The sequence below is a fragment of the Massilia consociata genome, assembly GCF_042432755.1.
GTDB lineage: Bacteria > Pseudomonadota > Gammaproteobacteria > Burkholderiales > Burkholderiaceae_D > Telluria > Telluria consociata.
Genome location: NZ_JBHLWP010000003.1, coordinates 1 through 112,201, shown reverse-complemented (window position 1 = coordinate 112,201; position 112,201 = coordinate 1). Strand labels below are relative to the sequence as shown.

103 protein-coding genes and 2 tRNA genes (1 of these 105 cut by a window edge) are annotated in these 112,201 nt (G+C 65.6%); 55 read left to right on the top strand and 50 right to left on the bottom strand.

Annotated features, from left to right (window positions below; all coding sequences use genetic code 11):
* A protein-coding gene (locus tag ACFFJK_RS02070; protein WP_379677425.1) for a dipeptidase crosses the window boundary here: on the bottom strand, positions 1 to 448 show its start. Its footprint begins 1,145 nt before the window's first position; only the first 448 of its 1,593 coding nucleotides appear in the window; the start codon lies at positions 446 to 448; its stop codon lies off the left edge, out of view.
* A 112-nt stretch (positions 449 to 560) separates the two neighbouring features.
* Here ACFFJK_RS02070 and ACFFJK_RS02065 point away from each other — a divergent pair, with 112 nt between their 5' ends.
* Positions 561 to 1,439: a pirin family protein gene (locus ACFFJK_RS02065; protein ID WP_379677424.1), complete on the top strand. Its 879-nt coding sequence runs from the start codon at positions 561 to 563 to the stop codon at positions 1,437 to 1,439.
* Here ACFFJK_RS02065 and ACFFJK_RS02060 read toward each other — a convergent pair.
* On the bottom strand, positions 1,425 to 1,838 hold the full coding sequence (locus ACFFJK_RS02060; protein WP_379677423.1) for a hypothetical protein: 414 nt from the start codon (positions 1,836 to 1,838) through the stop codon (positions 1,425 to 1,427). The genes ACFFJK_RS02065 and ACFFJK_RS02060 overlap by 15 nt on opposite strands.
* Positions 1,839 to 2,177: 339 nt before the next feature.
* On the opposite strand from ACFFJK_RS02060, the gene ACFFJK_RS02055 reads away from it, so the two are divergent.
* Complete coding sequence (locus tag ACFFJK_RS02055; protein ID WP_379677422.1) at positions 2,178 to 3,215, top strand: asparaginase; 1,038 nt, start codon at positions 2,178 to 2,180, stop codon at positions 3,213 to 3,215.
* A gap of 77 nt (positions 3,216 to 3,292) precedes the next feature.
* The gene (locus ACFFJK_RS02050; protein ID WP_379677421.1) at positions 3,293 to 4,333 is read left to right on the top strand and encodes an SDR family NAD(P)-dependent oxidoreductase; all 1,041 of its coding nucleotides are present in this window, start codon (positions 3,293 to 3,295) and stop codon (positions 4,331 to 4,333) included.
* Between the two features lie 28 nt (positions 4,334 to 4,361).
* Here the strand turns inward: ACFFJK_RS02050 and ACFFJK_RS02045 are convergent, their stop codons facing one another.
* Positions 4,362 to 5,171, bottom strand: coding sequence for a hypothetical protein (locus ACFFJK_RS02045; RefSeq protein ID WP_379677420.1), 810 nt, complete (start codon positions 5,169 to 5,171; stop codon positions 4,362 to 4,364).
* 209 nt (positions 5,172 to 5,380) lie between these two features.
* Here ACFFJK_RS02045 and ACFFJK_RS02040 point away from each other — a divergent pair, with 209 nt between their 5' ends.
* Positions 5,381 to 6,169 (top strand): hypothetical protein, encoded by a 789-nt coding sequence (locus ACFFJK_RS02040; RefSeq protein ID WP_379677419.1) that lies wholly within the window; start codon positions 5,381 to 5,383, stop codon positions 6,167 to 6,169.
* Between the two features lie 17 nt (positions 6,170 to 6,186).
* Here ACFFJK_RS02040 and ACFFJK_RS02035 read toward each other — a convergent pair whose 3' ends face one another.
* From ACFFJK_RS02035 to ACFFJK_RS01990, 10 genes are all read right to left on the bottom strand, one after another.
* A complete protein-coding gene (locus ACFFJK_RS02035; protein WP_379677418.1) occupies positions 6,187 to 6,879 on the bottom strand; it encodes a fumarylacetoacetate hydrolase family protein in 693 nt (230 codons plus the stop codon).
* A 53-nt stretch (positions 6,880 to 6,932) separates the two neighbouring features.
* Positions 6,933 to 9,683, bottom strand: a complete 2,751-nt coding sequence (locus ACFFJK_RS02030) for a GAF domain-containing protein (protein ID WP_379677416.1) — start codon at positions 9,681 to 9,683, stop codon at positions 6,933 to 6,935.
* A 141-nt stretch (positions 9,684 to 9,824) separates the two neighbouring features.
* Entirely contained in the window at positions 9,825 to 11,123 is a 1,299-nt protein-coding gene (locus ACFFJK_RS02025; protein ID WP_379677652.1) for a DUF3422 family protein, read from the bottom strand.
* Between the two features lie 200 nt (positions 11,124 to 11,323).
* Positions 11,324 to 12,265: a LysR family transcriptional regulator gene (locus tag ACFFJK_RS02020; protein ID WP_379677415.1), complete on the bottom strand. Its 942-nt coding sequence runs from the start codon at positions 12,263 to 12,265 to the stop codon at positions 11,324 to 11,326.
* Between the two features lie 55 nt (positions 12,266 to 12,320).
* The gene (locus tag ACFFJK_RS02015; RefSeq protein WP_379677414.1) at positions 12,321 to 13,271 is read right to left on the bottom strand and encodes a glycoside hydrolase family 43 protein; all 951 of its coding nucleotides are present in this window, start codon (positions 13,269 to 13,271) and stop codon (positions 12,321 to 12,323) included.
* A gap of 30 nt (positions 13,272 to 13,301) precedes the next feature.
* Positions 13,302 to 14,279, bottom strand: coding sequence for a galactofuranose ABC transporter, permease protein YjfF (gene yjfF / locus ACFFJK_RS02010; RefSeq protein WP_379677413.1), 978 nt, complete (start codon positions 14,277 to 14,279; stop codon positions 13,302 to 13,304).
* On the bottom strand, positions 14,276 to 15,352 hold the full coding sequence (locus ACFFJK_RS02005) for an ABC transporter permease (RefSeq protein WP_379677412.1): 1,077 nt from the start codon (positions 15,350 to 15,352) through the stop codon (positions 14,276 to 14,278). The genes yjfF and ACFFJK_RS02005 overlap by 4 nt, the downstream gene beginning before the upstream one ends.
* The gene (locus tag ACFFJK_RS02000) at positions 15,349 to 16,884 is read right to left on the bottom strand and encodes a sugar ABC transporter ATP-binding protein (RefSeq protein ID WP_379677411.1); all 1,536 of its coding nucleotides are present in this window, start codon (positions 16,882 to 16,884) and stop codon (positions 15,349 to 15,351) included. Before ACFFJK_RS02000 ends, ACFFJK_RS02005 begins: the two co-directional genes overlap by 4 nt.
* Positions 16,885 to 16,891: 7 nt before the next feature.
* Complete coding sequence (locus tag ACFFJK_RS01995) at positions 16,892 to 17,854, bottom strand: ABC transporter substrate-binding protein (RefSeq protein ID WP_379677651.1); 963 nt, start codon at positions 17,852 to 17,854, stop codon at positions 16,892 to 16,894.
* A 59-nt stretch (positions 17,855 to 17,913) separates the two neighbouring features.
* On the bottom strand, positions 17,914 to 19,080 hold the full coding sequence (locus tag ACFFJK_RS01990) for a GGDEF domain-containing protein (protein WP_379677410.1): 1,167 nt from the start codon (positions 19,078 to 19,080) through the stop codon (positions 17,914 to 17,916).
* 333 nt (positions 19,081 to 19,413) lie between these two features.
* On the opposite strand from ACFFJK_RS01990, the gene ACFFJK_RS01985 reads away from it, so the two are divergent.
* A complete protein-coding gene (locus ACFFJK_RS01985; RefSeq protein WP_379677409.1) occupies positions 19,414 to 20,313 on the top strand; it encodes a restriction endonuclease in 900 nt (299 codons plus the stop codon).
* On the opposite strand, the gene ACFFJK_RS01980 is transcribed toward ACFFJK_RS01985, so the two are convergent.
* From ACFFJK_RS01980 to ACFFJK_RS01925, 12 genes are all read right to left on the bottom strand, one after another.
* A complete protein-coding gene (locus tag ACFFJK_RS01980; protein ID WP_379677408.1) occupies positions 20,310 to 22,679 on the bottom strand; it encodes a beta-L-arabinofuranosidase domain-containing protein in 2,370 nt (789 codons plus the stop codon). The genes ACFFJK_RS01985 and ACFFJK_RS01980 overlap by 4 nt on opposite strands.
* Positions 22,676 to 23,692, bottom strand: a complete 1,017-nt coding sequence (locus tag ACFFJK_RS01975) for an arabinan endo-1,5-alpha-L-arabinosidase (RefSeq protein ID WP_379677407.1) — start codon at positions 23,690 to 23,692, stop codon at positions 22,676 to 22,678. The genes ACFFJK_RS01980 and ACFFJK_RS01975 overlap by 4 nt, the downstream gene beginning before the upstream one ends.
* Positions 23,693 to 23,834: 142 nt before the next feature.
* Positions 23,835 to 25,340 (bottom strand): alpha-N-arabinofuranosidase, encoded by a 1,506-nt coding sequence (locus tag ACFFJK_RS01970; RefSeq protein WP_379677649.1) that lies wholly within the window; start codon positions 25,338 to 25,340, stop codon positions 23,835 to 23,837.
* A 205-nt stretch (positions 25,341 to 25,545) separates the two neighbouring features.
* A complete protein-coding gene (locus ACFFJK_RS01965; RefSeq protein WP_379677406.1) occupies positions 25,546 to 26,328 on the bottom strand; it encodes an SDR family NAD(P)-dependent oxidoreductase in 783 nt (260 codons plus the stop codon).
* A gap of 36 nt (positions 26,329 to 26,364) precedes the next feature.
* Positions 26,365 to 27,936: an aldehyde dehydrogenase (NADP(+)) gene (locus ACFFJK_RS01960; protein ID WP_379677405.1), complete on the bottom strand. Its 1,572-nt coding sequence runs from the start codon at positions 27,934 to 27,936 to the stop codon at positions 26,365 to 26,367.
* A complete protein-coding gene (gene araD1 / locus ACFFJK_RS01955; RefSeq protein WP_379677404.1) occupies positions 27,933 to 28,925 on the bottom strand; it encodes an AraD1 family protein in 993 nt (330 codons plus the stop codon). The genes ACFFJK_RS01960 and araD1 overlap by 4 nt, the downstream gene beginning before the upstream one ends.
* A gap of 148 nt (positions 28,926 to 29,073) precedes the next feature.
* Complete coding sequence (locus tag ACFFJK_RS01950; protein ID WP_379677403.1) at positions 29,074 to 30,816, bottom strand: IlvD/Edd family dehydratase; 1,743 nt, start codon at positions 30,814 to 30,816, stop codon at positions 29,074 to 29,076.
* 258 nt (positions 30,817 to 31,074) lie between these two features.
* Positions 31,075 to 31,956: an SMP-30/gluconolactonase/LRE family protein gene (locus ACFFJK_RS01945; protein ID WP_379677402.1), complete on the bottom strand. Its 882-nt coding sequence runs from the start codon at positions 31,954 to 31,956 to the stop codon at positions 31,075 to 31,077.
* 3 nt (positions 31,957 to 31,959) lie between these two features.
* Positions 31,960 to 33,033, bottom strand: a complete 1,074-nt coding sequence (locus tag ACFFJK_RS01940) for an aldose epimerase family protein (protein ID WP_379677401.1) — start codon at positions 33,031 to 33,033, stop codon at positions 31,960 to 31,962.
* Between the two features lie 13 nt (positions 33,034 to 33,046).
* Complete coding sequence (locus ACFFJK_RS01935) at positions 33,047 to 33,997, bottom strand: glycoside hydrolase family 43 protein (protein WP_379677400.1); 951 nt, start codon at positions 33,995 to 33,997, stop codon at positions 33,047 to 33,049.
* A gap of 90 nt (positions 33,998 to 34,087) precedes the next feature.
* Entirely contained in the window at positions 34,088 to 35,440 is a 1,353-nt protein-coding gene (locus ACFFJK_RS01930; protein ID WP_379677399.1) for an MFS transporter, read from the bottom strand.
* Between the two features lie 214 nt (positions 35,441 to 35,654).
* Positions 35,655 to 38,288: a TonB-dependent receptor gene (locus ACFFJK_RS01925; protein WP_379677398.1), complete on the bottom strand. Its 2,634-nt coding sequence runs from the start codon at positions 38,286 to 38,288 to the stop codon at positions 35,655 to 35,657.
* A gap of 415 nt (positions 38,289 to 38,703) precedes the next feature.
* Between ACFFJK_RS01925 and ACFFJK_RS01920 the strand changes: the two genes are divergently transcribed.
* On the top strand, positions 38,704 to 39,723 hold the full coding sequence (locus ACFFJK_RS01920) for a porin (protein WP_379677397.1): 1,020 nt from the start codon (positions 38,704 to 38,706) through the stop codon (positions 39,721 to 39,723).
* A gap of 66 nt (positions 39,724 to 39,789) precedes the next feature.
* Here ACFFJK_RS01920 and ACFFJK_RS01915 read toward each other — a convergent pair whose 3' ends face one another.
* Positions 39,790 to 41,409 (bottom strand): methyl-accepting chemotaxis protein, encoded by a 1,620-nt coding sequence (locus ACFFJK_RS01915; RefSeq protein ID WP_379677396.1) that lies wholly within the window; start codon positions 41,407 to 41,409, stop codon positions 39,790 to 39,792.
* 52 nt (positions 41,410 to 41,461) lie between these two features.
* Positions 41,462 to 41,944: a chemotaxis protein CheW gene (locus ACFFJK_RS01910; protein ID WP_379677395.1), complete on the bottom strand. Its 483-nt coding sequence runs from the start codon at positions 41,942 to 41,944 to the stop codon at positions 41,462 to 41,464.
* Positions 41,945 to 42,235: 291 nt separating this feature from the next.
* Here ACFFJK_RS01910 and ACFFJK_RS01905 point away from each other — a divergent pair, with 291 nt between their 5' ends.
* The 3 genes from ACFFJK_RS01905 (at position 42,236) to ACFFJK_RS01895 (ending at position 45,588) form a co-directional block, all read left to right on the top strand.
* A complete protein-coding gene (locus ACFFJK_RS01905) occupies positions 42,236 to 42,766 on the top strand; it encodes a GNAT family N-acetyltransferase (RefSeq protein ID WP_379677394.1) in 531 nt (176 codons plus the stop codon).
* Positions 42,766 to 42,891 (top strand): hypothetical protein, encoded by a 126-nt coding sequence (locus ACFFJK_RS01900; RefSeq protein ID WP_379677393.1) that lies wholly within the window; start codon positions 42,766 to 42,768, stop codon positions 42,889 to 42,891. Before ACFFJK_RS01905 ends, ACFFJK_RS01900 begins: the two co-directional genes overlap by 1 nt.
* A gap of 81 nt (positions 42,892 to 42,972) precedes the next feature.
* On the top strand, positions 42,973 to 45,588 hold the full coding sequence (locus ACFFJK_RS01895) for a hybrid sensor histidine kinase/response regulator (protein WP_379677392.1): 2,616 nt from the start codon (positions 42,973 to 42,975) through the stop codon (positions 45,586 to 45,588).
* On the opposite strand, the gene ACFFJK_RS01890 is transcribed toward ACFFJK_RS01895, so the two are convergent.
* A complete protein-coding gene (locus tag ACFFJK_RS01890) occupies positions 45,578 to 47,230 on the bottom strand; it encodes a M28 family peptidase (RefSeq protein WP_379677391.1) in 1,653 nt (550 codons plus the stop codon). The genes ACFFJK_RS01895 and ACFFJK_RS01890 overlap by 11 nt on opposite strands.
* Before the next feature lie 138 nt (positions 47,231 to 47,368).
* Here ACFFJK_RS01890 and ACFFJK_RS01885 point away from each other — a divergent pair, with 138 nt between their 5' ends.
* Entirely contained in the window at positions 47,369 to 47,767 is a 399-nt protein-coding gene (locus ACFFJK_RS01885) for a putative quinol monooxygenase (RefSeq protein ID WP_379677390.1), read from the top strand.
* Between the two features lie 3 nt (positions 47,768 to 47,770).
* On the opposite strand, the gene ACFFJK_RS01880 is transcribed toward ACFFJK_RS01885, so the two are convergent.
* The 3 genes from ACFFJK_RS01880 to waaF all read right to left on the bottom strand — a co-directional run bounded on the left by ACFFJK_RS01880 (position 47,771) and on the right by waaF (position 51,129).
* Complete coding sequence (locus tag ACFFJK_RS01880; RefSeq protein WP_379677389.1) at positions 47,771 to 48,916, bottom strand: sensor histidine kinase; 1,146 nt, start codon at positions 48,914 to 48,916, stop codon at positions 47,771 to 47,773.
* Positions 48,917 to 49,068: 152 nt separating this feature from the next.
* Entirely contained in the window at positions 49,069 to 50,079 is a 1,011-nt protein-coding gene (gene rfaD, locus ACFFJK_RS01875) for an ADP-glyceromanno-heptose 6-epimerase (protein WP_379677388.1), read from the bottom strand.
* Between the two features lie 27 nt (positions 50,080 to 50,106).
* A complete protein-coding gene (gene waaF, locus ACFFJK_RS01870) occupies positions 50,107 to 51,129 on the bottom strand; it encodes a lipopolysaccharide heptosyltransferase II (protein ID WP_379677387.1) in 1,023 nt (340 codons plus the stop codon).
* A 235-nt stretch (positions 51,130 to 51,364) separates the two neighbouring features.
* Between waaF and ACFFJK_RS01865 the strand changes: the two genes are divergently transcribed.
* From ACFFJK_RS01865 to ACFFJK_RS01855, 3 genes are all read left to right on the top strand, one after another.
* Positions 51,365 to 51,796 carry a DUF2946 family protein gene (locus ACFFJK_RS01865; RefSeq protein WP_379677386.1) on the top strand — a complete coding sequence of 144 codons (432 nt, stop codon included), beginning with the start codon at positions 51,365 to 51,367 and terminating at the stop codon, positions 51,794 to 51,796.
* Positions 51,797 to 51,974: 178 nt separating this feature from the next.
* Positions 51,975 to 54,125, top strand: a complete 2,151-nt coding sequence (locus ACFFJK_RS01860; RefSeq protein WP_379677648.1) for a TonB-dependent receptor — start codon at positions 51,975 to 51,977, stop codon at positions 54,123 to 54,125.
* A gap of 7 nt (positions 54,126 to 54,132) precedes the next feature.
* Positions 54,133 to 55,692, top strand: a complete 1,560-nt coding sequence (locus ACFFJK_RS01855; RefSeq protein WP_379677385.1) for a PepSY domain-containing protein — start codon at positions 54,133 to 54,135, stop codon at positions 55,690 to 55,692.
* Here ACFFJK_RS01855 and ACFFJK_RS01850 read toward each other — a convergent pair.
* Positions 55,689 to 57,023, bottom strand: a complete 1,335-nt coding sequence (locus ACFFJK_RS01850) for a chymotrypsin family serine protease (RefSeq protein ID WP_379677384.1) — start codon at positions 57,021 to 57,023, stop codon at positions 55,689 to 55,691. The genes ACFFJK_RS01855 and ACFFJK_RS01850 overlap by 4 nt on opposite strands.
* 662 nt (positions 57,024 to 57,685) lie before the next feature.
* Between ACFFJK_RS01850 and ACFFJK_RS01845 the strand changes: the two genes are divergently transcribed.
* The 3 genes from ACFFJK_RS01845 (at position 57,686) to ACFFJK_RS01835 (ending at position 60,888) form a co-directional block, all read left to right on the top strand.
* Positions 57,686 to 59,773 carry an AAA family ATPase gene (locus ACFFJK_RS01845; protein WP_379677383.1) on the top strand — a complete coding sequence of 696 codons (2,088 nt, stop codon included), beginning with the start codon at positions 57,686 to 57,688 and terminating at the stop codon, positions 59,771 to 59,773.
* 54 nt (positions 59,774 to 59,827) lie between these two features.
* Positions 59,828 to 60,109: a site-specific integrase gene (locus ACFFJK_RS01840; RefSeq protein ID WP_379677382.1), complete on the top strand. Its 282-nt coding sequence runs from the start codon at positions 59,828 to 59,830 to the stop codon at positions 60,107 to 60,109.
* Between the two features lie 164 nt (positions 60,110 to 60,273).
* A complete protein-coding gene (locus ACFFJK_RS01835; protein WP_379677381.1) occupies positions 60,274 to 60,888 on the top strand; it encodes a hypothetical protein in 615 nt (204 codons plus the stop codon).
* An 18-nt stretch (positions 60,889 to 60,906) separates the two neighbouring features.
* Here ACFFJK_RS01835 and ACFFJK_RS01830 read toward each other — a convergent pair whose 3' ends face one another.
* The 3 genes from ACFFJK_RS01830 to ACFFJK_RS01820 form a co-directional block, all read right to left on the bottom strand.
* The gene (locus ACFFJK_RS01830; RefSeq protein WP_379677380.1) at positions 60,907 to 61,686 is read right to left on the bottom strand and encodes an HNH endonuclease; all 780 of its coding nucleotides are present in this window, start codon (positions 61,684 to 61,686) and stop codon (positions 60,907 to 60,909) included.
* Between the two features lie 112 nt (positions 61,687 to 61,798).
* Positions 61,799 to 61,889: transfer RNA gene (locus tag ACFFJK_RS01825), tRNA-Ser, on the bottom strand.
* Between the two features lie 76 nt (positions 61,890 to 61,965).
* Positions 61,966 to 62,157 (bottom strand): hypothetical protein, encoded by a 192-nt coding sequence (locus ACFFJK_RS01820; protein WP_379677378.1) that lies wholly within the window; start codon positions 62,155 to 62,157, stop codon positions 61,966 to 61,968.
* Here ACFFJK_RS01820 and ACFFJK_RS01815 point away from each other — a divergent pair.
* The gene (locus ACFFJK_RS01815) at positions 62,129 to 62,494 is read left to right on the top strand and encodes a VOC family protein (protein ID WP_379677377.1); all 366 of its coding nucleotides are present in this window, start codon (positions 62,129 to 62,131) and stop codon (positions 62,492 to 62,494) included. The two genes, ACFFJK_RS01820 and ACFFJK_RS01815, sit on opposite strands and share 29 nt — an antisense overlap.
* Before the next feature lie 236 nt (positions 62,495 to 62,730).
* Here the strand turns inward: ACFFJK_RS01815 and acs are convergent, their stop codons facing one another.
* Positions 62,731 to 64,728 (bottom strand): acetate--CoA ligase, encoded by a 1,998-nt coding sequence (gene acs, locus ACFFJK_RS01810; protein WP_379677376.1) that lies wholly within the window; start codon positions 64,726 to 64,728, stop codon positions 62,731 to 62,733.
* 194 nt (positions 64,729 to 64,922) lie between these two features.
* Here acs and ACFFJK_RS01805 point away from each other — a divergent pair, with 194 nt between their 5' ends.
* The 4 genes from ACFFJK_RS01805 (at position 64,923) to ACFFJK_RS01790 (ending at position 68,203) form a co-directional block, all read left to right on the top strand.
* Entirely contained in the window at positions 64,923 to 65,525 is a 603-nt protein-coding gene (locus tag ACFFJK_RS01805; protein ID WP_379677375.1) for a TIGR00645 family protein, read from the top strand.
* A gap of 45 nt (positions 65,526 to 65,570) precedes the next feature.
* Complete coding sequence (locus ACFFJK_RS01800) at positions 65,571 to 67,106, top strand: fumarate hydratase (RefSeq protein WP_379677374.1); 1,536 nt, start codon at positions 65,571 to 65,573, stop codon at positions 67,104 to 67,106.
* A 76-nt stretch (positions 67,107 to 67,182) separates the two neighbouring features.
* Entirely contained in the window at positions 67,183 to 68,052 is an 870-nt protein-coding gene (gene murI / locus ACFFJK_RS01795) for a glutamate racemase (protein WP_379677373.1), read from the top strand.
* Positions 68,053 to 68,127: 75 nt separating this feature from the next.
* Positions 68,128 to 68,203, top strand: a tRNA-His gene (locus tag ACFFJK_RS01790).
* Between the two features lie 224 nt (positions 68,204 to 68,427).
* Here the strand turns inward: ACFFJK_RS01790 and ACFFJK_RS01785 are convergent.
* Positions 68,428 to 68,637 (bottom strand): cold-shock protein, encoded by a 210-nt coding sequence (locus tag ACFFJK_RS01785; RefSeq protein ID WP_379677372.1) that lies wholly within the window; start codon positions 68,635 to 68,637, stop codon positions 68,428 to 68,430.
* Between the two features lie 358 nt (positions 68,638 to 68,995).
* Here ACFFJK_RS01785 and ACFFJK_RS01780 point away from each other — a divergent pair, with 358 nt between their 5' ends.
* Entirely contained in the window at positions 68,996 to 70,591 is a 1,596-nt protein-coding gene (locus ACFFJK_RS01780) for a sensor domain-containing diguanylate cyclase (RefSeq protein WP_379677371.1), read from the top strand.
* Positions 70,592 to 70,637: 46 nt separating this feature from the next.
* Here ACFFJK_RS01780 and ACFFJK_RS01775 read toward each other — a convergent pair whose 3' ends face one another.
* From ACFFJK_RS01775 to dusA, 4 genes are all read right to left on the bottom strand, one after another.
* Positions 70,638 to 71,039: a YXWGXW repeat-containing protein gene (locus tag ACFFJK_RS01775; protein ID WP_379677370.1), complete on the bottom strand. Its 402-nt coding sequence runs from the start codon at positions 71,037 to 71,039 to the stop codon at positions 70,638 to 70,640.
* Positions 71,040 to 71,213: 174 nt separating this feature from the next.
* The gene (locus ACFFJK_RS01770; RefSeq protein WP_379677369.1) at positions 71,214 to 71,558 is read right to left on the bottom strand and encodes an energy transducer TonB; all 345 of its coding nucleotides are present in this window, start codon (positions 71,556 to 71,558) and stop codon (positions 71,214 to 71,216) included.
* 86 nt (positions 71,559 to 71,644) lie between these two features.
* A complete protein-coding gene (locus tag ACFFJK_RS01765; RefSeq protein WP_379677368.1) occupies positions 71,645 to 73,468 on the bottom strand; it encodes a methyl-accepting chemotaxis protein in 1,824 nt (607 codons plus the stop codon).
* 360 nt (positions 73,469 to 73,828) lie between these two features.
* Positions 73,829 to 74,830, bottom strand: a complete 1,002-nt coding sequence (gene dusA, locus ACFFJK_RS01760; RefSeq protein WP_379677647.1) for a tRNA dihydrouridine(20/20a) synthase DusA — start codon at positions 74,828 to 74,830, stop codon at positions 73,829 to 73,831.
* A 230-nt stretch (positions 74,831 to 75,060) separates the two neighbouring features.
* Here dusA and ACFFJK_RS01755 point away from each other — a divergent pair, with 230 nt between their 5' ends.
* Positions 75,061 to 76,005, top strand: a complete 945-nt coding sequence (locus ACFFJK_RS01755) for a flagellin N-terminal helical domain-containing protein (protein WP_379677367.1) — start codon at positions 75,061 to 75,063, stop codon at positions 76,003 to 76,005.
* 89 nt (positions 76,006 to 76,094) lie between these two features.
* Entirely contained in the window at positions 76,095 to 76,970 is an 876-nt protein-coding gene (locus ACFFJK_RS01750; RefSeq protein ID WP_379677366.1) for a hypothetical protein, read from the top strand.
* A gap of 65 nt (positions 76,971 to 77,035) precedes the next feature.
* Here the strand turns inward: ACFFJK_RS01750 and ACFFJK_RS01745 are convergent, their stop codons facing one another.
* From ACFFJK_RS01745 to ACFFJK_RS01715, 7 genes are read right to left on the bottom strand one after another with little or no spacing between them, the layout of a single operon-like run.
* Positions 77,036 to 79,129: a flagellar biosynthesis protein FlhA gene (locus ACFFJK_RS01745; protein ID WP_379677365.1), complete on the bottom strand. Its 2,094-nt coding sequence runs from the start codon at positions 79,127 to 79,129 to the stop codon at positions 77,036 to 77,038.
* A complete protein-coding gene (locus tag ACFFJK_RS01740) occupies positions 79,126 to 80,265 on the bottom strand; it encodes an EscU/YscU/HrcU family type III secretion system export apparatus switch protein (RefSeq protein WP_379677364.1) in 1,140 nt (379 codons plus the stop codon). Before ACFFJK_RS01740 ends, ACFFJK_RS01745 begins: the two co-directional genes overlap by 4 nt.
* Positions 80,255 to 81,043, bottom strand: coding sequence for a flagellar biosynthetic protein FliR (gene fliR / locus ACFFJK_RS01735; RefSeq protein ID WP_379677363.1), 789 nt, complete (start codon positions 81,041 to 81,043; stop codon positions 80,255 to 80,257). Before fliR ends, ACFFJK_RS01740 begins: the two co-directional genes overlap by 11 nt.
* Positions 81,044 to 81,061: 18 nt before the next feature.
* A complete protein-coding gene (gene fliQ, locus ACFFJK_RS01730; protein ID WP_379677362.1) occupies positions 81,062 to 81,331 on the bottom strand; it encodes a flagellar biosynthesis protein FliQ in 270 nt (89 codons plus the stop codon).
* 18 nt (positions 81,332 to 81,349) lie between these two features.
* Positions 81,350 to 82,132, bottom strand: coding sequence for a flagellar type III secretion system pore protein FliP (fliP, locus tag ACFFJK_RS01725; protein ID WP_379677361.1), 783 nt, complete (start codon positions 82,130 to 82,132; stop codon positions 81,350 to 81,352).
* On the bottom strand, positions 82,129 to 82,497 hold the full coding sequence (locus tag ACFFJK_RS01720) for a FliM/FliN family flagellar motor switch protein (protein WP_379677360.1): 369 nt from the start codon (positions 82,495 to 82,497) through the stop codon (positions 82,129 to 82,131). The genes fliP and ACFFJK_RS01720 overlap by 4 nt, the downstream gene beginning before the upstream one ends.
* Positions 82,498 to 83,382: a FliM/FliN family flagellar motor switch protein gene (locus ACFFJK_RS01715; protein ID WP_379677359.1), complete on the bottom strand. Its 885-nt coding sequence runs from the start codon at positions 83,380 to 83,382 to the stop codon at positions 82,498 to 82,500.
* A 326-nt stretch (positions 83,383 to 83,708) separates the two neighbouring features.
* Between ACFFJK_RS01715 and fliE the strand changes: the two genes are divergently transcribed.
* From fliE to ACFFJK_RS01630, 17 genes are all read left to right on the top strand, one after another.
* Positions 83,709 to 84,056 carry a flagellar hook-basal body complex protein FliE gene (gene fliE / locus ACFFJK_RS01710; protein ID WP_379677358.1) on the top strand — a complete coding sequence of 116 codons (348 nt, stop codon included), beginning with the start codon at positions 83,709 to 83,711 and terminating at the stop codon, positions 84,054 to 84,056.
* Positions 84,057 to 84,147: 91 nt separating this feature from the next.
* Positions 84,148 to 85,854, top strand: a complete 1,707-nt coding sequence (fliF, locus tag ACFFJK_RS01705; protein ID WP_379677646.1) for a flagellar basal-body MS-ring/collar protein FliF — start codon at positions 84,148 to 84,150, stop codon at positions 85,852 to 85,854.
* Positions 85,838 to 86,860, top strand: a complete 1,023-nt coding sequence (locus ACFFJK_RS01700) for a FliG C-terminal domain-containing protein (RefSeq protein ID WP_379677357.1) — start codon at positions 85,838 to 85,840, stop codon at positions 86,858 to 86,860. Before fliF ends, ACFFJK_RS01700 begins: the two co-directional genes overlap by 17 nt.
* Positions 86,857 to 87,540 carry a flagellar assembly protein FliH gene (gene fliH, locus ACFFJK_RS01695; RefSeq protein ID WP_379677356.1) on the top strand — a complete coding sequence of 228 codons (684 nt, stop codon included), beginning with the start codon at positions 86,857 to 86,859 and terminating at the stop codon, positions 87,538 to 87,540. The genes ACFFJK_RS01700 and fliH overlap by 4 nt, the downstream gene beginning before the upstream one ends.
* Positions 87,537 to 88,853 (top strand): flagellar protein export ATPase FliI, encoded by a 1,317-nt coding sequence (gene fliI, locus ACFFJK_RS01690; RefSeq protein ID WP_379677355.1) that lies wholly within the window; start codon positions 87,537 to 87,539, stop codon positions 88,851 to 88,853. The genes fliH and fliI overlap by 4 nt, the downstream gene beginning before the upstream one ends.
* A complete protein-coding gene (locus ACFFJK_RS01685) occupies positions 88,850 to 89,287 on the top strand; it encodes a flagellar FliJ family protein (RefSeq protein WP_379677354.1) in 438 nt (145 codons plus the stop codon). The genes fliI and ACFFJK_RS01685 overlap by 4 nt, the downstream gene beginning before the upstream one ends.
* Positions 89,288 to 89,312: 25 nt before the next feature.
* A complete protein-coding gene (gene fliD, locus ACFFJK_RS01680) occupies positions 89,313 to 90,815 on the top strand; it encodes a flagellar filament capping protein FliD (RefSeq protein WP_379677352.1) in 1,503 nt (500 codons plus the stop codon).
* Between the two features lie 21 nt (positions 90,816 to 90,836).
* Positions 90,837 to 91,226 (top strand): flagellar export chaperone FliS, encoded by a 390-nt coding sequence (gene fliS / locus ACFFJK_RS01675; protein WP_379677351.1) that lies wholly within the window; start codon positions 90,837 to 90,839, stop codon positions 91,224 to 91,226.
* A complete protein-coding gene (locus ACFFJK_RS01670) occupies positions 91,219 to 91,536 on the top strand; it encodes a hypothetical protein (protein WP_379677350.1) in 318 nt (105 codons plus the stop codon). Before fliS ends, ACFFJK_RS01670 begins: the two co-directional genes overlap by 8 nt.
* A complete protein-coding gene (locus ACFFJK_RS01665; RefSeq protein ID WP_379677349.1) occupies positions 91,533 to 92,702 on the top strand; it encodes a flagellar hook-length control protein FliK in 1,170 nt (389 codons plus the stop codon). Before ACFFJK_RS01670 ends, ACFFJK_RS01665 begins: the two co-directional genes overlap by 4 nt.
* Before the next feature lie 10 nt (positions 92,703 to 92,712).
* The gene (locus ACFFJK_RS01660; protein ID WP_379677348.1) at positions 92,713 to 93,177 is read left to right on the top strand and encodes a flagellar basal body-associated FliL family protein; all 465 of its coding nucleotides are present in this window, start codon (positions 92,713 to 92,715) and stop codon (positions 93,175 to 93,177) included.
* A 36-nt stretch (positions 93,178 to 93,213) separates the two neighbouring features.
* Complete coding sequence (locus ACFFJK_RS01655; RefSeq protein ID WP_379677347.1) at positions 93,214 to 93,954, top strand: FliA/WhiG family RNA polymerase sigma factor; 741 nt, start codon at positions 93,214 to 93,216, stop codon at positions 93,952 to 93,954.
* Positions 93,955 to 93,983: 29 nt separating this feature from the next.
* Entirely contained in the window at positions 93,984 to 94,895 is a 912-nt protein-coding gene (gene motA, locus ACFFJK_RS01650; protein ID WP_379677346.1) for a flagellar motor stator protein MotA, read from the top strand.
* A 2-nt stretch (positions 94,896 to 94,897) separates the two neighbouring features.
* Positions 94,898 to 95,854, top strand: coding sequence for a flagellar motor protein MotB (locus tag ACFFJK_RS01645; RefSeq protein ID WP_379677345.1), 957 nt, complete (start codon positions 94,898 to 94,900; stop codon positions 95,852 to 95,854).
* Positions 95,855 to 95,883: 29 nt separating this feature from the next.
* Positions 95,884 to 96,156 carry a flagellar biosynthesis anti-sigma factor FlgM gene (gene flgM, locus ACFFJK_RS01640; protein ID WP_379677344.1) on the top strand — a complete coding sequence of 91 codons (273 nt, stop codon included), beginning with the start codon at positions 95,884 to 95,886 and terminating at the stop codon, positions 96,154 to 96,156.
* Complete coding sequence (gene flgN, locus ACFFJK_RS01635; RefSeq protein ID WP_379677343.1) at positions 96,153 to 96,593, top strand: flagellar export chaperone FlgN; 441 nt, start codon at positions 96,153 to 96,155, stop codon at positions 96,591 to 96,593. The genes flgM and flgN overlap by 4 nt, the downstream gene beginning before the upstream one ends.
* Positions 96,580 to 97,347 (top strand): glycoside hydrolase family 73 protein, encoded by a 768-nt coding sequence (locus ACFFJK_RS01630; RefSeq protein WP_379677342.1) that lies wholly within the window; start codon positions 96,580 to 96,582, stop codon positions 97,345 to 97,347. The genes flgN and ACFFJK_RS01630 overlap by 14 nt, the downstream gene beginning before the upstream one ends.
* Positions 97,348 to 97,372: 25 nt before the next feature.
* Here ACFFJK_RS01630 and flgA read toward each other — a convergent pair whose 3' ends face one another.
* Entirely contained in the window at positions 97,373 to 97,918 is a 546-nt protein-coding gene (gene flgA, locus ACFFJK_RS01625; RefSeq protein WP_379677341.1) for a flagellar basal body P-ring formation chaperone FlgA, read from the bottom strand.
* 235 nt (positions 97,919 to 98,153) lie between these two features.
* Between flgA and flgB the strand changes: the two genes are divergently transcribed.
* From flgB to ACFFJK_RS01555, 14 genes are all read left to right on the top strand, one after another.
* Positions 98,154 to 98,513 carry a flagellar basal body rod protein FlgB gene (gene flgB / locus ACFFJK_RS01620; protein ID WP_379677340.1) on the top strand — a complete coding sequence of 120 codons (360 nt, stop codon included), beginning with the start codon at positions 98,154 to 98,156 and terminating at the stop codon, positions 98,511 to 98,513.
* A 26-nt stretch (positions 98,514 to 98,539) separates the two neighbouring features.
* Positions 98,540 to 98,944: a flagellar basal body rod protein FlgC gene (gene flgC, locus ACFFJK_RS01615; protein ID WP_379677338.1), complete on the top strand. Its 405-nt coding sequence runs from the start codon at positions 98,540 to 98,542 to the stop codon at positions 98,942 to 98,944.
* A gap of 3 nt (positions 98,945 to 98,947) precedes the next feature.
* On the top strand, positions 98,948 to 99,652 hold the full coding sequence (locus tag ACFFJK_RS01610; RefSeq protein WP_379677337.1) for a flagellar hook capping FlgD N-terminal domain-containing protein: 705 nt from the start codon (positions 98,948 to 98,950) through the stop codon (positions 99,650 to 99,652).
* Between the two features lie 10 nt (positions 99,653 to 99,662).
* Positions 99,663 to 100,856, top strand: coding sequence for a flagellar hook protein FlgE (locus ACFFJK_RS01605; protein ID WP_379677336.1), 1,194 nt, complete (start codon positions 99,663 to 99,665; stop codon positions 100,854 to 100,856).
* 12 nt (positions 100,857 to 100,868) lie between these two features.
* On the top strand, positions 100,869 to 101,597 hold the full coding sequence (gene flgF, locus ACFFJK_RS01600) for a flagellar basal-body rod protein FlgF (protein ID WP_379677335.1): 729 nt from the start codon (positions 100,869 to 100,871) through the stop codon (positions 101,595 to 101,597).
* A gap of 45 nt (positions 101,598 to 101,642) precedes the next feature.
* A complete protein-coding gene (gene flgG, locus ACFFJK_RS01595) occupies positions 101,643 to 102,428 on the top strand; it encodes a flagellar basal-body rod protein FlgG (protein WP_379677334.1) in 786 nt (261 codons plus the stop codon).
* Positions 102,429 to 103,088 (top strand): flagellar basal body L-ring protein FlgH, encoded by a 660-nt coding sequence (flgH, locus tag ACFFJK_RS01590; RefSeq protein ID WP_379677333.1) that lies wholly within the window; start codon positions 102,429 to 102,431, stop codon positions 103,086 to 103,088. It abuts the gene before it with no gap.
* A gap of 46 nt (positions 103,089 to 103,134) precedes the next feature.
* Positions 103,135 to 104,226 (top strand): flagellar basal body P-ring protein FlgI, encoded by a 1,092-nt coding sequence (locus ACFFJK_RS01585; RefSeq protein ID WP_379677332.1) that lies wholly within the window; start codon positions 103,135 to 103,137, stop codon positions 104,224 to 104,226.
* On the top strand, positions 104,226 to 104,585 hold the full coding sequence (locus ACFFJK_RS01580; RefSeq protein WP_379677331.1) for a rod-binding protein: 360 nt from the start codon (positions 104,226 to 104,228) through the stop codon (positions 104,583 to 104,585). Before ACFFJK_RS01585 ends, ACFFJK_RS01580 begins: the two co-directional genes overlap by 1 nt.
* A gap of 88 nt (positions 104,586 to 104,673) precedes the next feature.
* Positions 104,674 to 106,047: a flagellar hook-associated protein FlgK gene (flgK, locus tag ACFFJK_RS01575; RefSeq protein ID WP_379677330.1), complete on the top strand. Its 1,374-nt coding sequence runs from the start codon at positions 104,674 to 104,676 to the stop codon at positions 106,045 to 106,047.
* Positions 106,048 to 106,057: 10 nt separating this feature from the next.
* The gene (flgL, locus tag ACFFJK_RS01570; RefSeq protein ID WP_379677329.1) at positions 106,058 to 106,969 is read left to right on the top strand and encodes a flagellar hook-associated protein FlgL; all 912 of its coding nucleotides are present in this window, start codon (positions 106,058 to 106,060) and stop codon (positions 106,967 to 106,969) included.
* Positions 106,970 to 106,975: 6 nt separating this feature from the next.
* On the top strand, positions 106,976 to 107,998 hold the full coding sequence (locus ACFFJK_RS01565; RefSeq protein WP_379677328.1) for a hypothetical protein: 1,023 nt from the start codon (positions 106,976 to 106,978) through the stop codon (positions 107,996 to 107,998).
* Positions 107,999 to 108,193: 195 nt separating this feature from the next.
* Positions 108,194 to 109,240: a glycosyltransferase family 2 protein gene (locus ACFFJK_RS01560; protein WP_379677327.1), complete on the top strand. Its 1,047-nt coding sequence runs from the start codon at positions 108,194 to 108,196 to the stop codon at positions 109,238 to 109,240.
* 10 nt (positions 109,241 to 109,250) lie between these two features.
* Positions 109,251 to 111,242 (top strand): GtrA family protein, encoded by a 1,992-nt coding sequence (locus tag ACFFJK_RS01555; protein ID WP_379677326.1) that lies wholly within the window; start codon positions 109,251 to 109,253, stop codon positions 111,240 to 111,242.
* A 91-nt stretch (positions 111,243 to 111,333) separates the two neighbouring features.
* Here the strand turns inward: ACFFJK_RS01555 and ACFFJK_RS01550 are convergent, their stop codons facing one another.
* Positions 111,334 to 111,855 carry a porin family protein gene (locus ACFFJK_RS01550; protein ID WP_379677325.1) on the bottom strand — a complete coding sequence of 174 codons (522 nt, stop codon included), beginning with the start codon at positions 111,853 to 111,855 and terminating at the stop codon, positions 111,334 to 111,336.
* Positions 111,856 to 112,201 lie beyond the last annotated feature (346 nt).

The following is a 112,201-nucleotide window of genomic DNA, read 5'->3' as shown; positions in this document are numbered from 1 at the left end:
ACTTCTTCCACTTGCTCGGATCGGCCGGCTGCACGTCGCCGTGCGTGACGATGCCCACGCGCTCGCTGCCTTGACCGAGGCCGATGATCACGGTCCAGCCATGGTCGGCGTAGTCCAGCCCCAGGCGCTGCGCTTCCTGCTTGAGCGCTTCCTTGAAGGCGATGTGGACCGGGTTCCGGTCGGACGGGACGTCCTTGTCGGCCACCGTGTTGTAGCTGACGAGCTTGGCCAGCGTGTCGATGACGTCCTTGCGGTAGGTGGTGACCGCGTACTTGGCGGTCTTGATGGCGGTGTCGCTCGGCGCGGTGTTCGCTGGCGCGGATGAAGCGCGCGCAGCCGATGCAGCAGCAGCCGGCGCGGAAGCAGCCGGCGCTGCCGCAGCCGAGGCTGCGCCTGGGGTGGCGAAGGACGCCAGCAGCAGGCTGGCAAGCAGTGTTGTTTTCATCATGGGTGCCGTCTCCGGGTTGCAAAAGCGCAAAGAGTCTAGCACAGGCGTGTGCCCCGTCGTGGCGGCCTTCGGGTATCGTAGGCGCCATTCGCATTGTCCTGGAGCCTCCGCCATGACCGCCAGATCCGTACACCGACTGCATTCCGCGATGCGCGACGACATCGGGGACCTCATCACGCAGCGTCCCCTGCCCGGCCCGCACCTCGACCAGATCGATCCCTTCCTGTTCCTGAACCACCACGGCCCGCAGACCTACCCCCCGCGCAACCGCGGCCTGCCTTTCGGGCCGCACCCGCACCGCGGCTTCGAGACCGTCACTTTCATCCTGGAGGGCATGCTGGCCCACCGCGACAACGCCGGGCACGAAAGCGTGATCCACGCCGGCGGCGTGCAGTGGATGACGGCCGGGCGCGGGATCGTGCATGCCGAGGTGTCGCCGCGCGAATTCCTCGAGCAGGGCGGCCCGATCGAGATCCTGCAACTGTGGGTCAACCTGCCGTCGCGGCTGAAGATGAGCGAGCCGGCCTACACCGGCCTGCAGCGCGAGGAGATTCCCGCCCTGCCGGTCGACGGTGGCAAGGTGACGCTGAACCTGGTTGCGGGAGAGTGGGAAGGCAAGGCGGGGCCGGTGCGTTCGCTGACCGGCGTGTTCATGAGCACGGTACAGCTACGGCCTGGCGGAAGCATCCGTTTCGGCGGCATCGAGAACCGCAACGTGTTCCTGTACGTGGTGCGCGGCCTGGTCCACGTGGGCAACCATGCCGACCAGGTCAGTGCGATGCACCTGCTGGAGATCGACGAGACCGGCGACACCATCGAGATCCGCGCAGGCGACGATGCCAGGCAGGATGCGCTGGTGGTGTTCGGCCATGCGGAACCGATCCGCGAACCGGTCGTGTCGCATGGCCCCTTCGTCATGACCACCCGCGAGGAAATCGCGCAGGCCATCGCCGACTACCAGGCGGGACGTTTCGGATCAGCGCTGGGCTAGCGCGATCTGGCGCCCGGCGCCGGTGCTGATGCGGACGCTGTCGGGAATCTTGCGATCGCCTTCGAACGCGAAGCGGACATCCTTGTTCATGGCGACGAAGCGGTTCTTGCCGACATGGACGAGCTCGACCGGGCCGTCGCCGAGGTTGGCGTACAGGGTGCGGGTGGCGCCGGAACCCTTGCCGCTGACGGTCAGGGTACGGCCGTCGTCGAGCGCGTAGTCGCCCTGCACGCGGTCGAACATGAACGGCGCCATCATGGCGGGCTTGGGCTGGGCGCCGACGACGGTGACGCGCTCGGTGCCCGCGGTTCGGTGGTCCGTCGCCGGGCCGGCGTTGGCGGTGGCGCTTGCGCCGAGGGTGACGAAGGCGGCGGCGGCCAGCAGCAGTTTGGTACGCATGATCGGTACTTCCTTTCAGGTCGAGTGAAGGATCGGACCTGTGCGGCTGGTGCTCGCGCCGCGCGGTCCACGGTATTCAGGCTCGCCAGCGTCTGTCGTGTTTGTCTGGCGATGAGGGAAGTCTAGCGATTCGCCGCGACGGCTCAAGCAGCAAGCGCCGAAGCGCGGAAAACACGCGACGAACTGCATAAAACCGCTACCAGCCGGGAGGTGCATATGCGAGTGAACGCAGCACATCTGCACGGGGTGCATATGCGCCCGGATGCGCTCCCGAACGTGCGTCGTACCGGCAGGCATATGCCTTAAAGTAGGGCTTTAGCCCAGCCCACACGACAGCCCATGCAACCGATTCCCCTCGTCGCCACCACGCGCGGCTACCCCGACAGCGGCAACGTCATCGAGAACGTGCACGCCGGTTCGGTGGCGGTCGTCGACGTCCAGGGACGCCTGCTGTTTTCCGCCGGCGACCCGCACTACCCCACCTTCACGCGCTCCGCGCTCAAGCCCTTCCAGGCCCTGCCCTTCATCCTGTCCGACGGCCCGTCGCGCTTCGGCTTGACGCGCGAGGAAGTGGCGCTGCTGTGCGCCAGCCACTCGGGCGAAGACAAGCACCTGGCCGGGGTCCAGGCCATCCTCGACAAGATCGGCCTCGACCCGGGGCACCTCGAATGCGGCTGCGCCACCCCGCTGTTCTACGAGTTCACCGGCCAGAAGGCGCCGCAGGACCGCGACTGGACGCCGCTGCACCACAACTGCTCGGGCAAGCACAGCGGCTTCCTCGCCTGGTGCCGCCTGCACGGCGCCCCCACCGCCAACTACGTGGACCGCGCCCATCCGCTGCAGCAGGCGATCCGCGCCGCGCTGGCCGACGTCGCCGGCGTGCCGGCCGGGCGCATGCCGGTCGGGCTCGACGGCTGCTCGGCGCCGAACTACGCGCTGCCGCTTTCGACCCTGGCGCACCTGTATGCTCGCCTCGGCCAGGGCAGCGCCGACCCGCGGCTGGGCGGCGCGATGGGCATCCTGTGCGACGCGATGACGGCGCATCCGGACATGGTCTCGGGCACCGCGCGCACCGACCTGGCCTGGATGACGGCCGGCGGCGGCGACTGGGTGGCGAAGATCGGCGCCGACGCGGTGCAGGCGATCGGCATCCGTTCGGCCGGCCTCGGCATCGCGATCAAGATTGCGGACGGCAACAGCCGTGCGCTGCATCCGGCCGTGTACGGCGTGCTCGATCAGCTCGGCCTGCTCGACGACGCGCGCCGGGCGCAGCTGGAAGAGTACCGCCAGCCGCTCATCCGCAATGCGCGCGGGACCGTGGCCGGCGACATCCGCACGCTGTTTACGCTCGAACGGGGGGAGGCGACGTCCGCCTGATTCCACGCCGAATCGTACGCTGGACCGGGCGCCGTCCATCGTAGGATGTGACGGACCCGACCACCTGGAGGCGAGAAATGAACCTGTTCCGGCATGTTCCACGCGCGTACCTGGCCTGCATTGCCTTGTCCTTCACCCTGCTGCTGGGCGGCTGCGCCACCGCGCTCTCGCCTTCCGAGCAGGCGGCGGTGGCCGGCAAGACCTATGTCGTCACCGGCGCCTCCAGCGGCTTCGGGCGCGGCGTGGCCGAGCGCCTGGGTGCGATGCGCGCCAACGTGGTGCTGGCGGCGCGCCGCGCCGAACTGCTGAACGACGTGGCCGCGCGCGTGAACGCCGCCGGCGGCACCGCACTGGTGGTGCCGACCGACGTCGCCCGTCCCGAGGACATGCGCCGGCTCGCCGAGGCGACGGTCGCGCGCTTCGGCCGGATCGACGTCTGGATCAACAACGCGGCCGTCGGCGGCATCGGCCGCTTCGAGGCCATCCCGCTCGAAGACCACGCCCGCATCGTGGACGTCAACGTCAAGGGCGTCATCTACGGCAGCCACATCGCCCTGCGCCAGTTCAAGGCGCAGGGCGGCGGCACCCTGGTGAACATCGGCTCGGTGGAAAGCGAGGTGCCGCTGGCCTACCACGCCTCGTACGCATCGACCAAGGCGGCCGTGCTGGGGCTGGGGCGGGCGCTGAACGAGGAACTGCGGCTCGCGGGCGTCGGCGACAGGATCAGGGTGAGCACGGTCATGCCCTGGGCCGCCGATACGCCTTTCTTCTCCAACGCCGCCAACTATTCCGGCCACCGCCCGCGCATGGCGCTGATGGACGACCCGGCCAAGGTAGTGGAAGGAATCATCCGCGCCTCGGTCTACCCGAGCGAGGAAGTGCCGGTCGGCTGGAAGGCGCGCGCCGGGGTCTGGTCGCACAAGATCGCCCCCGACCTCACCGAGCGGATCTCGGCCAATGTCGCCCATGCGCACCAGTTCGAGAAAGCGCCGCCCATGGCGCCCACCAGCGGCGGCGTGCACCAGCCCAATCCGGCGGCGACCGGCATCGACGGCGGCATCCGCGCCCGCATGCAGCAGGAAGACGAAGCGCGCAAGGCCGGCAAGGCCATGCAGTAGGCCTCACGCCCCTGACCGGGCAATCAGCTCAGGCGGCGAGCCGGCGCAGCATGGCGGCGATGGCGTCGACGACCTTGTCGTCGTCCCAGTAGCTGTTGTGCGCGAACGGGTTCCAGCTGCGCAGCAGCAGGTTGGCCACTCCGCCGCCCGCATTGATGGCGCGGTCCTCGACCAGCTTGCGGTAGCCCTCCGATAGCGGCTGCAGGGGCCAGCCCAGCACGTCGTCCGGGTCGTAGAAATTCACCCACTTGAAGAGCGTGGTCGGCGGGGCGATCGGGATGATGTGCATCTCCTTGTGCGCGGCCACGAACACCGGAATGTTGCAGCCGGTCGTCACCAGCCCAGCGCAGGTGCCGGCGCCAAGGAAGGTCTTTTCGCTGGCGGTGAGCGCGCGTCCCAGGCTCATCATCGCCCAGGCGTCGATGTTGCGCCAGATGCCGGCGCTCACCGGCAGTCCTGCCCGGGCCTTCTGCGCATCGTAGATATAGCTCGACAATACCTGGCAGCCGAGCGACTGCGCCACGAACACCACCGGCATGGCAGGCCGCACCGCATGCGCCGACAGCAAGGTCTTCGCGATCTCGCCCTGCGCCAGTTCGTAGACCGATCCAGGGATTTCCTTGCGGTTTTCCAGCCCGGCGGCATCGCCGAAACCGTAGAGGACGAACTTGCGCAGGTCGGCGTAGCGCACCTGGCTGCCTTTCTGCGTGCGGTCCCAGACGATGGCCTGGTTGTCCTGCAGGATCTTCTGGTAGTACACCGAGCGCATCACCACCCGCCCGGCCAGCGCACCGAGCCGGCCGCGCAACCGCTCCATCAGCCCGTCGGCATAAGTCACAGGGGTTTCCCCCATTCCGTGCACCGTAATGAACGCAACCTCGGCCATGGCAGCCTCCCCTTTCCTGGCGCCCATCCATGGCGCCGTGCGGTCGTCGTGGCGGCCGCTTTTGATGAGGATAGCCTACCAGCTTTTTCGCCTGGGCATGCGCTGCTGGCGTGCGCGGCGCTGACCGCTTACCATGGGGTTTTCACGCCAGCCAAGCAGCGATGCCAGAAGTGCTCTTCAGCCATTACCGGGATGCGATCCGCGGCCTCGACCTGGCGCAGGTCGCCACCCCGGCCGGGATTCCCGAGCAGTTCCTGCTGGGCCGCGAGGGCCGCTACAGCGCCCACTACATTCCCTTCGAATCGGTGTACCCGCAGGCGCGCGTGGTGGCGGTCGGCATCACGCCCGGTTTCGTGCAATGGAAGAATGCGATGCGCGAAGCGCAGCGCCAGCTGGCGGCCGGCGCCGCCGACGAAGAGGTGCTGCGGGCGGCCCGGCTCACCGGCGCCTTCAGCGGTGCGATCCGTCCGAACTTCATCGCCCTGCTCGACGCGATCGGCGTGCAGCGCTGGCTCGGAATCGCCAGTTGCGCCTCGTTGTTCGGGGAGGACGCCGGCCTGGTGCAGGTCAGCGCCGTGCTGCGGCACCCGATCTTCGTCGACGGAAAAAACTACAGCGGCTCGCCGCCGATGACGCGCAAGGCTTTTCTGCGCGACCAGGTCCTGCGCTGGTTCGCGGAAGAAGCCAAGCTGCTGCCGGAGGCGCTGTACGTGCCGATGGGCGGCAGCGTCGGCGACGCGCTGGACTGGCTGGCCGCGCAAGGCGTGATCCGGCCCGAGCGCATCCTGCACGCTCTGCCGCATCCGTCGGGAGCGAATGCGGAGCGTGTGGCGTACTTTTTGGGGCGCAAGGACAGGGCGGCGTTGTCGGGCAAGACGAACGGGGCGCAGATCGATGCGGCGCGCGCGGCCTTGCAGGCGCAGATGGAAGCCTTGCTGGCGGCGCGATGAATGCGTAGCGTGGATATTCAGCGGCCGATGGTGAGCTCGAACGACGCCACCCCGTCGACGCCACCGCGCACACGATCGCCCGGCTGCAGCGCCGCCACGCCGGCCGGCGTGCCCGTATAGATCAGGTCTCCCGCCGCCAGCGTCACGAAGCGCGACAGGTAGCCGATCACATCCGGGATCGCCCAGATCATCTCGTTCAGCTTGCCCTGCTGGCGCGCTTCGCCGTTCACCTCGAGCCAGATGCGCGCGTCCTGCGGATGGCCGATCCGGGCTGCCGGGACCAGCGGGCTGCACGGCGCCGAGGCGTCGAAGCCCTTCGCCATGTCCCACGGCCGGCCCGCGTCCTTGGCGACGGCCTGCAAGTCGCGCCGGGTCAGGTCCAGGCCCACGCCATAGCCCCACACCAGGTCCAGCGCGTCGGCAGGCGGGACGTTCGCGCCGCCGGCGCCGAGCGCCACGACCAGCTCCACTTCGTGGTGCAGGTCGCTTGTCGCCGGCGGGTACGGCACGCTGCCTTCGGCCGGCACGACGGCGTCGGCCGGCTTGGTGAAGAAGAACGGCGGTTCGCGGTCCGGGTCGCTCCCCATCTCGCGCGCATGGGCGCCGTAGTTGCGGCCGACGCAGAACACGCGCCGGATCGGGAAGCGTTCGCTGGAACCTGCCACCGCCACCGATGGCATGGCGGGTGCAGGGATGACAGAAGAGGGCATGCTGATCCTTTCATGGGCTGGATGCCCATGATAACCGCCCTCGCAAACCGCTGTCAGGCAGGCTGCCCGGCGCGCGCCGCGGCGGCGCCCACCGATTCCAGGATGCGCACCAGCGCCGTCATGTCCACCGGCTTGACCAGGTGGTGCGCAAAGCCCGCTTCGATGGCGCGCTCGCGGTCCTTCGGCTGGCCGTAGCCGGTGATCGCCACCAGCACGGTGTTGCTGGTCTCCGGCATGGCGCGCAGTTGCTGCGCCAGCTGGTAGCCGTCGATGTCGGGCAGGCCGATGTCGACCAGCATGGCGTCGGGCCGCTCGGCGCGGGCGCGGCGCAAGGCCGAGCGCGCATCGTACTCGACCGCCGTGCGGTAGCCCTGCACCGTGAGCAGCGTGGATAGGCTGTCCGCCGCATCGGCGTTGTCGTCGACCAGGACCAGGCTCAGGGGACGCTCCAGCACCGCGGCGTGCACGTCCAGCGCCGGGCTGCCGGGGTGGCCGTCCACGCCGGCGCCGGCCGCCGCGCGCGGGAGCTTCACGGTGAAGCTGCTGCCCAGTCCCACGCCGTCGCTGTGGGCGCTGACCTCGCCCTCGTGCAGCTCGACCAGCCGCTTGACCAGCGTCAGCCCCAGTCCCAGGCCGCCCTGCGAACGCGCCAGCGTGCGGGCGCCCTGCGTGAACAGGTCGAACACGCTCGGCACCAGTTCCGGCGGCATGCCCGAGCCGTTGTCGCGCACGCACAGGGTGGTGCTGCCCCCGCCTTGGCCGGGGTCCAGCGCCAGCGCGATCCTGCCGCCCTTCTGGGTGTACTTGGCGGCGTTGTTCAGGATGTTGGCCACGCTCTGCACGAGGCGGGTCTGGTCGCCGCGCACGTACACCGGCTCGGGCGGCAGGTCCACCTGCACGTCGTGCCCCTTCTCGGCGATGAGCGGGCGTGCCTGGTCGAGCGCGCCGGTAACGATGTCGCGGAAGTCCACCACGCCGAGCTTGAGCTTGACGAGCCCGCGCGTGACGCGCGAAACGTCGAGCAGATCGTCGATCAGGCGGCTCATGTGGCGCACCTGGCGGCTGATGATGGTGCTGGTCTGGCGGATGCGCGGTTCGTCCTTGAACTGCATCGACAACAGGCTTGCCGAGCTGCTGATCGGCGCCAGCGGGTTGCGCAGCTCGTGCGCCAGCATCGCCAGGAACTCGTCCTTCGTATGGCTCAGGCGTTCAGCCTGCACGCGTGCCGCGCGCTCGCTCTGCAGCAGCGCGTCGCGCTCGCGTGCCGACTTCTGCGCCACCTCGTACAAGCGCGCATTGTCCATGGCAATGGCGGCCTGCGCCGCCACGCCGGCAATGATGCGTTCGGTGCGCTCGGTGAACACGCCGGCGTCCGGGTGGCCGAAGATCAGCCCGCCCAGCACCTCGCCGGAACGCGAGATCACCGGCACCGCCAGGTAGCTGCGCACCTCGAGGTGGCCAGGCGGCATGCCGCCGCCCTCGCCCAGCGACGCATAGCGCGGATCGCGCGTGATGTCGCTGCTGCGCACCGTTGCCTCGCCGTTGAACGTCGGACGCAGGATCTCGGTGGCGCGCGGCTTGCCGAGCCCGTCCATCGCCTCGCGCGGGACCCCGGACAGCGTATACAGCTGCAGCCGCTCGCCGTGCTCGTCCTGTCCGCTGTAGAAGAACGCGCCGAAGCGCGCGCCGGCCAGCTCGGTGCCGGCGTCGGTGATCGCCTGCAGCAGCGTTTCCAGGTCGAGGGTCGAGGCCAGCGCCTGGCCGGTGCGATATACCATCTCCAGCACGCGCTTCTCGTCGCGCAGCGATTCCTCCACGCGCGCGCGCCGCACCACTTCGCGCGTGTGGCGCGCCACGTCCTCGGCCAGCGCCACTTCCTGGTCGGTCCAGTGGCGCGGCTGCTGCTCGTGCAGGTAGAAGATCGCCGCCATGCGTCCCTCCACGATCAGCGGCACGATCACCATCGCGCGCGCGCCGATGCTGGCGTAGCCCGCGGCGTACGGCGCGGTGCGCTCGTCGACGGCGATGTCGTCCAGGCGCAGCGTCCGGCCGCGGCGCAGCTGCTCGATGATGGCGGGGCCGAAGCTGTCGAGCGGGCGGGACTCGCCCGCCAGGCTGGCGATGCTGCCGTCGGTCCAGTCGCGGTCCACGCTGATGGTGCGCTCGCCCAGGTCCACCTCGCCGTAGCCGACCCGGCCGACGTTCAGGAATTCCCCGGTCAGGCAGCTGGCGGCTTCCATGATGTGCACCGCGTCCGCCAGGCCGCGCAAGGTGTCGCTGAGCTTCAGGTGGAAGGCATGGCGGTGCTCGGCCAGCACGCGCGACGTCGTGTCGGAGAGCACGAAATAGATGCCGATGACATCGCCGTTGTGGTGCACCGGCGTGACCGAGGCGGAGAAATAGCGACGCTCCAGCCGCCCGTTGCGCTGGATGTGCATCTGCATGTTCTCGAAATGGGCGGACTGCCCGGCCATCGCGTCCAGCACGTAGGGCTGGAGCTGGGGCCACAGCTCGGGCCGCACCAGCGGATAAGGTTGTCCCATTGCGGCAGGATGCTTGTCGCCGAGCAACTCTGCATACGCATCGTTGTAAAAAAGCCGCAACTCGGGTCCCCATGCAATGAACATGGGGAAGTGGGAGGCGACGATCAGGTCGGCGATGGCCTGCATGCCTTCCGGCCAGTTATCCGGTTTGACCGACGGGAAAACGGGCCAGGGACGGTCGCGATTGTGGTCGGGCTGCGCCAGGCAGGGCAGCGTCACGCCGCCATCCGGCACGGGAGGGAGACTGCTTTCGATGCTCATCAGGATTGCCCAATTCGATTCCGTGCAGCCAACGGTCGCGGGTATGGGACACCCGTCGCCGCGCGTTTATTTTCTGGCCGCCAACTTTTTGTAATCGGGCGATTATAACGAGCAATTTGGATGGGCCGCGCCCGTTACAATTCAATGCGGGGCACGGAGTTTCTTGTGCATACGGCGCTGCCCCAGCCACACGGCGGCGGCCACTACCGGCACCAGGATGCCGAGCACCAGGTCGGGATCGAGCGGCAAACCGAGCGCCTTGCCCGCCTTGCCGGCATACCCGAGCAGGCCGACCAGGTAGTACGAGATCGCCGCCACCGACAGGCCTTCGACCGCCATCTGCAGGCGCAGCTGTTGCGCGGCGCGCGCATTCAGGGATTGCAGGATCTGGCGGTTCTGGCGCTCCTGCACGATGCCGACGCGGGTGCGCAGCAGGTCGTTGGTGGCGGAAATGCGCCGGCCCAGCGCCTCCTGGCGGACGGCGACAGCCTCGCAGGTGTTCATGGCAGGGGCGAGGCGCCGGTCCATGAATTCCTCGACCGTGGGCGTGCCCTCGATGCGCTGCTCGCGCAGCTCGTCGATGCGGGCGCGCACGATGCGGAAGTAGGCGGTCGAGGCGCCGAAGCGGTAGCCGTTGTCGAGCGCCAGCTTGTCCATCCTCGCGGCCAGGCGCGTGATGCGTTCGAGCAGGCGCTGCTCGCCGCGGGCTTCGGCGCCTTCGCCCCCGCCGGCGTCGTCCAGCGCCACCATCGCGCCCGCCACCTCGGCCAGTTCGGCCTCGATGCGGTCCAGCTCCGCGCCCACGTTGCGCGCGGCGGGCAGGCCCAGTAGCGCCATCATGCGGTAGGTCTCGATCTCCAGCACGCGCTGCACCAGCCGCCCCGCCTGCAGGTGGCGCATGCCGGTATCGCGGATCACGAAGCGGCTGAAGCCGTCGGCCTGGATCGCGAAGTCGCTCCACAGCTCCGCGCCCTGCATCACCCGCGAGCCGGCCAGCAGGCTGCGTTCGAACAGCCCCGGCAGCGCGCCGGCGTCGAGCCCGCCGTCGACCAGCACCACGTGCGCCGCCGCCATCAGCCGGCCGTCCAGGCCGCGCAGCCAGGCCGACGGAACATGGCGCAGCGGGACATGGTCGAAGGCGTGCGCGAGCGCCGTTTCCTCTGCCAGGCGCGCGGTGAAGGTATAGGACGCGAATTCGGTATGGCACTCCCACTTGAGGCGGAAGCGCCCGAAGTCATGGAAGAAGTGGTTGCTTCCCGCGCCCGGCGCGGCTACCCCGAAGTGGGCGCACAGGTGTGCGAGCAATGCATGCTGGTCGCCGCGCCAGACGGCAAGGTGGGTGATGGCCTCCGGCGCGTCCAGGCGCAGGAAGGGACGCGAATGCAGTTCGGCCGCGAGCGGCACCCGCAGCGGATGGCTCAGCGCCGACAGCGTGTGCATGGCGCCGCCTTCCATTGCGGCGCCGCTCGCTGCGGCTTCGCTCATTGCTGCCTCGCTTGTTGCAGCCTCGCTTGCTGCGGCGTCCTTCACTGGGGTATCCATGGCGGGTCGGCCTCAAGGAATGCCGGCGACGGCCGGCGTATGGTCCCATGCTAGGGCAAAACGCGCCGCCCATCCATTCAAATTTCTGATTGGAATGATCAGTAAATCTCGGCAGCCGCCAGGCGTACCTGCTTGAGCAGCAGATCGGCCCCCGGCGACAGCAGGTGATCCTGCTGGCGGATGATGCCGAAGGCGTCCATCTTGCAGGGCAGCTCGATCGGCAGGATGCGCATCACGTTCAGCGAAGCGTAGTACTGCGCCACTTCCTGCGGCATCACGTGCAGCGAATCGGTCTGCTGCAGCAGCGCGGTCACCAGCAGCAGCGCGGTGGTGTCGACCACGTTCCTGGGCGGCTCCAGGCCGGCGCGGCGGAACATCATGTCGAAGCGGTGGCGCATGATGCTGCCCGGCGGCGGCAGGATCCACGGCCGGTCGGCGATGTCCTCCAGCGCCAGGTCCCTCTTCTCCAGCAGCGCATGGCCGGGGCGCACCACGACGCAGGCCGGTTCCTCGGTCAGCTCCTCATATACCAGGCCGGTCGAATCCTCCTTCTCCAGGATACGGCCGATCATGAAGTCGAGCGTGCCGTGCTGGAGCCTGTCGAGCAGGACGTTGCTGGGCTCGAGGTGCACGCCGATGCGCAGCAGCGGCGCCTGCTCCTTGATGCGCGCGATCGCGCGCGGCAGCAGGGCCATCGCCGGCGACATGATGACGCCCACCTCCACCTGCCCCGCCAGGCCGGCCTTCAGCGCCAGCATGTCGTCGTGCGCCAGCGCCAGGCTGGTGAGCGCCATGCGCGCGTGGCGGATCATGGTCTCGCCATAGATGGTCGGCTCCATCCCGCGCGGCAGGCGCTCGAACAGGCGCACGTCCAGCATCTCCTCCAGGTCCTTGATCTGCTTGGAGGCGGCCGGCTGCGTCATGTGGAGTTCGTCGGCCGCGCGGTGGATGTTGCGGTAGTCGTCCAGCGCGATCAGCAGGAGCAGCTGGCGCGTCTTGAGGCGCGCCTTCAAAAACCAGTTCGGGTTCGTCGTATCCATCAGAAAATAATATCATTCTCGATATCACTTCGACCGAAATACCGCCGCATGATTATCACTTGCAGCCTGGGGAAGGGTTCGCCGCCGGCCCCTCGGCGGTCTGGGGCACCGGCAGGATCTTGCCGTCCGGCGTATAGCGCAGTTCTTCCACCGCGACCGAACGGCGGAATTCGCCGCCGGTCGGCAGCTTGCCGTTGTGATAGAAAATGTAGGACTTGCCGTTGAACTCGACGATGGCCTGGTGGATGGTGTTGACGTTGCTGTTCTTCTCCATGATCACGCCGCCGAAGGACCAGGGGCCGGTGGCCGTCGGGCCGGTCATGTAGACCGTCTCTTCCGGGAAGTGGCGCGAGTACGTGAGGTAATAGGTGCCCTTGTGCTTGTGCAGATAGGCCGCTTCAACGAAGTTGTCCAGGCCAACGGTGTGGATCGGGCCGTCGATCTCGATCATGTTGGGTTTCAGCTTGGCATACTTCATGACCGTGTTCCCCCAGTACAGATAGGCCTGGCCGTCGTCGTCGATGAAGACGGCGGGGTCGATGTCGTCCCACAGGATGCTGGTTTCCTTGGTCATGTCGTTGGTGACGAGCGCGGTGCCGCGCGCGTCCACGAACGGGCCGGTCGGGCTGCTTGATACGGCCACGCCGATGGCCTTGCCCGGAATGGTCGCGTGGTCCACCGTCGAGTAAAAGTAGTACTTGCCGTTGCGCTTGACGATGTCCGAGGCCCAGGCATCGCGGCCAGCCCACTTGAAGGTGCTGTAGCGCAGCGGCGAGCCGTGATCCGTCCACTTCTTCATGTCGCAGCTGGAATAGACGCGCCACTCGTTCATCACGTAGTCCTTGCCGCCGACTGGCGCCTCGTCCTTGCCGACATAGACGTACACGCGGCCATTGTCGACCAGCGCCGCCGGGTCGGCGGTGAAGATGTCCTTGACGATGGGGTTGGACGCCTGGGCCAGGGCGGAAACGGCGAGGCCGACAGCAAGTACGCAAGGTTTGATCATCATGTCTCCTTATAAATCCTATAGTAATTATTAGTTTTGCTTCTGGCGGAAGCCCATCAGGCGCTGCACCACGCAGAACACGAACAGCAGCGCGCCGATGACGATCTTGGTCCACCACGAGCTGAGGGTGCCGTCGAAGGCGATCAGGGTCTGGATGGTGCCGAGCACCAGCACGCCCGACAGCGCGCCCAGCACGTAGCCATAGCCGCCGGTAAGCAGCGTGCCGCCGATGACCACCGCCGCGATGGCGTCGAGTTCGGTGCCCTGCGCATGCAGGCCATAGCCCGACAGCATATAGAACGAGAACAGCACGCCCGCCAGCGCCGCGCACAAGCCGCTGAAGGCGTAGACCAGGACCTTGGTGCGGCCGACCGCCAACCCCATCATCGCGGCCGACTGCTCGTTGCCGCCGACGGCGTACACCGCGCGTCCGAAGGACGAGTAATGCGCCATCCACACCGCCAGCGCCAGCATGCCGATGGCGATCAAGGCGCCCGGCGACAGGAAACCGCCGAAGAACGGCAACTGGGTCTGCGACATCGCCACGAACAGCGGATCCTCGATGGTGATCGACTCGATGCTGATCAGGTAGCACAGGCCGCGCGCCAGGAACATGCCGGCCAGGGTCACGATGAAGGGCTGCAGCCGGAAGAAGTGGATGATCGCTCCCATCGCGCCGCCGAACGCGGCGCCGCCCAGCAGCACGGCCGCGATCACCGCCAGCGGCGGCCAGCCCGCCACCTGCAGCAGCCAGGCCGCGACCATCGTCGCCAGCGCCAGCACCGCGCCCACCGACAGGTCGATGCCGCCGGAGAGGATCACGAAGCCCATGCCGATGGCGATCACCAGCAGGAAGGCATTGTCGATCAGGAGGTTGAGCATCACCTGCAGCGACAGGAAGCCTTCGTAGGCCTGGCCGCCGGCCAGCAGCATCGCCACCAGCAGGACCACGGTCGCCGCCGAGGTGAACCACGGCGCGGCGCTCATGTTCGTGACCAGGTTCTTCATGCCGCCCTCCTCTTCCACAGGCTCTTGAACTGGTCGGACTGCGAAATGCAGACCAGGAAGACCACGACCGACTTGACGACCATGTTGACCTCGGGCGGCACGCCCAGCGAATAGATGGTATAGGTGAGCGTCTGGATGATGAGCGCCCCGATGATGCTGCCCAGGAGCGAGAACTTCCCCCCCAGGAGCGAGGTGCCACCCAGCGTCACCGCCAGGATGGCGTCCAGCTCCAGCAGCAAGCCGGCGTTGTTGGCGTCCGCGCTCTTGACGTTGGAGCTGATCATCAGGCCGGCCATGCCGGCGCAGGTCGCGCTGAACACGTACACGAAGACGACCAGGGCCGCGGTGCGGATGCCGGCCAGGCGCGCCGCGACAGGATTCACCCCGACAGCCTGGATGAACAGGCCGAGCGCCGTGTGCCGCAGCAGCAGGCTGGTCACCGCAAACACCGCCACCACCACGAACAGCGCGAACGGCAGCCCAAAGAGGTAGCCGCTGCCCAGGAAGAAGAAGGGCTGGTAGTACACGGTGACGATCTGGCCGTCGGTGAGCAACTGGGCCAGGCCGCGCCCGGCCACCATCAGGATCAGGGTGGCGACGATCGGCTGCAGGCCCAGGCCCGCCACCAGCGCGCCGTTCCACAGCCCGCACAGCAGCGCGGCGCCAAGCGCCGCCGCCATCGCCAGCAGCATCGGCGTCTGCGCCACGTATTCCGGCACGCCGTTGTTGATCACCATGGTGCCGCCGACCAGCATCGAGGCGACCGTGCCGGACAGCGCCACCACGGCGCCGACCGAGATGTCGATGCCGCGCGTGGCGATGACGAGGGTCATGCCGATCGCGGCCAGCATCAGTGGCGCGGCGCGGTTGACGATGTCGACCAGGCTGCCGTACAGGTGGCCGTCCTTGATCTCCAGCCGGAAGAAGCCGGGTATCAGGAGGAAGTCGATCAGCAGCAGCAGCGCCAGGGCCGCCAGGGGGCGGAACAGCGGATGCTGGAAGACCGAGGCGCGGGCCGGCTTGGCGGGGGCGAGCACTGCTTCCCTCGTTTTCTTCTCTACGGCGACGTTCATGCCGCGCCCTCCCCGGCGATCACGTGCAGCACCGAACTGTCGTCGAGCTCGCCGCGGCGGTACTCGCCGCAGGCCTTGCGGTCGCGCATGACGACGATGCGGTCGCTCACGCGCAGCACCTCGGGCAGCTCCGACGAGATGAACAGGATGGCCATGCCCTTGCGGCACAGGGTGGTAACGTAGTCCATGATTTCCTGCTTGGCGCGCACGTCGATGCCGCGCGTGGGTTCGTCGAGGATCATCAGTTTCGGGTCGGTGGCCAGCCAGCGCGCCAGCAGCACCTTCTGCTGGTTGCCGCCCGAAAGCGTGCCGATCGGCGTCTCGATGCTGGCGGTCTTGATCCCCAGTTGTTTCACATAGTGGGTGGCGAGCTCCTGCTGGCGCCGCATCGGGATAGCGCGCAGCAGCCCCTGGCGCGCCTGCAGCGCCAGGATCAGGTTCTCGCGCACGGACAGGGCCAGGATCGCGCCCTCGTGCTTGCGGTCTTCGGAGCAGAAGCCGATGCCCTGTTGGATAGCGTCGCGCGGCGTGGCGAAGCTGCGGCTGCGCCCGCCGACCTCGATGGCGCCGCTGTCGGCCTTGTCCGCGCCGAACAGCAGGCGCGCGGTCTCGGTGCGGCCGGAGCCGAGCAGGCCGGCCAGGCCGAGCAGCTCGCCCTGGCGGATCTCGAGATCGACCGGGTTCAGCACGCCCTTGCGCGCCAGCGCCCTGGTGCGCAGGAAGGTCTCCTTATGCCCGCCTTCCTGCGCGCACGCGCTACCGCGTTGTTCCGATGCCTGCTCCGCCGCTTCCGCAGGCGCGCCGATCATCTTGTTGACCAGCGCCAGGCGCGACAGCTCGCTGCACAGGTACTCGCCTTCGCGCTCGCCGTTGCGCATCACGGTGATGCGGTCCGAGATCGCATAGGTCTGGTCGAGGAAGTGGGTGACGAACAGGATCGCCATGCCCTGCTCGCGCAGCGAACGCAGCACCGAGAACAGCAACTGCACTTCGTTCTCGTCCAGGCTGGACGTGGGTTCGTCCAGGATCAGGACCTTGCTTGATATGTTCAGCGCCCGCGCGATCGCCACCATCTGCTGGATGGCGAGCGGATACATCGACAGCGGCTGGCCGACGTCGATGCGGATCTGCAGGCGCTCCAGGAGCTCGGCGGCCTGGCGGCGCATGCCCCTCCAGTCGATCATCCCGAAGCGGCGCGGATAGCGCCCGATGAAGATGTTCTCGGCCACCGACAGATTCGGGCACAGGTTCACTTCCTGGTACACCGTGCTGATGCCGAGTTCCTGCGCATCCTGCGTGGAGGCGGGCGAGATGGCGCGGCCATCGAGATTGATACGGCCGCGCTCGGGCTGGTAGACGCCGGTGAGGACCTTGATGAGGGTCGACTTGCCGGCGCCGTTCTGGCCCATCAGCGTGTGCACTTCGCCCGGGAACAGGCGCAGTCCTGCGTCGAGCAGCGCCTTCACGCCCGGGAATTGCTTGTGGATGCCGGTCACTTCCAGGACCGGCGCCATGGTGGTCGAGGCGAGCATGGCCGCCTCAGTACTGACGGTTCGGGAATTCCCTGGCCGCGACTTCAGCTGGGAACACACCCTCGTTCACGACGATCCTCTTCGGCACCGGCTTGCCCGCTTTGACCAGCTGCGCGGTCTGGATCAGCTGCGGCCCGAGCAGCGGATTGCACTCGACGGTGACGTTGAGCTTGCCCTGCAACATGGCCTCGAAGGCGCCGCGCACGCCGTCGATCGACACCACCAGGATGTCCTTGCCCGGCTTGAAGCCCGCTTCCTCGATGGCCTGGATCGCGCCGATCGCCATGTCGTCGTTGTGCGCGTACAGCACGTTGATGTTCTTGCCCTCGGATTTCAGGAAGGCTTCCATCACCTCCTTGCCCTTGGCGCGGGTGAAGTCGCCGGTCTGCGAGCGGATGATCTTCAGCTTCGGGTTGCCGTTGATGACTTCCGCGAAGCCCGCCTTGCGGTCGATGGCCGGCGCCGAGCCGACGGTGCCCTGCAGCTCGACGATGTTGTAGCTGCGGTTCGGGTTCTTCTTCTGGTGCTCGCTAAGCCAGCGCGCGGCGCGGCGGCCCTCTTCCACGAAGTCGGAACCGATGAAGCTGACGTACAGCGACGGATCGCTGACCTTGACGGCGCGGTCGGTCAGGATGACGGGGATCTTTGCCGCCTTCGCTTCGCGCAGCACGGTATCCCAGCCGCTTTCCACGACCGGCGAGAACGCGATCACGTCGACGCGCTGGGCGATGAAGGAACGAATGGCCTTGACCTGGTTTTCCTGGCGCTGCTGGGCGTCGGCGAACTTCAGGTTGACGCCGGCCTGCTTGGCGGCGCTCTTGATCGAGGCGGTGTTGGCGGTGCGCCATTCGCTTTCGGCGCCGACTTGCGAAAAGCCGATGGTGAGCGGTCTGGCGGCGTGGGCGGGAATGGCGGCGCCCAGTACGCATGCGGCGGCGGCACCCAGGAGGGTCCTGCGAGCGATGATCATCACGTTGTCTCCGGTATTGTTGTGCCACAATGCTAGGCCAAAGTGCGATGCTGATCCAATCATATTTCTCGCGTATGCAATACCATATTCGGTATCAATGTAATATCTGAAGCACCTGCCTCGACCCGGTTACGGCCCTGGCGCTTGGCGGCATACAGCGCCTTGTCCGCGCGTTGCAGCGCCGCGCTCACCGCTTCGTCCGGCGCCAGTTCAGCCACGCCGATACTGACCGTCATCCCATACGGCTCGCCGCCGGCATCCAGCGCCGCCGCCGCCACCGCCACGCGCAGGCGTTCCGCCACTTCCAGCGCATCGTGCAGGCCGGTGGCCGGCATCAGCACGGCGAACTCCTCGCCGCCCAGCCGTCCCAGCACGTCGTGCGCCCGCAGGCGCGACTGCGCCGCCTGCGCAAACACCCGCAGCGCGGCGTCGCCGACAGCGTGCCCATAGCGGTCGTTGAGCTTCTTGAAGTGGTCGATGTCCACCATCATCAGGCTGACCGGCTGGCGCAAGCGCCGGGCCAGCGAATGCGCGCGCTCGGCTTCGCCGAGGAAGGCATAGCGGTTGGCCAGTCCGGTGAGGCTGTCGGTCGTCGCCAATTCGCGCAGGCGCTGTTCGTCCTTCTGCTTGCACAGCAGGAGAAAGCCGAAGCCGTTCACGATGAGCAGGAAATAGGCGCCGACGTAGATCATCGTCTGCGCGGGGCTCGGCGTGAACACGGTCGGCGTGCCGCCCGTGAAGGCAACCCAGGCGCGCCAGTAGAAGGCCAGCGCGATCAGCAGGTTCGGCGCCCCGATGATGCAGCGCAGGAGCGAAAAGCGCGGTCCGGTGCCGATCATGATGAGGGCATTCAGCCCCGCGATGGAGGCGATGAGCAGGGACATCAGCACCGCCATGCCGGACCCGGGCACGCCGGCGACGATCGCGCCTGCGAGCAGCAGTTCGCCCGCGATCGCAAGCGCCAGCAGGCCGCGCTCCCAGCGGTAGCCGAGGAACATGCAGTAGGCGAGCGTCTCCCCTACCGCGGCGGCGATGAGGAGCCCGTTCGACAGAAAGGTCCCGAGCACCGGAGGGACTTCCGGGCGCAACCAGAAGGCGAAGAACGCGAGGCCTTCGACAAGCTTGGCCCAGGTCCAGACCTTCATGGAAGCCTCGGGGCTGCCCGCCCGGTAATAACCAGCCATCAAGATGGCGTAGGTGACGTTGCCGATGGCAAGCATCAACATGAATGCTCTGATTTCGCTCACTGAACCGTCTTTCTCAAGTGAGCCAATGCTGCTCGTTCATCCACGGGACCTGGCTATAGCGTTATCCCGTATAAAGGATACGACTCGTAGTAGCGAAATTTAGAACAATTAATTATCACATCGAAACATCTGTGTGTCTTCTAATAACTATCATTTTAGCAAGTTATGATGTGCACGTTCCTTGCGTGAAGCGTCAGTGCGGCGCCACAGTGCTATTCGTGGCGCATCAAACACCGTGTTTCACCCGGTTGACCAGCGACACGGCCACCGCACTGGGCTACCATTGTTTCCATAACACAATATTGGAGCAGGATGATGGGAAGGCGCAGGAACAACAATCCGGCAAGCGACTTGATTGCCCTGCCCTGGCAGTTCAGTGCGGTGCTGGCGCTGGGAGCATTCTTTGGCGTGCGCTGGGTACTGCCGGGGTTCCTGCCCGACCGCGGCCCACTGGGAGCATTGAAACCGGCGCTCGAGCCGCTGTCCTGGATCGTGCTCGCCGCCCTGGGCACGACGACCGTGCTGGCGGCGGTGCGTGCAGCCAGCCGGCGCTCGAAGCATGGGAAGGGTTCCCCGGGCAGCCGGCAAAGCGCGCGCATGCGCGTCGAACCGCAGGCGGCGCAGTCCGTTGCGCCGGCGCCAGGCCGGCCCGCCGTCCCTGCTGCGCCGGCGGCATGGTCGGCCGAGGCGCTGCGCATGCTGGAATGGAAGCGCTTCGAGCTGCTGTGCGCCAGGTACTATGAGGCGGTCGGGTTTGTCACGGAAACCCTGCATGCCGGGCCGGATGGCGGCATCGACGTCAAGCTGTTCAAGGCCGATCCCGACAGACCGCTGGCGATCGTCCAGTGCAAGGCCTGGAACACGCAGGCGGTCGGGGTCAAGGAAATCCGCGAGCTGCTCGGCGTGATGGTCCATGAACGGGTTGGACGGGGCATCTTCGTCACCACTGGGACCTATTCGCAGGACGCCTTGCAGTTCGGCGCAACGAATCCGATCCAGCTGCTCGACGGCGACGCATTCGCACAGAAGATTCTCGCACTGCCGCTCGAGAAGCAGCTGGCCCTGCTCGACTTCGCATTCAAGGACGATTACCGTACACCGACCTGCGCTTCCTGCGGCATCAAGATGATCCCGCGCGACAGCAAGCGCGGGCCGTTCTGGGGCTGCTCCCACTACCCGCGCTGCAAGAACACGCTGGCGATGCGCGGCTAACCGCCTGACTGGCGCAGCAGGCGCAGGCCGTACAAGCCGCCTGCCACCGAGCCCGGCCTGGCCACGAACCGCACCGACAGTATCGCCGGCTTCGCTTGCACGACGGACGCCGGCAGCGGGTAATCGACCGTGTAGAACTCCTGGGCCGCGTCGCCCCTCAGCGCCACCTCGGCCAGCCGCACGCCGTTGACCTCGATATCGAAGCGGCGGCCGGCATCGGCCCTGGCGAAGGTCAGGCGCAGCAGCTTCGCTTCTCCTTTGGGATCCTTCAGCTCGTAGCTGAACCACTTGCTCGCATGGCGCCAGTGGCGGCCGTTGTTCACGCCCGCGTCGACACCTTCGCCCTTGAAGAAATGGTCCGATTCCGGCTGCTGTTCGCCCGGCGCCACCTGGTCGACGGTCAGGGCATCCAATGCCAGCCGGTCCGCTTCGCGCGCGGCGTTCCCGGCCTGCATGCGTTGCAGGTTGGCCGGCGTGGAATGCTGCCAATACATCGTGTAGCGCGAATCGTGCAGGCGGAAGAAGGGGATGAATTCCGTTGCGTTGTCCGCGGCCCCATGCACCAGCCCCGGCGCCGTGAAGGTCAGCGCCTTTCCCTTCACGGGCTTGATGCGGCGCAGGAAGTCCGTCGAGTCGCTGACCAGCATCGGCGCCGCCTCCAGCGGGCACACCTGTCCTCCCGCGATATGGCCCATGCGCGACTCGTCGGCCAGGAAGTTCAGCTTCTCGTCGCCGAACATGCGGGTCTTCGCGGCCAGCACGATGGGACCGTGCAGCACGGCGTAATAGTTCGACCGGTCCGGCATCTGTTCCAGGCGCGTCGTCATCGGCAGTTGCACGTCGACCCGGTCGCCCTTGCGCCAATCCCGGGACAGGCTCACGTAGCCGCCCGGCTGCGCATCGTGCTCCACCGCCTTGCCATTCACCTTCACGACCAGTTTCCCGGGCTCGACCCAGCCCGGGTAGCGGATCATCATCGTGAAAGTACCGGGCACATTGGCCGGCGCATCCACGGTCAGGCGCGTGCTGCCCTGGTCCGGGAAGCGCGTCGCCTGCGTGATCCTGATCCCCTTGGCGCGCCAGTGCAGCGTCGACGGGATGAACAGGTTCACGAACAGGGCGTCGTCCTCGTGCGCGTAGATGAATTCGCCGTACTTCGCGTGGCTCTCGATGCCCGAGCCCACGCAGCACCACATGCCCTTGTCCACCTGTGAATACACGCGGTAGTGGTTCGGCCGCATCGGCGTGAAGTAGACGAAGCCTCCGCCAGGACGCTGCGAGGACAGGATGTGGTTGTACAGCGCGCGCTCGTAGTAGTCGCTGTAGCTGCCCTTCTGGCTTGAGCGGAACAGCATCCCGGTCAGCTTGAGCATGTTGTAGGTGTTGCAGGTCTCCGGCCCCTCGACCTCGTGGATCATCGCGCCGAAGTCCTTCTCGTCGTGGAAGTGCTCCTTGACGCTGTTGCCGCCGATGGCCACCGAGCGGCGATCGACGACTGTCTGCCAGAAGAAGCCTGCTGCCCGGTCCAGGTCCTGCCGCCCCGTCATGTCGGCGATGCGCTTGAAGCCGATCACCTTGGGAATCTGCGTGTTCGCGTGCAGGCCGGTGAGCTTGTCCTGTCCTTGCGCCAGAGGCTGCAGGACGGCCTGGTGCGAGAAGCGCAGCGCCAGGTCGAGGTATTTGCGTTCGCCGGTCATCGCGGCCACGTCGGCGAGGATCTCGTTCATGCCGCCATGCTCCGCACGCAGCATCTGCTCCATCTGGTCGGACGACAGGCGCGATGTCAGGCGCAGCGCCCAGTCCGAGAGCTGGATGAGCATGGCGCGTGCGTCTTCGTTGCCGGCATGGCGGTACGCGTCGCGCAGGCCGGCGTACACCTTGTGCAGGTTGTACCAGGGTACCCACTTGCCGTTGACCGAGAAGTTGTCCGCTTCCAGCTTGCCGGCCGCGACGTCGCGCCAGGCCTGGCGTCCACCGGGAATGCCGCCGAGGTAGCCGTCGCCGTTGGCTTCCTGTGCGCGCTTGAGCTCCGCCACGACGTAGTTCAGGCGGCGCAGCACCTCGGCGTCGCCCGTCGCCGCATGCATCAGCGCCAGCGCCGACAGGTAGTGGCCGCCCATGTGGCCGTCCAGGCCGGTCGACTCCCAGTTGCCGTAGCTGGGCTGGCGTGGCGTCAGTCCAGCCTCGCGCAGGAAAGGCGCCAGCAGGCGATCGGGCTCCATCGCCAGCATGTAGTTCAGGTTGGTGGTCTGGGCGTCGAGGAAGGGACCGGGCTTGAGGCGAACGTCGGCCAGCGGAAACAGCTCGGCCGCCTGCGCCCATGCGCCCGACACCAGCAACACGCATGCGGCGAGCCGGAGCTTCATGGCAGCTGGACGCTCTGGTAGCGGTTCAGCTCAAGGGGGTCGACCGTCGGCCAACCGTCCCTGTCCCATTTCATCTCCAGCACCTTCAGCTTCTGCTTGAACTTGTCGGCGGTCTCGTAGGCGTGCAGCACCATGACGTCCCTGCCGTCGAAAGTGTAGGCGCTGTTGTGGCCGAGTCCACGCCAATCGCGGTCGCCCTGGATGACGAGCGAGCCGCCGCCCTTGGCCATGTCCACGCCCTTGCGGTCGAGGTAGGGGCCGGTCACCGCCCTGGCGCGGCCCACGACGACCTTGTAGGTGCTGTCCTTGCCCTTGCAACACAGGTCCCAGGAGGCGAACAGGTAGTACCAGCCGTTCTTCTTCATGATGAAAGGCGCTTCGATCTGGGCCGGGCCGGCCTCCTCGTCGGGGACGTAGGCCGGGCGGTCGCGGCGGGCGATGGTGTGCCACTCCTGCGGCTCGGCCAGCTTCGTGCGGCTGGGGTCGAGCTTGACCAGCTTCAGGCCGGTCCAGAACGAGCCGAAGGACATCCAGGGCGTGCCCTGCTCGTCGTCGATCACGTGCGAGTCGATGGCGTTCCACAGGTCGCGGCCCGGTATCGACTGCAGCACCATGCCCTGGTCTTCCCACTTGTAGTTCGGAGAGCGCGGATCGAGCGTGGTGTTGGTGGTCACGCCGATGCCGGAGGTGTTCTTGCCGAAGCCCGACACCGAGTAGTACAGGTAGTACTTGCCGTTGTGGTGGTAGATATCGGGCGCCCAGATGTGGTCGTTGAAGGTGGGTGCGGCCTTCTTGGCCCATGCCGGCTCGCCGGCGAAGACGCGGCCTTCGGGCTTCCACGACTTCATGTCGGTGGAACTGTAGAACGTGATGCCGGGGCCGGTGCTGAAGAGGTAGTACCTGCTGCCCTCTTTTGCCATGACGGGGTCGTGGACTTCGACCTGTGCGGCGAAGGCGGGCAGCGTGGTAGCCAGCGCAAGCGCGCAGGCGGAGAAACGGGAAAGCAGAGACATTGCGAACTCCTGATAGCTCGGGTTCTGTAGGGTGGACGGCTACGCCGTCCGCGCGTTCGAATCAATGTTCCGCACCACGTGCACGTATCGGTATGCGTACCATCCCTGAAAGCGCGGCCGGCCAAGCCGGCCACCCTACGGATTACACGTCGACCGACACGACCATCACCGACTTGGCCGGCACCTTGAGGGTCAGCTTGCCGTTGGCCGCCTTGGCGCTGTACGACACCGGCTTGATCGCCTGCGGCTTGTCGAAGGTGTTGTGCGCGTCCATCGCCTCGGCGGTCAGGACCTGGCCGGTGGCGCCCGAAACCGCCTGCCCCTTCAGGTCGACGGTCACGTCGCTGGCCTGGCGCGGGTTGGTGTTCACCAGCGCCACGTACACCTTGCCGTCCTTGCCGCGTGCGCTCGATGCGCTGATGCCCGGGATGCTCTTGTCGTTCACCGAGTAGGCCACGTCGTTGTTGACGGCGGTCGGCAGCGAGGTCGCGTCCTGGAACGGCACGTACATCTTGTAGGCGTGGTAGGTCGGCGTCAGCAGCATCTTCTCCTTGTCGGTGATGATCATCGCCTGCAGCACGTTGACCATCTGCGCGATGTTCGTCATCCGCACGCGCTCGGCGTGGGCGTGGAAGATGTTGAAGTTCAGCGCCGCCACGACTGCGTCGCGCAGGGTGTTACGCTGGAACAGGAAGCCCGGATTGGTGCCCGGCTCGACGTCGTACCAGGTGCCCCATTCGTCGACGTAGAAGCCGATCTTCTTCTCCGGATCGTTCTTGTCGAGGATGGCGACGTTGCGGCGGATGTGGCCGTCCATGCGCAGGGTCTGCTGCAGGGTCGAGAACCATTCGCTCTCCTCGAACCCGGTGGCGGCGCCCTTCTTCTCCCAGACGCCGGTCGGCAGCGTGTAGAAATGGAAGCTGATGCCGTCGGTGCCTTTGGCGGCTTCCTTGCTCAGCACTTCGGTCCAGCTGGTGTCGTCGTCGTTGCCGCCGCTGGCGACCATCTTCGGGCGGGCGCCCGGCGGCGTCTTGAGGAAGGTGGCGTAGTGGTTGTACAGGTGCGCGTAGTATTCCGGCTTCATGTTGCCGCCGCAGCCCCATGCCTCGTTGCCGATGCCGAAATAGGCCACCTTGTACGGTTCCTTGCGGCCGTTCTTGCGGCGCAGCTCGGCCAGCGTGGACTTGGTGTCCGAGGTCATGTACTCGAGCCACTCGGCCATCTCCTGCGGGGTGCCGGAACCGAGGTTGCCGTTGACGTAGGCTTCGGTGCCCAGGATCTCGACCAGGTCGAAGAACTCGTGGGTGCCGACGGCGTTGTCTTCCGCCACGCCGCCCCAGTGGGTGTTGACCTTCACCGGGCGCTTGTTGCGTGCGCCGATGCCGTCGCGCCAGTGGTATTCGTCGGCGAAGCAGCCGCCCGGCCAGCGCACCAGCGGCACCTTCAGCTCCTTCAGCGCGCCGACCACGTCGTTGCGCCAGCCGCGGGTATTCGGGATCTTCGAATCCGGACCGACCCACAGGCCCTCGTAGATGCCGGTGCCGAGGTGTTCGGCGAACTGGCCGTAGACGTTCTTGTTGATGACCGGACCCGGGCGGGTAGCGTCGATGGTGACGTTCACCTGGGCGAAGGCCGGGGCGGCCAGCATGCTCAGGGCGAGGATGGCGGGTTGGAAGGCTCTCACTATGGTCTCCTGATTATTGGTTTGAATACGCGTGAAAATCCCGTCGTTCCGGCGCAGGCCGGAACCCAAGTTTGCGTCCTTCTGGGCGAAATTGGATCCCGGCCTGTGCCGGGATGACGTGCTGGGTAAATGGGTGGACGGACATGTTGCGGCGCTCAGCCGCCACACATCACGTCCAGCCCGCGTCGACGACGAAGTCCTGGGCCGTGCACATTCGGCTGTCGTCCGCGCCGAGGAACAGCACCATGGCGGCGATATCGTCCGGCATGAGCTTGCCCGGCAGGCACTGGGCCTGCTTGATCTCGCGCTCGGCAGCCTCGTCCACCCACAGGTCGATCTGGCGCTGGGTCATGACCCAGCCGGGCGTGACGGTGTTCACCCGCACGCCGAAGGGGCCGAGGTCGCGCGCCAGGCTGCGGGTCAGGCCGATCACGGCCGCCTTGGTGGTGGCGTAGACAGGATATCCGGCGCCCTTGGCGTGCCAGGACATGGAAGAGAAGTTGATGATGGAGCCGCCGCCCTTCTTCTTCATGCCCGGCAGGACTGCCTGCGCGGTAAAGAACATCGGGCGCTGGTTGATCGCGATGCGCTCGTTCCAGTAGTCGAGCGAGACGTCCGCGATATCGTGGCGCTGGTCGTTGGCTGCGTTATTGACCAGCACATCGAAGTCGCCCAGCTGTTCGGCCAGCTCGGCCATCGTGCGCTGCAGCGCCGGAATGTCGGTGATGTCGCAGTAGCGGAAGACCGGGGCAATGTGGCCCGCATTGGCCAAGCTTGCGCACAAGGTTTCGCTGGCTTCCCTGGCGATGTCCACGAAAGCCACCACCGCGCCTTGCTCCACGAAGGCCTTCACGATCGCTTCGCCGATGCCGGTGCCGCCGCCTGTCACGAATACCCGCTTGCCCCGCAGGCTGGGGAAGCTCGCCCTGTGATGCGTCGCCGTTTGATTCATACCTGTCTCCATCTGTTCTTGTATTGTGATGCCGGCTTATTCTTTGGTCAATGCGCCGTCCTTGCGGCGCCAGATCCCGCGCGGGTTCCCGTCTTGCAGCGGCTCCGGCAGCAGTTCCCGGGGCAGGTTCTGGTAGCACACCGGTCGCAGGAAGCGTGCGATCGCACCGGTGCCAACCGAGGTGCTGCGGCCATCTGCCGTGGCCGGGAACGGGCCGCCATGGACCATCGCACTCGATACTTCGACGCCGGTCGGGAAGCCGTTGGCCAGGATGCGCCCGACCTTGCGCTCCAGCAGCGGCAACAGGGCCCGGGCATCGGCATGGTCTTCGGCGTCCATCTGCAGGGTCGCGGTGAGCTGGCCTTCGAGCACCTCGACGACCGCGCGCATCTGGGCCGCATCCCGGCACACCACCACGAGCGATGCGGGGCCGAAGACTTCCTCGTGCAGTTCGTGGCGCGCCAGGAATGCGTCCGCGCTCACGCGGAACAAGGCTGCCGCGCCCTTGCCTTCGCCGTGCTCGATGCGGGCCAGCGTGCTCACGCCGTCCGTGCCGGCCAGCGCGTCGACGCCCTTGCGGTAGCTCTCCGCGATGTTCTGGTTCAGCATGACGGCGGCTTCGGTCGCGTTCAGCGCCTCCTGCGCGGTCTTGCAGAAGGTCGCCAGGCCGGGACCGTCGATCGCCAGCACCAGGCCGGGGTTGGTGCAGAACTGGCCCACGCCCAGCACAAGCGAAGCGGCGAAGCCCTTGCCGATCTCTTCGGCGCGATGCTCCAGCGCATGCGGCATCAGGAACACCGGATTAATGCTGCTCATCTCGGCATAGACGGGAATCGGCTGCTTGCGCGCCGCGGCCACCGCCATGAGCGCGGTGCCGCCCGAGCGTGAACCGGTGAAGCCGACCGCCTGGATCGCCGGATGGCCGACCAGGGCCTGGCCGATGCCGTTGCCGGTACCGGTGAGCAGCGCGAACACGCCGGCCGGCAGTTCGCACTGCTGCACCGCCCTGGTGATGGCGCGCGCCACCAGTTCCGAGGTGCCCGGATGGGACGAATGGGCTTTCAGGACCACCGGGCAGCCGGCAGCAAAAGCGGATGCGGTGTCGCCGCCGGCGACCGAGAAGGCCAGCGGGAAGTTCGATGCCGCGAACACGGCGACCGGACCGACGCCGATCAGGTGGTAGCGCAGGTCGGGTCGCGGCGGGGCGCGATCCGGCAGCGGCGTGTCCAGGCGCGCATCACGCCAGGAGCCTTCGCGCAGCAGGTCGGCGAACATCCGCAGCTGGCCGCAGGTACGTCCGCGCTCGCCTTCGAGGCGGGTGCGCGGCAGGCCGGACTCAAGCATCGCACGCGCGATCAACACGTCGCCCAGCAGCATGATCTGGTCCGCGACGGTGTCCAGGAAACGTGCGCGCTGCTCGTCGGTGGTGGCGCGGAAGACGTCGAATGCCTCCCCCGCCAGGGCGCAGGCGCGGTCGATCTGGCCGGCATCCACCATGTGGAAGCCTGGCTCCAGGTAGTCGCGCGCGCTCGGGTCCCAGGCCTTGAAGGAACCTCCCGCGCCGCGCTCGTGCACGCCGCCGATGATGGCTTCGCCGGTGATGTTCATAAGGCCTTCACCTTCGCGAACGGGGCCTCGAGGACGGCCAGGCGGTTGCGCAGGGCCGGGCCGAATTGCGGCGACTCGACCTCGAAGGTCTCGCCGGCCTCGACCGAGATGCCGTCCGCGAAGCTCAGCGTGGCGGTGCCGAAGAAGTGGATGTGCACGTCGCCCGGACGCTTGAACAGGCCGTACTTGAAGTGGTGGTACTCGAGGTTCTCGATGGTGTGCGACATGTTCTGCTCGCCGCTGACGAACGCCTTTTCCCAGCGCACCTTGCCCTCCTTGTCCAGGATGCGCGACACGCCCGCCACGTGGGCCGGCAGTTCGCCCACCAGCAGCGCCGGGCCGAGGCCGCAGTTGCGCAGCTTGGAGTGGGCCAGGTAGAGGTAGTTCTGGCGTTCGGTGACGTGGTCCGAGAACTCGTTGCCGATGGCGTAGCCGAGACGGTACGGCTGGCCGTCGTTGCCGATCAGGTACAGGCCCGCGATCTCCGGTTCTTCGCCGCCGTCGAGCGAGAAGTCGGGCATGTCGAGTTCCTGGCCGGTGGCGCGCACGATCGAGCCGTCGCCCTTGTAGAACCATTCCGGCTGCACGCCGGCGGTGCCGGATGCCGGCTTGCCGCCCTCGACGCCCATGCGGAACATCTTCATCGAATCGCTCAAGGCGTCCACGTCGCCGCCGATCTTCTTGTGCATGGCGTCGCGCGTGTCGGCGCTGCCGAGGTGGGTCAGGCCGGTGCCGGTGACGTAGCAGTGGGCGACGTCCGGGTGGTCGAGCGGCGGCAGGATGCGGCCGGCCTGCGCCACGTCGTCGTAGTTGTAGTGGTCCGCGCCCGCGGCAGCGTCGGCCAGTTGCGCCAGGCCGGTGCCGGTGGCGATGGCCGCGCGCGCCAGGTCGAGCGTCGTGGCGTAGCCGTTGACGACGCGGATGATGTTGTCGTGCAGGATGCCGATGCGGCGTTCCTGCGATTCGGTGATGAATTGTACGAGCAGCATGAGCCCGGTCTCCCAATATTGGTGTTATTGACGATGCGAGTGTTCGAGTGGCGGCTGGACGCGCGGCCGGCCAAGCCGGCCACCCTACGGGAACGCGGCTTTCGTAGGGTGGCCGGCTTTGCCGTCCGCGCGTTCAAGTCCCGGTAAATCAGTGCGAATGCTTGGGCACCGCGGAGCCGCGGCAGCCCACCAGGAAGTCGAAGTCGCAGCCTTCGTCCGCCTGCAGCACGTGATCCAGGTAGAGCCGCTGGTAGCCGCTGTGCTGCACAGGCTTGTTGTTCTCGGCGCGGTCGGCCAGGCGGTTGCGGATCTCTTCGTCCGACAGCTCGATGTTCAGGCCGCCCCCGGCGCAATCCAGCTGAATCCAGTCGCCGTCCTTGACGATGCCCAGCGGGCCGCCGGCCATCGCTTCCGGCGCCACGTGCAGCACGACGGTGCCGTAGGCGGTGCCGCTCATGCGCGCGTCCGAGATGCGGACCATGTCGGTGATGCCCTGGGCCAGCAGCTTGGGCGGCAGGCCCATGTTGCCCACTTCGGCCATGCCCGGGTAGCCCTTCGGGCCGCAGTTCTTCATCACCAGGATGGAGTTGGCGTCCACGTCCAGGTCCGGATCGACAATGCGCTGCTTGTAGTGGTCGAAGTCCTCGAACACGACGGCGCGGCCGCGGTGCTGCATCAGGTGCGGGGAGGCAGCGGACGGCTTGAGCACGGCGCCGCGCGGGGCCAGGTTGCCGCGCAGGATGCGGATGCCGCCGTCCTCGATCAGCGGGGTGTCCAGCTTGCGGATCACTTCGTCGTTGTAGATCGGCGCGTCCTGGCAGTTCTCCCACAGGGTCTTGCCGTTGACGGTAAGCGCGTCCTTGTGCGCCAGCAGGCCGCCCTCGCCCAGGCGGCGGATCACGCCCGGCAGGCCGCCGGCATAATAGAACTCCTCCATCAGGTACTTGCCCGACGGGAGCAGGTCGACGATGGTCGGGGTGCCCTTGCCGATCGCGGTCCAGTCCTCCAGCTCGAGCGGCACGCCCATGCGGCCCGCGATCGCCTTCAGGTGGATCACGGCGTTGGTCGAGCCACCGATGGCGGCGTTGACGCGGATGGCGTTCTCGAAGTTCTCGCGCTTGAGGATCTTCGAGAGCTTCAGGTCTTCGTGCACCATCTCGACGATGCGGATGCCCGACATGTGGGCCAGCACGTAGCGCCGCGCATCGACCGCCGGAATGGCGGCGTTGTGCGGCAGCGAGGTGCCGAGCGATTCGGCCATGCAGGCCATGGTCGAGGCCGTGCCCATGGTGTTGCAGGTGCCGGCCGAACGCGAGTGGCCGGCTTCGGCCGACAGGAAATCGTGCATCGTGATTCTCCCGGCCTTGGCCTCTTCGTGCAGCTGCCAGACGGCGGTGCCGGAACCGATGTCCTTGCCGTTCAGCTTACCGTTGAGCATGGGGCCGCCGGTGACGACGATGGTCGGCAGGTCGACGCTGGCCGCGCCCATCAAGAGGGCCGGGGTGGTCTTGTCGCAGCCCACCAGCAGCACGACGGCGTCCATCGGATTGCCGCGGATGGATTCTTCGACGTCCATGGCGGCCAGGTTACGGGTCAGCATGGCGGTCGGGCGCAGGTTCGATTCGCCGTTCGAGAACACCGGGAACTCGACCGGGAAGCCGCCGGCCTCCAGGATGCCGCGCTTGACGTGTTCGGCCAGCTTGCGGAAGTGGGCGTTGCAGGGGGTCAGTTCGGACCAGGTATTGCAAATGCCGATGATCGGCTTGCCCTGGAATTCATGGTCGGGAATGCCCTGGTTCTTCATCCAGCTCCGGTACATGAAGCCGTTCTTGTCCTGGGTCCCGAACCACGCCGCCGAGCGCAGCGTGGTCTTTTTCTTCGTCTCGGACATGCATTCTCCTCGTTATCTCCGCCACGGGAGGCTGTGCGCCTCCTCTCATGTCGTGTTGTTCAGCCGTGTTGAGCAATGAGGGAAGTCTAGAATGCAGCCAGATAACTTTCCAATCAATTATTTCGCGATATTGATATCGGAATTGTTATCACAACCGTAGGGTGGACGGCTCTGCCGTCCGCGCGTTCAGCCGGTATATGCATAGCGGCGCATTAACCCGTACGACATTGGAACGCGCGGCCGGCCAAGCCGGCCACCCTACGAGTGGAGAAAACGGCTCTCGGGCAAGCCGCGTACGTCCAGCCGTTGGCTGAACACCGCCCCCGACAGCGGCGCCGCCGCCCGGTCGTTCACCGTCATGCCCAGGTGGGCGCTGGTGACGTAGAGGGTAGAAAAATCCGGCCCGCCGAACGCCGGGCAGCTCGGCTGCGGCGCGTCGAGTTCCAGCACGCGGTCCAGGCGGCCGTCCGGCGCAAAGCGCATCACGCATCCTGCGCCCCAGCGCGTGGTCCACAGGCAGCCTTCGGCATCGATGCAGGAGCCGTCCGGTTCGCCCGGCGCGGCGCCGGCCGGCACGAACACGTGCGAGGCGCCGACCTCGCCGCTGCAGGGGTTGTAGTCGCAATAGCGGATCTCGCGCGTGCTTGAATCGGCGTAATACATCCTGCGCCCGTCCGGACTGAAACAGATGCTGTTGGCGATCGCCGCATTCCCGATCGGCAGGCGCTCGAGCGTCAGGTCGAGGTTCAGGCGATAAAAGCCGCCCAGCGCCGGTTTCGGGTTGTCGTCCTGGTTGAACATGCCGAACACGAAGCGACCCTGGCGGTCGCAGCGCCCGTCGTTCAGGCGCGTGGACGGGATGTCGGCTTCGACATCGACGATGCGCCTGACCAGCCCGGTCGAGAAGGTGAAGAAGGCCAGGCCGGAGGCCAGCCCCAGCAGCAGGCGGTCGTCGCTGCCGGTGAGCGCGAACGAACACAGGCGCTCGGGCATCTGCCAGCTGGTGGTCCTGCCGGTGGACGGCGAATGCGACCACAGCGTGGATGCCGGAATGTCGGTCCACAGCAGGCGCCGGGTGCGCTCGCACCACAGCACGCATTCGCCCAGCTCGTGCCGGGCGTCGATGAACACATCCATCATCGGCTACTTCTCCGCGGACTCGACCACCGAAAAGCGGAAGCGCGATTCGGTCTGGTACACCTCGCCCGGGCGCAGGATCACGTTCGGGAAGTGCGGCTGGTTCGGCGAATCCGGGAAGTGCTGCGGTTCCAGGCAGAAGCCGCTGCGGTATTCGTAGGTGCGCCCCTTGCCGGTGAGCGAGCCATCGAGGAAGTTTCCGCTGTAGAACTGCACGCCCGGTTCCTCGGTGAACAGTTCCAGCACCCTGCCCGTCCCCGGTTCACATACGTGGGCGGCGCGCGTCATGGCTTTTCCATCGGGTTTGTTGAGTGCGAAGTTGTGGTCGTAGCCCTGGCCGTGGCGCAGCTGCTTGTCCGGCTGGCCGATGCGCTCTCCGATCGGGCGCGGCATGCGGAAGTCGAAGGGCGTACCCGTGACCGGCGACAGCGCGCCCGTCGGAATCGACTCGGCATCGATGGCGACGAAGGTATCGGCGTCGATGGTGAGCACGTGGCCCAGGATGTCGCCCGATGTGCCACCCACCACGGCCAGGTTGAAGTAGCTGTGCTGGGTCAGGTTGACCGGCGTGGCCTTGTCGGTCACGGCGCTAAAGCGCACCACCAGTTCATTGGTATCGAGGAGCTGGTAGGTGACGGTGGCATCGAGGTTGCCGGGGTAGCCCTGCTCGCCGTCGACGCTGCGGTAGTCCAGCCGCAGGCTGTCGCCGTCGACGGTGGCGGTCCATTTGACCTTGTCGAAGCCTGGAGCGCCGCCGTGCAGGTGGTTGTTGCCGTTGTTGGTCGGCAGCTGGTATTCCCGGCCGTCGAGCGTGAAGCGCCCCTTGGCGATGCGGTTGCCGTAACGGCCGATCAGGGCGCCGAAATACGGACTGTCGCCCAGGTAGGGTTCGAGCGTGTCGAAGCCCAGCACCACGTCGGCGAGCCTGCCCTCCCGGTCGGGGGCATGCAGCTCGGTGATGATGCCGCCGAAATCGATGATCTTCGCCACCAGGCCGTTCGCGTTGGTGAGCGTGAACTGGGTGATGGCCTCGCCATCCGGCAGTTCGCCGAAAGGCGCCTGCGTAATCGCTGTTCGCACGTTGATTTCGTCCTCAGTTGGTGGACGGCCGGCCGAAGACCGGCATGCCCTTGTCGTCCCAGCGCAGCGGTTTCACGAACGTGTGGCGGTCGGGATTCCAGAGCGGATCGCCGACGATCTCGGTGTACGTGCGCGCGTGGTAGACCAGCATGACGGTGTCGCTGTCTTCGGCATACGTGAAGCTGTTGTGACCAGGGCCGTAGATGCCATGATCGTAGCAGGTTCGGAAAACAGGCTCGCGCGATTTGGTCCACGAGGCGGGGTCGAGCAGGTCGGCGTCCTCGTCCGCCCACAGCAGGCCCATCGCATAGTTCTCGTCGGTGGCGCTGGCCGAGTAGCTGATGAAGATCCTGCCGTTGCGGCGCACCACCGACGGGCCTTCGTTGACCCAGAAGCCGCGCGTTTCCCAGTCGTACTCGGGCTTGCTCAGCATGATGGGCTTGCCCTCGATCTGCCATGGGGTCTTCATCGGGGCGATGTAGAGGTTCGAATTGCCCTCGATATCATGGTCCTTCTGGGCCCACAGGTAGTACAGCTGGTCCTTGTGGGTGAAGGTGGTGGCGTCCAGGCAGAAGCTGTCGATGCCGGTGTCGACCTGGCCCATGAATTCCCACTCGCCCTCCAGGGGATTGGCGCCCGTGTTGCGGATCGCGTACATGCGGTGCTGGAACAGCTTGTACTTGATCTCGCGGCTGGGGGCGGCGGCAAAGTAAATGTACCAGGCACCCTGGTTGAAATGGATCTCGGGCGCCCACACCAGCTCGCAATAGGGGCCGGTGTCGGGCTTGGTCCAGATGTCCACGGTGTCGGCCGTGGCCAGGCCGGCAATGGTGGGGGCGCGGCGCAGTTCGATGCGGTCGTATTGCGGCACCGAGGCGGTGAAGTAATACCAGCCGTCGGTGTGCTTGTAGATGTAGGGGTCGGCGCGTTGCTCGATCAGGGGTTTCAGTACGGTTTCTTGCATGGTGTGCTCTGGAGCTGGTGGTGTGCTTGCAAACTTGGATCCCCGCCTGCGCGGGGATGACGATCTGCCGCTAACAATGAGAAAAGACTTTCAACTGGCGACGTAGCCGTTGGTGCGCATGTCGGCCTTGACGGTGTCGTAGTACTTGTCGCTGATACGGTACTTGAACATCAGGGCGCCCATCAGGAAGTGGAAGAAGCCCGGGATCACCGACAGCATCAGGGCGATGCCCTGCAGCGCCAGCGCCGACTGTTCCTGGTTGGGCTGGTACTGGAAGTAGTCCAGCAGTACGCCGACCATGCCGCCCGCGACCGCCATGCCGGCCTTCTGGCAAACCGAGATGCCGCCGAAGGCGAAGCCCGAGACGCGCTTGCCGGTCTTTACCTGGCCATAGTCGATGGTCTCGGCGATCGCCGACCAGAACACCGGCGCATGCAGGTCCACCACCAGGGACAGGACGAAGTACAGGACGAAGGCCAGCACGATGTCGCCCGGCTTGACGAGGAAGTAGATCATCAGGCTGAGGACGGCGACAAGGATCTGCGTGTTGCGGAACAGCTTGACCTTGCAGTAGAACTTGGTGGTCCAGGTGGAGACCACCATGGCCAGGATCGCAGCCGCCACGCCGGTGGAGAGGAAGGCCGACACGGTGGCGGTGTCGCCGCCCAGGTAGTACTTGGCATAGTAGATCGCCACCGAGCCGCGGATGACGTAGCCGATGGTGCCGGTCACGCACACGGCGCACAGGATCAGCCACTGGTCGTTCCTGAGCAGCACGCGCACCTGGTCCATCAGCGGCTGCTTCTCGACCTTGTGGACCACGCGCTCGGTGGTGGTGAAGAAGCACAGCAGGAACAGCAGCACGCCCATCGCCGCCATCACCGCCATCGCGGCCTGGTAACCGGTTGCCGGGTTGTCGGCGTCCCACCAGCTGGCCAGCACCGGCACGATGATGGTCACCATGAAAGCGCCGATCTTGGCGAAGAACAGGCGGTAGCCGTTGGCCGACAGGCGCTCCTGCGGGTCGGACGTCAGGCCGCTGATCAGGGAGATGTAGGGGATGCCGACGCCCGCCGTCATCAGGGTCATCAGGATGTAGCTCGCGTAGGCCCAGACCAGCTTGGCGTCGTAGCCCCAGTCGGGCGTGGAGAAGACGAGGAACACGCTCACGCCGTAGGGCACCGCGAGCAGCAGCAGCCAGGGCCGGTAGCGTCCCCAGCGCGTCAGGACGGCGTCGGTCATCTGCCCCATCGCCAGGTCGGCGACCGCGCCGACCACCTTCACGGCCACGAACAGCGCCGCCAGGTCGCTGGTCTTGAGGCCGTAGATGTCGGTGTAGAAGAAGGTGATGATCAGCATCATCGACGAGATCACCACGTTGAGCGCCATGTCGCCTGCGCCGAAACCCACTTTTTCGAGGGTGGAGAGTTTTTGAGTTTGCATGCTGCGCCTTCCCCTTTGAATCACCTGTCGGCATCGCCGAAAACAACTTTGCATTGCCTCATGGCGCTCAATTACGCACCGTAGGGTGGCCGGCTGTGCCGGCCGCGCGTTCAACCAACGGCCGCACAGCGCTAACCGTGCTTTCGTCGGACGCGCGGTCGGCGAAGCCGACCACCCTACCTGTTCGAGCTGTCATCCGCCATGGTGGAGCAGCCTAGTTACGCCAGCGCAGCGCCAGTCCTACCACGCGGTCGTAGCGGCGCACGTCGCGCGGCAGTTCCGGTACCGTGTGATAGTCGTGGTAGGCCTGGTCCAGCAGGTTGCTGCCGTCGAGCGTGATGGTCAGGTTGTCGGTCAGCTTGTACGAGATCGACGCGTCCAGGGTCTTGAGCGGATCGACCACGATCGCGTGCGGCGTGCCGCGGTAGTTGTACTCGGCCGTGAAGCGGTCGCGCCAGCTGTAGGCCAGGCGCGCAGACCACTTGCCGTATTCGTACAGGCCCACCAGGTTGGCCGAACGGCGCGACATGCCGGCGAAGGTGTTGATGGTGCCGTCCGCCTCGGCCAGGCCGCCGTCCATGTAGGTGAAGTTCGCCTGCGCGCCCAGGCCACTCAGCCAGCCCGGCAGGAAGGTGTAGAACTGCTGGTAGGCCAGTTCCGCGCCCTTCAGGTTGCCCGACACGGCGTTGTACGGGCGGCTCACGTTGTAGGTCGCGCCGTCGTGGACTTCCGGACGGGCGGTGCGGCGCAGGTAGTTCTCGTACTTGTGGTGGAACAGCGTGCCGGTGAGCGAGCCGGCCGGCGCGAAGTACCACTCCAGCGCCACGTCGACGTTGCGCGCTTCCTGCGGCTTGAGGTGCGGGTTGCCAGCGGTGCCGGTCGCCAGCGTGGTGGTGGTCGACGGGAACAGCACCAGGCCCGGGTTGAAGTCGCCGAACGGCGCGCGCTCGATGGCCTTGCTGGCGGAGAGGCGGCCCATCAGGTCCTGGCGGAAGTGGGCGCGCATCGACAGGCTCGGCAACACGTCGCTGGTGGTCGAGGACACGGTGGTCGGCGAGACCACGCCGTTGTTCGACGAGTAGCCGCTGATCGTCTGCTTGGTCTTCACGTAGCGCGCGCCCAGCGTGCCGTCGATCGGCAGGGTCCAGGCGTCGAAGCCGAAATTCAGCTTGGCGTAGATCGCCTGGGTCTTCTCGCGATCGGCGTAGTAGGACAGCGGATCGTCCGGACGCGGACTCGAGTCGCCACGGATGGCCTGGCGGATGACGCCCGTGTTATTCAGCAGGAAGTCCGCGCACGGAGCGTAGAACTGGTTCATGCCGTAGTTGCCGCCGGTGGCCGGGCTGGTGCAGTTCAGGCCCTGGAAGCCGGCGACCTTGATCGCGCCCGGGCCCCACTGGTCCGGCGCGGCCGCGTAGTTGCCCAGTTCATGCACGTAGGACGCGAAGCGCTCGGCGATGCGCGCGCCGCCGCTGACTTCCTTGATGAATCCGTCCGCTTCCGGCACCCAGCTCACGTCGCCGCGCCAGTCGGTCGCCGCGCCGCGCGAGCGGTTGTGGTTGTCGAACATGGCGAACATGGTCCAGGGGCCCGGGTCGGTCATGTCCACGCCCGGATAAGTGAGGTAACCGCCGCCGTCGCGCACGCTGGCGGAGATCGGCTTGGCCGCATTGCGGATGGTGTCGAGGATCGGGTTTTTCTGCGTGTACTTGCTGACGGTGCGTACCAGCTCCGAGCTGACGCGCACGCCGTCGACCGGCTTCCAGATGGCGCCGATCGCGCCCTGGTGGCCTTCGGACATATCGCGCCGCGCCTGGGTCGAGCTGAGGGTGAAGGTGTTCACCATCGGGTTGCTGATCGACTCCAGGTAATTCGTACCGGAAATCGCGGTGACGGTCGACGCCGGATTGTTGATCGGCAAGTCGCCCACGAAGAAGATGCTCTGCGAGTCGTGCTCGATCCTGGTCGAGAAACTCTCTGCATAGACCTCGAGATCCCGGCTCGGACGCCACTGCGCCGACAGGTTGCCGGCCAGGCGCTCGCGATCGCCCCCCGACATCACGCGGCCCATCGAGGGCGCGCCCATGATGCCGCGGTCGATCTCGCGCGGCTCGCCCACGAAGGCGGTTTCGTCATGGTAGCGGCCGCGCTGGTAGGACAGGCCGCCCAGCAGGCCGATCTCGCCGATGGCGCTCTTCCAGCGGTTCGACAGCATGCCGGAGACGTTCGGATCGATCTTGTCGGCCTTGTCGCGGTGCTCGGCGCGCACGTTGATCGCGGTCTGCTGGCCCTTGAAGTCGAACGGGCGGTTGGTGCGCACGTCGATCACGCCCGAGGTGCCGCCCTCCACCATGTCGGCGCCCTGCGATTTATAGACGTCCACGCGCTGCAGCATGGCCACCGGCACGTCGGCCAGGAACAGGCTGCGGCCCGCCGCGGTGAACATCTCGCGGCCGTTGTACAGGGTCGTGATGCCGCCCAGGCCGCGGATGACGACGTTGCCGGCTTCGCCGCCCTGGCGGATCACCTGCACGCCCGGCACGCGGCCGAGGATCTCGGCGACGTTCTTGTCCGGGAACTTGCCGATGTCGTCGGCGACGATGGAATCGACCACCTGTTCGGCGTTGCGCTTGATCGTTTGCGCGCTCTGGGCGGCCTGGCGGGTGCCGGTGACCAGGACGACGGCGTCGGCCGGCGTTGCGGCGGGCGTGCCGGCGGCAGCGATTTCCTGGGCGCCGACGGTGGCGCTGCTGATCAGGCCGGCGCCGGCAAGCGCGGCGACCGTGGTGCGCAGCGCGAAGGCGTGACGGGAACTGGCCGTGGCACGGCCGAAGGATGTGCGTTTCATACGTCTCCTGTTGTCGTTTTATCATGGCCGCTGTATCGCGGCTTTGCTGTTATTACATGCTCGACAGTGATGGTAGGCGTTGAAGCGAGATCGATCCAATCAATTTTTCCGCCATTCCGATACCAATTTAAGTATCAAGCAATTGTACTGTTGAGTTCTGGAAACGGCGGGAATTTGGCATTTTCGTCACCTATATGCAACACGGCGACCGCTATGGCTGGAAGTCTTGCGCTGGATCGTGCGGCATTTTGGCCACGCGCACATGCTTCTCCAAAACCGAATAAGCAAACTGCTAATGAATCGTGGCATCATTTCGATTGCACTGGTAAGGTAGTTTTTTGCAAAGCTTGAATCTGTTGCATCGAGCATGACGAGAGCGGCATTCGGAACCCATATCAACCCCTGGAGAACATCAATGAAAATGAAGAGCCTTGCCATCGCCCTGGTATCCATCCTGCCGCTGGCTGCCCATGCGCAGTCGAGCGTGACGGTCTACGGCATCGCCGACGCCTCGGTCGGCATCGAAGACACCGACGCGCCGGGCGAAGACAGCCGCACCGTGGTCAGCTCGGGCACGCAATCGACCAGCCGCATCGGCTTTCGCGGTACCGAAGACCTGGGCAACGGCCTGAAAGCGCTCTTCAACATCGAAGCGGGTTACGCCATCGACACCGGCGCCAGCGATACCGCCGGCCTGTTCCAGCGCCGCGCGGTGGTTGGCCTGCAAGGCTCGTTCGGCACGATCACCGTCGGCCGCGAGTACGGCCCGATCTCGGCGGTGGCCCAGTCGGCCGACCCGCTGGGTCATGGTTTCTACGGTTCGACCCTGGGCGGCTTCGGCGCCAACCGCCTGACCCGCCGCCTGGCGAACTCGGTCAACTACAAGAGCGAAGCATTGAACGGCTTCACCGTCCTGGGCTCGTACAGCGCGGGCGAGCGCCAGACCGACGACCCGTCGGGCAACCTGTGGGGCGCCGCGGTCGAGTACAAGAACGGCCCGCTGTACCTGGGCGCCGGCTACCAGCAGATCGAGCGCCTGGCCACCGGCGACGACCGCGAATACGCCTTCGGCGCCGGCTATACCATCGGCGCGTTCGACCTGCGCGCCGCCTACATGGAAGCCGACCTGGAAGGACCGAGCAACGAGTTCCGGTTCATGACCATCGGCGGCTCGTATACCGCCGGCCCCAACAAGTTCTTCGCCTCGCTGCACCAGCAGCGCATCGAGACCGGCGCCCGCGGCAACGGCTTCTCGCTGGCCTACAGCTACACCCTGTCCAAGCGCACCAACCTGTACAGCACCTACGCCCGCGTGCGCAACAACGGCCTCGCCGCCTTCGGCCTGACCTCGGCGGGCGGCACCTTCGCGCCGCCGCCGACCGCCCTCGGCGCCGATCCGTCGGTGTTCAATATCGGCGTGCGCCACTCGTTCTAACACGGACGCACAAACAAGAACGGCAAGCCTTGCGGCTTGCCGTTTTTTTTCATCCCGCCGGCGTGCTCAGGCCGCCAGTGCCTTCATCGCGCGCTGGGGCGCACCACGCGCGGGCGCCGTCGACGCCTGCGCGGCGCTGCCACCCTCGATGCGGAACACCGCCATCGCCTCGCTCAGGCGCGCCGCCTGCTCCTTCATCGCTTCGGCCGCGGCCGAGGCTTCCTCGACCAGCGCCGCGTTCTGCTGCGTCACCTGGTCCATCTCCACCACGGCCTGGTTGATCTGCTCGATGCCTGCCGTCTGTTCCTGGCTGGCGGACGAGATCTCGCCCATGATGTCGGTCACGCGGCGCACGCTGTCGACGATTTCCTGCATGGTGGCGCCGGCTTCGGCGACCAGCTTGCTGCCGCTGGCGACCTTGTCGGTGGAGTCGTTGATCAATGCCTTGATCTCCTTGGCCGCCGCGGCGGAACGCTGCGCCAGGTTGCGCACCTCGGTTGCCACCACGGCGAAGCCGCGGCCCTGCTCGCCCGCCCGCGCCGCTTCCACGGCCGCGTTCAGCGCCAGGATGTTGGTCTGGAAGGCGATGCTGTCGATGACGCCGATGATGTCGTTGATCTTGCCGGCCGAGGCATTGATGTCGCCCATGGTGCCGACCACCTGGCCGATCACGGCGCCGCCGCGCGCCGCCACCTGCGATGCCGCTTCGGCCAGCACGTTGGCCTGGCGCGCGTTGTCGGCGTTCTGCTTGACGGTCGAGGTCAGCTCTTCCATCGACGAGGCGGTTTCTTCCAGCGAGCTGGCCTGCTGTTCGGTGCGCGCCGAGAGGTCGAGGCTGCCCGCCGATACTTCCGATGCGGCCACGGTGATGGTGTCGGTGCCGGTACGCACGGTGCCGACGGTGCGCGCCAGGTTCTCGTTCATGCCCTTGAGCGCCGCCAGCAGCTGGCCCATCTCGTCGCGGCTGGTGACCTCGATGCGGCTGGTCAGGTCGCCGGCTGCCACGGTATTGGCCACTTCCAGCGCGCGCTGCACCGGACGGGTGATCGAGCGGGTGATCCAGAAGCCGACCGCCGCCGCCAGGCCGAGCGCGACGGCGCCCAGCGCCCACATCAGGCGGCGGGTATCCTGGTAGGTGCGCTCCGCTCCCGCCGCGTTTTCCATCGCGAGCTTCTGCTGCAGTGCGACCTGCGCATAGACGGCTTTCTTCAGGTTTGCCAACGCCGGACTCAACTGTTCTTTCAGGAACTCGCGCGCTTCCTCATGCGCACCGTCGTTGATGTGCTTGAGCAACTCTTCCTGTCCCGCAATGTAGCGCTTGGCATGGGTGCGCATCTCCGTCAGCACCGCGCGCCCCTCTTCGCTTTTCAGGGTCTTGTCGAGCTCGTCGAGGCGGCGGTCGATCTCCTTGCGCGAAGCCGCGATTTCCTCGACCTGCTTCGTACGGTCGGATTGCTCCTCGTTTAACATCATGTTGCGCAGCGCGATGGCGATGTCGTTGATTTCATCGATCAATGCGTTCGCCGCCTCGATGCGCGGCATGCTGTCGTTGACGATCTCGCTGGTGCCGTCGTTGACGCGGCCGAGCATCACGTTGCTCATCATGATCATGCCGACGAGCATGGTACAGACCAGGCCGAAGCCCAGGCCAAGGCGTTTGCCGATATTCAGGTTTCCCAGATTCATGGTGTCGTTCTCTTGTGATGTGCGGGTCCGAGGCCCGCTGTGTTGCAGGGGCTCAGGCCGCCTGTTTCATGCCGGCGATCAGGCCCAGCTGTTCGGAGCCCATCAGCCTGTCGATGTCGAGCAGGATCAGCATGCGCTCACCGACCGTGCCCAGTCCGGTGATGTAGTCGCCCTCGTTCGTCGTTCCCATCTCGGGCGCCGGGCGCACCTGGTCGCCGGCCAGGGTGACCACGTCCGAGACGCTGTCCACCACCATGCCGATCACGTGGTTCCTGATGTTCAGGACGATCACGACCGTGAACTGGTCGTAGGTTGGTTCGCCCAGGTTGAACAGGATGCGCATGTCCACGATCGGCACGATCGCGCCGCGCAGGTTCATGATGCCCTTGATGCAAGCGGGCGCACTGGGCAACAGGGTGGGCTCTTCGTAGCCGCGGATTTCCTGTACTTTCAGGATGCTAATGGCGTACTCTTCCTTTGCAAGGCGAAAGGACAGCACTTCGTTGTCGTGGTTGGTATTCGTTGGATCCGTCATGGTTCATCCCAGTTTCGTAACGTCGGAAATTGCCGAAACGCAAGATACATTACGTCCAATCCGGTGCGGATTCGATAGAGAAGTGGCAAGAATGGGGAGAAAATGTGCATTTGCAGTGCGTCGTATTGCGCCGATGCAACGGTTTTGTCCCGCTATTTTTGATTCAGGCTGGAATCCTTAGCTGTCTGTAAATGAAAGAAACAGTCGTTTGCCGACAGGCTTTCCTTTCCCTTGCTGGCACACATCGTGCATCCATCGAAGACATCCACCCTCATTTTCAACGAGCCAAGCATGATCATCCGCCGACTTGATGCACGTACCATCCGCGAACTGCGCACCCAACTTGCGACCCTGCTGCTGGACGCCGTCGCCGACGGCCATTCGCTCGGGTTCCTGAACGGCCTCGACGACGAGCAGCTCGACGCCTACTGGGCCGGCGTCGAAGCCGACGTCGCACACGGCAGCCGGGTGTTGCTGACGGCCGAACGCAACGGCATCCTGGCAGGAACCGTCCAGCTCGACCTGTGCCAGAAGCCCAACGGCAGCAACCGCGCCGAGCTGCAGAAGATGCTCGTGCATTGCACGCTGCGCCGGCGCGGCATCGGCACCGCCTTGCTGCAGGCAGCGGAAATCGAGGCGCTGGCCCTGCGCCGCGGCCTGCTCTTCCTCGACACCGAGGCCGGTTCCGGCGCCGAGCAGCTGTATGCCAGGGCTGGCTACACCCGCGTCGGCGAACTGCCCGACTATGCCTGCACGCCGAACGGCCAATGGCACCCGACCGCGATCTGGTTCAAGACCCTGTTCCCGCGCAGCCGCCGCTGATGCTGACCCTGCATACCCGGATCGACGCGGCGGCGCAGGTGCACGTCGAGCTGGCGCCGTTCGAGCCCGAGCCCGGCGCGAACGCCCATACCGAAGACATGGTGAGCGCGACCGTGACCCTGTAAAACAACAAGCTCGCATCCGGGGCGGTGCGCGTAGGCAATATCACGTAGAATCCGACACTTCCCTGTGTCTCGGATGATCGCGTGACCGGCACCACCCCTCCCCTTGCGCGCAGGCCGCTGCGCGCCTACCTGCTCTGGCTGGTCCTGGCCGTGCTCCTGCCGGGCGTCGCCGGCGCGGCCTTGCTGTTCGTGCACCAGTACCAGAAGGCACGCGCGCAGATCGAGCAGAAGACGATGCAGACGGTGCGCGCGCTGGTCTACACCGCCGAGAGCAAGCTGTTGCAGGGCCAGTCCATCGCCCGCACGCTGTCCACGATCGACGCGCTCGACAACGAGGACTTCGCGCGCGTGCACCGCCAGGCGCGCGAAGCCCTGCTGCTGGCGGGCGGGGACATGAACATGGTGCTGCGCGACCGCCATGGCCAGCAGATCGTCAATACGGCGCTCGACTACGGCGCGCCGCTGCCGCTCGACCCTTCGCCCCAGGTCGACAAGGTCTTCGCAACCGGCCAGCCCGCGATCTCGGACGTGTTCATCGGCGCCGTGCGCAAGCGGCCGACCGTCAGCGTAGATGTGCCGGCGCGGGTGCGCGGCGAGCTGCGCTATGTGCTGAGCATCGGCATGGGGCCGGAAAACTTCGACGGCCTGCTGACGCCGAAATCCGTGCCGGAAGGGGCCGTGTCCTCCCTGTTCGACCGCAACGGCATCATTTTCAACCGTAACCTCAACCGCCACCGGTCGATCGGCCAGCCGGTCAATCCGCTCCTGCGCAAGGCCGCGTTACACGCCAGCGAAGGCACGATCGCGTCGCGCTCGCGCGAAGGCGTCCCGCTGCAGACCTCGTTCGCGCGCTCCGAAGTGACGGGATGGGGCGTTGCGATCGGGATTCCGCGCGAGACGCTGCGCCAGGAACTGCTGGGGCAGCTCGCGATGCTGGCCGGCGGCGTCGCCGTGCTGTTCGCGATCGGGCTGTGCCTGGCGTGGCTGATCGGCGGACGCATGGCGCGTTCGGTGCAGGCGCTCACCGGGCCGGCGCTGGCGCTCGGCAAGGGGGGCACCGGCGCCGCCCTGCCGGCGCCCAGCGAAGTGCACGTGCGCGAAGCGGCCGACGTGGCGGCTGCCATCGGCAACGCCGCGGCGCTGCTCGATGAGCGCTCGCGCGACCTGGCCGCCAAGGAAGCGGCGCTGCGCGAAACCCACATGCTGGCGCGCTTCGGCACCTGGCACTGGAACCTGGGCGCTACCGCCATCGAGGTGTCGGATTCGGTGCCCCACATCTTCGGCCGCGCGCTGCCGCCGTTCGCGCAACAGCGCGGCACCGTGTTCACCGACGAATCGTGGCAGCAGGTGCAGCGGCTCACGTCCGAACTGGCGCGCCATGGCGGCAAGGGCAAGCTGCAGTTGCACGCCCTGCATGCCGACGGCCACCACATCTGGCTCGACTACCGCTGCGAGAGCGTGCATGGGGAAGACGGGCGCGTGGTGGCGCTGCGCGGCTCGATGCAGGACATCACCGAACGCGTGCGCGCCGAGGAAGCGCTGCGCCACGCCGACCAGCGCAAGAACGAATTCCTGGCGATGCTCGCGCACGAACTGCGCAACCCGCTGGCGCCGATCACCTCGGGCGCCCAGCTGCTCGGCCAGGACAAGCTCGACCCGGCGCGCGCAAAGCAGATCAGCGCCATCATCGCGCGCCAGGCGCGCCACATGGCCGGCCTGGTGGACGACCTGCTCGACGTCTCGCGCGTCACGCGTGGGCTGGTGGCGCTGGCCAAGGAACGCATCGACATCAATGCCGTGGTGCTGGATGCCGCCGAACAGGTGCAGTCGCTGGTGCGCGACAAGGCGCACCGGCTCGAGGTCCGGCCCCTGCCCCAGCCTTGTCACGTGTCCGGCGACCGCAAGCGGCTGGTGCAGGTGGTGGGCAACCTGCTGCACAACGCGGCCAAGTTCACCGACCGCGGCGGCCACATCGAGGTCGGGGTCGGGATCGAGGTCGGAAGCGATGCGGCGGCCGACGGCGGCCGGGTCGTGGTGGAGGTGCGCGACAACGGCATCGGCATGCTGCCGGAGGAGCTGGAGCCCGCCTTCGACATGTTCGTCCAGGGCGAGCGCACGCCGGACCGCTCCCTGGGCGGCCTGGGCATCGGCCTGGCGCTGGTGCGCAGCCTGGTGGAGCTGCACGGCGGCAGCGTGGACGTGGCCAGCGCCGGCCCCGGCCAGGGCACCAGCTTCACGGTGCGCCTGCCGCGCTGCGCCGGACGCGCCGCGGGCGACACCGTCGAGCAAGCCGCGCCCGCGCCGGCGGGGCAGCTCAAGGTGCTGGTGGTGGACGACAACGTCGACGCGGCCCAGGTGCTGGCCATGTACGTCGGCGCGCGCGGCCACGAGGTGAAAGTCGAGCACGACTCCGTGCAGGCCCTCGCGCACGCCCCCGGCTTCGCGCCCGACGTCTGCCTGCTCGACATCGGCCTGCCCGAGATGGACGGCTACGAACTGGCGCGGCGCCTGCGCCGGCACCCGGCCACGAAAGACGCGGTGCTGGTGGCGGTGACCGGCTACGGCCAGGAACAGGACCGCCGCAACAGCGCGCAAGCCGGCTTCGACCACCACCTGGTCAAGCCGGTGGACCTGGCCAGCCTGGAGACGATCCTCTCGGCCGGCCCGCAGGGATCGAGACGCGAACTCAGCGCTTGACGCTGCCGAAGGCTTCGCCCTTCTTCCAGGCCGGCATGGCCTGCGCGTTGGCTACCGCATAGCCCAGGTTCAGCGTGAACTGGGTCTGCTGCACCATGCCCGACAGGTCCCAGTCCGGACGGTATTCGTCGGTCACCTGGTGGTAATCCTTCTTGAAGCCGACCATCTTCTCGCTCGACGCCGCGTGGTCGTGCGCGAACTCGAAATGGCCGTCGCCCGAGAACACGGCCGAGCCGACGTTAAAGGCCGGCACGCCCGCCTTGGCGAAATTGAAGTGGTCGGCGCGGAAGTAGGCGCCGGACAGGTCCGGGATGGTCGGCGCGAGCTTCAGGCCCATGCGCTTCGCCACCCCGGCGGCGGTGTCGTACAGGGTGCTGCGCTCGGCGCCCGGCACGCCGATGTCCTTGGTGACGCCGACGAAGTTCAGGCTGTCGAGGTTCAGGTTGGCGGCGGTTTTCGCCAGCGGGACCACCGGGTCCTTCACGTAGGCGGCGCTGCCCAGCAGGCCCTGCTCCTCGGCGGCCGGCCACAGGAACACCTGGGTACGGCGCGCCGGCTTCTTCACCGCCTCGGCCGCCATCGCCAGCAGCGCGGCGGTACCGGATGCGTTGTCGATCGCGCCGTTGTAGATGCGGTCCTTGCCGGGCGCTGCGGAACCCGGCTGCGCTTCGTCCATGCCCATGTGGTCCCAGTGCGAGGAGTAGACCACGGCCTGGTCCTTCAGCTTCGGGTCAAGGCCCGGGACCAGGCCGATCACGTTGAACTGCTCGACCTGGCGCACGCTCGATCTGATCTCGACGTGGGCGGCGACCTTGAGGTCGACCGGGCGGAAGTCGCGCCGCTCGGCCTGCGCGCGCAGCCGGTCGAGGTCGAAGCCGCCCGCCGCGAACAGCTCGCGCGCGGTGTCCTCGTGCAGCCAGCCCTCGATGGGGTTGCCGGGACCGGCCAGGCGGAAGCGCTCGTGCGAGAAGCCGTTGGCCGGCACGCTCCACGGATAGGACGACGACGGGATCGTGTGGATCAGCAGCGCGCCGGCCGCGCCCTTGCGCACCGCTTCCTCGAACTTGTACAGCCAGCGGCCGTACCAGGTGTAGGCCTTGCCGGCGAAGCGGTTCGGCTCCTCCGCCGTGGGCTGTGGGTCGTTGACCATCATGACGAGGATCTTGCCCTTCACGTCCACGTCCTTGTAGTCGTTCCACTTCTCTTCGGGCGCGTCGACGCCGTAGCCGACGAACAGCAGCGGCGCATCGAAAGACAGGCTGGCGCGCCCGCTGGCGGTGCCGAACACGATGCCCTTGCCGATCTCCGGCGCCAGGCGCTTGCCGCCGGCCTGGAAGCTCACCGCGCTGCCGGGCAGGAGCTTCGTGCCCTGGATCTCCACCTTCTGGCGGTAGCCGCCGTCCGCCCGGTCCGGATAGGCGGGCTTCAGGCCGATGACCGCGGCCTGGGTCTCGAGGTAGCGCACCGTCAGGTCGCCGCCGCGCTGGCCCGTGCCGCGGCCTTCGAACAGGTCGTCGGCGAGCAGCGCCAGGTGCGCCCGCAGCACCGGCTCGGAGACGCTCGGAGCCTGCTGCGCGAAGGCGGCGGGCAGGGAAAGGGGAACGGCGAGGGTGACGGCGAGAGCGAGGATCGTTGGGCGCATCGGAGGTCCGAAAGGAGGTTGGCAAAGGTGCATCTTACCCCACATGCACAGGCGTGCGAAGGCGCTTGCGGCCGGCCGGCAGGCGCGCCTATACTCATCGTTCATCATTGTTTTCTTGCTCACGACAGGGACCGACCCATGACGATTTCGCGCCGCACCGCGGTTGCCGCGCTGGCGGCCCTTCCCCTCGCCGCCCAGGCATCACCAGACAAGAAGGAACCCGCTCCCATGTACGGCCTGATAGGAAAAATGCGCGCCCAGCCGGGCCAGCGCGATGCGTTGATCGCCATCCTCCTGGAAGGCACGGCCGCCATGCCGGGCTGCCTGAGCTACGGGATCGCCAAGGACAAGCTCGATGCCGACGCGCTCTGGATCACCGAAACCTGGGACAGCCAGGCCAGCCACAAGGCCTCGCTGTCGCTGCCCTCGGTGCAGGCGGCGATCGCCAAGGGCCGGCCGCTGATCGCCGGTTTCGGCGAGCGTTTCGAAACCGAACCGGTGGGCGGACACGGCATGATGGCGCGGCAGCGCAGCTGAAGTTCAGGCGGCAGTCGGTGCGCCGGCAAACGGCCGCGCGTCCATGGGAAGATCGATGACGAAGACGGTGCCGTCGTCCTCGGACGAGGACATCATCACGCTGCCGCCGTGCGCTTCGGCGATGCGCCGCACGTAAGGAAGGCCGACACCCCAACCTTCGCCCAGGCCCTGGTTGCCGGCCCGGCGGTAGAGCTGGAAGATGCCCTCGCTGTCTTCAGGCGCGATCGGCGCTCCCCGGTTATGCACCAGCACCTGCACCCGCTCCTGCGTGGTGGAAACCGTGATCCTGACGGGCGCGTCGGGCGCACCGTACTTGATCGCGTTGTTGACCAGGTTCTCGATGGCCCGTCGCAGCGCCTCGGCGCACCACCAGCCGCGCACCTGCCCTGCTTCGACGGACAGCTCCACGGCGTGCGCAACCTCGGCCGCCTGCGCCACCTCGCGCGCCAGCGTTACCAGGTCGACCTCCTGGATCGTCAGCCGCACCGGGCCCGTCTTGCTGAAGGCGATGCGGTCGAGCAGCTCGCGCGTCATGCCGTCGATGCGCTGGGTGCTGGCCACGATCTTCTCGACATAACGGCGCACGTTGGCGTCGCCGGACGTATGCGCGATCATCTCGGCCGCCATCTGGGCGGTGGACAAGGGCGTGCGCAGGTCGTGCGCCATCGCGGCCACGAACTGCTCGCGCAGCGCCGCCTGCACCACGGTGAAGGCGTTGGCGCTCTCGCGGATGGTGGCATCGATATACGAGGACAGCATCGCCCGCTGCTCCCCCTCGAGCACCACGCCATGCCGCTCGAGCTCGCGGAACAGCACGTCGCGGAAGATCTGCATCTCGTGGATGACGGCAGTGGCGTCGTACAAGGTCAGGCGCGCCCGCTCGCCGCCATGCTCGCTGGCGACGGTGCCGAGGTCGGAGACGATGCGCGCCGGATGCTGCGGCGTGAGCAGCGCGGCCAGCGTGTCGAAATAGGCGGGCAGCGTGTTCGCGAGGATCGGCAGCGACAATTCCTTCGCCTGCGGCACGGCACGGCGCACCTCGGCCATCCAGGCATCGAGGACCTGGCCGCGCAGCGCAACCATCGCGCGCGTCACGGGCGAGAGTTCGGGGTCGTCCGGGGACAGGTTCCCGGTAAGGTTTGCATCCATCGCCTGTGTAAACCGTAATCACATTGACAAGAAAGAACGTGATTGCAGTCTACACGACGGTGTTTGCCCATGTCGCGTGAATGCCGTTGTCGCCCAGCCACGCCTCATCCATGAGCTTGTCTTATGGATGAGCCAGGATTTATAAGACGATCTTATACAGTCTTCAGGTATTGCATGTACTTCGCCACGCCCTTGGCCACATCCAGGAACGGCGCGTCGTAGCCGGCCGCGCGCAGGGCGCCGATGTCGGCCTGGGTGAAGCTCTGGTACTTGCCCTTGAGCTTGTCCGGGAACGGGATGTATTCCAGCAGGCCCTTCTCGACGATCTGTTCCAGCGTGAGCGGCGCGCCGCCTTCGTTCGCCAGCGCGTTGACGGTGGCCACCGCCAGGTCGTTGAAGGGCTGGGCGCGGCCGGTGCCGAGGTTGAAGATGCCGCGCTTGTCCGGGTTGTCCAGGAAGAACAGGTTGACCTTGACCACGTCGTCGACATGGATGAAGTCGCGCATCTGGGTGCCGGCTTCGTAGCCTTCGTTGGCGCCGAACAGCTTGACTTTTCCGTCCTTGAGGAACTGGTGGTACTGGTGGAACGGCACCGAGGCCATCGTGCCCTTGTGCCCCTCGAGCGGCCCGTAGACGTTGAAGTAGCGCAGGCCGACGACCTGGCTGCCGGCGCTTTTGCCGCCATCGCTGCCCTGCCGCTGCCAGTGGCGGCGCAGGTACTGGTCGAACAGGAATTTCGAGTATCCGTAGACGTTGAGCGGGCGCTCGTGCTCGCGCTCTTCGCGGAACACGGTGCCGCCGCCGTACACGGCCGCCGACGAGGCATAGATGAAGGGAATGCCTTCGCGCTGGCAGAACTCGAACAGCGCGATGGTGTATTCGTAGTTATTCTTCATCATGTAGCGGCCGTCCGTCTCCATGGTGTTGGAGCAGGCGCCCTGGTGCAACACGGCCGTGAACTTGCCGTCGAACTCGCCGGCCTTCAGGCGAACGATGAAGTCTTCCTTGTCGAGGTAGTCGGCCACTTCGGCATCGACGATGTTGACGAACTTCTCCGGGCGCGACATGTTATCGACCGCAAACACGCTGAACGGCTCGCGCTTCGACAGCGCGTGCACCAGGTTGGCTCCGATAAAGCCGGCTGCGCCAGTAACCAAAATCATTTTCTACCTCTTCTCTCGATGATTGCTTCAGGCCGCAGCCAGCATCGGCTGCAGCGGTTGCCAGACGTCGGCCGGCAGGATCTGTTTCATGCAGTTCTGGTGGCCCAGCGGGCACTCGCGCTGCTGGCAGGGCGAACATTCGATGTGCAGCCACAGCACCTTGGCCAGCCTTGATAACGGCGGGGTGTGGCGCGGATCGGTCGGGCCATAGATCGCCACCACCGGGCGGCGCAGGGCGGCGCCGATGTGCATCAGCCCCGAATCGTTGGTCACCACCGCGGCCGCGCGCGAAATCAGCGCGATCGCCTCGGACAGCGAAGTCGAGCCGGCCAGGTTGTGCGCGTCCGGCACGACCGCCACGATCTCTTCGCAGACGGCGCGGTCCTTCGGCGAGCCGAGCAGCAGCACCTGCACGTCCGGGCGCTCGGCGCGGATCGTGCGGGCCAGCTCGGCAAAATAATCCGAGGGCCAGCGCTTGGCCGGGCCGAATTCGGCGCCGGGCGCGAAGGCCACATAGGGGCCGGGCGGCAGGTCGAGGCGCGCGACGGCCGCCTCGAATTCGCCGGGGGCGACCGCCATTTCCGGTTCCGGCAGCTTGTCGGGACGCGGCAGGTGGCGCACCGGCTCGTCGGCCAGCGCGGCGTAGAACTGGGCCATCGGACGCGGCGCGGCCTTGTCGTCGTGGTGCATCACGTTGACCAGGCCGTAGCGCATCTCGCCCTTGTAGCCGACCCGTTTCCGGATCCCGGCCAGCCAGGGAATCAGCGCGAATTTCAGGGTGTTCGGCAGCACATAGGAATCCTCGTAACCGCGTTCCTTGAGCATCTTCGCGAACTGCTTGCGCTCGGCCCACTGCAGCGAGCCGTGCTTGAAGGGCGACTCGATGACGGTGTCCACCTCGCGCATCGCGCGCCACACCGGCGCGACCCAGGTCGGGGCCAGCACGTCGATCGGGCGCTCCGGGTGGCGCTCCTTCAGGCGGCGCAACAGCGGCTGCGCCATCACGGCGTCGCCGATCCAGTTGGGGGAAATGACTAGCGTGCGCAACATGGGTCCTTCGTTGTGGTTCGGGACAGGGTCGCCGCCTCCGCGTCTCTGCGTATGTGCGGCGCCTGCATTCGGAATCCGTGATTATAGCAATGGGGGCGAGCGCGGCGGCAGCCATCCCGCTCCCACGCTCGCCGCTTTCCTGCCGGCTTGCGCAAGGCTTGACGAACTTGCCGTGTACCATTTGACCACGGCGCGATCCGAAAAAAACACCGGTGCTAGAATCGCAAGCATGGGAATGCGCCGCACAACTTTCGCCGCTGCTGCATGGGCTGCCCTGATCGCCCTCGTCCTGGCGGTACTGGCGCCGGGGCTGTCGCATGCCTTCCCCGGACAGCACGGCCAGCACAGCATCGATGCCGAGATGTGCAGTGCTTCCGGCATGTACATGACCCACCAGATCGTGCTGGACGACGCCCCGCTGTCGTCACAGCACATGCTTGCCTTCGAACATTGCCCATTCTGCTGCCAGAACGGCCCGGGCGCATTCGCCCCTCCCGCCCGATCCGTTCCGCCTGCCCGTGACAGGCAGTACATCCCTTCTCCCCCATCTCTTCCACCAGTCCCCCACACCCCTGTTCGCGTGGACGGCTGCGCAGCCTCGCGGCCCGCCTGCGGCCTGACGTGGCAACCCATGGGCGCGCGCCCGGGCCGGCATTGCCGCGCCTGACGCACGTCCATCGATAACGGCGCCGATCCTCGACGGCGGCGCCTGGTTCCACGCGCCCGCACGCGGCGCACCAGCGAGAATCGTCATGACTTCATTGAAACAGATGGGGGCCTCCCCATGCCGCAGCGGCGCCCGCGCGCGCGCCGGCGGCTTCCTTGCGCGCCCGCGCCTGCTGCCCATGGCGCTGGCCTGCGCCTTCGGCTCCCTGAGCGCACAGGCCCAGGCCCAGCCTCACACCCGGGCCACGCCCCCGCTTCCCACCGTGGAAATCACCGGCACGGCCCCGCGCACCGACGTGCTGCCGGCGCTCGACGCGGTCAACGACACCGCCAGCCGGCTCGGCCTGAGCGTGCGCGAGACGCCGGCCAGCGTCAGCGTGGTCGAGCGCGCCACCATCGACGAGCGCGGCGCGCAGGACACCCAGGAAATCCTGCGCGCCATTCCCGGCGTGACCGCGCACAGTGCGCCGGGCAGCATCAGCGTGAGCTACCGCGGCTTCGGTGGCGGTTCGGTCAGCCAGCTGTTCAACGGCATCAACGTCCAGTACACGATTGCCGCCCGTCCGGTGGACAGCTGGATCGTCGAGCGCGTCGAGGCGATCGGCGGCCCGTCCAGCTTCCTGTTCGGCGCGGGCGCCGTGGGCGGCACCATCAACTACATAACGAAAACGGCGCAGCGGCGAGAGTTCGGCGAAGCCCAGCTGCGCCTTGGCTCGCACGGATTGAAGGAAGCGTCGTTCGGCCTGAACCGGCGTGTGGCGGGCGACGGCGCCGGCGTGGCGGACCACCATGTGCGCCTCGACCTCAACCACCGCGACGCCGGCAGCCGGATCGACGGCACCGGCACCCGCGCCACCCAGCTCGCCAGCTCGCTGCGCTCCGACCTGGGGCGCGGCCTCACGCACACCCTGGCCTACGAGTTCCAGGACGAAGACGTGTCGCGTCCTTACTGGGGCACGCCCCTGCTCAACCCGGTGGCCGGGGCGGCGCGGATCGACGAGGCCACCCGCTCCAGGAACTACAACAGCGCCGACGGCGTCTACGCCCAACGCGTGCACTGGCTGCGCTCCGTCACGCAGTGGCAGCCCGGCGAAGGCGCACGCCTGACCAACACCCTCTATGCCTACGACGCGCTGCGCGACTACCGGAACGTGGAAAGCTACCGCTTCAACCCAGGTAACACGGCCGTGATCCGCTCCGGCGTGCTGCTGCAGCGCCACGACCAGCGCATGGTCGGCAACCGCCTCGACGCCACCTGGCGCGGCGACGTCGGCGCGCGCCGCAGCGACTGGGCCTTCGGCGCCGATCTCAGCGTCAACCGCCAGACCCGCTTTCCCAACAGCCTGGCGGGGACGGTGAGCACGGTCGACCCGTACGATTTCGCCACCGAGCGCTTCTTCGACATCCCGGGCATGGCGCCGGGCTTTCGTCCCGACCGCGACAACCGGGTGACGACATTTGCCGCCTACCTGGAAAACCGCACCCTGCTCGCGCCCGCGCTGAGCCTGGTGACGGCGCTGCGCAAGGAGCGCATCGAGCTCGACCTGACCAACCGGCGCGCGGTCACGGCCGCCAATCCGGCCGGCTTCGCGCGGCGCTACCATCCCCTGACCGGACGCGCCGGCCTGAACTGGGAAGTGTCGCCCGGCGCCAGCGTGTATGCCCAGTATGCGACGGCGGCCGACCCGCCGTCCGGCGTGCTGTCCACGGCCTCGTTCGCCGACGTGCGCAACAACAGCGAGCTGACCACCGGCCGCCAGGCCGAGGTGGGCGCCAAGCTGGATTTCTGGCAGGGCAAGGGCTCGGCCACGCTGGCGCTGTACGACATCACCCGCAAGCACATCGCCACGCAAGACCCGCTCGACAGCAACCTGACCGTGCTGGTGGGAGAACAGTCGGCGCGCGGCATCGAGCTGGCGGCCGGCCTGCGGCCGACGCGCCAATGGTCGATCCAGGGCAACGTCACCCACGTGGACGCGCGCTACGAGAACTACCGCCAGGGCGGCGTCTCGCTGGCCGGCAAGACGCCGGTCAACACACCGGAAACGGTCGCGAACCTGTGGGTGTCGTACGCCTTCACGCCCGCGCTCAAGGCCAGCATCGGCCTGCGCCACGTCGGCAAGGTGTATGCGGACGCCACCAACACGGTCACCTGGCCGTCCTATACCTTGATCGACCTGGGCCTGAGCTGGCGGATCGACCCCAGGCTCACGCTCACCGGACGGGTGCGCAACGCGGGCGACCGCATCCATGCGCTGAGCATGACGGGCACGATGGCCTACCTGGGCGCGGCGCGCAGCGCCGACCTCGCGCTGCGCTACGCATTCTGAGGCTGCCATGGGAAGCTCCACCAAACGCCTGCTGTTCCTGCTGCACCGCTGGCTCGGCATCCTCCTGTGCGCCTTCTTCGCCATGTGGTTCGTCTCGGGCGTGGTCATGATGTACGTCGGCTACCCCAAGCTGACGGAGGCCGAACGCCTGCGCCACCTGCCGGCGCTCGATGCCGGCGCGCCGCTGCTCGGCCCCGCGCAGGCGCTGGCAGCCGCCGGTGTCGCCGGCCCGCTGCAGGAGCTGCGGCTGGCCGCCGCCAGCGCCGGACGCCCGGTCTACCTGGCGGTGCCGGCACGCCCTTCCGCACCGGGCGCCGGCAAGCCGCGGCCCGGCGCCGGCACGATCGTGATCGATGCGCGCACCGGCGCCCGCCTGGCGCGCGTCGACGAAGCCGCCGCCCTGGCCAGCGCCGCCGCCTTCGCCGGACCCGGCGTGCCGCTGCGCGCGCTCGGCCCGGTGGACGAGGACGCCTTCACGCACTCGCGCGGCCTGGACGGGCACCGCCCGCTGTACCGCGTGCAGCTGTCCGACCCGGCCGCCACCCTGCTCTACATCTCCGGGCAGACCGGCGAAGTCGTGCGCGATGCGCCGCGCAGCGAACGGCTGTGGAACTACGCGGGCGCGTGGATCCACTGGCTGTACCCCTTCCGTGGCAACCGCTTCGACCCGTACTGGGCGAACATCGTCAACTGGCTGTCGATCGCCGGCATCGCCATGGCGCTCAGCGGCACGGTAGTCGGCATCCTGCGCTGGCGCTTCAAGACGCCCTACCGCAGCGGCGCCAGGACGCCCTACCCGTCCGGCATGATGCGCTGGCATCACATCGGCGGCCTGCTGTTCGCCGCGGTCACCATCACCTGGATCTTCAGCGGCCTGATGTCGATGAACCCCTGGCGCATCTTCGACAGCGGCGCCGCGCCGCTGCGCACGCAAGCGTTCGAAGGCGGCCCGCTGGCGCCGTCCGCGCGCGACGCGGCCCCGGGGGCACTGCTGGTCGCCGCGGGAGGCAGCATCCGCGAACTGCGCTGGACGCGCGTGCTTGGCACGACGGTCGTGCAGGCGCGCAGCGCGGGCGGGCGGCCGCTGCTGCTCGACAGCGAGACGGCGCGGCCGGTCGTGCCGGACGCCGCCGCATTGCAAGCCGGGATCGCGCAGCTGCTTCCCTACCCGCTGGCGCGCATCGAGCGGCTCGACAGCTACGACCTGCACTATTACGCGCGCGACGACCACACCATGACCGGCGGCACGGACAAGCCGCTGCCGGTGCTGCGCGCCGTGTTCACCGACCCGCACGCGAGCTGGGTGCACGTCGATCCCCACACCGGCGCCATCGTGGCACGCAGCGACCGCCACAAGCGCTGGAGCCGCTGGCTGTTCGCCATGCTGCACAGCTGGGATTGGCTGCCGCTGCTGGAACGCCGGCCCCTGTGGGATCTGTTGTTGATCGTGCTGAGCATCGGCGGCACGGTGATGAGCGTGACCGGCATCGTGATCGGCTGGCGCCGGCTCGGGCGCAAGCTGGGCAGCGTGCGGCCTGGGATGAAGCCGCTCGTTGCGGAGCGCTAGGATTCGTCGAGCGCAACGCCATGCAGCGCATTGCGCCAGCTGTTGCCGATGTTCCCGCAAATGAGGCGGCAGAACGATGCCGCCTGCTGCTGCAGCATGCGGTGGTGGTTCGTCTGCAGGAACTTGCCGAGCCCCTCGTACAGGTCCCACATCACTTCCTCGGTATCGTGCGCGCCGAGTTTGACGGGAATGCGGGTATCCGGATCGCGCATGGCCTCGCGCAGCGCCATGATCATGTCCGTCACCGGCATCTTGCGCCACATGACCATCAGGCGCGGCACGTGTTGGAAGATGTGGCGGAAATAGATGCGGTTGTGCGCATAGGCTTCCCAATAGGCGCGCCCGCGCTCTGTCTCGCACAGGAAGGCCTCGAACTGCCCCAGCAGGGTTTCCTCCTGGGAGCGCACCTGGTCGCCTGGCGTCAGCACCGTGACCCCGAGGCTCGCGGTAATGCGGTCGATGGGCGTGGCGACGCCGATCCGGTTGGCATCCGGCGACTTGCCCCACAACAGGCCGACGACCAGGTTGTGGTCCTCGTCGATGCGGTGGACCACGGCCGCCCCCGAATCGCCGTGGTCGACGAATTCGCTGCCGGCGCCATCGATGAACAGCATGTCCTGGAACCGCTCGCGGTTGGCGGCCACGCCGCTGTAGTAAATGCTTACTACGCTGCCATGGGTCAGCCCGGTGGACACGCCGCGCTTGGCGACGGCATACGGCAGGTCCGCCCTGCCGACATCATGCGTACCGGTGACGGCGCCGATCTCGCGGATGTAGGCCAGGCCGGTGTCGTTGAAATGCTCCAGGTTGGCGATGGCGGCATCCACCTGAGAACAATCCTGCACCGCCACCGCAGTGCCGATCTCGTCGCACTTCACTTTGGACGGCTGGTACACCGTGGCGCCGACCTCGCCGAGCACGTGCGCCGCCGTCAGCGCATAGCAGCTGCCGTCGGGCTTCTTGACCATGCAGCCGAGCGTGCCGAAGAAGTAGCCGACGCTGAGTTTCGTCCCGCCCACCAGCGGGCGGTACTTGCCGTCGTCTTCGTAGATAGCGCGCTTTTCGGATGTTGCCTCGCAGCGGATGATGGGCGCGTGCTCGATGACGTCGATGGGAAAGCCGTCGACTTCGAGTGGGATCTGTTCGTCGATGGGGATGGACGCCAGGGGGCGCTTGCGGGTGAGGTGGACGCAGATCGCCAGGGTGCCGGTCGGTTTGCCCTTGATGCGCTTGACGCCGATGCTGGTGCCGTGGACACCGGGAATCGTCATGACGCTCGCGTGAAAGAACTCTTTCGCCTGCTTCAGCTGCTCGAAGCTCGTCTCATCCATCGTTGCTCTCCCCCTAGAAAGTAACGCTGCGGTAATTGGCGTGTTCGCCAGGAAAGTGTCAATTTAGCACTAAGTTATGGATGAGTCACGGGGTATTTACGCGACTTGCATGCAATGTCATTCACCGTGCATGTGACATGAAGTTTGGAAAGCGCGGAGATGACAAGAGTACCTCTATAGAGCGATCCCACGTCGACTCAGGCAAGTGACGGTGATGTCACCCGAGGGTGGCCGAGTTCCGCTCTGTTCGTCGCAAAGCAAGCAGGGATTCGCCCACGTCCCGCGGGCCGCCCTTGCGCAAGTATGCGCAAGGCTTCGAACCTGCCGCCTTGGCGACCACGCAGAGCCCGCAGGGGCTCTGCTTCTCTCCGCCATGAAAAAAATAAAAAATGGCGGAGAGAGGGGGATTCGAACCCCCGATAGGCTAAGCAAATCATCTAAAGGAAAAAAACTACATGTATTCAATCGCTTAGAAGAAGTAACCTGCGCTAATGATGCTCAGCAGTTACCGTGTGTCTTAGTAGGAGAGACGGAAGAGTAACAATTCCGATAGCGCAGCTGACACGTTCGAGTGACAAAATGTGAAGATTTTCGGTTTGGAAACCTGATAGCCTGGATGGTAGAACTGTCTATAAGCATTCACCTACCTATCCTTCCTTTCCATGAAAATCAATCTCACGAATTGCAACAGTATTGATCAAGCCACCGTCTCAATTGAGCCAAACAGGCTAAACATTAAGCACGGCCCAAATGGAACTGGGAAGAGTACATTAGCAAAGGCCGTATTACTTAGCTGCGACGACAAAGCTTCCTTGAAAGATCTTACGCCTTTCAAATATAGAGATCTCGCGCCGACACCAGAAAATCAACCTTCAGTGACCGTAGATATTCCCTTGCAGTCGGTTGCGCTTTTTAATGAAGACTACATAAACCGATTTGTTTTCACTCAAGATGAAGTTCTAAAGAATAGCTTTGACATATTTATCAAGACTCAACAGTACGATGAAAAAATGTCAGAAATCGAGGGGATCATTGCCGACATTCGCAAGACATTTCGCGACCATGAAAAAATCGATGTGGTGCTGATCAATCTTAACGAGCTATTTGAATGTTTCGGAAAGTCAAGCACGGGGCTTGCAAAATCAAGTAAATTCATCAAAGGGATCGGCGATGGCAATGCCATTGAGAATATTCCGATTGAACTTGCGCCATTTGAAAAACATATTCGAAGCGACAGTAATTTAGCATGGCTTAAATGGCAAATGAGCGGCAATGCTTTTTTGGAAATCTCCGATGATTGCCCGTACTGCACCTCGCCGACGGCAGAAAAAAAGCAAACTATATTGGCAGTAGAGAAAACTTATGATGCAAAAGCTGTAGAACATCTATCGAAAATTCAAAATATCATCGAAAAACTGGGCGAGTATTTTTCCGATGAAACAAAAAATAGGTTAGAAAAAATCGTTAAGAATAAAGACGGGCTAAAGAAAGAAGAAGAGGCATTTCTTGGAGAGATCAAAAAGCAGGTCGAGACCCTCATTACAAAGCTTCGCGACATCAAGTCGATCTCATATTTCTCGCTCAAAGACTCATCAGAAATAAAAAAGGAAATTGAAAAACTTAAGATCGAACTCGCACTTTTGAGTCACTTAAACTCTGCGCCGACGAAGGAAATTTCCGATGAGATCAATCTTTGCCTAGACAACGTAATCGTCAAAGCTGGAAAACTACAAGGCGAGATCAACAAACAGAACAAGCTGATCCATCAAACTGCAGAAAAGCATAAGGAGGAGATTAACGGATTTCTGAAGTATGCTGGGTATAAGTATTACGTTGACATTGCTGAGGAATCAGACACCTACAAAATGAAACTGAAGCATTCTGAGTGTGACAGCGAAATCGCGCATGGTGCGACACACTTAAGTTACGGGGAGCGCAACGCCTTCGCCCTGGTACTTTTCATGTATGATTGCCTAACAAAAAGTCCTGACCTAATTATCCTCGACGATCCAATTTCCTCTTTCGATAAGAACAAAAAATACGCAATCATTGAAATGCTGTTCAGGGGCAAAAATTGCCTTAAAAACCGAACTGTTCTGATGCTGACCCATGACATCGAGCCAGTAATTGATATGATCAAGAATTTGGCACAGAACTTCCAACCTCGACCTTTAGCGCACTTCCTAACGGGCAAAGGAGGGATTGTTACCGAGAAAGAAATTCGGCGCGACGACATCCTTAGCTTCCCTCAAATTTGTGAACATAACATCGCGTCTGCAAAGCACGATGCTATTAAAGCAATTTACTTGCGACGTCATTATGAGATCATTGATGACAAAGGCTTAGAATATCAGCTGCTTTCTAATGTTTTCAAAAAACGGCAAAAACCTGTGGTGAGGACAATTGGAGCTGATAGCAACATTGTGGAAGTAGAAATGACCCCTGAAGAGCTAGCTACTTCTCAAGCGGCAGTCCAAAAAAAGATTCCCAATTTCGATTATCAGAATATTGTGGCTCATATGAATGATAAAGTTGCGATGTCAAAACTTTTTTACGAAACCAATAATAATTACGAGAAGCTCCAGATTTTCAGGATCATCAACAATGAAAACCATGAAAATAGCATAATTAAGAAGTTCGTGAATGAAACATACCACATTGAAAATGAATATATTATGCAGCTGAATCCACATGAATACGATTATGTACCCGACCATATCGTAGTCGAGTGTAGTAAGCAGTTGCAGTGATGACTTAGCACAAGCGGTGCTATCAAGGTTATCCACGGCGCCGCTCGCCGCACCATGAGCAGGGCAAGAGCGAGCGGCGCGGTGGGTAACCTGGCCACCTGCGCATTTCAAGGGTTGTTGAAAACCCCATCCCAGTCTATTCTGTCAACTTCAATGACGAGACTGCTTACAGAAACAAAGGTCGTTGTTCGCTTCACCGAGCACGACTTGCGCGCCAAGTGCGCGAGCGATGCGAAGACATTAGAGCATGCGAGGGCATTGCTGGCCCATGCCGACGGGCGTCTGACCGACCGCGTCTATCGCCGGAAGCCCGAAACCGTGGATCCGCTGCGTTAGTTGTCGCTGACCGCCTGCTCAGTTATCATTCCTATTGGCTGGATCGAGGCCTGGCAGCCCACCTTGCGCACCCGGACGGGACGATCACCTTCATTTTTCTTGAGATCCTCTTTACTGCGGGATCCAGTAGTGGGCGCTGGACTTACCGCATGAAGGAGTTTCTCATGCATACAGAACACATATTTTCCTCAGTCACCTTCGGCAAGTGGAAACGGCAAGCACGCGACTTAAAGCGATCGGGTGACTTGTCGCATCACCAAGCATTAGAACTCATTGCTGAAGCAAATCGCTTCAAGGATTGGCATCATGTCGTCACTGAGGCCAAGCTCAATCGCATCAGCGAATCAGCTTTTCGCTCTGGCCTTGTAGTTGCATATGACATCAAGGACGCCACAGAGAACTGGGTTCCGGACGACTCATTTGTTGACGATTCACGTGTTCACCTTTTCTGCCAAAATGATATCCTTGCTTGGTACCGGCGGGGAGATGAAGAGGCTGACGAAGAGGAAAAACGTGCCATCCCAAGCGATCCGGTTGAGTACATGGAAGAATTTGAAGAGTGGTATATGAACGTCCACTTCTTCCGATACGTTGGCCCGAGTTTGCCCTCGACACCGCGGAAGGTCCTGCCACTGCTCGATGAGCGATGCTTCTTCGCTCCGATGTTCTTCTGGCATGGAGGGAAATTCATCGATCCTTGGCGGGACCTGGCGGTGAACAATGTCCTCGACATGAGTGGAGAAACCGAACCCAACCGTGAACAAGTCGACCGTACGTAGACGGTGCTTCTAAGCCGTCTAACTAGCCTCGGCGAGTTTCGTATGCGCGAGGTCCCATTGTTGTGCCAGCGCCGCGTTTGACGGCCATTGTGCCAAATCCAGCGGAAGCATTAGGGGAGCCCCGGTTAGGACTCGGTATGTCGAGTCTGCAATTTCGGGGCTTACCCACACTTTTCGTGTATCCGGCTCCACTGCGATCAGCCCCAAGTCCCACAGAGTGTGAATGTCAGTGCGCAGCAGCAGCCCGTTCGTAACCGAATTCGTCTCTGGCCCCAGGTAGGGCGTGATGTGTGCGGCCTCTAGGAGAGGTGTAACTGAACAGCCAGTAATCGCACAGTGCCCACCGTAGGCGGCAATCAGGGTCTTCCTGAACTTCTGCTGCCCTCGCCGCTGTACGATTTCACGCAACACGCGTGCGCGTGCGTCCGCCTGATTTTTCGGATCAAACGGTTCGCTTAACGCGGACTCGATTTTTGATACCTGCTGTCTGTGCGGTCCATACTCAGCCTGCTTCTTTTCAAGAAGAGAGCCGACAGCCTGCAGGTATTTTTGATAGTTGCTGAGCGCAGCAGCGTACATCCCGTTACCGGTCTCATTCCGATCAAGGAATTCAGGAGTTTTCCTTAACTGCTCAGCAAGGGCTACGAACTCCGACAGATTGGGGATTTCTCCAATCGGCTTGGTCGTGAGTCCATAAGTCCGAGCCCAGTTCGTCAAGCGCCCCTTGATCGCACCCTGGTAACTGTTGGCCGATTTCTCAGAGAGCCCTGTCGACCTCATCCACTCCACAAAATCCATATTGCTTGCTCAGAAGATATTGAACAAGCAAGATAGCATTGAATCGAATAGCGCACGTCAAATCTATAGCGCAAATGCAAAGGGCCGCTCGAAAGCGGCCCTTATAAATGCTTGGCGGAGAGAGGGGGATTCGAACCCCCGATAGGCTATTAACCTATACACGCTTTCCAGGCGTGCGACTTAAACCACTCATCCATCTCTCCTGATGGGTTTCGTGTTGTCCACGAAGCCGCCTATTATAACAAGGTTTCTCGGCTGTACAAGACTGTTCCGCGAGCATCATGCAACTGCATCAACCGGCCAGCGCCGGCGCCAGGGGCGCAGCACGTGGCGGATGGGGTTAACTTGGGTGCCGACATCGTCCTCACCCACCAGCCCGCGCCGCTTCAGGTGGCGCAGCGCCACCTGCACCTCCGACTTCGAGCGCCCGGTTTCCATGGCGATGGTCTGCAGGCTGGCATTCGTCAGCATCCCCGTTTCCGACCAGGACCGCGCCCTCGCCTTCTATACCGAGAAGCTCGGCTTCGATATCTCCACCGACCAGCCGATGGGGCCGGGCAAACGCTGGATCGGGCTGCGCATCGCCAGCTCGAGCACGCGGGTCGTGCTGTTCACGCCGGATGGGCAGGAAGACCGTATCGGTTCCTTCTTCAATGGGTCGTTTGCCTGCGATAACGTGGAGGCGACGTACCGGCAGCTGAGCGGGCGCGGGGTCGAGTTTGTCGAGCCGCCCACGGTGCAGCCGTGGGGTTCCTTCGCCACATTCCGCGACCCCGACGGCAATACCTTCGTGCTGTCCTCGTCCTGATGGGGCGATCAGGCGAGGCACGTTGACGGCGTCGGTTCGGTAGTCAGCCCAATCGTCTTGTCGGCTTCGGTGAGAAAATTGGGCTCCGGCCTGCGCCGGAGCGACGGTCTTCAGGATAGGTGTGGAAACAACTTGTTCGACGCTATTACGTAAGAGCCCACATGCAAAAAAGCCCGCCCCTCTTGCGAGGAAGCGGGCTTGGCCCTCGGACGTCAATCAGACGCCCGTCAGTCTGATCAGGCGGTTTCCTTCAGCTGCTCCAGGATCGCTGGATTTTCCAGCGTCGACACGTCCTGGGTGATGTTTTCGCCCTTGGCCAGCACGCGCAGCAGGCGGCGCATGATCTTGCCGGAGCGGGTCTTGGGCAGGTTGTCGCCGAAGCGGATTTCCTTCGGCTTGGCGATCGGGCCGATTTCCTTCGCCACCCAGGTGCGCAGTTCGGCAGCCAGTTTCTTGGCGTCTTCGCCGCTCGGGCGGGCCTGCTTCAGCACCACGAAGGCGCAGATCGCCTCACCCGTGGTTTCGTCCGGCTTGCCCACCACCGCCGCTTCCGCGACCATCGGGTGCGCCACCAGGGCCGATTCGATTTCCATCGTGCCCATACGGTGGCCCGAGACGTTCAGCACGTCGTCGATGCGGCCGGTGATCGTGAAGTAGCCGGTGTCCTTGTTGCGCACCGCGCCGTCGCCGGCCAGGTAGTACTTGCCGCCGAGTTCTTCGGGGAAGTAGCTGGTGCGGAAGCGGTCCGGGTTGTTCCAGATGGTGCGGATCATCGACGGCCACGGGCGCTTGACGACCAGGATGCCGCCCTGCCCGTTCGCCACGTCGGCGCCGGCTTCGTCCACGATGGCGGCCATGATGCCCGGCAGCGGCAGCGTGCACGAACCCGGCACCAGCGGGGTGGCGCCCGGCAGCGGGGTGATCATGTGGCCGCCGGTCTCGGTCTGCCAGAAGGTGTCCACGATCGGGCAGCGGGCCTGGCCGACGTTCTTGTAGTACCACATCCAGGCTTCCGGGTTGATCGGCTCGCCGACCGAACCCAGCAGGCGCAGGCTCGACAGGTCGAAGTTCTTCGGGTGCACCTTCTCGTCCACGTCGGACGCCTTGATGAGCGAGCGGATCGCGGTCGGCGCGGTGTAGAAGATCGAGACCTTGTGCTTGGCGATGGTTTCCCAGAAGCGGCCGGCGTGCGGGTAGGTCGGCACGCCTTCGAACACGATCTGGGTGGCGCCGACGGCCGTCGGGCCGTAGGCGATGTAGGTGTGGCCGGTGACCCAGCCGATGTCGGCCGTGCACCAGTACACGTCGTCCGGCTTGATGTCGAAGGTCCATTTCATCGTCAGCGCGGCCCACAGCAGGAAGCCGCCGGTCGAGTGCTGGACGCCCTTCGGGGTGCCGGTCGAGCCCGATGTGTAGAGGATGAACAGCGGGTGCTCGGCATCGACCCATTCCGGTTCGCACTCCGCGCTCTGGCCGTCCACCAGCTCGTGCAGCCAGATGTCGCGGCCTTCCTGGAAGGCGATGTTGCCGCCGGTGCGCTTGTAGACGATGACGTCGCGGATGGTATCGCAGCCGCCCATGGCCAGCGCTTCGTCGACGATGGCTTTCAGCGGCAGCGACTTGCCGCCGCGCTGTTGCTCGTCGGCGGTGATGACGGCCACGGCGCCGGCGTCGATGATGCGTTCCTGCAGCGATTTGGCCGAGAAGCCGCCGAACACCACCGAGTGGGTGGCGCCGATGCGGGCGCAGGCCTGCATGGCGGTGACGCCTTCGATCGACATCGACATGTAGATGATGACGCGGTCGCCCTTCTGGATGCCGCGCGATTTCAGCGCGTTGGCGAACTTGCAGACGCGGGCGTGCAGCTCGCGGTAGGTGACACGGGTGGCCGCGCCGTCGTCGGCTTCGAAGATGATCGCGGTCTTGTCGGCGTTGCCGTTGGCAAGGTTGCGGTCGAGGCAGTTGTACGATGCGTTGAGCTGGCCGTCGCCGAACCATTTATAGAATGGCGCGTTGGATTCGTCGAGGGTGCTGGTAAAGGGCTTGTGCCAGTCGATGTTCTCGCGCGCCAGGCGTGCCCAGAAGCCTTCGTAGTCGGTGGCAGCTTCGGCGCACAGCTTCTCGTAGGCTTCCATGCCGGAGATCGCGGCCTTGGCGGCGAACTCGGCCGGCGGTGGGAACACGCGGTTTTCCTGCAGGGTGAACTCTTCCTGATTGCTCTCGTTCTCGGCCATCTTCGTCTCCAAGTTAGGTAGGTTTTTACTGGACACCTTAGGGGCGCTCGCTTACTGAGCCCTTACAACGAGCCTCTCGCAGATAGTCATTCTACCAACGGCTGCCGCAAAGCGGAGAAGGAACCCGCATTCGCGCGCTGGCGGGTGTAGAATGCTCGGCTGTATTTTTCCGCATCCCTGGAGTCTAGACCCCGATGGCGCCGTTCATTCCCCGAACCGAAGCAAAAAAGCTCAGTCCCCTCAATAACCTGATCTTCGCCAGCCGCTGGCTGCAGCTGCCGCTGTACCTCGGCCTGATCCTGGCGCAGTGCGTGTACGTATTCCATTTCTGGGTCGAGCTCAAGGACCTGATCGGCGCGGCGATGGGCAACGTCGATTCGCTCCAGCACATCCTGGATGTGGTGACCGTGCCGGGTGCGGCGCGTCCGACCAAGCTGACCGAGACCACGATCATGCTGGTCGTACTCGGCCTGATCGACGTGGTGATGATCTCGAACCTGCTCATCATGGTCATCGTCGGCGGCTACGAAACCTTTGTCTCGCGCATGCACCTCGAAGGCCACCCGGACCAGCCGGAATGGCTGTCGCACGTGAACGCCTCGGTGCTCAAGACCAAACTGGCGATGGCGATCATCGGCATCTCGTCGATCCACCTGCTGAAGACCTTCATCAACGCGGCGAACTACAGCAACGACACGATGATGTTCCAGACCATCATCCACTGCGCCTTCCTGCTGTCGGCCATGGCGATCGCCTACACCGACCGCATCGTCATGACCACCCACTCGAAACACTGACTCGAAACACCGAACGAAACACCCATCCTCCTGATCGAGAACATTATGGCAACCGTCATCACCCAAAACGACCTCATCGAATCAGTCGCGGCAGCGCTGCAGTACATCAGCTACTACCATCCTGCCGACTACATCCAGCACCTGGCGCGCGCCTACGAAACCGAGCAGAGCCCGGCCGCCAAGGACGCGATTGCGCAGATCCTGACCAATTCGCGCATGTGCGCGGAAGGCAAGCGCCCCATCTGTCAAGACACCGGCATCGTCAATGTGTTCCTGAAGATCGGCATGAACGTGCGTTTCGAGGGCTTCACCGGCTCCGTCACCGACGCCGTCAACGAAGGCGTGCGCCGTGCCTATGGTTTCGAGGACAACAAGCTGCGCGCCTCGATCGTGGCCGACCCGCACTTCGAGCGCAAGAACACCAAAGACAACACCCCGGCCGTGGTCCACATGGAACTGGTCGAAGGCGACACCGTCGATGTGAAACTCGCTGCCAAGGGCGGCGGCTCGGAAAACAAGACCAAGTTCGTCATGCTCAACCCGTCCGACTCGCTGGTCGACTGGGTTTTGAAAACCGTGCCGCTGATGGGCGCCGGCTGGTGCCCGCCGGGCATGCTGGGCATCGGCATCGGCGGCACCGCCGAGAAGGCGATGCTGATGGCGAAAGAGTCGCTGATGGAAGACATCGACATGTACGAGCTCAAGCAGCGCGGCCCGCAAAACAAGCTGGAAGAGTTGCGTATCGAGCTGTGCGACAAGATCAACGCGCTGGGCATCGGCGCCCAGGGCCTGGGTGGCCTGACCACCGTGCTGGACGTGAAGATCAACATGTATCCGACCCACGCGGCTTCCAAGCCGGTGGCGATGATCCCGAACTGCGCCGCCACCCGCCACGCCCACTTCGTGCTGGACGGCTCGGGCCCGGCCTACATCGAACCGCCGGCGCTGTCGACCTGGCCGGACGTGAACTGGCTGCCCGACACCGAGAAGTCCAAGCGCGTCAACCTGGACACCCTGACCAAGGAAGAAGTCGCCTCGTGGAAGCCGGGCCAGACCCTGCTGCTGAACGGCAAGATGCTGACCGGCCGCGACGCCGCGCACAAGCGCATCCAGGACATGCTGGCCAAGGGCGAGCCGCTGCCGGTGGACTTCACCAACCGCGTGATCTACTACGTCGGCCCGGTCGACCCGGTGGGCAATGAAGTGGTCGGCCCGGCAGGCCCGACCACCGCCACCCGCATGGACAAGTTCACCGACATGATGCTGGAGAAGACCGGCCTGATCTCGATGATCGGCAAGGCCGAGCGCGGCCCGGCGGCGATCGAATCGATCCAGAAGCACAAGTCGGCCTACCTGATGGCGGTGGGCGGCTCGGCCTACCTGGTGTCGAAGGCGATCAAGTCGGCCAAGGTCGTCGGCTTCGAAGACCTGGGCATGGAAGCGATCTACGAGTTCGACGTCACCGACATGCCGGTGACCGTGGCCGTCGATTCGACCGGCACCTCGGTGCACACCACCGGCCCGAAGGAATGGTCGGCCAAGATCGAATCGCTGAAAGGCATTCCGGTCGCCACGGTGTAACGTAGGGTGGGCGGCCCGTCATTCGGGCCGCCGGCCCGAATGACCCCACGCGTTCAACCATCCTGTCCGCCGCCCCATGGTATCCCCTGCCACCAACATCCACGCCCCGATCGGCATCTTCGACTCGGGCGTCGGCGGCCTCTCGGTGCTGCGCCACATCCAGGCGCAGCTGCCGCACGAACACCTTCTGTACTTCGCCGATTCCGGCTTCGCCCCGTACGGCGACAAGCCGGAACACGTCGTCATCGACCGCGTGCTGGCCATCGCCGCCTTTCTCAAGGCACAGGGCGTCAAAGCATTCGTCGTCGCCTGCAACACCGCCACCGTCGCCGCCGTGCGCATCCTGCGCGAGCGCTATCCCGGCATGCCGATCGTCGGCGTCGAACCCGGCCTGAAACCGGCCGCCGGGGCCACGCGCAAGGGCGTGGTGGGCGTGCTCGCCACCGAGCGCACGCTGGGCGGCGAAAAATTCCTGCTGCTGCGCGACCAGATCGTCGACGCCACCGGCGCCCGCTTCCTGTTGCAGCCCTGCGTCGGCCTGGCCGACCAGATCGAATTCGGCGAACTCGACTCGCAGGAGACCGAGGCGATGCTGGAACGCTACATCGCCCCGCTGCTGGACCAGGGCGCCGACACGCTCGTGCTCGGCTGTACGCACTATCCGCTGGTGCAGGCCTCGATCGAACGCGTGGTGCGGCGCCGGACCGGCGCCGAGGTGAAACTGATCGACACCGGCGACGCCGTGGCGCGCCAGCTGGCGCGGCTGCTGGAGGCGGCCGGGCTGCTGCGCCAGGACGATGGCGGCCCCGCGCGCCTGGACGGCTTCACGAGCGCCAGCGCCGCGGCCCTGAGCGCGGCCTTCACCACCTTGCTGGGGCTGGATCCGCCGGTACACGAGGTGGAGATCGGTGTTGCCTGCCCCGGCTCGAGCGCGCCACGCATTTAAATTTGCCAGTTCGCGGATACCTTTGTATAATCTTGTTCTGTCTCGGAAACAGCGAGGCAAAGCAGCAAGACAGTGGTGGCTGTAGCTCAGTTGGTAGAGTCCAGGATTGTGATTCCTGTCGTCGTGGGTTCGAGTCCCATCAGCCACCCCAAGAATTCGAAAGGCCACAAGCTCGCTTGTGGCCTTTTTTGTTTCTACCGCCCTGCCCTTCTCGCCCTCGCCTGACCTGGCACGGCGCCAAAGCAAAAGCCCGCCAGATGGCGGGCTTTGTTTCGCTACGGCCTCGCCCATGCTATCTGCATGGTGCGCGCCGTTTGATCGCTGCAGCCTCGCCCACGCTATCTGCGTGGTGCGCGCCGCCGATCGGCGATCCGATCAGATCGCGCGGATGCTGCCGGCTTTGTCGCCTTTTGGTCCGGTCGAGCGCACGAAGGAAACGCGTTGGTTTTCTTGCAGGCTCTTGAAACCTTCCGATTGGATATCGCCGAAGTGGGCGAACAGGTCGGCGCCACCGGCGTCAGGGGTGATGAAGCCGAAACCCTTGGAATCGTTGAACCATTTGACGGTGCCAGTTTGAGTAGTCATATTTTTTTCCTTGAAATTGCATGGGCAACAGCGCCCAGGCGCACATTCGACCAGAGAGGGTGAAACGGGAGGAAATCAAACGGGACCGCCAAACGGCGAGACAGGAGAGAAAGACCAACAATAACAACGACTTGATGCAGTGCCAGACAAAAGATACAGGTGTTTTCCCGATTTACCTAATGGTTTCGGAATTCATTTCGAAAAGTGTGCACGCCGACGGCGCTGCGGGCAGCGCTCCGGGTACGACGATTGCTGATGCGCGCTTGCATCTTCCCGCTGCAACATGCTCGACTTTTACATGCACCATGGCTATCCTCGCTAGCTTCAGCCACTTTGTCTCTGCCCAGCAGCACTTCCGATGCCTTCGAGCCAGCCTGTCACTACCCCGATCACGCGCCTGACGGCAAAGAAACGCCCGGCCGTGCGCTACGCCATCCTGCTCCTGGCCCTGTTCTGCACCTTGCTGGTGGCGGCCCAGGCCTGGAATGCCTGGACGGCGCGCCAGAGCCGGCTGGCCGAGCATGCGGCCGCGACCTCGAACATGGCGGGCGCCCTGGCGGCCCAGGCGGAGAGCGCGATCCGGATCGTGGATACGGTGCTGTCGAGCGTGGTCGAGCACGTCGAACACGACGGTCTGGCGCCGGCCTCGGCCGAGCGCCTGCGCCAGCACATGCGCCAGATGGTAGCCAGCACCGAGGAACTGCATGGCCTGTTCGTGTACGGCGCGGACGGCAGCTGGCGGGTAACTTCGCTGGACCGGGCGGTCGATGGCAACAATGCCGACCGCGAGTACTTCCAGTACCACCTCAACAATGAAGGCAGGGGCGTCCACATCGGCACGCCGATCCGCAGCCGCTCCAGCGGCGAGTGGGTGCTGCCGATATCGCGCCGCCTCGAGCACGCCGACGGCAGCTTCGCCGGCGTGGCGCTCGGCACGATCCGGCTCGATTACTTCGCCGACCTCTACGACAGCTTCGACGTGGGCCGCGAAGGCGTCATCCTGCTCGCGCTCGACAATGCCACCATGGTGTACCGGCGCCCGTTCAACGAAAAGCTGATCGGCTCGAACATCGCCGCGGGACCGATTTTCCAGCTGTACCGGACCCGCGGGCCGGTCGGCACCGAGATGCTGCGCTCGAAGGTCGATGGCGTGGTACGGCTGTACAGCTACCGGCACCTGGGCGACCTGCCGCTGATCGTCGCCACCGCGCAGTCGAAGCAGGACATCCTGGCCGAGTGGCAGAAGTCGACCCTGCTGATGTCCGCCGTGACCGTGGTCGTGGTGCTGCTGCTGGTTGGGGTCGGCATGCGGCTGGTGCGCCAGATCATCATTCGCGACGAGCTCGAACACGAACTGCTCATTGCAAAGGAACACCTGCAGGACCGCAACCGCGAACTGACGGTACTGGCCACCAATGACGGGCTGACCGGGATCGCCAACCGGCGCCACCTGGAGGACACGCTGCGCCTCGAGCTCAACCGTGCTGCCCGCAGCGGCGAGCCGGTGTCGATGATCCTGATGGACGTGGATTTCTTCAAGAAGTACAACGACCGCTATGGCCACGTGGCCGGCGACGACTGCCTGCGCCAGGTCGCGGCCGCCTTGCGCAACGGCCTGGGACGGCCGACCGACCTCGCGGCGCGCTACGGCGGCGAAGAGTTCGCCGTCGTCCTGCCGGGCACCGGCCAGGTCGGCGCCCGCTACGTGGCCGAGCGCCTGCGACTGGCCATCATGGACCTGGGCGTCGCCCATGCCGACAATCCGCCGGGGGTGGCGACGATCAGTGCCGGTGTCTGCACGCTGCACGCCACGCCTGCGGCGACAGGCGATCCGGAGGCCTTCGTCCGGCAGGCCGATGCCCTGCTCTACCGTGCCAAGGCCACGGGCCGCAACCGCGTCTGCAGCGACCTCGACCAGACGGACGCCGCACCGGCGCCGTCGCTGGCCATATAAAAAAACCGCCTGCGATGCAGGCGGGTTGTCGGATTACCGGTAGCGATCAATAGCGGTACGGGTTGTTCGGACGGGCGTCGTAACGGTTCGGGACGCCGTCGCGATCGCGGTCGCGGCGTGCCATGCGGCGCTCGTCGCGGACCCAGCCGCCGCGGTCGAGATACCAGCCGTGACGGTCCTGGCGCCATACCGGCTGCTGGTACACGTAGCCGGCCCGCACGCGCTCCCAGTGGCCGCGTTCCCAGGTGTAGCGGCGGCCATTCCAGTTCCAGTGGCCCGGCACCCATTCGTAGCCGCGCCGTGCGGCAGGGATCGCTTCATGGCGCGGCGCCGGCGGCGCCTTGTGGACCACGATCACTTCGGTGCGGCCCTGGGCCTGCGCCTGGACCGGCGCGAAGGCGGCGGTGGAGATCAGGACGGCTGCGGTAGCGGCAAGAATCGATTTCATGGTGCTTCTCCTTTCGGTGTGTGTTGGAACCACTATAGCCAGGCACAGCCGGGCAAGGGCCGAATGAAAGAAGTTCTTACAAGCGATACATAACGCGAAGAAATTGTAACTGCGGGGCGGACAGATAAAAAAACAGCCGGCGCAAGGCCGGCTGTTCTTCATCGGGGAGCCGGATCAGTCCAGCTTCCAGGCGTAGTCGACCTTGGTCCAGGTCTGGGCCGGTGCGCCATCCTTGGTGCCCGGCTTGAACTTGCACGACGACAGGCCCTTGATGGCCGCCTTGTCCAGGTTCTTGAAGCCGCTCGACTTCTCCAGCTTCGACTCGGCCACGGTACCGTCCGCATTGACCAGGAACGAGGCCGAGGTGGTGCCCTGCTCTTCGTTCATCAGCGATGCCTTCGGGTACTCGACCGCGCACTTCTTCGGGTCGAACGATGCCGGCACTTCAGCGGCGAAGGTGGCGCCGGCGGCGGTGGCGAGGGTCATTGCTGCGATCAGCTTTGCGGTCAGGTTTTTCATGGTTTCCCCAATAGGTTGTTGTTCAATGTTGTTCAAGTCAGGCTGTCTTGCTGCATGCCGGCCCGGAAGCCGGCGCATTGTCGTTCCTAGAATTCTTCCCACTCGTCGTTGCCGACGGTGGCGGTCTTCTTCGGCTCGGCCTTTTTCGGCTCTGCCTTCTTCGGCTCGGCCTTGGCCGGCTTGGCTGCGGCCGCGTCGTCCTGCGTGGCTGCGGCTGGCTTCTTAGCAGCCGGCTTCTTCAGGGCCGGAGCTGGGCGTTTGGCCGCCGGCTGGCGCAGCGCGACGGCGGTGCCGGCTGCTGCTGCGGGAACCGCGGCCGGCGCTTCCACCTGGTACTGCTCGCCCTCGGTCAGCTTGAAGATGCTGACGACGCGGGTCAGTTCGCTTGCCTGGTCCTGCAGGCTCTGCGCTGCGGCAGCGGCTTCTTCCACCAGGGCGGCGTTCTGCTGGGTCATGCTGTCCATCTCGATGATCGACAGGTTGACCTGTTCGATGCCGGCGCTCTGCTCGGCGCTGGCGGCGGCGATGTCGCTCATGATGTCGGTGACGCGGCGCACACTGGCCACCACTTCGTCCATCGTCACGCCGGCCTGGCCGACCAGCTTGCTGCCGCGCTCGACCTTCTCGACGGAGTCGCCGATCAGGGTCTTGATTTCTTTTGCGGCCGCGGCCGAACGCTGGGCCAGGTTACGCACTTCGCTCGCCACCACCGCGAACCCGCGGCCCTGTTCGCCGGCACGTGCCGCTTCCACCGCGGCGTTCAGCGCCAGGATGTTGGTCTGGAAGGCGATGCCGTCGATGACGCCGATGATGTCCGAGATCTTGCTGGCCGAGGTGTTGATCTCGCCCATCGTGCCCACCACCTGCGACACCACTTCGCCACCCTTGCGGGCCACTTCCGACGCGGTCGCCGCCAGCGCATTGGCTTCACGGGCGTTGTCGGCGTTCTGCTTGACGGTCGAGGTCAGCTCTTCCATGGCCGAGGCGGTCTTTTCCAGCGAGCTGGCCTGCAGTTCGGTACGCGAGGACAGGTCGATGTTGCCGGCGGCGATTTCACGCGAGGCGGTGCCGATGGTTTCGGTGCCGCGACGTACCTGTTCGACGATGCCGACCAGGCTGTTGCGCATTTCCTTCATTTCCACCAGCAGGCTGCCGCGGTCCGACGAATCGGTCTCGATCGCCACGGCCAGGTCGCCGTGGGCAATGCTGGTGGCGATCATCGCGGTGTAGGCCGGCTCGCCGCCCAGTTGCTTGCGCAGGCTGCGGGCAATCACCCATGCTGCAGCGGCGCCCATTGCCACGGCCGCCAGCAGCAGCACGATCATGAAGTTACGGGCGTTATGGAATGCGGCCTCGGCATCGGCCTTGCTCTGGGCATTCTGCGCCTCTTCCAGCGCGGCCAGCTGGTCCAGCGCATCGGTCCACTTCTTCTGCACCGGGCGCACTTCGCGGATCATCACGCGGGTGGCTTCCATTGCGCTATTGGCCAGGTACAGTTCCGATGCCTTGACGATGGCCGGCATGGCGACAGACTCGGATTCCTTGATCTGGGCCAGCAGCGCCTTTTCCTGGTCGCTGGCGTGGGCTGCGAAGATCGTCGACAGCTTCTTCTGGGCTTCCTCGTACTTGCGGGTCTGTTCCTTGAACTTGTTCATTTCCGGCTCCATGTCGGCCGGATCGGTCATCAGGGTCAGGACGCGCAGCGACGCGATGCGGTCGCTGACGTTGTTGCGCATCTCGATCACGAGGCTGGTCGATACATTGCTGACGCTGACCACACGCTCGAGACGGTCCTGGATCTGCGACATGCGCAGGATGCCCACCACCGTGACGGCGATCAGCAGGACCAGCACCAGCGCGAAACCGAGCGCGAGGCGGGTACCGACCTTCAAGTTATTCAAAAATGCCATTCGTGTTTTCCCTGTGTTTATTGATGGAATTCGCCCGGATCGATGCGCCGTGCGACGCGTATTGCATGCCTGTTTCACACAGGCTGCTTTTGTTTCCGACAGGATAAATCAAAATTCCGGCGGAAAACCGTAAACGGGTTGCCGCATCCGAACTGTTTCAGCTCAACAACAAGCTTGATACAGATCAAGCATGGGAGCGAAGGAAATTATGGAGGGACTCTTGCTGCTGGGCAAGCATTACGGCACTTGTCTAGACTATCCAAACAATAAATTGTCTCTATTTGCCGACAAGAAACAAAAAAGGCGCACCGAAGTGCGCCCGCGTCTGTACGGAATTGTGTCTTTTGGGAGAGGGAACACTCAGGCCGCGACGGGCATGCGTGACGCCGCTTCCAGCAGCAGGGCCGGGTCGCCGGCGGCCAGTTTCTTTGGATCGGACAGCATCTGGCGGAAGGCGCGCGCGCCCGGCAGGCCGGTCATGATGCCGAGCATGTGGCGGGTGATGCTGTTGAGCTTCAGGCCGTGGCCGCCATGCAGGCGCAGCTGCTCGGCAATATACGGAATCATGGCTTCCAGCACCTGCACGCGGGTCTTGGGCGCGGCATTGTCGCCATAGAAGCGGCGGTCCCAGTCGGCCATCACCCAGGGATTGTGGTAGGCCTCGCGCCCCAGCATGACGCCGTCGACATGTTCCAGGTGCAGGGCGATCTCGTCGTCCTGCTTGACGCCGCCGTTGATGATGATTTCGAGCTCCGGGAACGCGCGCTTGAGCTGGTAGGCCACCTCATAGCGCAGCGGCGGAATCTCGCGGTTTTCCTTCGGCGACAGGCCCTTGAGCACGGCATTGCGCGCATGCACGATGAAGGTACGGCAGCCGGCGTCGGCGATCGTGCCGACGAAGTCGCGCACGAAGCCGTAGTCCTCGTTGTAGTCGAGGCCGATACGGTGCTTGACCGTGACGTCGATCGATACCGCGTCGCGCATGGCCTTGACGCAGTCGGCCACCAGTTGCGGCTCGGACATCAGGCAGGCGCCGAATGCGCCCTTCTGCACGCGCTCGGACGGGCAGCCGCAGTTCAGGTTGATCTCGTCGTAACCCCACTCCTGGCCCAGCTTCGCGCTTTTCGCCAGGTCGTGCGGGTCGCTGCCGCCCAGCTGCAGCGCCACCGGATGCTCGACCTCGTCGTAGCGCAGGTGGCGCTCGACGTCGCCGTAGACCAGGGCGCCGGTGGTCACCATCTCTGTATACAGCCAGGTATGGCGGGTGATTCTTCGGTGGAAGACGCGGCAGTGGCGGTCGGTCCAGTCCATCATGGGGGCGACGGACAGGCGGCGGCTGCGGTAAGGGGAAGTAGCGGAGATCACGACGGCTTCTATCTATATACAGTTGCGAAACGAGGGCGACATCATAGCGCTAAACGGGCGGCACCGTACCAGACAGGGGAAATACATGAAGTTTTCACAACATCAGAAATAAATTAAAAAATTTCCGTGCGGCACTTAATGGACCTGTGGAAACGGTCGTCTTGTACTTGTGAGAGCGCGACGAACGCGACCATCAACCAGATTTCTACCTTATTCAGGAGTTCACCATGCTGAGCCTTCACACCAACGCCGCGACCCTTTCCGCGCAAAACTCCCTGGGCCGTACCCAGGCGTCGCTGTCGACCTCGATGACCCGCCTGTCGACCGGCTTCCGCATCAACTCGGCCATGGACGACGCCGCCGGCCTGCAGATCGCCACCCGCCTGAAAGCCCAGACCAGCGGCATGGCCGTTGCGATGCGCAACACCCAGAATTCGATCTCGATGCTGCAGACCGCCGAAGGCGCGCTGAACGAAGTCACCAATATCCTGACCCGCATGAAGGACCTGGCTACCCAGGCAGCCGACGGCTCGTCGTCCGCGACCGACCAGGGCGCGATGCAGAAGGAATTCAATTCACTGACGACGGAACTGGGCAATATCATCAGCAACACCTCGTTCGGTGGTTCCAAACTGCTGAACAACGGTACCGACGGCAAGTTTACCGCTGAGGTGAACTTCCAGATCGGCTCCGAATCCAGCGAACAGATGAAGTTCGACATCAAGGACTCGCTCGGCAAGATGCACACTGCAATTTCCACGGCGGCAGGCGACTTCTCGGGCTCGACCCTTGAAGAGGGTGAGGAATTTGAGGCTGGTGAGAATGCTGGCAAGGAAATCTCCGATGTCCCAGAAGATGATGACACTGCCCCGAGCGCAGCCACCGGCGCCACCAACGCCAATGGCACCATCGCCAACCTGAAAGCCGCTATCGAAGCGGTCAGCACTGTACGTTCGGAAATGGGTGCCGCTGCCAACCGTCTCGACCACGTCTACAACAACCTGTCGAACGTCAGCACCAACACCAAGAACGCCACCGGCCGTATCATGGACGTCGACTTCGCCACCGAATCGGCGAACATGACCTCCAAGCAGATGCTGATGCAAGCCGGCACCGCCATGCTGAAGCAGACCAACAGCATGTCCTCGATGGTCATGTCGCTGCTGCAGTAATCACGGCATCCCTCGGCTGAACCAGCCGGGAATCCCAGGGGCCAGCCGTTCTCACGGCTGGCCTTTTTTCTTTTTATACTGTCCCTGCCATGGCCAGCATCACGTACTCTGCCCCTCTTCCGCCGCCGGCCGCGCCCACGCTCAGCGTCGGCCCGGTCGGCGCCGTTGCACCGGTCGCCTTCGCCGCGGCCCAGGCTGGCGACCTTCCGCTACCGGCCGCGCAAGCGCCGGCGCCGGCACCCACTGCGGCCGCGCCCGATACCGCCCACGATGGCGCCGCAATGCGTCCCGACCAGGTACTGATGGCGCGCCAGCTCGTGTTCCAGCGCGGCGACGCCGCCACCCTCGGCGCCTCGTGGCGCTCGATGGTGCGCCATTACGGCCACCAACTGTCCACCCGGGAACAACAGGCCATCGACAGGCAACTGGCGCCGGCACTGCTGGCGGCGGCCCAGGACGGCCGGGTACTGCGCCAGCCGGACCAGCACGCCCTTCCGCCCGACCTGTGGCGCTTCACCGTGCATGCGGGTGGCGCGCACCAGCAGCACCTGAGCGTGATTGCCGGTGAAGCGGACCAGCCGCCGGGACGGCGCCGCCGCACGCGCGCCGCCTTGCGCCTGGAAGTGGAGCTGGCGGACGGCGTGCGCATCGTGGTGCAGGTGGAACCGATGCCGGGCGGCGTGGCACTGGAATTGAGCGCGCCGGATGCCGCCACGCTTGCCCGCCTGCGCGAGCTGCAGCCGGTACTGGAAAAGGCGGTGCAGCGCGCCGGGCTGGAAGTCGGGCGCTGGACCTGGCGCGACCGGTTTCCGGCCGGGCCGGTACACGCCCGCGTGGCCTCTTACCAGGCCGAGAACATCCTGACCTTGCCAGTGTTCCGGGCCGTCGCGGAACTGGCCTTGCTGATACCGGAACAGGCAAGCAAGATGACAGATTATTTCGCTGAAGACAACTTTTCGAAATAATATTTCATCTCGCCGGAATGAACTCGAGCGGCGGCAGGTCCCTCCTGCCGCACACGGCTTACGCGTCATCCCACGGTGCCGATGATCGACACGTCGCGGTTTTCCGGGATTTCGTTGTACGACAGGACATGCAGTCCCGGCGCGAACAGTTTCGCGTAGCGGGCCAGCAGCGGGCGCACTTGCGGCAGCACCAGCAGCAGCGGCGGCGTGCGCTGTTGCTTCATCTGCTCGCGCGCCACCGGCATGTTGATCTGCAGCTGGGACAGCAGTTGCGGGTCGATCGGGTAGTTGTCCAGCGCGACCTTGCCGCCGCCGTTCTGGCGCGCCTGGTTCAGGGAACCGAGCAGCATGTTTTCCAGCTCCGCCGACAGGTTAAAGGCCGGCATGTCCTTCTTCTTGCCGAACAGGTTCGAGACGATCTGGCGCCGCAGCGCGCAGCGCACCTCGGCCGCCAGCAGGATCGGGTCCTTGGTGGTCTCGCAGCTGTCCAGCAGCGTGGTGGCGATCACCACGATGTCCTTCAGCGACACGTTCTCGGCCAGCAGCACGCGGAACACGCGCAGCAGCTGGGTGTGCGTCAGCGCCTTTTCCAGCGCCGCGGCCAGCTTCGGCGACAGCGCGGTGAGGCGCTCGATGATCGCCGGGACGTCTTCGTGGCGGAACAGCTCGTGCAGGTATTCGCGCACCACCTTCGAGGTGTGGGTGGCGATGGCGCTGGGCACCTCGACCACCTGGTAGCCCAGGCCCAGCGCATGGGCCTTCTGGTCTGGCAGGATCCAGGTAATCGCCATGCCGTAGGCCGGCTCGATGCCCGGGATGCCGTCCAGTTCACCGTACACGTTCGGCGACGGGATCGCCATCAGGTGATCGGGCATGACCTCGGCTTCGGCCACCACCGTGCCCGACAGGCTGATCGCATACTGCGCCGGGCGCAGCGCCAGGTCGTCGCGCACGCTGATCGCGGGCAGCAGCATGCCCATCTGCTCCGACAGGCTCTGGCGCACGCCCTTGATGCGCTTGGATAAGGGCTCGCCCTGGGCCTTGTCCAGCATGCCCACCAGCTTGTAGCCCACGGCCACCGTCACCGGCTGCACCACCGGCAGCGCCTGCCAGTCGAGTTCCGGCGCGCGCTCGTCGCGCAGCGCCGCCTCGATCGCCGCCACGCCGGCGTTGTCCGGCGCCTTGACCCGTTTGGTCAGCTTCCAGCCGACGAAGCCCAGCACCGCGGCGAAGATGAAGAAGGTGATCGTCGGCATGCCCGGCACCAGGCCGAGGATGACCATCACGCCCGCAGCCGAGAACAGCACCGCCGGCTGGGCCAGCAACTGGCCGCCCACCTGGTTCTCGAGGTCGCCCGATTCGCCGATGCGGGTCACCAGGATCGCCGCCGCAGCCGACAGCAGCAAGGCCGGGATCTGGCCCACCAGGCCGTCACCGATGGTGAGCAGCGCGTAGACCTTGAAGGATTCGCCCAGCGGCAGGCCGTGCATCAGGGCGCCGATCGCGATACCGCCGACCAGGTTGATGATGAGGATCAGGATCGAGGCGATGGCGTCGCCGCGCACGAACTTCGAGGCGCCGTCCATGGCGCCGTAGAAGTCGGCTTCCGCCGCCACGTCCTTGCGGCGCTGGATCGCCTGTTCCTGGTTGATCAGGCCGGCGTTCAGGTCGGCGTCGATCGCCATCTGCTTGCCCGGCAGCGCGTCCAGCGTGAAGCGCGCCGACACTTCCGAGATACGCTCCGCGCCCTTGGTCACCACGATGAAGTTGATGATCATGAGGATCACGAACACCACCAGGCCGACCACGAAGTTACCGCCGATGACGACGTTCGCGAACGATTCGATCACATGGCCGGCCGCATCCGGACCGGTATGGCCGTTGAGCAGCACCACGCGGGTCGATGCCACGTTCAGCGCCAGGCGCATCAGGGTGGTGCCGAGGATCACGGTCGGGAACACCGAGAAGTCGAGCGGACGCTTGGCCGTCACCGCTACCAGGATGACGATCAGCGCCAGCACGATGTTGAACGTGAACAGCACGTCCAGCAGCACCGGCGGCAGCGGCAGCATGATCATCGCCAGCAGCGCGATCAGGAACGCCGGCCCGGCGAACTTGTGGCTTCGCAGTGCTGCAGTAAAACCGTTCAGGAAATTCATGCGGATACCTCACTCAGATGAGATGGAACGACCACCTCGTTCGGGAACCGTGGGGGCGCCTGGCGCCGGCCTGCACGGAACGCGTTCAGTTGTAAAACGTAGTTCAGGACCTGCGATACCGCCTGGTACAGCTGGGCCGGAATCTGCTGCTGGACCTGGCTGGTGTTGTAGATGGCGCGCGCCAGCGGCGGCAGCGTCAGGGTTTCGATCCTGTGTTCCTGCGCCACGCGCTTGATGTACAGCGCCATCTCGTCCACGCCCTTGGCCACCACGAACGGGGCCTCGGCGCGATCGGTGTCGTACTTCAGCGCGACCGCATAGTGTTCCGGGTTGACGATCACCACGTCCGCCGTCGGCACGCTCTTGCGCACGCTGCGCTGGGCCAGCTGGTTCTGCAACTGGCGGATGCGCTGCTTCACCTCCGGCCTGCCTTCGTTGGACTTGTGCTCTTCCTTCACTTCCTGCTTGCTCATGCGCTGGTTTTTCGTGAACAGGAAGGATTGCACCGGCACGTCGATCAGCGCGAACACGATGAACACGGCCACCATCGCCATCAGGCCGTCGAGCATCAGCGAAGTGCCCCTCGCCAGTGCGTCGCTCAAGGGCAGGCGCTGCAGCTCGACGTAGGCCTTCATGCTGGACTGGCACGCATGCCACAGCACCAGCCCCAGCACGATCGCCTTGGCCGCCGAGGTGGCAAAGCCGATCCAGTGCTTCTGCGAGAACAGGTTGCCCAGGTTGGTGATGGGGCTCAGGCGGCTGAACTTCGGCGCCATGTTCTTGCCGGACGCGATCCAGCCGCCCGGGAACACCCCGGCCGCGACGATCGCGAACGGCACCGCCAGCAGCGGCAGGATCATCTTCACCAGCAGCACCAGCGCGCCCGTGAACACGACCGACATCGCGTTCTCGATCGCTCCCGCTTCGCCCACCGGCACGAACACCAGCCGGAACAGCGCGCGGAAGGACTCGAGGTAACCCGGCACCAGCAGCGCGAACATCTTCAGGCTGATCAGGATGCCGACCGCGGTCGCGAGGTCGCGCGAGCGGACGACCTGGCCCTCCTGGCGCGCCTTCTTGAGCTTTTGCGCTGTGGGCTTCTCGGTCTTGTCGCCACCGGTACCTTTATCGGCCATGTGCCATCCTCATCTGCTCCTGCAGCATCTCCAGGATCTGGTTGGTCATCGAGACGTAATGCTCGGGGATGAAACGCACCACCTGCACCAGCATCAACAGGCCGAAGATCGTCACCAGCGAGAAGCCCAGCGAAAACAGGTTCAAACTCGGCGCCACCCGGTTCAGGAAACCGAATCCGATCTGCACCACCATTGTCGAAAACACGATCGGCAGCGCCAGCAGCACCGCCGCGGAAAACACCCAGGCCAGGTTCAGCGCGATGGCTTCCAGCAGCATCGGGCCGTAGCCGGCGCCGACCGGCCAGGCCTTGAAGCTCTGGCCGACCACGCCCATCAGGACCAGGTGGCCGTCGATCCCGAAGAACACCAGGATCGCCACCAGCGACATCAGGCTGGACACCACGTCCGACGCCTGGCCGTTGACCGGATCGTTCATCTGCGCCATCGAGAAGCCCACCTGGCTCGAGGCCAGGAAGCCGAGCATCGTGATGACGGCCATCGCGAACTGCAGCGCCAGTCCAAGCACCCCGCCGATCACGGCCTGCTCGAACATCGCCACCACGCCCCCCAAGGAGAACGGGTCCGGCATCGGGCCGACGGCGCTCTGCTGGGTCACCGGCAGCATCATGAAGCTCAGGGCCACCGCCAGCAGCGCGCGCACGGGAATCGGCACCATGCCCTCGCCCAGCACCGGCGCGGTCGCCATCATGGCCATGATGCGGGCGAACGGCCACCACAGCGCGCCGATCAGCGGCAGCAGGAAGCTGACCAGCTCCATCGGTTCCGAGGCTTCCCGTCAGGTCGCGAGCGTCGCCGCGCGCTGGAACACCGACACGCAGTAATCCATCAGCGTGGTCGTCATCCAGTGGCCGGCGACGATCACCGCCACCAGCGTCACCAGCAGGCGCGGCAGGAAGCTCAGGGTCTGCTCGTTGATCTGGGTGGCGGCCTGGAACAGCGCCACGATCAGGCCCATGACCAGGCCCGGCACGACCAGCACCATCACCAGCAGCATCACGATCTGCAGGGCTTCGGCCACCAGGTCGACAGCGATATCGGGACTCATTTGTATACGGTCTCTCGTCTAGTAGCCGTGGATGCTGCCGACCAGGGTGTTCACGGTCAGGGTCCAGCCATCCACCAGCACGAACAGCAGCAGCTTGAACGGCAGTGAAATCACCAGCGGCGACAACATCATCATGCCCATCGCCATCAGCACCGACGACACCACCAGGTCGATGATCAGGAACGGGATGAACAGCATCGCGCCGATCTGGAACGCGGTCTTCAGTTCCGACAGCACGAAGGCCGCCAGCTTGACGGTGAAGCTGCGTTGTTCCGGCGCCAGGTTGGCCGGCTCGCCCGCCAGGTGCGCGACCTGGGCCAGCGAGGTCTTGCTGGTCTGGGCCAGCATGAAGCGCGACACCGGCACTTCGGCGATCTTCAATGCCTGCTCCAGGCCGATCTTGTCGCGGTCGTAGGGCAGGAAGGCGTCGCGCCACACCGCTTCGCCCACCGGGCGCATCACCAGCAAGGTGAGGATCAGCGCGATGCCGGTGATGATGCGGTTCGGCAGGCCCTGCTGCAGGCCCAGGGCCTGGCGCAGCAGCGACAGCACGATCACGAAGCGGGTGAAGCTGGTCATCATCATGACCATCACGGGCAGCAGCCCGAGCAGGGTCATCAGGACCAGGATCTGCGACTTGACCGTCATGCCCTGGGTCGAACCGGGGATCACGCCGGGCAGGATGCTCGGCTGGTCCTGGGCCGCCGCCGGCAGTGCGACCAACAGCAGTGCGCCGGCCAACGCCGGCGCTGCACGGCGCAGCAGCGGCACTGCCTGCGCGCCGCGAATGGTCAACATCATGACGCGATCATGTCCAGGTTCAGGCCGTCGAGGTCGATGACCTTCAGGCCATACTGTTCGCCGGCGACGACGACTTCGGCGCGGCCGATCGGCGCGCCGTTGACCTTGATGACCAGCGGCTCGCCGGCCAGCGCGTCGAGCGGCACCACCGAGGACGGGCCGATCGACATCAGCTCCTGCAGCGAGATGCGGGCAGAGCCCACTTCCAGCGTCAGGGTCACCGGGATGCGGCGCATCATCGCGGGCAGCTGGCGGGCAGCGTTCGTGCCCGCCACGGCGGTGGCGGCCTCGACGCCCTCGAGGTCGTCGATGATCACGTCGCCATTCATTTGCCCACTGAGTTGCTCGTTCAGGTTCATATCCATTTACTCGGCATCTTCAAAAGAGGTTAGACAGAGTTTTCCCTTGTGTTCGGCCACGGCGGCCGTGAACAGGCGCGATTCGTCCAGCAGCACGTCGGCGCGCCCGACCGACACCGGGATGATGTCGCCCACCTTCAGCTCGAACAGCGCGGCCAGCGTCATTTCCTTGCTGGCCAGGCGGCCGTCGAGCTTGACCGACAGGCCGGTGGCGAGCGGTTCGGCGGCGCGCTGGGTGCGCACGCTGCTGCGTTCCTCCTTGAGGCCCTGCAGCACATGGGCCATGAGTTCGTGGTCGAGTGCGATCCAGCACTGGCTGGCGGCCTCGCCCTGCGTGGCGTCCAGGGTCACGCGGATGACCCAGCCGGCCTTGCCCGGCGCACTGGCGGCGACCGGGGCTTCCAGCGGCGCGGCGGCCGGCGCTTCCACGCCCACGCCGGCCAGGCCCTCGGTCACGCGCACATACAGCTGCTCGACCAGCTGCGCGGTCAGGGTGGCGGCCAGGCGTTCCTCGGTGGCGGTCACGCGCTCGGTGGCCGGATCGCGCTGCGCACTGGGCGCCGCGTTCTTGCGCCCGTAGCGCCCTTCCAACAGGCCGAGCAGCAATCCGCGCTCGAAAGCGACCGCGGCGGTGCCAAGCGGGCCGGCGACGGCCAGCCAGCGCAAGCCCTCTTCTTCAGGCGCACGCTCGAAGGCCAGGCCGGCCAGCCGGTGGGCGCCCCAATACCGGCGCCCGGCCGGGCCGCCCATCACCGTGCCAAGGGCTTCGGCGAAGCGGCGCGCGAATTTCGGCAGCAGGTGCACCGGACGGCCCAGCAGGCTGGGGTCGAGCACCTGGTAGTTGCCGTGGCGGCTGGACTTGTCGTCGCGCGGTCGGTCTTGTGGATTCATCGGCTTGATTATTAGTCACTGGGTAACGGAGAATGTTATTTTTTCATTCCCCAAGGCAACTATTATACATGCAGATTTGCCGCAGAGACTTTGACATTCGCCTTTGATTTCCTACTTGCCCTACGGTAAGATCATGCCTATCGCATCGCACCATCCCGGCCTTCCCTAGTACAGACAGAGGGAAAACCCAGCAAAAGGGTCAAGAAAAAAACGGCCGTTCGTAGATCAATATTTAACAATGTGAGCCTTGAGCAGGCTCAAAAGCCGACAAAACAAGACACATTTTGTCGCCCGCAAACAACACGCAACCCGCATTGGAATAAAGCATGGGAACTGAACTCGCCGGCCTGATCAAAGCCGACCTTGCCGCCCTGACAAACGAAGCCAACCGGCTCGCGATTACCCCCGCCGCCGACCTGGCGGCGCAAGGCGCATTTAACAATTCGCAAGGTGGTTTCTCGTTCATGCAGTCGATGAAGGACGCAATCGCCAGCGTGGACCAGGAAGACCGCGCGGCCGGCGAGCGCATGGCCGCCGTCGATGCCGGCAAGAGCGACGACCTGGTCGGCGCCATGCTGGCCAGCCAGCAGGCGAGCCTGTCCTTCTCGATGCTGATGCAAGTTCGCAACAAGGTCATGGGCGCAGTCGATGAACTGCTCAAGCTGCCGGTCTGATCTCCCCTATTAAAGAGACGCGTTTCCAAGAGACTATCCTGTGATTTCCTCGCTCAAGACCGCCGTCGGCGGCAAGCTGGCGCTCCCCGCCATGCCGCCCCTGCTGCGCAACAACTTCACCCTGCTGCTGGGCCTGGCCGTGGCCATCACGGCCGCCGTCATGCTGTTCATGTGGCAGAACCAGGCCAACTACAAGCCGGTGTTCGGCGCACGCGAAAAGGTCGCCGCCAGCGACATGATGAGCGTGCTCGAAGCCGAATCCATCCCCTACCGCATCCACCCGGACAGCGGCCAGGTCATGGTCCCGGCCGGCCAGCTGGGCAAGGTGCGCATGCTGCTGGCCGCCAAGGGCGTGACCGCGCAGCTGCCGGCCGGCCTGGAACTGATGGACCGCAACGACCCGCTCGGCGTGTCGCAGTTCGTCCAGGACGTGCGCTTCCGTCGCGGCCTCGAGGGCGAGCTGGCACAGAGCATCCTGACCATCGACGCGATCGCGTCGGCGCGCGTGCACCTGGCCATCGCCAAGACCAGTTCCTTCGTGGCCGGCGCCGCCGACCAGTCGTCCGCCTCGGTGGTGGTCGCCGTCAAGCCGGGCCGTTCGCTGTCGAACGAGCAGATCGCCGCCATCGTCAACATGGTGTCGAGCAGCGTCGCCAACATGAAGCCGAGCCGCGTCTCGCTGGTGGACCAGGCCGGCAACTACCTGTCTTCGCGCGTCGACCTGGCCGACGGCTACGACGGCCTGGCCCAGGGACAGGGCGACAACAGCGCAGCCAAGCGCTACACCGACGAGGTGCGCGCCAACGTCAACGAACTGCTGGCGCCGGTGCTGGGCGTGAACAATTTCAAGCTGAGCGTCACCGCCGACGTCGACAACGACAAGATCGAAGAGACCCAGGAAAAATACGGCGAGGCCCCGAAGGTCACCAGCGAGGCGATGCGCGAGGAAATGGAGCGCAACCGCATGGCGCTGGGCGTGCCGGGCACGCTGTCGAACCGTCCGCCGCAGATGGCCGATCCGGCCGCAGCCGCCGATGGCCAGGCTCCGGATGCGGCTGCCGCCAAGCCCGACGACGGCAGCGCGCGCAAGAACGCCACTACCCGCCAGTACGCCTATGACCGCGCGATCACCCAGATCAAGCGCTCGCGCGGCCGCCTGAAGAAGCTGTCGGTGGCGGTGGTGCTGAACAACGCCAGCGCGACCGACCCGAAAGTCGGCTATACCCCGGCCGAACTGGCGAACATCGAGAAGATCCTGCGCGGCGGCCTGGGCATCGACGCGGCGCGCGGCGACGTGCTGACCGTCTCGAGCCTCACCTTCCCGGCCGCCCCGGTGGCCCAGGAATGGTGGCAGGAGCGCGACAACGTGGTCGACATGACCAACTACGGCCTGTACGCCCTGGCTGCGCTGCTCGCCTATTTCCTGCTGGCCCGCCCGCTGCTGCGCGCGCTGACCACGCGCCTGGCGCCGCAGCCGCCGCTCATGCCCGCAGCGCCGGCCCTGCCGGGCGCGCCGGGCGGCGCGGCAGCCGCCGTTCCCGCCCTGCCCGGGACGGCCCCGGCCATCGGCGCGGCCGCCCCGGCAGCCGGCGCCACGGCACTCGGCGCCCCGGCTGCGGCTGCTGCGCCGGGCACGATGCCGGTCGTCCCCCTGCTCGAAAACTACGACCTCCCGCCAGCCGGTTCGGCCGTGGACGTGATGGTCGACCACCTGAAAGTCCTCGCCGGCAAAGAGCCTGAGCGCGTTGCCGAAGTTGTCAAACAATGGGTACAGAAAAAACATGGCCGATCTGAATAACGAAGGCGCCGACGAAGGCGCGCTCACTCCGGTCGAACAGGCCGCCATCGTCCTGCTGTCGATCGGCGAAGAAGGCGCCGCGGCCGTGCTGCGCTGCCTCGAGCGCGAAGAACTGCTGGAACTGACCCAGGTCATGTCGCGCATGAGCGGCATCAAGGTCGACTCCGTGAAGTCGGCGGTCCAGAACTTCTTCGACGACTACCGCCAGCAAAGCGGCCTGCACGCCGCCTCGCGCAGCTACCTGAAGCGCTCGCTCGACCTGGCGCTCGGCAACGACATCGCCAACAGCGTCCTGAACACGATCTATGGCGACGCGATCCGCCCGATGATGGCGCGCCTGCAGTACGCGTCGCCGAAGTGGCTGGCCGAATTCGTCTCGACCGAGCACGTGCAGATGCAGGCCGTGTTCCTGGCCTTCCTGCCGCCGGCGTTGGCTTCCCAGATCCTGGAAGCGCTGCCGGTGGAGGGCCGTGAACTGGTCCTGCTGAACATGGCGCGCCTCGACGAGATCGACCGCGACGTGCTGCAGGAACTGGAAGAACTGGTGAACCGCTGCCTGTCCGCGCTCGACACCCAGAGCGCGAGCGTGGAAGGCGTGCGCCAGGTTGCCGAGATCCTGAACCGCCTGCAGGACAACCGTGCCGGCATGGTCGAGCTGCTGCGCGCCCACGATCCGGAAGTCGTGTCGCAGATCGAGATGTCGATGTACGACTTCTTCATCCTGTCGCGCCAGACCGAACAGGTCATCACCCGCCTGCTCGACGACGTGCCGCTCGACCAGTGGGCGATCGCGCTCAAGGGCGCCGAGCCTGCGCTGCGCGACGCCATCCTGAGCGCAATGCCCAAGCGCCAGGCCCAGAGCTTCGAGGACCTGATGCGCCGCTCGGGCCCGGTCCCGATGTCGCGCATCGAACAGACCCGCCGCGAGATCATGACTTCGGTGAAGGCCCTGGCCGACGCCGGCGAGATCGACATCCAGCTGTTTGCCGAGGCCACCGCCGAATGAAGCAGTTCCGGCCCTATCATTTCCCGCCGCTGCACCAGCTCACCCACGCCCTGCCGAAGGGCGCGGCGGGCACGGGCGGCGCCGGCTCGGCCGAAGAATGGCAGGCCGCGCTCGCTGACGGCTACCGCCAGGGCCAGCGCGAAGGCTACGAGGCCGGCCTGGACCAGGGCCGCGCGGACGGCTTCCCGGCCGGCCAGGCCGAAGGCCTGCAGCGCGGTATCGAGGAAGGCCGCGCGATGGCGCTCACCCAGCTCGAGGAGCTGGGCAAGCCGATCGACGCCATGCTCAAGAGCCTGAAGAAGCTCAAGACCGAAATGCGCGCCGCCCAGCGCAAGGAAGTCGTGGACCTGGTCGGCAAGATCGCGCGCCAGGTGATCCGCGCCGAGCTGGCGTTGCAACCGGTGCAGCTGCTCGCCCTGGTGGAAGAAGCGCTGTCCGTGATGCCGCCCTCGCGCGACCAGGTCGAGGTCTTCCTCAATCCGGAAGAACTGCGCCGCGTGCTCGAGCTGGACCCCAAGCGCGCCAAGAAATGGACGCTGCTGCCCGACCCGAGCCTCGAGCCGGGCGAGTGCCGCGTGCGCTCGGGCGACAATGAAGTCGACGCCGGCTGCCAGGGCCGCTTGAGCGCCGTGATGGACCAGGTGCGCGAACAGCTGCTCGACGAGGAGGACGGCGAATGACGGCCCTCGCCGCCAAGCTGCGCGCGGTCGAACTCGGTGCGGTGCCGGTCGCCACGCCGACCGGCCGCCTGGTCGGCGCCCAGGGCCTGCTGCTGGAGTCGAGCGGCTGCCCGCTGCACACCGGCCAGCGCTGCCGCATCGAGACAGTCGACGGCGGCTGGCTCGACGCGCAGGTCGTCGGCTTCAAGGAGAAAGTCTCGTACCTGATGCCGTTCAAGAAGGCCAGCGGCCTGGCGACCGGCGCGCGCGTGCTGCCTGCCCCGGTGCAGAACGACCTGATGATCGGCCCGTCGTGGATGGGCCGCATGGTCAACGGCATGGGCGAACCGATCGATGGGCTGGGCAAGCTCGGCGGCGACCAGCCGCTGTCGATCACCCCGCCGAAGGTCAACCCGCTGCGCAAGGCCCCGGTCGAGGAACCGCTCGACGTCGGCGTGCGCGCGATCAATTCCATGCTCACGATCGGCAAGGGCCAGCGCGTCGGCCTGATGGCCGGCTCGGGCGTGGGTAAATCCGTGCTGCTCGGCCTGATCACGCGCCAGACCGTGGCCGACGTGATCGTGGTCGGCCTGATCGGGGAACGTAACCGCGAAGTGCGCGAGTTCGTCGAGAAGTCGCTCGGCCCGGACGGCCTGAAACGCGCGGTGCTGGTGGTGGCCCCGGCCGACGAATCGCCCCTGATGCGCGTGATGGCCACCGAACTGTGCCACTCGGTCGCGGCCCATTTCCGCGACCGCGGCCAGAACGTGCTGCTGCTGTGCGATTCGCTGACCCGCTACGCGATGGCGCTGCGCGAGGTGGCCCTGTCGCTGGGCGAACCGCCGGCCACGCGCGGCTATCCGCCGTCGGTGTTCTCGAACCTGCCGCAACTGGTGGAGTCGGCCGGCAACGGCGAAAACCCGAAGGGCAGCATGAGCGCGATCTATACCGTGCTGGCCGAAGGCGACGACCAGCAGGACCCGGTGGTCGATTCGGCGCGCGCGATCCTGGACGGCCACATCGTGCTCACGCGCGAGCTGGCCGAGCGCGGCCACTATCCGGCCATCGACGTGGCCCAGTCGATCTCGCGCTGCATGGCGCAGGTGGTGGGCCCGGAACACCAGCTGGCCGCGCGCAAGCTGAAGGCGGCGCTGTCCAAGCACGCGCGCGTGCGCGACCTGATCCCGCTCGGCGCCTATGTGCCTGGCGCGGACCCTGAAACCGACAAGGCCGTGCGCCTGCACCCGCACATCGAAGCCTTCCTGTGCCAGGGCACGCGTGAAGAAGCGCCGATGACGGGCTGCGTCGAACAACTGAAAGCGATGATGGCATGAAGCGCGAGCACACGATTCAAAGTCTCGGCACCCTGGTGCAGCTGCGTACGCTCGACGTGGACCGCCTGCAGGCCGACCTGGCCAGCCAGGAAGCGACGCGCACGCGCTACCAGAACAACCTGGCGCGCCTGGATGCGCTGGCGACCGGCAGCGGCGCCACCGGCACCTTGCCGCCGGCGCTGGCCCTGAACTGCGGCGCCTACAAGCAGAACGTGATGGCGATGGCCGACCTGCACCGCACCGACCTGGCCCTGCACGAGGCCAACATGGCGGTGGCGCAGCGCCAGTTGACGGCAGCCTGGACCCGCCGTGAGCTGCTCGGCAAGGTGCTGGAGCAGCAGCAGGTGCAGCTCGCGCGCGAGCAGGACCGGATCATGCGCAAGCGTGAAGACGACATCGCCACCCAATCGTGGCTGGCAGGACGGACGGCTTAGGCCAAGTACACAGAGGAGAGAACACATGGCAATCACCAGTCCCAGCTACGATCCGGCGTCCACGGCGGCCGCACTTGCCGAAAAGTACGTTTCCGGGCAACAGCAGGTCCTGACTACGCGAACCAACCGAGCCAGTGCAACCGAAAAAGGTTTAAACAGCCTCAGGTCTGCGCTCAGCACCTTCCAGACGGCGCTGGCGGGTTTGACGGGGGCGAACAAGACCATGTTTGCGCAATCCGCCGTATTCAGCGACACAACTGTGGGCAAGGCCACAGCCAAAGCAACGGCTGCGGCTGGCGTGTATTCGTTTTACGTTGAAAAACTTGCTACTGCCAGCCAAGTCTCGTATTCGCTAAACGAGGACAGTGGCGCGTCCGGCAACTTGGTTGTCAATGTCGGCTCCGTGGCGATCGACATCGACCTCACTGCTGCCAACACCGACGGCCCCGACACCCCACTGACGCCGCGCGAGATCGCTGCAGCCATCAACGCGTCGCCCAAGAACACCTCACTCGTGACGGCCTCCGTCATCAGTACCGGGCCTGGCAAGTATGAGCTGGTGCTGACTGCGAAGAATACGGGCGCAGGCAGTGCGATATCGATCGGATACGGTGCTCCTGCACATGATCCGACTGAGCCGACTGAGCCGACTGAGCCGACTGAGCCGACTGAGCCGACTGAGCCGACTGAGCCGACTGAGCCGACTGAGCCGACTGAGCCGACTGAACCGACTGGTTCAGCTAGTTCGTCCGCTCCGCCGGCTCTACCGGCTCCACCGTTCGACAAGCCGAATACCATTGTGATTGCGCAGGATGCCGTGATCCGGGTCGGCTCGGCCACCGGTACGGCGATCACGCAGCCGACCAACACCTTCAATGGCATCGACGGCGTGTCGGTGACGTTCGCGAAAACGACGACCTCCCCTGTTACCCTGACGGTCGGGACTGACACCAACGCAACCAACGCCAATGTGCAGGCTTTCGTCGATGCCTACAACAAGCTCAAGAGCGCGGTCGACGCGCTGGTGGCGCCGGGCGATCCGTCGAAAGGTGTGACCGGCGGTCCATTCGCCGGCGACAGCGGCGTCACTACACTGCGCGATCGGCTGGTAAGCCTGGTGCGTCCGACCGGCAGCGACAGCCTGGCCGCCTATGGCATTATCGCCAATCGCCAGGGTACCCTGTCGGTCGACACGGCGCGCTTGAACAAGGCCCTCGCGACGAATCCGACCGGCCTCGACAGCTTGATAGGCAGCACTTCCGGAACGACGCCAACGGGTCTGACCGGGAAACTCGACGCATACCTGAAGGGCTGGACCAGCGCCGCCAACGGCCAGATCAAGACCCGCCAGGAAGCGGTCTCGAAACTGCAGGCCGACACGGCCACCCGCCAGGACATGCTGGACAAGCAGTACGACGCGGCTTACCAGCGCTACCTGATCCAATTCACCCAACTGCAGGCTTTGCAGAACCAGATGTCGAGCAACAGCTCGATGTTCGATGCCCTGTTCGGCAACAAGAGAGACTAGAGAGACTAGAGAGAATCCACGATGTCCTACCAAGAAGCCTACGGCGACTACCACGCCGTCAACCTGGATGCGCAGACTTCGCGCGCCTCGCCCGTCGAGCTGGTCCTGCTGCTCACCGACGGCCTGCTCGACGAACTGGCGCGCGCGCGCGCCCACATCGCCGCCCGCCGCTTCGAAGCCAAGGCCGCGAGCATCGACAAGTGCGTCGAAATCATCAACGGCCTGTCGAGCTCCCTCGACTTCGAGCAGGGCGGCGAGACCGTCGCCAACCTCGCGCGCATCTATGATTTCTGCGTCCAGCACCTGCACGGCGCCGGCATCAAGCTGGACCCGGCGATGGTCGATGAAGTGATCCGTGTCCTGACCACGATCCGCGAAGGCTGGAAAGGCGTCCAGGAGCGCAATGAATAGGACGCGCGCCATCGACGGCCTTGCTGCCGTGCTGCGCGATGCGGCTTCCCGTTCCGACTGGGAGCTGCTCGGCCGCGCCGTGGGCGAGCTCGCGCCGGCGCTGCAGCGGCTCGGCGCCGGCACGCCCTGGACTGGCGCCGAGCGCGCGGCCCTGGGTCGCCTGCGCAGCGCGCACGACGGCGCTGCCGTCCAAGTTGCCGCCACCACCACGCAGCTACAGGCGCGCCTCGACGACATGCGCGGCAACAAGGAAGGCTGGATGGCCTATGCCCTCGCGGACGAACCCGGTACTGGATCACCCCAACCATGAACATCTCGATGAATAGCACGATGAGCGGCGCGATGAACGGCGCTCCCATGCCGGCTGCCGGCGACGCGGCTACCGCAGCTACCGCAGCCACTGCGGCCGCTATGCCCGCCGTTGCAGGCGCCCTGGCGCTCGACCCGGCGCTCGCCGCCCAGGCGGGCGTGCCGGGCCCGCTGCCCTTCCTGCAATTCATGCAGGATGCCCCTGCCCTGCCGCCCGATGGCGCGTCCGGGCTGCCCGACGCCGCAACGGCGGCAGCGGACGAAGCCCTGCCGCCAGACGCCGGCGAGCCGGCCGATGATGCCGTCGAGCCCCTCGCCGCCCTGGCCATGCCGCTGATGCCCGCGATGATGCCGGCCCTGCCGGCAGCCCTGCCGCTGGCCGTGCGCATGGCGGCCGGCGGCGCGGAACCGTCGCGCCGGGAAGCCGCACCGGTACCCGCGGCGGCCGCGGGCGCGGTCGAGCTGCCGCCCGCCGTCTCCCTGCCGGCACAGGCCACCGATGCCGTGGGCGCGCAACTGGCGCGCAGCGGCGCCGCAGCGGCCCCGCCGGCGTCGACACAAGCAGCCGATGCCAAGCCCGCGCCGGCCATGGCCGCAGCGCAGGCGGGCGACGCCGGCGCCGCCGACAGCCAGCCTGCGCCGGCACCCGCGGGCGCCGGCTTCGGCGTGGCTGCTCCCGGCGCACCGGGCGCCCCGGCACGCGATGGCGCAACATTGACCCTGTCCGGCCCGCCGAGCGCATGGCGCCAGAGCCTGCAGGACGCGCTGGGCGAGCGCCTGAACCTCCAGCTCGGCAAGAGCGCCGAGCAGGCCACCATCCGCCTCGAGCCGCCGATGCTGGGCCGGGTCGAGATCTCGATCCGCCACGCCGCGGGCAGCCTGGAAGTGAACATCACGGCCACGCACAGCGAAGTGCTGCGCCAGCTGAACACCGTCAGCGACAACCTGCGCAACGACCTCGCGGCCCGCCAGTTCACCGACGTGTCGGTGAACGTCAGCCAGGCGCCGCGTGCCCAGGCCACGGCCCAGGCGGGCGCACAGTTCGGCGCGGATGCGCAGGGACGCGGCAGCCAGCAGGGCCAGGAACAGGACGAGCGCGCTCCCGGCGCAGCCCTGCTTGAGGCCCACCACCCCAACACCGCGTTCTCGCTGAACGGACGCGCTTGACCGAACGACCATGAACAGCAAAGCCAAACTGATCGCCGCCTTCCTCGGCGTCGCCATCCTCGCAGCCGCCGCCGCCGGCGGCGCGATGTGGTACATGTCGCCAGCCCCTGCCGCCGGGGCCACGGCCGAAGCACCGAAGAAGGAACCGGAAAAGAAGCTGACCAAGTACGTCACCCTCGACAAGGTGATCGTCATGCTGCGCCGCGCGCCGGGCGAGCAGGCGGCGCACTACCTGTCCGTCGACCTGGTGCTGGCCACCACGCCGGAACAGGAAAAGGAAACCAAGGAACACCTGCCGCTGCTGCGCAGCATTGCCGTGTCTTCGCTCTCGAGCCACACGCTGTCCGAAGCGTCCGCCATGACGGTGGACGAGTACGCCGCTGTGCTGAACAAGACCTTCGACGCCAGTTATGCCAAGGAAAACCACCTGAAGCCGTTTTCCGAAGTCATGATCGGCAAGCTGATCATCGAGTAACTGACGTGCAACCGCACCGAGCACACCGGGGATAACGTGGCCTATCTAGCCGACTACGCCGATTCCGGCGCCGCCGCCATGTACGGGGAGGCGCCGGCCAACGCAGGCATGACGCCGGGCGAGGAACAACGCCACCTGCTGGCGTACGCGCCGCTGGTCAAGCGCATCGTGCGCCAGCTGAACTCGCAGGTCTCCGGCGCGATCTCGCGCGAGGACATGGAGCAGATCGGGCTGATGGGGCTGCTCGAAGCGCTGCGCCGCTACGGCACGCCCGACAAGGGCTTCGGCAGCTATGCCGGCTTGCGCGTGCGCGGCGCCATCCTCGACGAGCTGCGCCGCCAGGACTGGCGCCCGCGCGCCGTGCGCCAGGACAGCCATCGCGTGCGCGATGCGCTTCGCGAACTGACACGCAAGCTGGGCCGCGAGCCGCTCGAAAAGGAGGCGGCTGCCGCGCTCGGCGTCACGCTGGAAGAATTCCGCCAGCATGTGCTGGACGACTGCGCCGAGGAGATGCTCAGCTTCGACGAAGTGCTGCAGGAAGCGAGCGAGCACGCACACAGCGCCCCCAGCCCCGAAGAGGCCTACCTGGTGCGCCGCAGCCTCGAGCAGGTCCTGGGCAGCCTGAACGAAAAAGAACAGCGCGTGATCCAGATGATCTACGAGTTCGAACTGAGCTACAAGGAAATCGCCGCCGTGCTCGACCTGTCGGACGCCCGCGTCTGCCAGCTCAACAAGAGTGCCCTGGCAAAAATGAAGGCCGCGCTGCAGCGCGCCTGATCAAACAAGCAACAAGAAAGGCTTACGTCATGCAGCAATTACTCGGTCTTGCCATCGTGCTCGGGTGCGTCTTCGGGGGATTTACCCTGATGGGCGGCACCTTCTCGGCGATCTTCCACCCGATCGAACTCCTCATCATCGGCGGCGCCGCCGCCGGTGCGCTGGTGCTCGGCAACCCGAAGCACGTGCTGGGCGAGCTGGGCCACCAGCTCAAGAAGGTCGCCGCGCGCAAGAAGCACGACTCGGAATTCCAGCGCCAGCTGCTGCTGCTGATGTACGAACTGCTGCAGACCGCTGCAGGCGGCCTGAAGGCTCTCGACGCCCACGTCGAAGCTCCGTCGGAAAGCCCGATGTTCCAGCGCTACCCGCGCATCCTCGAAGAGCCGAAGCTGCTGGCCTTCATCGTCGACAACTTCCGCCTGATGGCAATGGGTAAGATCAATGCGCACGAACTGGAAGGCGTGCTGGAACAGGAACTGGAAGCCATCCACGAGGAACTCACGCAGCCCGCCAAGTCGCTGCAGAAGATCGCCGAAGCGATGCCGGGCTTCGGCATCCTGGCCGCGGTGCTGGGCATCGTGATGGCGATGTACTCGGTATCGGCAGGCGCCGACTCGGGCGAGATCGCGGAGAAGATCGGCACGGCGATGGTCGGCACCTTCATCGGCATTTTCTTGTGCTACGGCCTGCTGGAACCGCTGGCCAACCTGATGAAGCAGTCGGTCAATTCCGAAGCCTCGACCATGGAAACCGTGAAGGTGGTGCTGTGCACCCACGTGGCCGGCAAGCCGGCCCTGCTGGCGATCGACGCCGGCCGGCGCCTGATCCAGCTGAACACCAAGCCGAGTTTCGCCCAGCTGGAACAGTGGATCAATGCGATGGGCGGCGAAGATGAATCGCAGAACAAGCGGCGCCGCGGTAGCGACCGCATGGCGGGTTGATCGTGTCGAGCCAAAAAGACAAACACCACGAAGCCACCATCGTCAAGCGCGGTGGCGGCAAGCACGCGCACGACGAGCATGGCGGCGCCTGGAAGGTCGCGTTCGCCGACTTCTGCCTGGCCTTGATGGCACTGTTCCTGGTCCTGTGGTTGATTGCCTCGCGGGAACAACAGAATCTCAAGAAAATCGTGCGCGATGCAACCGACAGCGGTATGCTCGAGGGCATGGGCCACAAGCCGGCCATCGCTTCCGAGCCCAGCGGCAGCCTGATCGAACGCTTCCAGCTGCCGACGGCCGGCAGCACCGGCAGCAATGCGCCGGGTGCGCCGAGCCAGCCGCGCGTGGCCTACGAGTCGCCGTCCGAACTGGCCGCGCTGGCGAAGGCGCTGGGCGAGATGAGCGCGGACGCGGGCCTCGCGTCCAACCTGGATACCATCGTCACCCCCTACGGCTTGCGCGTCATGCTGCACGATACCGACCGCCAGGGCATGTTCATGCGCGGCAGCGCCCTGCCCACCGGCCGCTTCGTGAAACTGCTGCGCAAGATGGGGCCGCTGTTTGCCCAGATGGAAAACCAGATGCTGATCGTCGGCCATACCGACTCGTCCCGTTTCGCCGGCTCGGACAAGGGCGGCTACTCGAACTGGGCGCTGTCGACCGACCGCGCACTGTCCGCCCGTGCCGAGCTGCTCGGCGGCGGCATGCGCACCGAAACCGTGCTGCAGGTCGTCGGCATGGCCGACCGCGCACCGCTGGAGGCCGAGCAGCCGCTGGCAGGCGAGAACCGCCGCATCGAACTGCTGATCCTGACCAGCGCGCAATCGCGCCTGGTCTCCGGCATGTTCGGCAAGCCGGGCGCTACTACGCCGCTGGGCAAGGATGCGTCGATCAGCATGCCCGGCACGGCCGAACTGGAAAAGCTGCGCGGCCAGTTGCCGAAGCAAGGCCCGAACCCATGAGCATTCAATCGAAAACCCGAGGTACCCGCATGAAAATCACCGGCGCGACGCCCCCTACCGTGACCATCGGCACCCAGCGCGTCTCCACCCCTGCGCCGGCCGAGACGGCCCGTGCAGCCGCCGCCCCTGCCCTGCAGTCGGAGGTGCTGCAGCCGGCCGCCGAGGCCCTGCGCGCGATGCCGGACTTCGACGCCGCCCGCGTGGCCGAACTGCGCGATGCGCTGGCCAAGGGGGAGCTGCCCTTCGATCCGGGCCGTCTGGCCGGCCTGATCCAGCGCTTCCACGGCGGAGGCCGCGGATGAGCCCGAACTTGCCGCGCCTGACGCGCCAGCAAGCCATCACCGCGCTTGCCGACGGGGTCCAGGCCGACGTGCGCGACAGCGCCGAAGTGCTGGCCCTGCTCGAGCGCCAGTTCGAAGCTGCGCTGCGCCACCGCAGCAGCGAGCTGGCCGGACTGGCGGAACTGCTCACGCCCCTGCTCGACGCGATGGAGGCGCGCCGCCAGCAGCGCGTGTCGCTGGTGCGCGCCCTGCTGGGCCCGGAGGCGACGATGGCGCAGTTCATCGGCACCCTGCCCGGACCGGCGCGCGACGCCCTGGCATCCGCCTGGGGCGACCTGGAGCGCACCGTGCGGGCCTGCAAGGAAGCCAGCACCCGCAACGGCACCCTGCTGGCCGAACAATACACCGTGATGCAGCGCGTGCTGCATGGCGAGGAAGGCATCTATGCGCCACGCTGATTTTTCGATACCGGCGACGCAGCCGCTGGCGCCGACCGTCGCCACCCGTCCCACCGCGGCAACCGGCGGCGGCAGCGGCTTCGGCAGCATGTTCAATGACGTACAGGGCGAAGTCGCCGCCTACATCCAGAACGGCGACGGCGGCGCCAGCGGCGCGGCAAGCCTGAGCGCCGAAGGCGCCATGTGGCGCGCCCGTGCCGCCGGCATCATCGGCGGCGAGGCGGAAGGCGACGCGGACGGCGTTGGCGATATCGGCGCCATGGCCGGCATCGGCAGCGGTGCAAGCTCGCCGAGGCAGCAGGCCTTCCTGGAAAGCATCGCGCCCTGGGCGCGCCAGGCCGCCGAACAGCTGGGGGTGGCGCCGGAACTGGTGTCGGCCCATGCCGCGCTCGAATCGGGCTGGGGCCAGCGTCCGCTCAGGAACGGCAGCGGCGCCTCGAGCCATAACCTGTTCGGCATCAAGGCCGGCGGCAACTGGGACGGCGCGGTGAGCGAATCGGCGACCACGGAATACGTGAACGGCGCGGCGATCAGGACGCGCGAACGTTTCCGCGCCTATCCGGATGCCGGCAGCGCCTTCCGCGACTACGCCCAGTTGCTCATCGATAACCCGCGCTACAAGGGCGCGCTGGGCGTCGGCAACGACGCGCACGCCTTTGCCCGCGGCCTGGCCAAGGGCGGCTACGCGACCGACCCGGCCTACGCGACCAAGCTGGCGCGCCTGGCCACGCAACTGCAGCGCAAGGAAGACTGAACCGGCGACCGCGCCAGCGGCTTGCTCAGCGGCCGGCGCGCGGCAGGTCGAGCGGCTCGACGGTGCCGGCACCCGCCACGCGCATGCGCACCACCTGCCCGCTCGCGACGTTGCGCACCCGGACCACCGCGCCTTGCGCGCCGGCGTCGAGCGCTTCGCCCGCCATGCTCACCTCGATGCCGTCGGTGCGCGCCACCATCAGCACCTGGTCGCCGCGCTTGACCAGGATGGGCGCGGCCAGCTGGCCGCTCCGCAGCACTTCGCCGGCGCGCAGGCTGCGCCGGCTGCTGCGGCCGACGGCGTCTTCGGGCACGCCGATGGCGTCACTGATGAGCGTGACGTCGCGTCGCTCGAGCGTGACGTCGGCGTCGCCCAGCACCTGGTTGGGTCCGATCGGCGCAGCCGTGACGGCGACCATGGCCGAGACGCGCGCGCGCACCACGAAGTCGTGGCGCCAACCGCGTGGATCCGGGCAGCGCGCGACGAAGCGCATGCGTGCGTACTGGCGGGTGTCGAGGGCATCGACCTCGACCGGTGCGTTGCAGGGAGGAGCCGGGCGGGCGCTGAGCACGCTGAGCTCGACTTGTGGTTCCGACAGGCCGCTGCTTAGCAGTTGCTTGTCGATTTGTCCACGGGCGGCTTGTTCTATCTGTAAGGAAATAGGTTGCGCAGCCTCGATTGTGGCGCACAAAAGACAGGTTAGAATGCCGATGGTTGCCCTACGGAAAGCAATCATTGTTAAATAGCGGTCGGGAAAAAATACATTTTACCGAGAAACACACTGTAGTTCATCGACAGAGGATCCCATGACGATCAATTTCAAGGCAGCCCTTGGCGTACACGCCGACGCGTTGCAGCTGCGCGCCGAACGTACCCGCGTGCTGGCCGCCAATATCGCCAACGAGAGCACACCGGGCTACACCGCGCGCGACATCGACTTCGCGTCGGCTTTGCAGGAACAGATCGCGCTCGAGGCCGGCGAGCCGACCCTGTCGAGCGACGGACCGCTGTATCGCGTGCCCTACCACCCGAGCGCCGACGGCAATACCGTCGAGATCGGCGTCGAGCAGGCTGCGTTCTCGCAGAATGCTTCCGACTTCCAGACCAGCCTCACCTTCATCAACATGAAGCTGCGCGGCCTGGCCAAAGCCATCAATGGGCAGTAATGCTGGCCAATAACCGGGACTAACACATGGGTTTCAAGGACATTTCGAATATCGCCGGTTCGGCGATGGCGGCGCAGACCGTGCGCCTGAACACGATCGCCAGCAATCTGGCCAACGCCAACGCCGTGGCCGGCTCGGAAGCCGAAGGCTACCGGGCACGCAAGCCGGTGTTCGCCTCCATCATGGGCGAGAACGGCGGCGCCCGCGTGCAGGTGCTCGACGTCGTCCAGTCGGCCGAGCCGCTGCGCAGGATGTACGAGCCGGACAATCCGGTCGCCGACGCCGACGGCATGGTCTACTACGCCAACGTCAACGAAGTGGCCGAGATGGCCGACATGATGGCCGCCTCGCGTGCCTTCGAGACCAATGTCGAGGTCATGGGCCGCATCAAGAACATGCAGCAGTCGCTGCTGAAACTGGGCGAGAGCTGATCCATGGTCACCACCACCAGCGCCAACAACGGCTTCGGCTTCCCGGCATCAAGCACCCCGGCAAGCGACAACTCAGTTGCCAGGAACTCCACCGGCGTAGCCACCAGCGAGAACAAGGACATGTTCACCAAGCTCCTGGTTGCGCAGATCCGCAACCAGGATCCGCTGGCGCCGTCGGACCCGAGCCAGTTCGTCAACCAGCTCTCGCAACTGTCGCAGACCGAAGCGCTGCAGCAGCTGGCCCAGACCACCAGCGCCAGCGCCAGCGTGCTGCAGAGCCTGCAGGTGCTGGCGATGGGCGCCCAGGTCGGCAGCGAGGTCTCGGTCCAGACCAGCCGCGTGCGCCTGGACGGTAACAAGCTCGGCGGCAGCGTGCAACTGGGCGCGGTCAGCAGCGCCACCAGCCTGGTCCTGACCGCCGTCGATGGCAAGCAGACCCGCATCAGCCTGCCCATGCATGGCGCAGGCAGCCAGCCGTTCACGATCGACCCGATATCGCTCGGCCTGGCGCCGGGCAACTACAGCATCAGCGCCGAAGCGTCGGACGGCACCAGGCCGCCGGTCGAAGTCACGGCCCGTCTCGACAGCGTGCGCATGTCGGGCGCCGGCGGCATCCTGCTGCAGGTCGCAGGCATCGGCGAAGTCGAACCATCGAGCGTCACAGGCTTCAACGGCAAGGCGAATGCCCTGGCCGCCACGGATAACTGAAAGGAACAACATGAGCTTCAATATCGCATTGTCCGGCATCCAGGCCATCAACCAGCAGCTGGAAGCCGTTTCGAACAACATCGCCAACGCCGGCACCTACGGCTTCAAGAGCAGCCGCGCCAACTTCGCGTCGGTGTATGCCGGCGACCAGGCCAACGGCGTGGAAATCGGTTCGCTGACCCAGAACATCGGCCAGAACGGCAGCTTGCAGACCACCGGCCGCAATCTCGACGCCGCCATCCAGGGCCGCGGCTTCTTCACCAGCCGCGACGCCCAGGGCGTGATGCAGTACACCCGCGTCGGCATCTTCTCGGCCAACAACCAGGGCTACCTGGTCGACGCGGCCGGCCGCAACGTGCAGGGCTACGGCCCGACCGTCGGCGGCGTGCTCGGCGTGATGGGCGACATCCGGATCCCGACCGGCCAGATCCCGGCCAAGGCGAGCACCGGCGTGAACTTCGTCGGCAACCTGTCGGCCGACTGGAAGGTGCCCACCACGACCACCTTCGACCCGGCCGACCCGGCCAGCTACAACATGGTCAAGCAATCGGTGCTGTACGACTCGCTCGGCACCCAGCACACCGTGTCGCAGTACTTCGTCAAGAACGAGACCCCGGCCAACACCGTGACCGTGCACTACGCCTTCGATGGCGGCGCACCGGTCACGGACACCACCACCCTCACCTTCGACGCGAACGGCCAGCTGCCGCCGTCGACCAAGAGCGGCGCCCTGACCCTGACCCCGGCCGGCGGCGCGGCAGATCTCCAGTTCACCATCGACTACACCGGCACCACCCAGTTCGCCGGCGAAGCCACTACCACCACCAACCGCAGCGACGGCTATGCCTCGGGCGCCTTCGTGGGCGTGGAACTGGCCGAGAACGGCTCGGTCGTGGCCAAGTACAGCAACGAACAGCAGCAGGTCGTCGGCACCCTGGCGATCGCCACCTTCCCGGACGAAGGCAGCCTGACCCCGACCAGCGACACCAGCTGGTCCGCCACCGCCGGCTCGGGCGCGCCGCTGTACAGCACCCCGGGCATCGGCCTGGCCGGCAAGCTGTCCAAGGGCACGCTGGAAGGCTCGAACGTGGACATCACGTCGGAGCTGGTCGGCCTGATGACCTCGCAGCGCAACTACCAGGCCAACTCGAAGGTCATCACCGCCGAGAACCAGATGATGCAGGCCCTCCTGCAGGCCCTGTAATCCGGAACGACCATGGATAAGCTGATCTTTACCGCCGTCAGCGGCGCCGAGCGCACCATGCGTGCGCAGCAGGTGCACGCCAACAACCTGGCCAACATCGAGACCGCCGGCTTTCGCGCCAACCTCGAAGTGGCCGCGACCCAGGCGATGCAGGCCGGCTACGGCTACGACAGCATGCACCTGTCGCAGACCCAGGCCGACACCATCTCGACCCGCGCCGGCGCGGTGCGCGAGACCGGCCGCCCGCTCGACGTGGCCATCAACGGCGCCGGCTACCTGGCGGTCCAGTACGGCGACGGCGAGGCCTACACCCGTGCCGGCGCGATCGACATCGACGCCAATGGCGCACTGTCGGTGCACGGCCATCCCTTGATGGGCGAAGGCGGCCCGATCGTGCTGCCGCCGCACCAGGCGGTCGAGATCGGCCTTGATGGCACCATTTCCGTGCTGACCGAAGGCGCCACCACGATGCAGGCGATCGACAAGCTGCGCCTGGTCAATGCCGAGGGCGCCGAACTGACCAAGAACGAAGCGGGCCTGATCGTCTCGCGCCAGGGCGACCCGCTCGAGGCGGACCCGAACGTCACCGTGCGCGGCCGCGCCCTCGAGGGCAGCAACGTGTCGGCGGTGGAAGAGATGGTCGCCGTGATGAGCCTGAACCGCAGCTTCGAGATCCAGATGAAGCTGTTCAAGGCCAGCGACAGCATGAACGAAGTGGGCAACCGCCTGATCGGCGCCTGAGGGTTGAGTCAACCCGGCCCCGACCACACAATCTAAGGAATAGTCATGAATCCAGCAATGTGGATCAGCAAGACCGGCGTGCAGGCACAGGATGCCAAGCTGCAGGCGATCGCCAACAACCTGGCCAACGTCAACACCGTCGGCTTCAAGCGCGACCGCGTCGTGTTCGAAGACCTGTTCTACCAGGTCGACGCCCAGCCCGGTGCGCAGAGCGCGGACAACACCGTGTCCAACGGCGTCCAGCTCGGCAACGGCACGCGCATCGTCGGCACCCAGAAGGTTTTCACCAACGGCAGCATGCAGACCACCAGCCAGGCGCTGGACGTCGCCATCAACGGCGCCGGTTTCCTGCAGGTGCGCCGCCCGAACGGCGAGCCGGCCTTCACCCGTGCCGGCCAGCTGCAGGTCGATGCCAACGGCACCCTGACCAATGCCCAGGGCCTGCCGCTGGTGCCGCAGATCACCGTCCCGGCCAACGCCACGGCGATCACCATCGGCGAGAACGGCATGGTCTCGGCCACCGTCGCCGGCTCCACCGCCCCGACCGAACTGGGCCAGCTCACGCTCACCAGCTTCGTCAACCCGGCCGGCCTGCTGGCCCTCGGCGAAAACCTGTTCCAGGAAACCGCCGCCTCCGGCACCGCCAACGAAGGCCGTCCGGGCGACGGCGCCCTCGGCAAGCTCAAGCAGGGCGCGCTGGAAGGCTCGAACGTCCAGGTGGTCGAGGAAATGGTCGACATGATCGCCGCACAGCGTACCTACGAGATGAACACCAAGGTGCTGTCGGCTGCCGACAACATGCTCCAGTACCTGGCACAGGCTGCACGCTAAATGAGCTACCGTACCGCGGCGCTGTGCGCGCTGTTCGCTTCCCTGCTGGCCGGCTGCGCCTCGGCGCCGCCGCGCCAGGTCCAACACGACGACGACATCGTGCCGATGCAGCGCACCGTGTCGCGCGGCGTCTCGGGCGGCGTGTTCACGGGTGACACCGTGTCGCTGACCTCGGACAGCCGTGCCTACCGCGTGGGCGACGCGGTCACCGTCATCCTCCAGGAAACCACCCAGGCCAGCAAACGCGCCGGCACCAGCTTCTCGAAAGGTTCCTCGGTCGGGGTCGCGCCGCTCGGCGCGCTCGGCAAGACCTTCGGCAAGACCGGCATCGACATCGCGGCCGAACGCGACTTCGAAGGCAACGCCACCAGCACCCAGCAGAACGCCCTGTCCGGCGCGCTGACCGTAATCGTGCAGGAAGTGCTGCCGAACGGCCTGCTGCGCGTGGCCGGCGAGAAGAACCTGGCGCTGAACCAGGGCGAGGAATTCGTGCGCCTGAAGGGCTTCGTGCGTGCCCAGGACATCGACAACGACAACCAGGTCTCGTCGCTGCGCGTGGCCAACGCCCGCATCGCCTACTCGGGCAAGGGCGCCCTGGCCGACGCGAATGCGCCGGGCTGGCTGACCCGCTTCTTCAACAGCCCGCTGATGCCGTTCTGAGGACCACATGATTCACATTTCCAGCATTGCCCGTGGTTTTCGAATCATGTTGTGCGCCGCCGTGCTCGGCGCAGCCGCCCTGCCCCTGTCCGCGCAAGCGGCGCAGGCGCTGCGCAACCTGGTCAGCGTCGAAGGCGTGCGCGAGAACCCGCTGGTCGGCTACGGCCTGGTGGTCGGCCTGAACGGCAGCGGCGACTCGACCCAGGTCAAGTACGCCAGCCAGTCGGTCGTCAACATGCTCAAGCAGTTCGGCGTGCGCTTGCCGGAAGGCGAAGACGCCAAGAACAAGAACGTCGCCGCCGTCATGGTCTCGGCGGTGTTCCCGCCAGGCTACCGCCGCGGCCAGGCGATCGACGTCACGGTTTCCTCGCTGGGCGACGCGAAAAGCCTGCGCGGCGGCACCCTGCTGCTGACCCAGTTGCGCGCGGCCGACAACGAAGTCTACGCGCTGGCGCAGGGCAACCTGGTGGTCGGCGGCCTGAACGCCACGGGAAAAAGCGGCTCGTCGGTGACGGTCAACACCCCGACCACCGGCCGCATCCCGAACGGCGCCATGATCGAGCGCGAGATCGCCACCGACTTCGCCACCCGTCCGCAAGTGATGCTGCGCCTGCGCCAGCCGCACTTCGAGACCGCGACCAATGTGGTCAACGCCATCAACAAGCAGTACGGGCCGATCGCCACCACCAGCGACGGCACCAGCGTCGAAGTGGTCGCACCCAGCAACCCGACCGAGCGCGTGGCCTTCATGGCCAAACTGAACAACCTGCCAGTGGAAGCCGGCGTCGAGGTGCCGAAGGTCGTGTTCAACTCGCGCACCGGCACCGTCGTCATCGCCGACGGGCTGCGCGTGAAGGCCGCTGCCGTCACCCATGGCTCGCTCAAGGTGATCATTTCGGAAAGCGCGCGCGTGTCCCAGCCGGGCCCGTTCTCGCGCGGCCAGACGGCGGTCACGCCGGAATCGAAACTGTCGGTGGACCAGGGTTCGGGCCAGATGTTCCGCTGGCCGCCCGGCGCGCGGCTGCAGAGCATCATCGACGTGGTCAACAGCCTGGGCGCCTCGCCCGACGACATCATGGCGATCCTGCAGGCGCTCGACCAGGCCGGCGCGATCGAAGGCGAACTGGTGGTGATCTGATGAAGATCGAACAGAACCAGCCCCTCCCGCTGCAGGCCGACGCGCATGTCCCTGTCGCCCCGGCCGCAGGGCAGGCAGACCCGGCGTCCGATCCGGCGCTCGATCCCGTCTACGTCGCCAAGGCAACCAAGGCCGCGGTCGAGTTCGAGCGCTTCTTCATCTCGCACATGCTCAAGGAAATGCGTTCGTCCACGCGCGCCATGGCCGCCGAGGACAGCGTCTTCAACAACCGCGTCAACCAGGACATGCAGGACATGGCCGACGACCTGCTGGCCGGGAACATGGCCGGCCGGCGCGCCTTCGGCATCGCAGACGCCATCCTGCGCCAGCTGGTCCCCGCGGCCCAGCCAAAAAAGTAACAAAAAGCAAGCTTAATAAACTGTAGGAAACGGTCGCCTTGTTCCGGTAGACCCCGAGCTCCAACCCGATCCAGGAAGAATCCGCACCATGGCCATGATCAATAACGCACTGTCGGGCGCCCTCGCCGCCCAGGTGGCGCTGTCTGCCAGCAGCCAGAACATTGCAAACCTGCAGACCAAAGGCTATACCCGCCAGGCCGCGCTGCTGACCGCCGTCGGCCCCGACTCCAGCCCGCGCTCGAGCGGCAACGGCGTGCAGGTCAGCTCCCTGGTGCGCTTCTCGGACGGCTACAAGAGCCAGGCCATGTGGCGCGCGGCCTCGGAACTGGGCGCGCACTCGCAGACCCAACCCTACCTGAGCCAGCTCGAGAGCGTCATGGGCGACGAGACCGCGAGCTTGTCGGCCGGCATCGACCAGTTCTTCGGGGCCCTGAACGCCGTCGCGGGCGACCCGGGCTCGACCCCGCTACGCCAGCAGGTGCTGACCTCGGCCAGCCTGATGTCCGAGCGCTTCAATGGCCTGAACAACGTGTTCAACGCCCAGCTGCAGTCGGTGCGCAACCAGCGCAGCGCGATCGTCGATTCGGCCAACGCCCAGATCGCCACCATCGCGCGCCTGAACCGGCAGATCAGCGAAGCCCAGGCGGGCGGCCTGAGCGCATCAAGCATGATCGATGCCCGAGACCAGGCGATCGACAGCCTGGCCAGCAAGATGGGACTGGAAGTGTCGGACAATGCGGACGGTACCCGCGACGTGTCGCTCAAGACCGGCCAGTCGTTGGTGCTGGGCAGCATGCACGGCACGCTCAAGGCGGCCCCAACCGCGACCTCGCCGCAGGAATTTTCCCTGAGCTTCGCAGGCACCAGTTACGTGCTTGACCCCAGCAAGCTCGGCGGCCAACTCGGCGGCCTGGCCAAGTACGAGGCCGAAAAGCTGACCCCGCTGCAACAGGACATCGCCGACATCGCACGCCAGATCGCCGAGAAGACCAACGCGCAGCTAGCGCTCGGCTTCAAGCCGGACGGCTCCGGCGGCACCCCGCTGTTCGACTTCAACCCGGGCAGTAACGCGGACATGCTGAAGGTTACGGGCGGCTTCGTCGCCGCCGACCTGGCCTTCTCTGCCGACGGCGCCCCGGGCGACACCGGCAACCTGCAAAAGCTGGTCGCCCTCAAGAGCCAGCCGATCACGGTCGGCTCGATCGGCAGCGTGCTGCTGAGCGACGCGGACACCCAGCTGGTCGGCAAGCTCGGCGTGGACAGCCAGCTCAACAAGGCAGCGCTGAAGACCACCCAGACCGTACGCACCCAGTCGGTGGACGACTGGCAGTCGACCAGCGGCGTCAACCAGGACGAGGAAGCCGTCAACCTCGTCGAGTACCAGAACATGTATCAGGCGAACCTGAAAGTCATTTCGGTCGCCAATGCGCTCTTCGACGCCACGCTGGCGATGATGGGCTAAAGGACAAGCCATGCGTATCGCGACCAGCCAGTACCAATCCCTGATGAACCAGTCGCTCCAGGCCAACCAGGAGCGCATCACCCACCTGACCCAGCAGATGGCGACCAACAAGCGCATCCTGGTGCCGTCGGACGATCCGGTGGACAGCGTGCGCCTGGCGCGTCTGGCGCGCGAGGAAGCCACGGTGCAGCAGTACCGCGACAACATTGCCTCGATCCAGATTCGGCTGAACAAGACCGAAGGCTACCTGAGCAACATGTCCAAGGAAATAATCAATGGTCGCGACCAGTTGGTGTGGGCGCTCGACGGTTCGAATGCGCCGGAAGACCTCGCTGCCATGGTCACCCCGCTCGAATCGCTGCGCGAGAGCCTGTTCTACAGCGCGAACACGATCGACCAGGAAGGCAACTACGTGTTCTCGGGAACGCTGACCACGACCGCGCCGATCAAGTTCGACGCCGATGCCCCGGCAGGATCGCGCTACAGCTACGTCGGCAATACGAACGCCCAGAACGTGGTGGTCGGCAACGGTATTACCCAAGCCGCGAACGAGAACCTCAAGGGGCTGGAAAAGCTGTTGAACCAGCTCGACCAGACCACCGACGCCCTGAAGAAACCGGGCGTATCGCCGAACGACCCGGCCGTGCGCGCGATCCTGACCGCCAACCTCGACGGCTTCGACGACGCCCTGAACCTGGTCACCAGCAAGATCGCCGTGCTCGGCGGCGCCCAGAACGTCATCGCCACGCTCGACGCCAACCACGCTAACGTGAGCCTGTCGAACAAGATGGCGATCACCGACATCGGTGTGCTCGACATGGGCGAGGCGGCAACCTCCCTCAACGGGTATTCGACCGCCCTGCAAGCCACGTACAAAGCCTATAGCCGCATCGGCACGATGTCCCTGTTCTCGGTGTTGTAATCAAAGATGGAAACAGCCCTTCGCCCGGCCAATCCGGCCACTTCATCGATCAGCAGTATCAGCAGTGCCGCCGCCGGTGCCAGCACCGCGGCGGCGCGCGCCACTGCCGTCCGCCCCGCCGATCCGGACAGCCGCGTCGTTACGCAAGTGGCGCCCGCGGCCGCCCCGCTCAAGCGCGGCATCAGGTGGGACACCCGCCTGCAGGGCGACGTCGCGCGCGCCCAGCAGGCCATCGACTACCTCGCACGGGTTGCCTCGCAGCTCGAAGCGCTCAAGTCCGACCTGAGCGCCAGGATCACGGGCCGCGGCGACCCGGCACGCCAGATCGAAGCGCGCTCCCAGCAGCTCGCCGGCGCGCTCGAAGCACGCCGCAAGCAAGGTGGTGGCGGGATCGATGCCCAGCTCGACTTCGACAACGAACCGGCGCGGACGCGCTTTCGCATCCGCGGCTTCGACATCGCCACCCTGCAGGCCGCTGGCCAGCAGACCTACGCGTTCTCGGTCGGCGGCGCCGGCGGTCCGCAGCTGGCGGCAAGCATCGAACCGGGCATGACGCCGGAAGAGATCGCCGCACGCCTCGACCGCACCCTGTCGCCGGTAAAGGTGCGCGTCGCGCTCGACAGCAAGCAGGAGCTGGTGTTCAGCGCTCCGGAGGAGCAATGGTCCGGCATCAAGGATGCGGTGGCGATCTCGGGACGCGGCCGTGTCGACACGGTGGAAGAGCGTGCGGTCATCGCGCCAGAGGAATGGAATCTCGGTAACCCGGACGCGCTGCGCCAGAGCCTGCGCGAAGTGGTGCAGGCCCTGGCCCGCGTGCGCCGCTCGCAGGATACCGCCAGTGCAGCCCTGAGCGCAGCCATGGCGCGCACCGAGCAGCCGGCGATCCCCGACGCCGAACTGGCGGCCATCGCCGGCGATTTCGCGGCAACCGCGGCCAGCCACGACTACCAGTCGCTGCTGGCGATCACGTCGGCGCTGGTGGGCGTGAGCCGCGAACGGGTGCAGGCGCTGCTCGGCCTGCGCTACTGACACGACCGGCTGCTGCGCTTCAGCAAAAGCTCCCGTCCGCGTAACGCGGCGGGAGCTTTTTTCATGGTATGTCCTCTAACTTCCTCCTTTAGCACCATTCCGTGGCGTCTGCCACACGTGGCAATCGTGGCGCCGCCGGCCGCGTGCTAAGTTGAGAAGATTGCATGAGATGCCTGTGCATGTCGAAGAGTGGCCATGAGCTCAGTAAAAGAAACCTTGTTTCCCAACCAGCCTGCCGAACGATTCCGTTGCGCCGAACAGGAATGCCGGCATCTTGCGCAGCCGGTGCCGGCGTCGCTCGCCTTGCTGTCGCTGGTCGTCCCCTGCTACAACGAAGAGGAGATGATCGGACATTTCTTTTCGCGCGTCATTCCTGTGCTCGAACGCATCCCGGGTATCCGTTTCGAGATCCTCTGCGTGAACGACGGCAGTCGCGACCGCACCCTCGAACGCCTGGTCGCAGTCGCCCAAGCCGACCCGCGGGTACGCGTGATCGACCTGACGCGCAATTTCGGCAAGGAAGCAGCGCTCACGGCCGCCATTTTCGAAGCGCGAGGCGACCTGATCGTGCCTTTCGACGCCGACCTGCAAGACCCGCCGGAGCTCATCGGTACAATGGTCGAGAAGTGGCGCGAAGGTCATGAGGTCGTGCTGGCCAGGCGTGCCGACCGCCAGTCCGACGGCAAGCTCAAGCGATGGACCGCGCGCTGGTTCTACAGCATCCATAACAAGGTGTCGGACGTGTCGATTCCGGCCAATGTCGGCGATTTCCGCCTTTTCACCCGGAAGGTCTGCGAAGACCTGAAGTCGCTGCCGGAATCCTGCCGTTTCATGAAGGGCCTGTTCGCCTGGGTCGGCTACAAGACCGCCGTGGTCGAGTACATGCGCGAACCGCGCGCCGCCGGCACGACGAAATTTTCGGGCTGGAAGCTGTGGAATTTCGCGCTGGAAGGCATTACCAGCTTCAGCACCCTGCCGCTGCGGGTCTGGACCTATGTCGGGGTGACGGTGGCCTGCGTCGCACTGGTACGCGCGGCCTATCTCGTGGTGCGCACCCTGCTCTACGGTGTCGACGTGCCCGGTTATGCGTCGCTTGCCACCGCGATCCTGCTGCTCGGCGGCATCCAGCTGATCGGTATCGGCGTACTCGGCGAGTATGTCGGACGCATCTACCTCGAGTCGAAGGGCCGGCCGCTCTACCTGGTCAGGGAACGCTACGAGAGAACGGCGCCCCATGCGTGACAGTCTCGCCATGCAAGCAGGATCCGGGAATGCGACGCGCGTCGCCTTCCTGCGGTATGCGCTGGCCGGCGCAGCAGGGACTGTGGCGCACTATGCCCTGCTGCTGGCGCTGGTGTCGCTCGGCCTCATGGCTCCGGCCCCGGCCTCGGTACTCGGTGCGCTGTTCGGGGCCGTCATCAATTTCATGCTGAATGCGGCATGGACCTTCTCCGACCGCGCACGGAGCCACTTTACCTGGCGTACCGCGGCACGCTTCTTTGCCACCGCCGTCCTGGCGGCCGCCCTCAACGGCATCGCAATGACGCTCCTGGTGGACGGCCTCGGCCTCGACTACCGCCTTGCCCAGTTGCTCGTGACTGCAATGCTGCTCGGCGCGACCTTCCTGGTCAACGCAAGCTGGACCTTCCAGGCCCGGCCGCTCCAAACCTCGCCCGAAACGCAAGGCGGAGCGCGCTTGTTGCCACTGCGGGGCTTCTGGCCGCTGTGCGCGCTGGTGACGGTGCTGGCCCTGCTGTTGCGCCTGCCGACGCTCGAGAGCCGCTCCTTGTGGCTCGACGAAACCTACAGCGCATGGTTCGCTGCCGTGCCGCTGCGCGAGCTCTGGACCAGCGTGCCGCTGTACGAGACCCACCCGCCCTTCTACTACACGCTGCTCAAGGGCTGGACCGCGCTGTTCGGCAACGGCGAAGCGGCGATGCGCACCCTGTCGGTACTGGCCAGCACGCTGACGGTGTTCGCGCTCCCCGCCGGCGCACGCCTGGCCCGCCTGGGCGCCACGGCCGAGCGCGTCGCCCTGCTCGCCGCACTGTTCCTGGCCGTCAACGCGAACAGCATCCTGTTCGCACAGCAGGCCCGCCCCTATGCGCTGCAGGCGCTCAGCGGCACCCTGGCGGTGTTCTTCTCGTGCATGCTGGTGCTCGAACTGGCGCGCGGATCGGCCACAGCGACCACAGCGGCAAGCATGGTCCCGATGCCCGCCCTAGGCCGGAGCAGACGGCTATGGGCCTGGAGCGCCGGGCTGGCCCTGTCGGCGGGCGTGACCCTGTGGCTGCACAATACCGGCGTGTTTGCCGCCTTCGGAATCTGGACCGGCATGACGACGGCCCTGCTGCTGGCTGTGCCGGGGCCGCGGCGACCGCAGGTGCTGGCCGTCGGCCTGGCCGGGCTTGGTGCGCTGCTGGTGTGGTCGCCGTTCCTGCCGATGCTGGTAAAACAGGGCGAGGCCATGGCGAAACTGGCGTACTGGATCGGCTTCAAGCCGCGCGACACGATTGCGGCGTGGAGCGTCATCAGCGGCTCGCCCATCATGCACTATCCCGTCGCCGCCCTCGTGGCCCTCGCCTACGCCTGGCTGTGGCGGCGTGCGCGCGCCCATTTCTGGCTGCTGGGATGCGTGATGAGCCTGCCGATCCTGGCGCTGGCCGGCTACAGCTATGTCGTCAAACCGCTGTTCCTGTCGCGCCTGTTCGCATGGCTGGCGCCGCTGGGCATGGTGCTGCTGGCGCTCGGCATCCACACGCTGCGCCCACGCTGGCGCCCGCCCGCCATTGCCGTGATCCTCCTGCTGTCGGCCTGGTCGGTCAACGCCTTCTACCGCTCCGACACCGAGAACTGGCGCGAGATGCTGGCCCAGCTCACGCACGAAAGCAGGCCGGGCGACCTGGTGCTGGCCTTCCCCAACGAGGTGCAGATGCCGGTCACCTACTATGCGACTCCGGGGCGCACCCCAGGCTTCGTCTACCTGCCGGGCCCTTTCCCTGCGCTCGGTCTCGCGCGCCGCTACGTCGGCAACGCCGGCGCGCCCGGCATCGCGGCGCCGGACATCGCGCAGCTGCGCACGCTGGTGCAGGGCCGCCGGCGCGTCTGGCTGGTCGAGCGCCTGGCCAAGCGCTACGACCCGGACAACCTGGTGCTGGAAGAGCTCGGGAGGCGTTACCGGCTCGTCAAGCAGATTGATGGAAACGGGGCTGTCATCCGCCTCTACGAGGCGCCCCTCCCCTAGCCGCTACCTCGGACATGAAAAAAGCTCCGCTACGCAATCGCGCAGGGAGCTTTTTCCTTGCCTGGCCGTCACCGGCGCTGGCGTGTGTCGATCAGAAGCCGTACTTGAGGCCCACGTTCCACACATCGGCCTTGGCGCCGTAGGCCTTCTTCTTGCCGTAGCGCTCGTATTCGGCCAGCAATGCCACGTTCTGGTTCAGCTTGTACTCGACGCCCACGCCGCCGTAGCCGCCGGTATCGTCATCCTTGAAACGCTGTCCCAGGTTGTTGGTCAGCTTGCGCTCGTTGTGCGACAGGCCCACCTTGCCGTAGGCCGAGACCTGTTCGTTGATTGGCAGCGTGTACTTGGCAGCCACGTAGGTGCCGTAGCCTTCGGTGCTGCCGCGCACGCCGAAGTCGGTCTTATGGTGATTGGTCCAGCCCGCTTCGACGCCGAGGCGCTCGTCGAACTGGTAGCCGGCGAACAGCTTGCCGTCGGCCTTGTGCGCATCGACGGTCGTATTCTTGGCGCTCACGGCGGCAGCGCCGACATAGCCACGGCCGGCGGTCGATTGGGCCTGGGCGGCGCCCATGGCGGTGACACCTGCGATGAGAGCAATAATCAGCTTGTTCATGTCATTTCCTTCCAAAGTGTTGCAACTGTTGCGCAATTCACAGTAAATCGCGTTAAGAACAAGATAACAGGAAGTTGCTTTTGGAACAGTCGTCATTTGGTAAGAACTGTAACAAAATGAAAATTATTGACCAAAAAGTCACTAATGTACGGGAACTTACAGACGGATAGCGTATCGATCTGCGAAGAAGCCGCAGGAATAAAAAAACCCGCTGCAAGCAGTAATGCCGTTCAGTTAAGACTGAACGGCATTTTTATTTTGTCGTTGTAAACATTCCCCATCGCTGTTAACCTTCGTCGCCATGTTCGACGACACCCTGCATTTCCTGGCAAATCATCTCGAGTCT

What these genes read in the sequence shown, in the direction of transcription:
- ACFFJK_RS01630 (WP_379677342.1), top strand. Translation starts at nt 96,580, where the DNA reads ATGCGCCACGCTGATTTTTCGATACCGGCGACGCAGCCGCTGGCGCCG.
- ACFFJK_RS01550 (WP_379677325.1), bottom strand. Translation starts at nt 111,855, where the DNA reads ATGAACAAGCTGATTATTGCTCTCATCGCAGGTGTCACCGCCATGGGC.
- ACFFJK_RS01770 (WP_379677369.1), bottom strand. Translation starts at nt 71,558, where the DNA reads ATGAAAAACCTGACCGCAAAGCTGATCGCAGCAATGACCCTCGCCACC.
- ACFFJK_RS01850 (WP_379677384.1), bottom strand. Translation starts at nt 57,023, where the DNA reads ATGGATGAGACGAGCTTCGAGCAGCTGAAGCAGGCGAAAGAGTTCTTT.
- ACFFJK_RS01950 (WP_379677403.1), bottom strand. Translation starts at nt 30,816, where the DNA reads ATGTCCGAGACGAAGAAAAAGACCACGCTGCGCTCGGCGGCGTGGTTC.
- ACFFJK_RS01815 (WP_379677377.1), top strand. Translation starts at nt 62,129, where the DNA reads ATGGTCTGCAGGCTGGCATTCGTCAGCATCCCCGTTTCCGACCAGGAC.
- ACFFJK_RS01685 (WP_379677354.1), top strand. Translation starts at nt 88,850, where the DNA reads ATGAAGCGCGAGCACACGATTCAAAGTCTCGGCACCCTGGTGCAGCTG.
- ACFFJK_RS01900 (WP_379677393.1), top strand. Translation starts at nt 42,766, where the DNA reads ATGCTGACCCTGCATACCCGGATCGACGCGGCGGCGCAGGTGCACGTC.
- ACFFJK_RS01755 (WP_379677367.1), top strand. Translation starts at nt 75,061, where the DNA reads ATGCTGAGCCTTCACACCAACGCCGCGACCCTTTCCGCGCAAAACTCC.
- ACFFJK_RS01920 (WP_379677397.1), top strand. Translation starts at nt 38,704, where the DNA reads ATGAAAATGAAGAGCCTTGCCATCGCCCTGGTATCCATCCTGCCGCTG.
- flgL (WP_379677329.1), top strand. Translation starts at nt 106,058, where the DNA reads ATGCGTATCGCGACCAGCCAGTACCAATCCCTGATGAACCAGTCGCTC.
- ACFFJK_RS01925 (WP_379677398.1), bottom strand. Translation starts at nt 38,288, where the DNA reads ATGAAACGCACATCCTTCGGCCGTGCCACGGCCAGTTCCCGTCACGCC.
- ACFFJK_RS02025 (WP_379677652.1), bottom strand. Translation starts at nt 11,123, where the DNA reads ATGCACACGCTGTCGGCGCTGAGCCATCCGCTGCGGGTGCCGCTCGCG.
- ACFFJK_RS01750 (WP_379677366.1), top strand. Translation starts at nt 76,095, where the DNA reads ATGGCCAGCATCACGTACTCTGCCCCTCTTCCGCCGCCGGCCGCGCCC.
- ACFFJK_RS01845 (WP_379677383.1), top strand. Translation starts at nt 57,686, where the DNA reads ATGAAAATCAATCTCACGAATTGCAACAGTATTGATCAAGCCACCGTC.
- ACFFJK_RS01765 (WP_379677368.1), bottom strand. Translation starts at nt 73,468, where the DNA reads ATGGCATTTTTGAATAACTTGAAGGTCGGTACCCGCCTCGCGCTCGGT.
- ACFFJK_RS02005 (WP_379677412.1), bottom strand. Translation starts at nt 15,352, where the DNA reads ATGAACGTCGCCGTAGAGAAGAAAACGAGGGAAGCAGTGCTCGCCCCC.
- ACFFJK_RS01865 (WP_379677386.1), top strand. Translation starts at nt 51,365, where the DNA reads ATGCGCCGCACAACTTTCGCCGCTGCTGCATGGGCTGCCCTGATCGCC.
- ACFFJK_RS01965 (WP_379677406.1), bottom strand. Translation starts at nt 26,328, where the DNA reads ATGAATCAAACGGCGACGCATCACAGGGCGAGCTTCCCCAGCCTGCGG.
- ACFFJK_RS02065 (WP_379677424.1), top strand. Translation starts at nt 561, where the DNA reads ATGACCGCCAGATCCGTACACCGACTGCATTCCGCGATGCGCGACGAC.
- fliI (WP_379677355.1), top strand. Translation starts at nt 87,537, where the DNA reads ATGACGGCCCTCGCCGCCAAGCTGCGCGCGGTCGAACTCGGTGCGGTG.
- flgM (WP_379677344.1), top strand. Translation starts at nt 95,884, where the DNA reads ATGAAAATCACCGGCGCGACGCCCCCTACCGTGACCATCGGCACCCAG.
- ACFFJK_RS01820 (WP_379677378.1), bottom strand. Translation starts at nt 62,157, where the DNA reads ATGCTGACGAATGCCAGCCTGCAGACCATCGCCATGGAAACCGGGCGC.
- ACFFJK_RS01740 (WP_379677364.1), bottom strand. Translation starts at nt 80,265, where the DNA reads ATGGCCGATAAAGGTACCGGTGGCGACAAGACCGAGAAGCCCACAGCG.
- ACFFJK_RS01745 (WP_379677365.1), bottom strand. Translation starts at nt 79,129, where the DNA reads ATGAATTTCCTGAACGGTTTTACTGCAGCACTGCGAAGCCACAAGTTC.
- ACFFJK_RS01890 (WP_379677391.1), bottom strand. Translation starts at nt 47,230, where the DNA reads ATGCGCCCAACGATCCTCGCTCTCGCCGTCACCCTCGCCGTTCCCCTT.
- ACFFJK_RS01670 (WP_379677350.1), top strand. Translation starts at nt 91,219, where the DNA reads ATGAATAGGACGCGCGCCATCGACGGCCTTGCTGCCGTGCTGCGCGAT.
- ACFFJK_RS01910 (WP_379677395.1), bottom strand. Translation starts at nt 41,944, where the DNA reads ATGACGGATCCAACGAATACCAACCACGACAACGAAGTGCTGTCCTTT.
- ACFFJK_RS01715 (WP_379677359.1), bottom strand. Translation starts at nt 83,382, where the DNA reads ATGAATCCACAAGACCGACCGCGCGACGACAAGTCCAGCCGCCACGGC.
- flgN (WP_379677343.1), top strand. Translation starts at nt 96,153, where the DNA reads ATGAGCCCGAACTTGCCGCGCCTGACGCGCCAGCAAGCCATCACCGCG.
- fliF (WP_379677646.1), top strand. Translation starts at nt 84,148, where the DNA reads ATGCCGCCCCTGCTGCGCAACAACTTCACCCTGCTGCTGGGCCTGGCC.
- ACFFJK_RS01980 (WP_379677408.1), bottom strand. Translation starts at nt 22,679, where the DNA reads ATGAAGCTCCGGCTCGCCGCATGCGTGTTGCTGGTGTCGGGCGCATGG.
- ACFFJK_RS01665 (WP_379677349.1), top strand. Translation starts at nt 91,533, where the DNA reads ATGAACATCTCGATGAATAGCACGATGAGCGGCGCGATGAACGGCGCT.
- ACFFJK_RS01580 (WP_379677331.1), top strand. Translation starts at nt 104,226, where the DNA reads ATGAAGATCGAACAGAACCAGCCCCTCCCGCTGCAGGCCGACGCGCAT.
- motA (WP_379677346.1), top strand. Translation starts at nt 93,984, where the DNA reads ATGCAGCAATTACTCGGTCTTGCCATCGTGCTCGGGTGCGTCTTCGGG.
- ACFFJK_RS01785 (WP_379677372.1), bottom strand. Translation starts at nt 68,637, where the DNA reads ATGACTACTCAAACTGGCACCGTCAAATGGTTCAACGATTCCAAGGGT.
- ACFFJK_RS01960 (WP_379677405.1), bottom strand. Translation starts at nt 27,936, where the DNA reads ATGAACATCACCGGCGAAGCCATCATCGGCGGCGTGCACGAGCGCGGC.
- araD1 (WP_379677404.1), bottom strand. Translation starts at nt 28,925, where the DNA reads ATGCTGCTCGTACAATTCATCACCGAATCGCAGGAACGCCGCATCGGC.
- ACFFJK_RS01610 (WP_379677337.1), top strand. Translation starts at nt 98,948, where the DNA reads ATGGTCACCACCACCAGCGCCAACAACGGCTTCGGCTTCCCGGCATCA.
- ACFFJK_RS01565 (WP_379677328.1), top strand. Translation starts at nt 106,976, where the DNA reads ATGGAAACAGCCCTTCGCCCGGCCAATCCGGCCACTTCATCGATCAGC.
- ACFFJK_RS01720 (WP_379677360.1), bottom strand. Translation starts at nt 82,497, where the DNA reads ATGGATATGAACCTGAACGAGCAACTCAGTGGGCAAATGAATGGCGAC.
- fliQ (WP_379677362.1), bottom strand. Translation starts at nt 81,331, where the DNA reads ATGAGTCCCGATATCGCTGTCGACCTGGTGGCCGAAGCCCTGCAGATC.
- fliD (WP_379677352.1), top strand. Translation starts at nt 89,313, where the DNA reads ATGGCAATCACCAGTCCCAGCTACGATCCGGCGTCCACGGCGGCCGCA.
- ACFFJK_RS01905 (WP_379677394.1), top strand. Translation starts at nt 42,236, where the DNA reads ATGATCATCCGCCGACTTGATGCACGTACCATCCGCGAACTGCGCACC.
- ACFFJK_RS01970 (WP_379677649.1), bottom strand. Translation starts at nt 25,340, where the DNA reads ATGCTGGCCGCCCCGGCCTTCGCCCAGGTGAACGTCACCATCGACGCT.
- ACFFJK_RS01835 (WP_379677381.1), top strand. Translation starts at nt 60,274, where the DNA reads ATGCATACAGAACACATATTTTCCTCAGTCACCTTCGGCAAGTGGAAA.
- fliE (WP_379677358.1), top strand. Translation starts at nt 83,709, where the DNA reads ATGGGAACTGAACTCGCCGGCCTGATCAAAGCCGACCTTGCCGCCCTG.
- ACFFJK_RS01945 (WP_379677402.1), bottom strand. Translation starts at nt 31,956, where the DNA reads ATGATGGATGTGTTCATCGACGCCCGGCACGAGCTGGGCGAATGCGTG.
- ACFFJK_RS01560 (WP_379677327.1), top strand. Translation starts at nt 108,194, where the DNA reads ATGAGCTCAGTAAAAGAAACCTTGTTTCCCAACCAGCCTGCCGAACGA.
- murI (WP_379677373.1), top strand. Translation starts at nt 67,183, where the DNA reads ATGGTATCCCCTGCCACCAACATCCACGCCCCGATCGGCATCTTCGAC.
- acs (WP_379677376.1), bottom strand. Translation starts at nt 64,728, where the DNA reads ATGGCCGAGAACGAGAGCAATCAGGAAGAGTTCACCCTGCAGGAAAAC.
- fliR (WP_379677363.1), bottom strand. Translation starts at nt 81,043, where the DNA reads ATGGAGCTGGTCAGCTTCCTGCTGCCGCTGATCGGCGCGCTGTGGTGG.
- waaF (WP_379677387.1), bottom strand. Translation starts at nt 51,129, where the DNA reads ATGTTGCGCACGCTAGTCATTTCCCCCAACTGGATCGGCGACGCCGTG.
- ACFFJK_RS01860 (WP_379677648.1), top strand. Translation starts at nt 51,975, where the DNA reads ATGGCGCTGGCCTGCGCCTTCGGCTCCCTGAGCGCACAGGCCCAGGCC.
- ACFFJK_RS01840 (WP_379677382.1), top strand. Translation starts at nt 59,828, where the DNA reads ATGAGCAGGGCAAGAGCGAGCGGCGCGGTGGGTAACCTGGCCACCTGC.
- ACFFJK_RS02060 (WP_379677423.1), bottom strand. Translation starts at nt 1,838, where the DNA reads ATGCGTACCAAACTGCTGCTGGCCGCCGCCGCCTTCGTCACCCTCGGC.
- flgH (WP_379677333.1), top strand. Translation starts at nt 102,429, where the DNA reads ATGAGCTACCGTACCGCGGCGCTGTGCGCGCTGTTCGCTTCCCTGCTG.
- ACFFJK_RS01775 (WP_379677370.1), bottom strand. Translation starts at nt 71,039, where the DNA reads ATGAAATCGATTCTTGCCGCTACCGCAGCCGTCCTGATCTCCACCGCC.
- ACFFJK_RS01880 (WP_379677389.1), bottom strand. Translation starts at nt 48,916, where the DNA reads ATGGATGCAAACCTTACCGGGAACCTGTCCCCGGACGACCCCGAACTC.
- ACFFJK_RS01585 (WP_379677332.1), top strand. Translation starts at nt 103,135, where the DNA reads ATGTTGTGCGCCGCCGTGCTCGGCGCAGCCGCCCTGCCCCTGTCCGCG.
- ACFFJK_RS02000 (WP_379677411.1), bottom strand. Translation starts at nt 16,884, where the DNA reads ATGCTCGCCTCGACCACCATGGCGCCGGTCCTGGAAGTGACCGGCATC.
- ACFFJK_RS01995 (WP_379677651.1), bottom strand. Translation starts at nt 17,854, where the DNA reads ATGATCATCGCTCGCAGGACCCTCCTGGGTGCCGCCGCCGCATGCGTA.
- fliP (WP_379677361.1), bottom strand. Translation starts at nt 82,132, where the DNA reads ATGATGTTGACCATTCGCGGCGCGCAGGCAGTGCCGCTGCTGCGCCGT.
- ACFFJK_RS01780 (WP_379677371.1), top strand. Translation starts at nt 68,996, where the DNA reads ATGCCTTCGAGCCAGCCTGTCACTACCCCGATCACGCGCCTGACGGCA.
- ACFFJK_RS02040 (WP_379677419.1), top strand. Translation starts at nt 5,381, where the DNA reads ATGCCAGAAGTGCTCTTCAGCCATTACCGGGATGCGATCCGCGGCCTC.
- ACFFJK_RS01830 (WP_379677380.1), bottom strand. Translation starts at nt 61,686, where the DNA reads ATGGATTTTGTGGAGTGGATGAGGTCGACAGGGCTCTCTGAGAAATCG.
- ACFFJK_RS01885 (WP_379677390.1), top strand. Translation starts at nt 47,369, where the DNA reads ATGACGATTTCGCGCCGCACCGCGGTTGCCGCGCTGGCGGCCCTTCCC.
- rfaD (WP_379677388.1), bottom strand. Translation starts at nt 50,079, where the DNA reads ATGATTTTGGTTACTGGCGCAGCCGGCTTTATCGGAGCCAACCTGGTG.
- ACFFJK_RS01805 (WP_379677375.1), top strand. Translation starts at nt 64,923, where the DNA reads ATGGCGCCGTTCATTCCCCGAACCGAAGCAAAAAAGCTCAGTCCCCTC.
- ACFFJK_RS01660 (WP_379677348.1), top strand. Translation starts at nt 92,713, where the DNA reads ATGAACAGCAAAGCCAAACTGATCGCCGCCTTCCTCGGCGTCGCCATC.
- ACFFJK_RS01990 (WP_379677410.1), bottom strand. Translation starts at nt 19,080, where the DNA reads ATGTTGATGCTTGCCATCGGCAACGTCACCTACGCCATCTTGATGGCT.
- flgB (WP_379677340.1), top strand. Translation starts at nt 98,154, where the DNA reads ATGACGATCAATTTCAAGGCAGCCCTTGGCGTACACGCCGACGCGTTG.
- flgC (WP_379677338.1), top strand. Translation starts at nt 98,540, where the DNA reads ATGGGTTTCAAGGACATTTCGAATATCGCCGGTTCGGCGATGGCGGCG.
- ACFFJK_RS02035 (WP_379677418.1), bottom strand. Translation starts at nt 6,879, where the DNA reads ATGCCCTCTTCTGTCATCCCTGCACCCGCCATGCCATCGGTGGCGGTG.
- yjfF (WP_379677413.1), bottom strand. Translation starts at nt 14,279, where the DNA reads ATGAAGAACCTGGTCACGAACATGAGCGCCGCGCCGTGGTTCACCTCG.
- fliH (WP_379677356.1), top strand. Translation starts at nt 86,857, where the DNA reads ATGAAGCAGTTCCGGCCCTATCATTTCCCGCCGCTGCACCAGCTCACC.
- ACFFJK_RS01700 (WP_379677357.1), top strand. Translation starts at nt 85,838, where the DNA reads ATGGCCGATCTGAATAACGAAGGCGCCGACGAAGGCGCGCTCACTCCG.
- fliS (WP_379677351.1), top strand. Translation starts at nt 90,837, where the DNA reads ATGTCCTACCAAGAAGCCTACGGCGACTACCACGCCGTCAACCTGGAT.
- ACFFJK_RS02055 (WP_379677422.1), top strand. Translation starts at nt 2,178, where the DNA reads ATGCAACCGATTCCCCTCGTCGCCACCACGCGCGGCTACCCCGACAGC.
- flgK (WP_379677330.1), top strand. Translation starts at nt 104,674, where the DNA reads ATGGCCATGATCAATAACGCACTGTCGGGCGCCCTCGCCGCCCAGGTG.
- ACFFJK_RS01975 (WP_379677407.1), bottom strand. Translation starts at nt 23,692, where the DNA reads ATGTCTCTGCTTTCCCGTTTCTCCGCCTGCGCGCTTGCGCTGGCTACC.
- ACFFJK_RS01985 (WP_379677409.1), top strand. Translation starts at nt 19,414, where the DNA reads ATGATGGGAAGGCGCAGGAACAACAATCCGGCAAGCGACTTGATTGCC.
- flgF (WP_379677335.1), top strand. Translation starts at nt 100,869, where the DNA reads ATGGATAAGCTGATCTTTACCGCCGTCAGCGGCGCCGAGCGCACCATG.
- ACFFJK_RS02050 (WP_379677421.1), top strand. Translation starts at nt 3,293, where the DNA reads ATGAACCTGTTCCGGCATGTTCCACGCGCGTACCTGGCCTGCATTGCC.
- ACFFJK_RS01855 (WP_379677385.1), top strand. Translation starts at nt 54,133, where the DNA reads ATGGGAAGCTCCACCAAACGCCTGCTGTTCCTGCTGCACCGCTGGCTC.
- ACFFJK_RS01605 (WP_379677336.1), top strand. Translation starts at nt 99,663, where the DNA reads ATGAGCTTCAATATCGCATTGTCCGGCATCCAGGCCATCAACCAGCAG.
- ACFFJK_RS02020 (WP_379677415.1), bottom strand. Translation starts at nt 12,265, where the DNA reads ATGGATACGACGAACCCGAACTGGTTTTTGAAGGCGCGCCTCAAGACG.
- ACFFJK_RS01935 (WP_379677400.1), bottom strand. Translation starts at nt 33,997, where the DNA reads ATGCAAGAAACCGTACTGAAACCCCTGATCGAGCAACGCGCCGACCCC.
- ACFFJK_RS01800 (WP_379677374.1), top strand. Translation starts at nt 65,571, where the DNA reads ATGGCAACCGTCATCACCCAAAACGACCTCATCGAATCAGTCGCGGCA.
- ACFFJK_RS01555 (WP_379677326.1), top strand. Translation starts at nt 109,251, where the DNA reads ATGCAAGCAGGATCCGGGAATGCGACGCGCGTCGCCTTCCTGCGGTAT.
- ACFFJK_RS01930 (WP_379677399.1), bottom strand. Translation starts at nt 35,440, where the DNA reads ATGCAAACTCAAAAACTCTCCACCCTCGAAAAAGTGGGTTTCGGCGCA.
- flgG (WP_379677334.1), top strand. Translation starts at nt 101,643, where the DNA reads ATGAATCCAGCAATGTGGATCAGCAAGACCGGCGTGCAGGCACAGGAT.
- ACFFJK_RS02030 (WP_379677416.1), bottom strand. Translation starts at nt 9,683, where the DNA reads ATGAGCATCGAAAGCAGTCTCCCTCCCGTGCCGGATGGCGGCGTGACG.
- ACFFJK_RS01915 (WP_379677396.1), bottom strand. Translation starts at nt 41,409, where the DNA reads ATGAATCTGGGAAACCTGAATATCGGCAAACGCCTTGGCCTGGGCTTC.
- ACFFJK_RS02015 (WP_379677414.1), bottom strand. Translation starts at nt 13,271, where the DNA reads ATGATCAAACCTTGCGTACTTGCTGTCGGCCTCGCCGTTTCCGCCCTG.